114 protein-coding genes, 4 tRNA genes, 1 other RNA gene and 4 pseudogenes are annotated in these 112,968 nt (G+C 57.8%); 52 read left to right on the top strand and 71 right to left on the bottom strand.

The window, feature by feature from the left end; genetic code table 11:
- The first annotated feature begins 832 nt into the window (after positions 1–832).
- The 4 genes from JAO82_RS10885 to phnE are packed head-to-tail and all read left to right on the top strand — an operon-like array spanning position 833 to position 5,205.
- On the top strand, positions 833–2,716 hold the full coding sequence (locus JAO82_RS10885) for a c-type cytochrome (protein ID WP_198686403.1): 1,884 nt from the start codon (positions 833–835) through the stop codon (positions 2,714–2,716).
- A gap of 15 nt (positions 2,717–2,731) precedes the next feature.
- Positions 2,732–3,598: a phosphate/phosphite/phosphonate ABC transporter substrate-binding protein gene (locus tag JAO82_RS10880; protein ID WP_198686402.1), complete on the top strand. Its 867-nt coding sequence runs from the start codon at positions 2,732–2,734 to the stop codon at positions 3,596–3,598.
- A 4-nt stretch (positions 3,599–3,602) separates the two neighbouring features.
- A complete protein-coding gene (locus JAO82_RS10875; protein ID WP_198686401.1) occupies positions 3,603–4,391 on the top strand; it encodes a phosphonate ABC transporter ATP-binding protein in 789 nt (262 codons plus the stop codon).
- Positions 4,378–5,205 (top strand): phosphonate ABC transporter, permease protein PhnE, encoded by an 828-nt coding sequence (phnE, locus tag JAO82_RS10870; RefSeq protein WP_198686400.1) that lies wholly within the window; start codon positions 4,378–4,380, stop codon positions 5,203–5,205. Before JAO82_RS10875 ends, phnE begins: the two co-directional genes overlap by 14 nt.
- 124 nt (positions 5,206–5,329) lie before the next feature.
- Here the strand turns inward: phnE and JAO82_RS10865 are convergent.
- Together JAO82_RS10865 and JAO82_RS10860 are read right to left on the bottom strand one after the other, a co-directional pair.
- A pseudogene (locus JAO82_RS10865) lies at positions 5,330–6,434 on the bottom strand (IS3 family transposase).
- Between the two features lie 399 nt (positions 6,435–6,833).
- A complete protein-coding gene (locus JAO82_RS10860) occupies positions 6,834–7,640 on the bottom strand; it encodes a glycosyl transferase (RefSeq protein ID WP_198686399.1) in 807 nt (268 codons plus the stop codon).
- Between the two features lie 411 nt (positions 7,641–8,051).
- On the opposite strand from JAO82_RS10860, the gene JAO82_RS10855 reads away from it, so the two are divergent.
- Together JAO82_RS10855 and JAO82_RS10850 are read left to right on the top strand one after the other, a co-directional pair.
- On the top strand, positions 8,052–8,885 hold the full coding sequence (locus JAO82_RS10855) for a sulfotransferase family 2 domain-containing protein (RefSeq protein ID WP_198686398.1): 834 nt from the start codon (positions 8,052–8,054) through the stop codon (positions 8,883–8,885).
- A complete protein-coding gene (locus JAO82_RS10850) occupies positions 8,882–9,892 on the top strand; it encodes a glycosyltransferase family 2 protein (RefSeq protein WP_198686397.1) in 1,011 nt (336 codons plus the stop codon). The genes JAO82_RS10855 and JAO82_RS10850 overlap by 4 nt, the downstream gene beginning before the upstream one ends.
- Before the next feature lie 56 nt (positions 9,893–9,948).
- On the opposite strand, the gene istB (JAO82_RS10845) is transcribed toward JAO82_RS10850, so the two are convergent.
- On the bottom strand, positions 9,949–10,677 hold the full coding sequence (istB, locus tag JAO82_RS10845) for an IS21-like element helper ATPase IstB (protein WP_232897351.1): 729 nt from the start codon (positions 10,675–10,677) through the stop codon (positions 9,949–9,951).
- Between the two features lie 103 nt (positions 10,678–10,780).
- Positions 10,781–11,218 (bottom strand): annotated as a pseudogene (locus tag JAO82_RS10840) (helix-turn-helix domain-containing protein); the annotation flags it as partial.
- 382 nt (positions 11,219–11,600) lie between these two features.
- On the opposite strand from JAO82_RS10840, the gene JAO82_RS10835 reads away from it, so the two are divergent.
- Positions 11,601–12,338: a glycosyltransferase family 25 protein gene (locus tag JAO82_RS10835; RefSeq protein ID WP_198686396.1), complete on the top strand. Its 738-nt coding sequence runs from the start codon at positions 11,601–11,603 to the stop codon at positions 12,336–12,338.
- A 19-nt stretch (positions 12,339–12,357) separates the two neighbouring features.
- Here the strand turns inward: JAO82_RS10835 and JAO82_RS10830 are convergent, their stop codons facing one another.
- The 3 genes and pseudogenes from JAO82_RS10830 to JAO82_RS10820 all read right to left on the bottom strand — a co-directional run.
- On the bottom strand, positions 12,358–13,353 hold the full coding sequence (locus JAO82_RS10830; protein WP_198686395.1) for a glycosyltransferase family 2 protein: 996 nt from the start codon (positions 13,351–13,353) through the stop codon (positions 12,358–12,360).
- Between the two features lie 363 nt (positions 13,354–13,716).
- Entirely contained in the window at positions 13,717–14,463 is a 747-nt protein-coding gene (gene istB / locus JAO82_RS10825) for an IS21-like element helper ATPase IstB (protein ID WP_198686394.1), read from the bottom strand.
- A 64-nt stretch (positions 14,464–14,527) separates the two neighbouring features.
- Positions 14,528–14,779, bottom strand: a pseudogene (locus tag JAO82_RS10820) (transposase); the annotation flags it as partial.
- A gap of 90 nt (positions 14,780–14,869) precedes the next feature.
- Here JAO82_RS10820 and JAO82_RS10815 point away from each other — a divergent pair.
- From JAO82_RS10815 to JAO82_RS10775, 9 genes and pseudogenes are all read left to right on the top strand, one after another.
- Positions 14,870–16,135 (top strand): annotated as a pseudogene (locus JAO82_RS10815) (IS256 family transposase).
- Positions 16,136–16,438: 303 nt separating this feature from the next.
- Positions 16,439–17,248: a sulfotransferase family protein gene (locus JAO82_RS10810; protein ID WP_198686393.1), complete on the top strand. Its 810-nt coding sequence runs from the start codon at positions 16,439–16,441 to the stop codon at positions 17,246–17,248.
- A 579-nt stretch (positions 17,249–17,827) separates the two neighbouring features.
- Positions 17,828–18,595: a hypothetical protein gene (locus JAO82_RS10805; RefSeq protein ID WP_198686392.1), complete on the top strand. Its 768-nt coding sequence runs from the start codon at positions 17,828–17,830 to the stop codon at positions 18,593–18,595.
- 455 nt (positions 18,596–19,050) lie between these two features.
- Positions 19,051–19,545, top strand: coding sequence for a VOC family protein (locus JAO82_RS10800; RefSeq protein WP_198686391.1), 495 nt, complete (start codon positions 19,051–19,053; stop codon positions 19,543–19,545).
- Positions 19,546–19,905: 360 nt separating this feature from the next.
- Positions 19,906–20,097 (top strand): hypothetical protein, encoded by a 192-nt coding sequence (locus JAO82_RS10795; protein WP_198686390.1) that lies wholly within the window; start codon positions 19,906–19,908, stop codon positions 20,095–20,097.
- Positions 20,069–20,278: a helix-turn-helix domain-containing protein gene (locus JAO82_RS10790; RefSeq protein ID WP_198686389.1), complete on the top strand. Its 210-nt coding sequence runs from the start codon at positions 20,069–20,071 to the stop codon at positions 20,276–20,278. The genes JAO82_RS10795 and JAO82_RS10790 overlap by 29 nt, the downstream gene beginning before the upstream one ends.
- A gap of 165 nt (positions 20,279–20,443) precedes the next feature.
- Complete coding sequence (locus JAO82_RS10785; protein ID WP_198686388.1) at positions 20,444–22,147, top strand: site-specific integrase; 1,704 nt, start codon at positions 20,444–20,446, stop codon at positions 22,145–22,147.
- Positions 22,144–23,187, top strand: coding sequence for a tyrosine-type recombinase/integrase (locus JAO82_RS10780; protein WP_198686387.1), 1,044 nt, complete (start codon positions 22,144–22,146; stop codon positions 23,185–23,187). The genes JAO82_RS10785 and JAO82_RS10780 overlap by 4 nt, the downstream gene beginning before the upstream one ends.
- Positions 23,184–24,845 (top strand): recombinase family protein, encoded by a 1,662-nt coding sequence (locus JAO82_RS10775; protein WP_332872519.1) that lies wholly within the window; start codon positions 23,184–23,186, stop codon positions 24,843–24,845. Before JAO82_RS10780 ends, JAO82_RS10775 begins: the two co-directional genes overlap by 4 nt.
- Here the strand turns inward: JAO82_RS10775 and JAO82_RS10770 are convergent.
- Positions 24,802–24,885, bottom strand: a tRNA-Leu gene (locus JAO82_RS10770). The two genes, JAO82_RS10775 and JAO82_RS10770, sit on opposite strands and share 44 nt — an antisense overlap.
- Before the next feature lie 104 nt (positions 24,886–24,989).
- Here JAO82_RS10770 and JAO82_RS10765 point away from each other — a divergent pair.
- The 10 genes from JAO82_RS10765 (at position 24,990) to JAO82_RS10720 (ending at position 37,471) form a co-directional block, all read left to right on the top strand.
- Positions 24,990–26,126 (top strand): tyrosine-type recombinase/integrase, encoded by a 1,137-nt coding sequence (locus JAO82_RS10765; RefSeq protein WP_198686386.1) that lies wholly within the window; start codon positions 24,990–24,992, stop codon positions 26,124–26,126.
- Positions 26,127–26,219: 93 nt separating this feature from the next.
- Positions 26,220–26,468 carry a helix-turn-helix transcriptional regulator gene (locus JAO82_RS14475; RefSeq protein WP_408635535.1) on the top strand — a complete coding sequence of 83 codons (249 nt, stop codon included), beginning with the start codon at positions 26,220–26,222 and terminating at the stop codon, positions 26,466–26,468.
- Positions 26,465–26,980, top strand: coding sequence for a bifunctional DNA primase/polymerase (locus JAO82_RS10755; protein ID WP_198686384.1), 516 nt, complete (start codon positions 26,465–26,467; stop codon positions 26,978–26,980). Before JAO82_RS14475 ends, JAO82_RS10755 begins: the two co-directional genes overlap by 4 nt.
- A complete protein-coding gene (locus tag JAO82_RS10750; protein WP_198686383.1) occupies positions 26,973–28,589 on the top strand; it encodes a phage/plasmid primase, P4 family in 1,617 nt (538 codons plus the stop codon). Before JAO82_RS10755 ends, JAO82_RS10750 begins: the two co-directional genes overlap by 8 nt.
- Before the next feature lie 691 nt (positions 28,590–29,280).
- On the top strand, positions 29,281–29,583 hold the full coding sequence (locus JAO82_RS10745; protein WP_456299547.1) for a hypothetical protein: 303 nt from the start codon (positions 29,281–29,283) through the stop codon (positions 29,581–29,583).
- A gap of 99 nt (positions 29,584–29,682) precedes the next feature.
- Complete coding sequence (locus tag JAO82_RS10740; RefSeq protein WP_198686381.1) at positions 29,683–31,185, top strand: ATP-binding protein; 1,503 nt, start codon at positions 29,683–29,685, stop codon at positions 31,183–31,185.
- Positions 31,185–33,947, top strand: a complete 2,763-nt coding sequence (locus tag JAO82_RS10735) for a Z1 domain-containing protein (RefSeq protein ID WP_232897348.1) — start codon at positions 31,185–31,187, stop codon at positions 33,945–33,947. Before JAO82_RS10740 ends, JAO82_RS10735 begins: the two co-directional genes overlap by 1 nt.
- Positions 33,904–34,896: a PD-(D/E)XK motif protein gene (locus tag JAO82_RS10730; protein ID WP_198686380.1), complete on the top strand. Its 993-nt coding sequence runs from the start codon at positions 33,904–33,906 to the stop codon at positions 34,894–34,896. Before JAO82_RS10735 ends, JAO82_RS10730 begins: the two co-directional genes overlap by 44 nt.
- A complete protein-coding gene (locus JAO82_RS10725) occupies positions 34,889–36,973 on the top strand; it encodes an AIPR family protein (protein ID WP_198686379.1) in 2,085 nt (694 codons plus the stop codon). The genes JAO82_RS10730 and JAO82_RS10725 overlap by 8 nt, the downstream gene beginning before the upstream one ends.
- Positions 36,974–37,162: 189 nt before the next feature.
- Positions 37,163–37,471, top strand: a complete 309-nt coding sequence (locus JAO82_RS10720; protein ID WP_198686378.1) for a hypothetical protein — start codon at positions 37,163–37,165, stop codon at positions 37,469–37,471.
- Here the strand turns inward: JAO82_RS10720 and JAO82_RS10715 are convergent.
- Positions 37,461–39,017: a DNA cytosine methyltransferase gene (locus JAO82_RS10715; RefSeq protein WP_198686377.1), complete on the bottom strand. Its 1,557-nt coding sequence runs from the start codon at positions 39,015–39,017 to the stop codon at positions 37,461–37,463. The genes JAO82_RS10720 and JAO82_RS10715 overlap by 11 nt on opposite strands.
- A 66-nt stretch (positions 39,018–39,083) precedes the next feature.
- Here JAO82_RS10715 and JAO82_RS10710 point away from each other — a divergent pair, with 66 nt between their 5' ends.
- Positions 39,084–39,560: a very short patch repair endonuclease gene (locus JAO82_RS10710; protein ID WP_198686376.1), complete on the top strand. Its 477-nt coding sequence runs from the start codon at positions 39,084–39,086 to the stop codon at positions 39,558–39,560.
- A 575-nt stretch (positions 39,561–40,135) separates the two neighbouring features.
- Here JAO82_RS10710 and JAO82_RS10705 read toward each other — a convergent pair.
- Positions 40,136–40,212: transfer RNA gene (locus JAO82_RS10705), tRNA-Met, on the bottom strand.
- 136 nt (positions 40,213–40,348) lie between these two features.
- Entirely contained in the window at positions 40,349–41,833 is a 1,485-nt protein-coding gene (locus tag JAO82_RS10700) for a D-alanyl-D-alanine carboxypeptidase family protein (RefSeq protein ID WP_232897347.1), read from the bottom strand.
- Positions 41,834–42,368: 535 nt separating this feature from the next.
- Here JAO82_RS10700 and clpS point away from each other — a divergent pair.
- From clpS to JAO82_RS10685, 3 genes are all read left to right on the top strand, one after another.
- A complete protein-coding gene (gene clpS, locus JAO82_RS10695; protein ID WP_198686375.1) occupies positions 42,369–42,713 on the top strand; it encodes an ATP-dependent Clp protease adapter ClpS in 345 nt (114 codons plus the stop codon).
- A 113-nt stretch (positions 42,714–42,826) separates the two neighbouring features.
- Positions 42,827–43,813 carry a class I SAM-dependent methyltransferase gene (locus tag JAO82_RS10690; RefSeq protein WP_198686374.1) on the top strand — a complete coding sequence of 329 codons (987 nt, stop codon included), beginning with the start codon at positions 42,827–42,829 and terminating at the stop codon, positions 43,811–43,813.
- 33 nt (positions 43,814–43,846) lie between these two features.
- Positions 43,847–44,647, top strand: a complete 801-nt coding sequence (locus JAO82_RS10685; RefSeq protein ID WP_198686373.1) for an SDR family NAD(P)-dependent oxidoreductase — start codon at positions 43,847–43,849, stop codon at positions 44,645–44,647.
- 87 nt (positions 44,648–44,734) lie between these two features.
- Here JAO82_RS10685 and ccoS read toward each other — a convergent pair whose 3' ends face one another.
- Genes ccoS through ccoG form a run of 4 tightly spaced genes read right to left on the bottom strand, consistent with a single transcriptional unit; the run spans position 44,735 to position 48,976 of the window.
- The gene (ccoS, locus tag JAO82_RS10680) at positions 44,735–44,893 is read right to left on the bottom strand and encodes a cbb3-type cytochrome oxidase assembly protein CcoS (RefSeq protein WP_198686372.1); all 159 of its coding nucleotides are present in this window, start codon (positions 44,891–44,893) and stop codon (positions 44,735–44,737) included.
- A 4-nt stretch (positions 44,894–44,897) separates the two neighbouring features.
- Positions 44,898–47,078: a heavy metal translocating P-type ATPase gene (locus JAO82_RS10675; protein ID WP_198686371.1), complete on the bottom strand. Its 2,181-nt coding sequence runs from the start codon at positions 47,076–47,078 to the stop codon at positions 44,898–44,900.
- A 5-nt stretch (positions 47,079–47,083) separates the two neighbouring features.
- Entirely contained in the window at positions 47,084–47,542 is a 459-nt protein-coding gene (locus tag JAO82_RS10670; RefSeq protein ID WP_198686370.1) for a FixH family protein, read from the bottom strand.
- A 3-nt stretch (positions 47,543–47,545) separates the two neighbouring features.
- Complete coding sequence (ccoG, locus tag JAO82_RS10665) at positions 47,546–48,976, bottom strand: cytochrome c oxidase accessory protein CcoG (RefSeq protein WP_198686369.1); 1,431 nt, start codon at positions 48,974–48,976, stop codon at positions 47,546–47,548.
- A gap of 236 nt (positions 48,977–49,212) precedes the next feature.
- Between ccoG and JAO82_RS10660 the strand changes: the two genes are divergently transcribed.
- Positions 49,213–49,914: a DUF2270 domain-containing protein gene (locus tag JAO82_RS10660; RefSeq protein WP_198686368.1), complete on the top strand. Its 702-nt coding sequence runs from the start codon at positions 49,213–49,215 to the stop codon at positions 49,912–49,914.
- A 63-nt stretch (positions 49,915–49,977) separates the two neighbouring features.
- Here JAO82_RS10660 and ccoP read toward each other — a convergent pair whose 3' ends face one another.
- Genes ccoP through ccoN form a run of 4 tightly spaced genes read right to left on the bottom strand, consistent with a single transcriptional unit; the run spans position 49,978 to position 53,454 of the window.
- On the bottom strand, positions 49,978–50,832 hold the full coding sequence (ccoP, locus tag JAO82_RS10655) for a cytochrome-c oxidase, cbb3-type subunit III (protein WP_198686367.1): 855 nt from the start codon (positions 50,830–50,832) through the stop codon (positions 49,978–49,980).
- A complete protein-coding gene (locus tag JAO82_RS10650) occupies positions 50,829–51,053 on the bottom strand; it encodes a CcoQ/FixQ family Cbb3-type cytochrome c oxidase assembly chaperone (protein ID WP_198686366.1) in 225 nt (74 codons plus the stop codon). The genes ccoP and JAO82_RS10650 overlap by 4 nt, the downstream gene beginning before the upstream one ends.
- A gap of 8 nt (positions 51,054–51,061) precedes the next feature.
- Complete coding sequence (ccoO, locus tag JAO82_RS10645) at positions 51,062–51,835, bottom strand: cytochrome-c oxidase, cbb3-type subunit II (protein WP_198686365.1); 774 nt, start codon at positions 51,833–51,835, stop codon at positions 51,062–51,064.
- Positions 51,836–51,849: 14 nt separating this feature from the next.
- Positions 51,850–53,454, bottom strand: a complete 1,605-nt coding sequence (ccoN, locus tag JAO82_RS10640; RefSeq protein WP_198686364.1) for a cytochrome-c oxidase, cbb3-type subunit I — start codon at positions 53,452–53,454, stop codon at positions 51,850–51,852.
- 209 nt (positions 53,455–53,663) lie between these two features.
- Between ccoN and JAO82_RS10635 the strand changes: the two genes are divergently transcribed.
- Positions 53,664–54,503, top strand: a complete 840-nt coding sequence (locus JAO82_RS10635) for a universal stress protein (RefSeq protein WP_198686363.1) — start codon at positions 53,664–53,666, stop codon at positions 54,501–54,503.
- Positions 54,504–54,554: 51 nt separating this feature from the next.
- Here JAO82_RS10635 and JAO82_RS10630 read toward each other — a convergent pair whose 3' ends face one another.
- The 5 genes from JAO82_RS10630 to JAO82_RS14470 all read right to left on the bottom strand — a co-directional run bounded on the left by JAO82_RS10630 (position 54,555) and on the right by JAO82_RS14470 (position 61,513).
- Positions 54,555–56,135, bottom strand: coding sequence for an ABC transporter ATP-binding protein (locus JAO82_RS10630; RefSeq protein ID WP_198686362.1), 1,581 nt, complete (start codon positions 56,133–56,135; stop codon positions 54,555–54,557).
- Entirely contained in the window at positions 56,132–57,313 is a 1,182-nt protein-coding gene (locus JAO82_RS10625) for an ABC transporter permease (protein WP_198686413.1), read from the bottom strand. Before JAO82_RS10625 ends, JAO82_RS10630 begins: the two co-directional genes overlap by 4 nt.
- A 26-nt stretch (positions 57,314–57,339) precedes the next feature.
- Positions 57,340–58,425 carry a microcin C ABC transporter permease YejB gene (locus tag JAO82_RS10620; RefSeq protein WP_198686361.1) on the bottom strand — a complete coding sequence of 362 codons (1,086 nt, stop codon included), beginning with the start codon at positions 58,423–58,425 and terminating at the stop codon, positions 57,340–57,342.
- 3 nt (positions 58,426–58,428) lie between these two features.
- Positions 58,429–60,330 carry an extracellular solute-binding protein gene (locus JAO82_RS10615; RefSeq protein ID WP_198686360.1) on the bottom strand — a complete coding sequence of 634 codons (1,902 nt, stop codon included), beginning with the start codon at positions 60,328–60,330 and terminating at the stop codon, positions 58,429–58,431.
- Positions 60,331–60,568: 238 nt separating this feature from the next.
- The gene (locus JAO82_RS14470; RefSeq protein ID WP_198686359.1) at positions 60,569–61,513 is read right to left on the bottom strand and encodes a c-type cytochrome; all 945 of its coding nucleotides are present in this window, start codon (positions 61,511–61,513) and stop codon (positions 60,569–60,571) included.
- Positions 61,514–61,632: 119 nt separating this feature from the next.
- Between JAO82_RS14470 and JAO82_RS10605 the strand changes: the two genes are divergently transcribed.
- Positions 61,633–62,466 carry a prephenate dehydratase gene (locus tag JAO82_RS10605; RefSeq protein ID WP_198686358.1) on the top strand — a complete coding sequence of 278 codons (834 nt, stop codon included), beginning with the start codon at positions 61,633–61,635 and terminating at the stop codon, positions 62,464–62,466.
- 6 nt (positions 62,467–62,472) lie between these two features.
- Here the strand turns inward: JAO82_RS10605 and JAO82_RS10600 are convergent, their stop codons facing one another.
- Both JAO82_RS10600 and nudC read right to left on the bottom strand, forming a co-directional pair.
- Positions 62,473–62,940: an SRPBCC family protein gene (locus tag JAO82_RS10600; RefSeq protein WP_198686357.1), complete on the bottom strand. Its 468-nt coding sequence runs from the start codon at positions 62,938–62,940 to the stop codon at positions 62,473–62,475.
- Between the two features lie 38 nt (positions 62,941–62,978).
- Complete coding sequence (gene nudC / locus JAO82_RS10595; RefSeq protein ID WP_198686356.1) at positions 62,979–63,962, bottom strand: NAD(+) diphosphatase; 984 nt, start codon at positions 63,960–63,962, stop codon at positions 62,979–62,981.
- 184 nt (positions 63,963–64,146) lie between these two features.
- On the opposite strand from nudC, the gene ffs reads away from it, so the two are divergent.
- An RNA gene (ffs, locus tag JAO82_RS10590) (signal recognition particle sRNA small type) lies at positions 64,147–64,245 on the top strand.
- Between the two features lie 113 nt (positions 64,246–64,358).
- Here ffs and ypfJ read toward each other — a convergent pair.
- Positions 64,359–65,189, bottom strand: coding sequence for a KPN_02809 family neutral zinc metallopeptidase (ypfJ, locus tag JAO82_RS10585; protein WP_198686355.1), 831 nt, complete (start codon positions 65,187–65,189; stop codon positions 64,359–64,361).
- 154 nt (positions 65,190–65,343) lie between these two features.
- Here ypfJ and JAO82_RS10580 point away from each other — a divergent pair, with 154 nt between their 5' ends.
- From JAO82_RS10580 to JAO82_RS10565, 4 genes are all read left to right on the top strand, one after another.
- Complete coding sequence (locus tag JAO82_RS10580; RefSeq protein ID WP_198686354.1) at positions 65,344–67,101, top strand: DNA polymerase III subunit gamma/tau; 1,758 nt, start codon at positions 65,344–65,346, stop codon at positions 67,099–67,101.
- Positions 67,102–67,170: 69 nt separating this feature from the next.
- On the top strand, positions 67,171–67,515 hold the full coding sequence (locus tag JAO82_RS10575) for a YbaB/EbfC family nucleoid-associated protein (RefSeq protein WP_198686353.1): 345 nt from the start codon (positions 67,171–67,173) through the stop codon (positions 67,513–67,515).
- 39 nt (positions 67,516–67,554) lie between these two features.
- Entirely contained in the window at positions 67,555–68,151 is a 597-nt protein-coding gene (gene recR / locus JAO82_RS10570) for a recombination mediator RecR (protein ID WP_198686352.1), read from the top strand.
- A gap of 469 nt (positions 68,152–68,620) precedes the next feature.
- A complete protein-coding gene (locus tag JAO82_RS10565; RefSeq protein ID WP_198686351.1) occupies positions 68,621–70,030 on the top strand; it encodes an Nramp family divalent metal transporter in 1,410 nt (469 codons plus the stop codon).
- A 286-nt stretch (positions 70,031–70,316) separates the two neighbouring features.
- On the opposite strand, the gene rnd is transcribed toward JAO82_RS10565, so the two are convergent.
- From rnd to purM, 3 genes are all read right to left on the bottom strand, one after another.
- Positions 70,317–71,474, bottom strand: coding sequence for a ribonuclease D (gene rnd / locus JAO82_RS10560; RefSeq protein ID WP_198686350.1), 1,158 nt, complete (start codon positions 71,472–71,474; stop codon positions 70,317–70,319).
- 112 nt (positions 71,475–71,586) lie between these two features.
- Positions 71,587–72,183, bottom strand: coding sequence for a phosphoribosylglycinamide formyltransferase (purN, locus tag JAO82_RS10555; RefSeq protein ID WP_198686349.1), 597 nt, complete (start codon positions 72,181–72,183; stop codon positions 71,587–71,589).
- Complete coding sequence (gene purM / locus JAO82_RS10550) at positions 72,180–73,226, bottom strand: phosphoribosylformylglycinamidine cyclo-ligase (protein ID WP_198686348.1); 1,047 nt, start codon at positions 73,224–73,226, stop codon at positions 72,180–72,182. The genes purN and purM overlap by 4 nt, the downstream gene beginning before the upstream one ends.
- Before the next feature lie 207 nt (positions 73,227–73,433).
- Here purM and JAO82_RS10545 point away from each other — a divergent pair.
- A tRNA-Ile gene (locus JAO82_RS10545) sits at positions 73,434–73,510 on the top strand.
- Positions 73,511–73,681: 171 nt separating this feature from the next.
- Here JAO82_RS10545 and JAO82_RS10540 read toward each other — a convergent pair.
- Positions 73,682–73,755 (bottom strand) — tRNA-Cys (locus JAO82_RS10540).
- Positions 73,756–74,023: 268 nt separating this feature from the next.
- On the opposite strand from JAO82_RS10540, the gene JAO82_RS10535 reads away from it, so the two are divergent.
- From JAO82_RS10535 to JAO82_RS10525, 3 genes are all read left to right on the top strand, one after another.
- Positions 74,024–74,677 (top strand): protein-L-isoaspartate O-methyltransferase family protein, encoded by a 654-nt coding sequence (locus tag JAO82_RS10535; protein ID WP_198686347.1) that lies wholly within the window; start codon positions 74,024–74,026, stop codon positions 74,675–74,677.
- Positions 74,678–74,806: 129 nt separating this feature from the next.
- Complete coding sequence (locus JAO82_RS10530; protein ID WP_232897346.1) at positions 74,807–76,144, top strand: TolC family outer membrane protein; 1,338 nt, start codon at positions 74,807–74,809, stop codon at positions 76,142–76,144.
- 72 nt (positions 76,145–76,216) lie between these two features.
- Complete coding sequence (locus tag JAO82_RS10525) at positions 76,217–76,918, top strand: hypothetical protein (RefSeq protein ID WP_198686345.1); 702 nt, start codon at positions 76,217–76,219, stop codon at positions 76,916–76,918.
- A 42-nt stretch (positions 76,919–76,960) separates the two neighbouring features.
- Here JAO82_RS10525 and JAO82_RS10520 read toward each other — a convergent pair whose 3' ends face one another.
- Genes JAO82_RS10520 through JAO82_RS10510 form a run of 3 tightly spaced genes read right to left on the bottom strand, consistent with a single transcriptional unit; the run spans position 76,961 to position 80,535 of the window.
- Positions 76,961–78,367, bottom strand: a complete 1,407-nt coding sequence (locus JAO82_RS10520; protein WP_198686344.1) for a sensor histidine kinase — start codon at positions 78,365–78,367, stop codon at positions 76,961–76,963.
- A 16-nt stretch (positions 78,368–78,383) separates the two neighbouring features.
- Positions 78,384–79,802 (bottom strand): dihydrolipoyl dehydrogenase family protein, encoded by a 1,419-nt coding sequence (locus JAO82_RS10515; RefSeq protein ID WP_198686343.1) that lies wholly within the window; start codon positions 79,800–79,802, stop codon positions 78,384–78,386.
- A 1-nt stretch (position 79,803) separates the two neighbouring features.
- On the bottom strand, positions 79,804–80,535 hold the full coding sequence (locus JAO82_RS10510; protein ID WP_198686342.1) for a TVP38/TMEM64 family protein: 732 nt from the start codon (positions 80,533–80,535) through the stop codon (positions 79,804–79,806).
- Positions 80,536–80,826: 291 nt separating this feature from the next.
- Here JAO82_RS10510 and rpmH point away from each other — a divergent pair, with 291 nt between their 5' ends.
- The 9 genes from rpmH to JAO82_RS10470 all read left to right on the top strand — a co-directional run bounded on the left by rpmH (position 80,827) and on the right by JAO82_RS10470 (position 87,028).
- The gene (gene rpmH, locus JAO82_RS10505) at positions 80,827–80,961 is read left to right on the top strand and encodes a 50S ribosomal protein L34 (protein WP_198686341.1); all 135 of its coding nucleotides are present in this window, start codon (positions 80,827–80,829) and stop codon (positions 80,959–80,961) included.
- 22 nt (positions 80,962–80,983) lie between these two features.
- A complete protein-coding gene (gene rnpA, locus JAO82_RS10500; RefSeq protein WP_198686340.1) occupies positions 80,984–81,400 on the top strand; it encodes a ribonuclease P protein component in 417 nt (138 codons plus the stop codon).
- Positions 81,397–81,630 carry a membrane protein insertion efficiency factor YidD gene (gene yidD / locus JAO82_RS10495; protein WP_198686339.1) on the top strand — a complete coding sequence of 78 codons (234 nt, stop codon included), beginning with the start codon at positions 81,397–81,399 and terminating at the stop codon, positions 81,628–81,630. The genes rnpA and yidD overlap by 4 nt, the downstream gene beginning before the upstream one ends.
- An 82-nt stretch (positions 81,631–81,712) precedes the next feature.
- On the top strand, positions 81,713–82,597 hold the full coding sequence (yghU, locus tag JAO82_RS10490) for a glutathione-dependent disulfide-bond oxidoreductase (protein WP_198686338.1): 885 nt from the start codon (positions 81,713–81,715) through the stop codon (positions 82,595–82,597).
- Positions 82,581–82,703, top strand: coding sequence for a hypothetical protein (locus JAO82_RS14375; protein ID WP_269812823.1), 123 nt, complete (start codon positions 82,581–82,583; stop codon positions 82,701–82,703). Before yghU ends, JAO82_RS14375 begins: the two co-directional genes overlap by 17 nt.
- A gap of 191 nt (positions 82,704–82,894) precedes the next feature.
- Positions 82,895–84,712, top strand: coding sequence for a membrane protein insertase YidC (gene yidC / locus JAO82_RS10485; RefSeq protein WP_198686337.1), 1,818 nt, complete (start codon positions 82,895–82,897; stop codon positions 84,710–84,712).
- A gap of 73 nt (positions 84,713–84,785) precedes the next feature.
- On the top strand, positions 84,786–85,436 hold the full coding sequence (gene yihA, locus JAO82_RS10480; protein ID WP_198686336.1) for a ribosome biogenesis GTP-binding protein YihA/YsxC: 651 nt from the start codon (positions 84,786–84,788) through the stop codon (positions 85,434–85,436).
- Positions 85,437–85,494: 58 nt separating this feature from the next.
- On the top strand, positions 85,495–86,358 hold the full coding sequence (gene argB / locus JAO82_RS10475; protein WP_198686335.1) for an acetylglutamate kinase: 864 nt from the start codon (positions 85,495–85,497) through the stop codon (positions 86,356–86,358).
- A gap of 4 nt (positions 86,359–86,362) precedes the next feature.
- Positions 86,363–87,028: a ferredoxin gene (locus tag JAO82_RS10470; RefSeq protein WP_198686334.1), complete on the top strand. Its 666-nt coding sequence runs from the start codon at positions 86,363–86,365 to the stop codon at positions 87,026–87,028.
- 64 nt (positions 87,029–87,092) lie between these two features.
- On the opposite strand, the gene JAO82_RS10465 is transcribed toward JAO82_RS10470, so the two are convergent.
- The 27 genes from JAO82_RS10465 to rpmC all read right to left on the bottom strand — a co-directional run bounded on the left by JAO82_RS10465 (position 87,093) and on the right by rpmC (position 106,965).
- The gene (locus JAO82_RS10465; protein ID WP_198686412.1) at positions 87,093–88,463 is read right to left on the bottom strand and encodes an aspartate aminotransferase family protein; all 1,371 of its coding nucleotides are present in this window, start codon (positions 88,461–88,463) and stop codon (positions 87,093–87,095) included.
- A 54-nt stretch (positions 88,464–88,517) separates the two neighbouring features.
- Entirely contained in the window at positions 88,518–90,008 is a 1,491-nt protein-coding gene (locus JAO82_RS10460) for an NAD-dependent succinate-semialdehyde dehydrogenase (RefSeq protein WP_198686333.1), read from the bottom strand.
- A 137-nt stretch (positions 90,009–90,145) separates the two neighbouring features.
- The gene (locus JAO82_RS10455) at positions 90,146–90,622 is read right to left on the bottom strand and encodes an Lrp/AsnC family transcriptional regulator (RefSeq protein WP_332872518.1); all 477 of its coding nucleotides are present in this window, start codon (positions 90,620–90,622) and stop codon (positions 90,146–90,148) included.
- 16 nt (positions 90,623–90,638) lie between these two features.
- On the bottom strand, positions 90,639–91,679 hold the full coding sequence (locus JAO82_RS10450) for an amino acid ABC transporter substrate-binding protein (RefSeq protein ID WP_198686331.1): 1,041 nt from the start codon (positions 91,677–91,679) through the stop codon (positions 90,639–90,641).
- Positions 91,680–91,878: 199 nt separating this feature from the next.
- Entirely contained in the window at positions 91,879–92,583 is a 705-nt protein-coding gene (locus tag JAO82_RS10445; protein ID WP_198686330.1) for an ATP12 family chaperone protein, read from the bottom strand.
- Entirely contained in the window at positions 92,580–93,626 is a 1,047-nt protein-coding gene (locus JAO82_RS10440) for an RluA family pseudouridine synthase (RefSeq protein WP_198686329.1), read from the bottom strand. Before JAO82_RS10440 ends, JAO82_RS10445 begins: the two co-directional genes overlap by 4 nt.
- Positions 93,623–94,003, bottom strand: a complete 381-nt coding sequence (crcB, locus tag JAO82_RS10435; protein WP_198686411.1) for a fluoride efflux transporter CrcB — start codon at positions 94,001–94,003, stop codon at positions 93,623–93,625. The genes JAO82_RS10440 and crcB overlap by 4 nt, the downstream gene beginning before the upstream one ends.
- 44 nt (positions 94,004–94,047) lie before the next feature.
- Positions 94,048–95,364, bottom strand: coding sequence for a replication-associated recombination protein A (locus JAO82_RS10430; RefSeq protein ID WP_198686328.1), 1,317 nt, complete (start codon positions 95,362–95,364; stop codon positions 94,048–94,050).
- A gap of 278 nt (positions 95,365–95,642) precedes the next feature.
- Positions 95,643–97,031: a trypsin-like peptidase domain-containing protein gene (locus JAO82_RS10425; protein WP_232897344.1), complete on the bottom strand. Its 1,389-nt coding sequence runs from the start codon at positions 97,029–97,031 to the stop codon at positions 95,643–95,645.
- Positions 97,032–97,157: 126 nt separating this feature from the next.
- Complete coding sequence (gene rplQ / locus JAO82_RS10420; protein WP_198686326.1) at positions 97,158–97,580, bottom strand: 50S ribosomal protein L17; 423 nt, start codon at positions 97,578–97,580, stop codon at positions 97,158–97,160.
- Between the two features lie 175 nt (positions 97,581–97,755).
- The gene (locus JAO82_RS10415; RefSeq protein WP_198686325.1) at positions 97,756–98,772 is read right to left on the bottom strand and encodes a DNA-directed RNA polymerase subunit alpha; all 1,017 of its coding nucleotides are present in this window, start codon (positions 98,770–98,772) and stop codon (positions 97,756–97,758) included.
- Positions 98,773–98,885: 113 nt separating this feature from the next.
- Positions 98,886–99,275, bottom strand: a complete 390-nt coding sequence (rpsK, locus tag JAO82_RS10410; protein WP_198686324.1) for a 30S ribosomal protein S11 — start codon at positions 99,273–99,275, stop codon at positions 98,886–98,888.
- 13 nt (positions 99,276–99,288) lie between these two features.
- Positions 99,289–99,657: a 30S ribosomal protein S13 gene (gene rpsM, locus JAO82_RS10405; RefSeq protein ID WP_198686323.1), complete on the bottom strand. Its 369-nt coding sequence runs from the start codon at positions 99,655–99,657 to the stop codon at positions 99,289–99,291.
- 205 nt (positions 99,658–99,862) lie between these two features.
- Positions 99,863–100,510: an adenylate kinase gene (locus JAO82_RS10400; RefSeq protein ID WP_198686322.1), complete on the bottom strand. Its 648-nt coding sequence runs from the start codon at positions 100,508–100,510 to the stop codon at positions 99,863–99,865.
- Positions 100,507–101,871: a preprotein translocase subunit SecY gene (secY, locus tag JAO82_RS10395; protein WP_198686321.1), complete on the bottom strand. Its 1,365-nt coding sequence runs from the start codon at positions 101,869–101,871 to the stop codon at positions 100,507–100,509. Before secY ends, JAO82_RS10400 begins: the two co-directional genes overlap by 4 nt.
- Positions 101,872–101,978: 107 nt before the next feature.
- Complete coding sequence (gene rplO, locus JAO82_RS10390; protein WP_198686320.1) at positions 101,979–102,452, bottom strand: 50S ribosomal protein L15; 474 nt, start codon at positions 102,450–102,452, stop codon at positions 101,979–101,981.
- Between the two features lie 325 nt (positions 102,453–102,777).
- On the bottom strand, positions 102,778–102,966 hold the full coding sequence (gene rpmD, locus JAO82_RS10385) for a 50S ribosomal protein L30 (protein WP_198686319.1): 189 nt from the start codon (positions 102,964–102,966) through the stop codon (positions 102,778–102,780).
- Positions 102,967–102,971: 5 nt separating this feature from the next.
- Positions 102,972–103,550 carry a 30S ribosomal protein S5 gene (rpsE, locus tag JAO82_RS10380; protein ID WP_198686318.1) on the bottom strand — a complete coding sequence of 193 codons (579 nt, stop codon included), beginning with the start codon at positions 103,548–103,550 and terminating at the stop codon, positions 102,972–102,974.
- 11 nt (positions 103,551–103,561) lie between these two features.
- Positions 103,562–103,921 carry a 50S ribosomal protein L18 gene (rplR, locus tag JAO82_RS10375; protein WP_198686317.1) on the bottom strand — a complete coding sequence of 120 codons (360 nt, stop codon included), beginning with the start codon at positions 103,919–103,921 and terminating at the stop codon, positions 103,562–103,564.
- Between the two features lie 12 nt (positions 103,922–103,933).
- Positions 103,934–104,467 carry a 50S ribosomal protein L6 gene (gene rplF, locus JAO82_RS10370; RefSeq protein WP_198686410.1) on the bottom strand — a complete coding sequence of 178 codons (534 nt, stop codon included), beginning with the start codon at positions 104,465–104,467 and terminating at the stop codon, positions 103,934–103,936.
- 10 nt (positions 104,468–104,477) lie between these two features.
- Positions 104,478–104,870, bottom strand: a complete 393-nt coding sequence (gene rpsH, locus JAO82_RS10365) for a 30S ribosomal protein S8 (RefSeq protein WP_198686316.1) — start codon at positions 104,868–104,870, stop codon at positions 104,478–104,480.
- A gap of 13 nt (positions 104,871–104,883) precedes the next feature.
- On the bottom strand, positions 104,884–105,189 hold the full coding sequence (rpsN, locus tag JAO82_RS10360; protein WP_198686315.1) for a 30S ribosomal protein S14: 306 nt from the start codon (positions 105,187–105,189) through the stop codon (positions 104,884–104,886).
- A gap of 18 nt (positions 105,190–105,207) precedes the next feature.
- A complete protein-coding gene (gene rplE / locus JAO82_RS10355) occupies positions 105,208–105,771 on the bottom strand; it encodes a 50S ribosomal protein L5 (protein ID WP_198686314.1) in 564 nt (187 codons plus the stop codon).
- Positions 105,764–106,075, bottom strand: a complete 312-nt coding sequence (gene rplX, locus JAO82_RS10350) for a 50S ribosomal protein L24 (RefSeq protein ID WP_198686313.1) — start codon at positions 106,073–106,075, stop codon at positions 105,764–105,766. Before rplX ends, rplE begins: the two co-directional genes overlap by 8 nt.
- A 2-nt stretch (positions 106,076–106,077) precedes the next feature.
- Positions 106,078–106,446: a 50S ribosomal protein L14 gene (gene rplN, locus JAO82_RS10345; protein WP_198686312.1), complete on the bottom strand. Its 369-nt coding sequence runs from the start codon at positions 106,444–106,446 to the stop codon at positions 106,078–106,080.
- 71 nt (positions 106,447–106,517) lie between these two features.
- Positions 106,518–106,748, bottom strand: coding sequence for a 30S ribosomal protein S17 (gene rpsQ / locus JAO82_RS10340; protein WP_198686311.1), 231 nt, complete (start codon positions 106,746–106,748; stop codon positions 106,518–106,520).
- A gap of 13 nt (positions 106,749–106,761) precedes the next feature.
- The gene (rpmC, locus tag JAO82_RS10335; RefSeq protein WP_198686310.1) at positions 106,762–106,965 is read right to left on the bottom strand and encodes a 50S ribosomal protein L29; all 204 of its coding nucleotides are present in this window, start codon (positions 106,963–106,965) and stop codon (positions 106,762–106,764) included.
- Positions 106,966–107,170: 205 nt separating this feature from the next.
- Between rpmC and JAO82_RS10330 the strand changes: the two genes are divergently transcribed.
- The gene (locus JAO82_RS10330; protein ID WP_198686309.1) at positions 107,171–107,803 is read left to right on the top strand and encodes a hypothetical protein; all 633 of its coding nucleotides are present in this window, start codon (positions 107,171–107,173) and stop codon (positions 107,801–107,803) included.
- Between the two features lie 86 nt (positions 107,804–107,889).
- Here JAO82_RS10330 and rplP read toward each other — a convergent pair whose 3' ends face one another.
- The 10 genes from rplP to JAO82_RS10280 form a co-directional block, all read right to left on the bottom strand.
- A complete protein-coding gene (rplP, locus tag JAO82_RS10325) occupies positions 107,890–108,303 on the bottom strand; it encodes a 50S ribosomal protein L16 (RefSeq protein WP_198686308.1) in 414 nt (137 codons plus the stop codon).
- Between the two features lie 12 nt (positions 108,304–108,315).
- Positions 108,316–109,026, bottom strand: a complete 711-nt coding sequence (gene rpsC / locus JAO82_RS10320; RefSeq protein ID WP_198686307.1) for a 30S ribosomal protein S3 — start codon at positions 109,024–109,026, stop codon at positions 108,316–108,318.
- Positions 109,026–109,406 (bottom strand): 50S ribosomal protein L22, encoded by a 381-nt coding sequence (rplV, locus tag JAO82_RS10315; RefSeq protein ID WP_198686306.1) that lies wholly within the window; start codon positions 109,404–109,406, stop codon positions 109,026–109,028. Before rplV ends, rpsC begins: the two co-directional genes overlap by 1 nt.
- A gap of 3 nt (positions 109,407–109,409) precedes the next feature.
- Positions 109,410–109,688, bottom strand: a complete 279-nt coding sequence (rpsS, locus tag JAO82_RS10310) for a 30S ribosomal protein S19 (RefSeq protein ID WP_198686305.1) — start codon at positions 109,686–109,688, stop codon at positions 109,410–109,412.
- Between the two features lie 3 nt (positions 109,689–109,691).
- The gene (rplB, locus tag JAO82_RS10305; protein WP_198686304.1) at positions 109,692–110,534 is read right to left on the bottom strand and encodes a 50S ribosomal protein L2; all 843 of its coding nucleotides are present in this window, start codon (positions 110,532–110,534) and stop codon (positions 109,692–109,694) included.
- A gap of 154 nt (positions 110,535–110,688) precedes the next feature.
- Entirely contained in the window at positions 110,689–110,985 is a 297-nt protein-coding gene (locus JAO82_RS10300) for a 50S ribosomal protein L23 (RefSeq protein WP_198686303.1), read from the bottom strand.
- The gene (gene rplD, locus JAO82_RS10295; RefSeq protein WP_198686302.1) at positions 110,982–111,599 is read right to left on the bottom strand and encodes a 50S ribosomal protein L4; all 618 of its coding nucleotides are present in this window, start codon (positions 111,597–111,599) and stop codon (positions 110,982–110,984) included. The genes JAO82_RS10300 and rplD overlap by 4 nt, the downstream gene beginning before the upstream one ends.
- On the bottom strand, positions 111,596–112,456 hold the full coding sequence (gene rplC, locus JAO82_RS10290; RefSeq protein WP_198686301.1) for a 50S ribosomal protein L3: 861 nt from the start codon (positions 112,454–112,456) through the stop codon (positions 111,596–111,598). Before rplC ends, rplD begins: the two co-directional genes overlap by 4 nt.
- Positions 112,457–112,474: 18 nt before the next feature.
- On the bottom strand, positions 112,475–112,789 hold the full coding sequence (gene rpsJ, locus JAO82_RS10285; RefSeq protein WP_198686300.1) for a 30S ribosomal protein S10: 315 nt from the start codon (positions 112,787–112,789) through the stop codon (positions 112,475–112,477).
- 99 nt (positions 112,790–112,888) lie between these two features.
- The coding region (locus tag JAO82_RS10280; protein ID WP_198686409.1) for an EF-Tu C-terminal domain-related protein at positions 112,889–112,968 on the bottom strand (80 nt) is incomplete at its 5' end.

The raw sequence follows: 112,968 nt of genomic DNA, 5'->3' as shown, positions 1-112,968 counted from the left end.
AAAGAATGCACCCAGCATTCCTGGCAAATGACAAACTTATTCCCGCCACGCGTCCTTCACCCAGGTCGTAGGCCGAGTACAATGCCGCAGATAGCGACAGAGCGTACCTTCGCGTTTCGGGCGATTGCTGGCGTTACGCAGATGGTCAGACCAAATGAAACCTTCGCAACCGACCCAACCGCCGCGAATCGCAACCTCTGGGTGCACACCGCCCGTAAAGTTCATAGCGCGCGCATCCTTCCCCGCTTTTGGCGTGACCCCTGCCGTATTGTTATATCTTCTCAAGATGTTGCTTGTACACTTTGGTGGGTAAAATCGTAACGGTAATTCCCACCGCGTGTGCGGGGAATGCATCGGTGGCGGGATGGGGGTGTCTCTTCGAAAAGCCGAACGCCGCGCGCGCGGAACTCAGCTTTATACTGCGGGGTGGTATTTCTATGCGTCATAGGATTCGCCTTTTGAGAGTTCCGCTCTCCGGAATCGTTGCCAGCCTGCGCTTGTCCCACCAGATGCAACCGCAAGTGCAACCGCAAGGCCGACCCTGCGGCTAGTTTGCGAACCGGCGAAGGCTCAGCGCAACGATTGAGGCTTGCGCTCGCTATACTGCCACTCGGACATCCTACGCCCTTCTTGAGCGTGTCAACACGCCCTGCCTTTCAGCGGATCGTCGTGCTTCCCCGACAAGCTGCTTCCGATGCAGAAGATAGGTGACGTCTTGCGGAGGTCAGCCGAGGGTTACCCTAAGTTGACTTCTCCTCCGCTCAGCCGTACTTGCGAATGACAATCATTACCAACTACGGCTTCCATAGCCGTTTGCCACTGAGAGGTGACTATGGTCAGTCGTTTACGCAACTCCAGTTTTGCTCTGATTACGTTAGCCGTCGTTGGCGTGACTTCAGCCGCGGCCCACATTGTAACGGAAGAGCCGTGGCACCCTGCTTCGGCGGCCTATCGCTCGATGCTATTCATGGCAGACCTTGAGCCCGTACCGTGGGAACTGGTGCGTGAAGCCTATGAAGAGCCCCATCTTGCTGCCGAGATTACCAGACCGGCACGCGAGTTCTTTCAGACCGAAGCTGTAAAACTGGATCAAGCAATATCTGAGGCGATTAATGCTGAAGATCGACAACAGCTTTATGAGGTGACGACACGAGCGCTCTCCCACCTTACCCGCTCTGCCCTTGATGAGGCGGCTGAGCTTCTCGACCAGCCCGGCAAGGCCTATCAAAAAGCGTTAGAGGCCCAAGGCCTTTACCGCGGTTTTGCAAGCTTTGTTGAAGAGACTGACCCAGAATCAGGCCGGGCACTCGGCTTGGCATGGCTCGATCTGATGAACGCCGTCGGATCGAGCGGTATATCGGGCGCGCATGTCATCGCCGCTAACGCGCAAGCATTCGACGATGCGCGGCAGAAAATTGAAAGTTACCTGATTGAAAACTTTGAGCCAGAGCAGTTTTTGCCGCGACAGACGCTGACGCCGCTGCCCGAAGGCGTCGTGGCTGCCCAAGGCGAGGTCAAGGTCATGGCATGGCTACCGCCCGGTTCGGACCTGAACGATCAAGACCCGTTTCCCGAACAGATCCTGAACACCGAAGGCATGGGGATAGACGAGGCGGACGTGCCACTGATCACCTATGGCGACATGCTGTTTGACAGCCCGTTTATTCTGGGCGAGCCGGCGCGCTCATTGGGGATCAACTGTTCTACCTGTCACAATAACGGTGACGTCAACCGCGACTTTTTCATTCCCGGTATCAGCCATCAGCCGGGGGCAATGGATGTGCGGGGCTCATTCTTCAACCCGATGTTCAACGATCATCGCCGCAAAAGCCTGGATTTCCCGTCACTGCGTGGCGTGCGCTATACCGCGCCCTACGGAAACGACGGGCGGTTTTCCAGCCTTGCAGAGTTCACCCGCAACGTCATCGTGAACGAGTTTGCCGGGCCGGAGCCGACCAAGTTTCAGCTGGATGCGTTAGTCGCTTATATGCTCGAGATCGATTTCTTGCCGAATTCTCGCATTGATGAGGCCGGCAAATTGACCGAAGGCGCATCGGATAGCGAACTGCGGGGCGAAGCACTGTTTCGCAAACCCTTCCCGCAGATGGACGATAAGTCCTGTGCGTCCTGCCATATACCGTCAGCGGCCTTCGTCGATCGGCAGATCCACAATATCGGCTCGGGCAGTGAAACCTATGACGGGGCGATGGATAGGTTCTATGCCACGCCGACCCTGCTCGGTATCAGCCATACCGCTCCGTATTTTCATGACGGCTCTTTGCCCACCATTGAAAGCGTCGTCAGCTGGTTCGATACGCGCTACGAGTTGGAGCTTGACCCGCAAGAAATCGCTGACCTGACGGCCTATGTGACCGTAGTCGGTGAAATCGACGAGCCCTATGAGGAGTTTGACGACAAAAACACCGAGTTCCGGGTCGAGTGGGAAGAGCTTACCGCATTTGCCACGACCTATGATGCCTTCTCGCGCAATCGCGATGCGGAGAATGCCAGCCTGATGCTTAAAACCGTTGGCTGGGATCTGGCGCTGGATGCGAGCGGGATGATGAACATGGCTGCCAAGCCAAAGGTCTATGAGCTTGCAGGAATTCTGGGTGATATGCGGGCCGCGGTCGACGCTGATGATTGGGAGACCGCCGATGCCCTGTGGGAAACATTCCAAGAGAAACAAGACAAATATGACGCAGAGATGTACTGAGTGAGGGCCACCGCAATGATGAAAAGACGTAGCTTTATGCTTGGGGCGGCAACGCTCCCACTGATGATGTCGGGGGCGATTGCTCAGGGCCGCGATGATCTCGTGCTTGCCTTTATCCCACAGGAGAACCCGGAAAAACTGATCGGGGATATTGCCATAATTTCCGAATGGTTAAGCGATGAGATCGGCATTCCGGTGCGCGGCTTCGTCACCAGTGACCATGCGGCCGCTGTCGAAGCTCTGCGCAACGGCGATGCGGATATATCGTTCATGGGAGCCTTGCCTTACGTGCTGGCAAATGAACATGTCGGTGCCCAAATTATTCTGCAGGAAGTTTATCGGGGCGAGCCCTCCTACACGTCACGGATATTTGTCCGACGCGACCGCGGCATCAAGGAACTTGCCGATCTGAAGGGCAAGACCATCGCCTTTGCCGATCCGATTTCCGAATCCGGCTATCTCTATCCGCTTGACGAATTTGCCGCGGCTGGCCTGCTGGAACGTGGCGCCGACCCGAGCACCTTCTTTGATCGTCTGCTGTTTGCCGGCGGCTATCAGCAAGCGATTCAAGCGGTCGCCAGCGGTCTGGTCGATGCCGCCGGTGCCAGCCAATATTCCGAACTGCTGCTGTCGCCCGAGCAGCAACAAGAGGTCATCTGGATCAGCGAAACCCCGTCCCTGCCCTCACACGGGGTCATTGCGCGCGACGGCCTTGACGCGGATTTGCGGGAGCGGTTCGTCAACGCCATGCTAAAGCTGAATGACCCCGATCATCAGGAACTTTTGCAGCACGTCTATAGCCCCGATGGTTACATCATCGCTGACCCCGGTGCCTATGAACCGGTGCGGGATCTCGCCCGTGCCTATGGCCTCTTGGGCTAAGCTCATGACGCCCGCAGGTGCGATCTCATTGGGCGACATCGGGTTTCGCTATGGCCGCGAAACCCGAAATACGCTGTCAATTTCCGAGTTGCACATCAAGGCCGGGCAACGTGTTGCGCTTATTGGCGCGTCAGGGGCGGGCAAGAGCACCTTGCTCAAGCTGATCGATGGGCGTTTGCGCGGGTGGAGCGGCTCGTGCCGGGTTCTCGGTCAGCGCCTTGACCCCCAGCGACAGCCGCCGCGGTCATGGCGACGCAAGGTCGGTTTTGTGTTTCAGGAATTCGCCCTGGTGCAGCGGGAAACCGTGCGACGCAATGTGTTGCATGGTCGTCTTGGACATGTGGAACCGGTCCTGTCTCTATTGGGCCGTTTCACAGACAAGGACGACCATGCGGTTGATCGCGCCATGTGCGACGTCCATATGGACGCATTCGCCGACAAAAGGGTTGACCGGCTCAGCGGCGGTCAACGCCAACGGGTCGCGATTGCGCGATGTCTGGCCCAGACCCCGCGCCTCATCCTTGCGGATGAGCCCATAAGCAGCCTTGACCCAATGACTGCCCAGTCGATCCTTACAATTCTGCGAGATCGGGCCTCCGCGCGAAACGCGACCTTGATCCTGAGCTCGCACCAGCCCGCTCTGGTCGCCGATTATGTAGACAGGTTTATCGCGTTGGATGCAGGGCGCATCGTCTTTGATGGGCCGCCCGATCAATTGCACGAACACCGATTATCCGGAATTTACCGGAACGCTGCTGCGACACAGCACGAGAGACCGCATGAGTTCGCTTGACCACAATGTTACCACTGCAACCGGCAGCAATCGCGCATCGCGGACGCGATCCCGCGCGCGGGCCTGTTCATTCGGGCAGTTCTCAATATCATTGACGGTGGCCTTGGTGATCATCTGGTCATGGAACGGCAGCGACTTTGATCTTCTAAAGCTTGCTAATAGCGGAACCCGTATCTTGGACTTTCTAGGGCGGATGTTGCCGCCTGACCCTTCGGTCCTGCCGGTTGTGATCGCATCCTCGGCCGAGACCTTGCGGATCGCAGTGCTGGGCACGGTCGGCTGCGTTATTCTCTCGGCCATTTTTGGCTTATTGGCGGCGGCCAATCTTACACCGCGCTGGGTGCACCTGCCGGTCAAGGCGCTGTTGGCCATAATCCGCGGCCTCCCATTGATTCTGGTCGCGATGATCATGGTCGGCGCGGTCGGTCTGGGTGCGCTCCCTGGCATTCTGGCGATCACGTTTCATGCAACCGGGATGCTGGCCAAGTTCTATGCCGAGTCCATCGAAAGCGTCGATCCTGCGCCCATAGAGGCTTTGGAAAGCGCCGGCGCGACAATGTTTCAGAGACTCCGCTTTGGTGCTTGGCCACAAATTGCCCCGGACCTGCTGCGCGATACGTTGTTTCGTTTCGAGATGAACCTGCGCGAGTCCCTCATCCTCGGTGTGGTCGGCGCGGGCGGGATAGGCTTCTATATTCAGATGTATGTGCGTGCTTTCCAATACGAAAAGGTCGCGACGCTGGCGCTTGTCGTGGTGGGATTCGTGGTTCTCATCGAATTGGGCAACAGCGCCGTGCGCAGTCTTTTGCGTTGAAGATAACGCCACGACAAGTTTCCAACCGCCGCCATCGCAATCAGCCATGTATGTGAATCAACATCACAATTTTGGTCTGACCCCGAACCTTCTACCGCCCTTAGCGCGAGTTTTCCGGCTTCGATCAGGGTGACAGGCTGGTGGTGCCCCCCGATTTCGTTAGCGTGATCGGGGTCTTGTTGCCGATCGCGCTGTGTGGCCGTTCCTCATTGTAGTATCTCCGCCAAGTCTCCAACTTTTCGGCCGCATCCGCAAGTGTCAGGAACCAATGCGCGTTCAGGCACTCGGCCCGGAACCGTCCATTGAAGGCTTCGATGAATGCGTTGTCTGTCGGTTTTCCGGGGCGTGAGAAGTCCAGGATGACGCCGCGCTGATAGGCCCAGAGGTCCATGTCACGCGAGATGAACTCGCTGCCTTGATCGACCCGGATCGTCTTGGGATAGCCCGTTTGCCGACAGACCCGATCCAGTGCTGCCACTACATCCTCCCCGCGATAGCTGAACCGCGCATCGAGCACCGGCACGTATCGCGAGAAGGTATCGACGACCGTCAAAACCCGCAGCTTCTTGCCCGTCGCCAGCTGGTCGTGAACAAAATCCATCGCCCAGACGTCGTTCGGGCCGACGGCTTCGGCACGGTCATCGCGCAGCTTCGCCTTCACCCGCCGCTTCGGTGTCTTGTTCCTCAGCTGCATGACCAACTCCCTGTAAATACGATATACTTTCTTGATATTGATGCCCCAACCCTCGCGGTCCAGGAGCACATGGACCCGGCGATAACCGTAACGCACCCGCGTTTCGCAGATCTCTTTGATCCGCTTTTCCACGGCAGCCTGATCGGCGCGGCGGGATTTGTAGTGGAACGTCGAGCAGTCAAATCCGATGGCTCCACATGCCGTCCGGATCGAGACCGCCCAATCGCTGCACATCCCGCGAACAACTTCGCGCATTCGACCAGGCATCAGATCTTTCGCCGGATGACGTCCTGGAGCATCTCACGGTCCAAGGTCAGGTCGGCCACGATCTTCTTCAGCCGCCCGTTCTCGTCCTCAAGCTGCTTCAACCGTTTCATCTCGCTCGGCAGCAGCCCGGCATACTTCTTCTTCCAGTTGAAGTAGGTCGCCTGGCTGATCCCCGCCTTTCGGCAGATCTCAGCCACCGGCGTGCCTTCCTCACCCTGTTTGATAATGAACGCCTGTCTCGCGCGTCCGAAAACTTCGATGCCTTCATGTGATTCCGCTCCTCTCCCAGCCAGGAAATCGTAGCGGAAAACTCCAGCTTCAGGTGGTCCAGTTTGCGGGGATCAGATCAATTTGAGCCACCCAAGCATCTCAGCAACATATTAAAACGATATAACATCACAACAACCACACCGGGTCACAATCAGCACTGACGTTGACCCAGCGCATTGAGCAATTTTGGAAATAGTATCCAGCGGTTACACTTGGATTTGAGTGAGTCAAAATGTGACGCTGATTCACAACCTTGACCGAACAACCGCTAAAATCAGCTCTCTATAAAGACAAAACTCTATTGAAATCACTATAAGTGCTAACGGTATCGGCCAAGCCTGATCCTTATTCAGCGATCCTTGGAAAAACGAGCACAACATTCCCAGGAATGACAAACTTATTCCCGCCACGCGTCCTGCACCCAGGGCGTGGGACGCGTGTAATGCCGCAGATAGCGCCAGAGCGAGCCTTCGTGTTTCGGGCGCTTGCTGGCATTGCGCAGATGGTCGGACAGAGTGAAACCTTCGCGACGGACCCAACCGCCGCGAATGGCAACCTCTGGGTGCACACCGCCCGGAAAGATCACCACTCGCGCACCCTTCCCCGCTTTGGGCGTGACCCACCAGTTCAGTGGGAACAGCGGCAAGCATTGGTAACGGAAATGTCGGATCCATGGGGATGGAAACAGGTCGATCCCGCCCGGTGCCTTGCGCGTGACGAACCGTTGCTCATAGCCATATTTCTCGGAAATGCCGATCGGATCGGCACAGAATGCCTCTTGCAGGGGCAGCAGCTTGCCCACCGGAAAACGAAAGCAGGAGGTCTGACCCAACCGCTCGAAGGGCTTTGCGGCATTGCGTGACAAGATAACCTGATCAGGATCGCCATAGGTGAACAGGTCATCCAACGAGCCCGTAATGACAAGGTCCAGATCTAGAAACAGTACGTTCCCGGTAAGGTCGCCCAGCTTGGGCCCCCAAAGCCGCGACTTGGGCCACACGCCCCGCTTGGTTTTTGGAATTTCGATCGGAATTTCAGGCAGCGGCTGCGCGTCAACCTCATGGCGAATTCCAGCGGTGTTGTCCGTAAAGCAAGTGAACCGGAACGGCGGCGTGATATTGCGCGCGACCATGGCGTAAAGCCGGTTGATGAACCGCGGCCCATATTTTGTGCCCCAGTTGATGCAAATTACCTGTTTCATCATGCTCACTTCCGATCCGATCACCAACGATTTTCGCGGTACCCGACCCCTGCTCTGGCTAGCGACCGCTCATCGCTTGCTTTGGCCAGTAATCTATACCAATGCAAGCCTACCAGCGCCGACAGCCCAACCAAACCCGAGGTTGGCGGTAAATGTGACCGGCGCTGAAGAACAGCCTGACGATCGTCGGCGGATCCTATAGCGAGAGCGTCGGTCGTGGACAGCGCCCCTCTTGTTGGCGATATAAAAATGATAGGGGCTATCGCTCTTAAATGAAGTCATGTAATGGCTGCGGGGTGTAAGACGGCGTCTTATGTGATGGGAAGCTGTTGACGGCAAGCATTATTGAAGCCGATACGACGCGCTGCAAATGAAGAGTTCACGCCTTGGAGCAAGCAAATCAATGTATCAATCATGACGATCAGTGCCGACAATAATATTCACCCCATGACAAACTGCGGCGTCACACTTGAAGTAGACGTTCGTGAAAAATGGTACTACGGCGCGCTAGCCCCCTTCTCAACACATTATCGTCAAAAGTTGAAATTGGCCCGGACGCCACTCGCAGATCGCATCGTCCTTGACCACCTACTCTCCACCGAACACCCGAAAATTATCTTTGCCAAGAACTCGAAGGCGGCCTGCACTTCAATTGCACATGCCATTTTCCGGCTAGCAAGCGGCTATCAATACAATGGGAGAATCCATAAAGAGTCGGATGTGCTCACGCAAGGGCGTGAGCACTGGGAGAAGAACATGTCCCGCCTTTCATCACCTCTTTATAAGTCCGTCACCTTTGTTCGACATCCTGTTGATCGGCTTGAGTCAGCATTCCGTGATTTTGTAGTCGAAAGGCGAAATCCAAATCACGTTTACCATATGGCGCAATTCCGGAAGTTCGGATATAATGAAAATCGAAGTATAACCGACAACCTCAACATTTTCCTCGATTATGTCGAGGCTAGTCATGAAATATCAAGATTAAGAACAGATAGGCACTGGCGGCTTCAGGTCGATAACGTCGGCTGGGGCCGGTTCCAATATGATTATGTCGGTAGAGTCGAAACGCTTGCAAAGGATCTGCAGTCATTTCTTATTATGGCTGGTGTAGAAGCAGAGGCAGCCGCGCGTGTGGCCTCCATCCGGATGAACACATCTCGAAGCACCGAGCGTATCGCCAGCAACTCTATGATTTACCGTATACAAAAGTTGTATGCGGAAGACTTCGAGGCTTTTGGCTACGATTGACCGTCTTTGAAGGGGGAAGCGCTGTAATGTTGTCGATTGTTTCGTTAATGAAAGAAAACTTCGAGGATATTGCCCATTTCATAACACACCACCTTGATATCGGAATTGACGACATCATCATATTTTATGACGGGGATAATGCCGAGGATCTCCGAAGCTATCTTGAAGCCAAACCAATCAACGGTGGATATTCTGTAATCTCCATTTATGAAATTGCAGAAATCAAGCCTCACTTGAAGCCGCCGAAGACTTTTAAGACCATACAAAACGCCGTGCATCAAATCGCCTGTCGGAAGGCTCGTTATCCTTGGCTGATCACATTGGACGCCGATGAGTTTTTATCTGCAGGCAACCTAGATGCAACCGCTCTTTCAGCGATACCCAAACAGATCTTATCAGTTCGGTTGCCGGTGGCAGAGGCCGTCTGGCTACCAGACGATGACCCTTGGTCTGCCTTTGGGTCAACGGGCTTCAGAACACCTTTGCGATTTCGGAACCCCAAAAAGCTACCTAGCCTACTCCGCAAGATGCTGCCTCGCATGGTCTATCGTGAAGATAGTGTTTTTTTCACTGACAACGTGATAGGGCACGGCCAAGGAAGGCACATCTATCGCCGAGACGCTAAATTCGATTACATTGGCCCCCACCACGCGGAGATACAGGGTAACAACGTCTCCACGGCTGTGACGGATTTGCGTTCGGCACTGCGCGGCGTCGAGGTTTATCATTACGACGCGATCAGCTTTGAGAGATGGCGTGAAAAACTTCGTCGGCGCGTTGAAAATGAGATACTGTCTGACAACATGCGGATCGATCGTCGAAGAATGCTTGACGTGTTTCTTTCTTGCTATAAGCGTCCTGACGCAGAGGTGCTTACCTGTCAAAAGCGCTTATTTCTGCGCATGTACTGCCTAAGCTGGCGTCAGTATGTCTTGCTAAGGGTTTTTCGAAGCAGTTTTCGAGCATCACCATTTCAATCGAATGATCGCCATGTTGATTGTCACTGAGAACTGACCCGGTATTCTCACCGAGATTTGACCCACCTTCAGTTATGCGCTGCAGTTTATGATGTGGTCAATATTGCGGTCTCCTTTCCTGTTTTCTTTGCAGCCTCAGAGCTGGCTTTGAAGCGGAAGCTGTCGTTGCCGGTTTCCAGACTGTGACAGCGGTGTGTGAGCCTATCGAGGAGCGCAGTGGTCATCTTGGCATCTCCGAAGACCTGCGCCCATTCTGAGAAGCTGAGGTTGGTGGTTATGATCATGCTGGTGCGCTCATACAATTTGCTGAGCAGATGGAAGAGAAGCGCACCTCCAGACGCGCTGAATGGCAAGTAACCGAGCTCGTCCAAGATAACCAAGTCAACTGTCGTCAGCATCTCAGCCAGCTTCCCTGCCTTGCCGAGCGCCTTCTCCTGCTCCAAGGTATTGACCAATTCTACGGTCGAGAAGAAGCGTACCTTGGGCCTGTGGTGTTCGATGGCTTGGTCGCCGATTGCCGTTGCCGTGTGGCTTTTGCCCATTCCTGGACCACCCATCAGCACGACATTCTCTGCGCTTTCAACGAACTCGCATCGGTGCAGCTGCCGCACAGTCACTTCATTGATCTCGCTTGAAGAGAAGTCGAAGCCTGCAAGGCCCTTGTATGCAGGGAAGCGCGCCTCTTTCGTATGGTAGGCGATTGAACGCACCTCGCGCTGCGCGATCTCAGCCTTGAGCAGTTGTGACAACATCGGGGTTGCGGCGCCGAACGCCGGCGCACCTTGGGCGACCTGGTCTTCGACCGCGTTTGCCATTCCTTAAAGCTTGAGGCTGCGCAACATGATAACAATGGTTGCTCCTGCTGGGTCATGACGCATGGTGTTTCTCCCCAGCATGTCTCAGGCCGTCATAGCGGTCTTGGCTATGTGACAGCTTAATATGGGCGACCTGAAGCTTGACCCGCTCACCACCGATATTGCCCCAGTCTTCGCTCCAATCGAATTGAAAGGCTTCCCCTGCCTGGAACACCGAAGGTTCAAACGTGCCCCGCCCTGCCGTCTGTTCAACGCGATGGCGTTCTGCACGCCACGAACGAGCAAAAGCTGCCACGCGTTCGCAGGAGCCAATATATCCCAGATGAACCAAATCAGCGTGCATTTGCTTGACTGTTCGCCGTTCTTTGCACGACTTGCGGGTTTGGATCAAAAGCCAGGCAGACAACCGATCCGCATATGGGCCCAGCTTGCTTGGACGCTTGGGCGCCTTGAACTTTGGCTTCACCGCGCCTTCGCGCAGGTACTTCTTGATCGTATTTCGAGACAAACCTGTCCGACGAGCAATCTCTCTGATTGGCATTTTGTCACGCAATGCCCAGCGTCTGATGACACTAAAAAAACCCCACGTCTATCACTCCCAATCCCCCAACGAAAACTGTCGGGGCAGTGTGTTCACATGGGTCAATTCTCAGTGACTATTTATGAGCATACCGGGTCAGTTCTCAGTAACAATCAACAATCAGACGTCCCCTATGTTGTATTATTAAAGAGATTATGCTCTTCGTCTTTTAGATCAGCTGGCTTTATTCCTGCAACCGCTTAGCGCAACCTCTGCATCATAAAGGTTGTACTGTACAGCGTGCAAATCTTGAGCGGCGCTTGCCTAGTCAGTGCATCACACTTACTAACCGTTTATAGCGGCTCCGCCTGAACGGAGAACGCGCGGACAAATGGAGCATCAAATGAGCTGGCCAATACTCATCATCTCACTCCCAGACGCAAAAGTTCGTCGTCAAGCCATATCTAATGCCCTCAGAAGCTTAGATATGCCCTTCGAAATTGTCGACGCTATAGATGGTCGAGATGGTTTACCATCGAAATACGAGACTCTGATCGACCGAGACAAAGCACGCATCGTAATGGGGCGTGATCTGACCAACGGTGAATTCGCCTGCGCCCTATCGCATCAGATAATTTACAAAACTATCATTGATCGGGACATTCCAGGGGCCATTGTCCTTGAAGACGATGCCATTCCCCTTAAAGGCTTTAAGGACTTCGTAGTCGCAAGTGGTTATCAGTCTGCTGATCTCATTTTATTCGATTACAAACGCGCTCGCGTCTGGCGCGGCGCACAAAAGCTTAGATCTGGGAGCGTTATATTGCGACCGGTAGCGTTCAATCCATTTCTAACAACAGGATACTCCGTCTCGTATCGAGGCGCCTCGTATTTACATGAATCGTCTATTCCAATATCTGGCCAAGCAGACTGGCCTTGTGAAATTAGAGAGTTGAAAGCTCATATAACTATCCCTCGTTTAGTTGGCCATCCGCAAGACCAATCACGAGATTCATATCTTGAACAGCAAAGGCGCGACATGGTAGATAGCTTCGAGAAACCAGCACGTTATAAAAGATTTGGCCGAGGAGCCTACTGGCATCGATGGCTACGAAAACGTCTTTCTGTCGAAATTAAATAAGCTCTGTTTAAAGATGAACTTACTCTCCAGTGACAGTTCTATAATGTTCCGATTTTGCGCCACCGATAGCGGATATTCGCCCTGCTATCCAACCGGAAGTTCGGGCAAATGATAGATATGTCGCACCTAACGTTACTGGTATCAGGAGCAACAAGGACACCATGACGACGGACTTGATCGCCACCGATACCGGAAGTGTATAAATAGCTATCCGTTTCGCCTTCAGCTTCTTCCTAAAGCTTGTTGTCGATTGATCCTTGGCGCGATTGTATTGATATTGCAACGTCAATCGGTCTCGTGGAATAGTTTCATAAACAGGTGCATCAGGGATCCAGCCCGTCGTAAGCTTTAATGCACGGACGTCAGAGTAAAATTTTGTATCCTCTCCGCCTGACCAATTCAACTTTTCATCGAAGCGGAGCTTGTAATCGGTGAAAAGAGAGACTTGACCAATCCAGTTATTAGTTACTATCGTTGTTCTCGACGTTTTTCTTAATGACGCCTGACGCGCAGCGCGCCTTTCGTTCCGCAAATATCGTCTAAAAATATTTCTATGCATTAACCTTTCAGTCCAATTATGTTTCCCTATAAGAGGCGCAGCTCGAATAGGCCCTCCTAGTAATACTGCGTCACTTTCTCTATAGCCATCAATCAAATTCGAAAGCCACTCGGTGGGCACCGTCTCATCATCATCTACAAAGACTAACAGATCAGACCCGAACCGAGCTGCCTCCTTAGCAGCGGTGTTTCGTGCAGTCGCAATACCTAGGCTTGTTTCTAAAATATAGTGAATCGTTCCAAACGTGATCAAAGGCCTTATGGATTTGACGGTTTCTTCTTGGCTATTACTCTCATTATTCTCGACAATTAAAAATCGCACCAAGCAGTTATTTGGGGCCTGCAAGCTTGCCAAGGAGTGTAGAAGAGCTTTTAACATCCTCGGTCTGTCGCGCGTCAGAATAGCAACGACGACACTCAATTGTTTTAGACGCTTATTTTGTGAGAAGTTTGTCATTAGATACCACAGTCTTATTATTGTAGGGTAAAGGTATGCGATCCAAGATATAATCGTGAAACTGCAGTAATGCATTACTATAGGCTATAGCAGACTTCCGCTCAGAAGTGAGGGAAATGGCTGACCCATACCGTTGAGGGCACCTCGATTTTTGACCGTTTCTGCTCGCGCGTAGCGCTTGCAGCCGCATGAGGCGCACGTAATTTCAGCCACTCTCGCCTTGGTGGTGCCCAAGACCTGCGGCGCGCCGCCTTTGAAGTGTTGTTTTTCAACCCCCCGGGCCTAATGTCAACGCCGTTTGAGCTTCCCGAGAAGTGCCAAAGTAAAATTCCCCACCTGCACGTGTCCGGTGATCAGCCGGCTTTAGAGATCTGCGGCTCCGTTTTTAGGTTTTGGTGGCCGCCCTCGGCGCTTCGGCGGCGGTGGCGGGGTGATGGGGGCGTTGGCGCGGACATGCTCGGGTATGAGGTCGGCGTGAGCACGTAGCCGGTAACTGGCACCCTCGAACTGGATGACGACGGCATGATGCAGAAGCCTGTCGAGCAGCGCGGTTGCAACCACCGGATCGCCGAACACCTCGCCCCATTCAGCGAAGCCGCGGTTCGAGGTGAGGATCATGGCTCCTTTCTTGTAGCGGGCGTTGACCAGCTGGAAGAACAGGTTGGCGCCACCCGGGGTGATCGGCAGGTAGCCGATCTCGTCGACGATGAGCAGCGCGGCCCGCATATAGAAGCGGATCTTCTCGGCCAGTCGGCCCTCCCTTTCGGCCTGTCCCAGAGCGGCGATCAGATCGGCCAAAGTGGCGCGATAGACGCTTCGACCGGTCTTCACCGCGGCGACGCCGAGGGCCGTGGCCAGATGGCTCTTGCCGGTGCCGGGCGGGCCGAGGAAGTGGACGACCTTGGCGCGATGGATGAAGTCGAGCCGGGCCAGGGCCGCGATCCGTACCCGGTCCAGCGATGGCTGGAAGCCGAAGTCGAAGCCTTCGAGCGTCTTAACCGGCAGGAGCTTGGCGCTGCGCAGGGCGACATCGATCCGCCGCGTCAGCCCGCTGGTCAGCGCAATTCGCACTGCATCCTTGCGGAATTCATCCGTTCTTCCCGTGCCCATAGGTCATCTCCTTTGTTGCAGTAAATGCTATCAAAGGAGCGGCATCAAACCGTGACAGGTCCAGTCCGTCAAACTGACAAAACAGCTCTTCCACCTGGTCCGCCTGCGCCAGCGCGTCTCGATAGAGCCAGACTATCTTAGCGTCCGGCACACGATCCTCCATGCCAAGACCCAGAAAGCGCATAAAGAAGAGCCGGTCGCGGATCTGATATTCGCTCTGGTCGTCTGACAGGTTCTAAAGCGCGCTAAAGACCAGGGCCTTGACCATCAACACTGCGTCCATCGGCTTGCGCCCCGCGCGAGACTTGCGCGAGCTATGCCGGGAAATGGGTGACGGTGTTTGAGAACGCAGCATATCTTGGCGGGTGTTGAGGCCTGCCAGAACTTCCAGACGGAACCATACGCCATGAAGAACGATACAGAAATCATCGCCCTGCGTCAGCATGAATTTGTGGATGATCCGCTGACCGAGATTGCCCGGGACGGGGTGCGCCGAATGCTGGCGGCGGCTCTGCGGGCTGAAGCCGACGCCTTTGTCGATCAATACTCTCAGGAAGCCCTGCCGGATGGGCGTCAGCGGGTTTTCCGGTACTGGTATGGACCGGAGCGCAGCATCCAGACCGGGATCGGTGCGCTTGATGTGCGCCGCCCGAAGGTGCGAGACCGCGCGGCCGGACCTGCTGACGAGAACGTGCGTTTCAGCTCCGCCATCCTGCCGAAATGGGCGCGGCGGTCGCGCAGCCTCGATGCCCTGCTGCCCGTACTCTAATTGCGCGGCATCTCGACGGGGGATTTCCAGGAGGCGCTGACTGCGATCCTGGGGAAGGATGCGCCAAACCTGTCGCCGAGTGTGATCTCGCGCCTGACCGGGGAATGGCAGCAGGACTACGATCGCTAGCAGCGGCGTGATCTCGGAGGGCGCCGCTATGTCTACATCTGGGCGGACGGGGTCTATCTGCAGGCCTGGATGGAGCCGCAGGCCGAATGCATGCTGGTCATTCTCGGGGCCACGCCCGAAGGAAAGAAGGAATTAGTGGGCTTTCAAACCGTCGTCCGCGAGAGCGCGCAGAGCAGGTGCGAACTGTTGATCGACATCAAGGCACGCGGTCTCGCGGTCCCACCCGAGATCGCTGTGGGCGACGGCGCCATGGGATTCTGAAAGGCGCTCGACGAGGTCTTCCCGGGCACCCGGCATCAACGGGGTTGGGTTCACAAAATCGCCAACGTTCTGAACAAGTTTCCGAAGTCGATGCAACCGACGGTGAAGGCAGACCCGCGCGACATCTGGCAGGCGGAGACCCGCGCCGTAGCACAAACCGCCATGGACCTCTACTCCGAGAAATACGGGGACAAATACGAGAAGGCGGTGACCTGCCTGACCAAGGATCGCGACGCCTTGCTGGCCTTCTATGACTTCCCCGGCAAACATTGGGATTACCTGCGCACCGGCAACCCAATCGAGAGCGTCTTCGCCACCGTACGGCACCGGACCGTGCGGACCAAGGGCGCGCTGTCGCAGAAGACCGCGAAGCTGATGGTGTTCAAGCTGATTTAGGCCGCTTCGAAGACCTGGCGCCGTCTGAAGGGCGCGAACCGGTTGCCAATGATCATAGAAGGCGTCACATTCACCGACGGTGTTGCGGAAATCGACGCCGAAATCCACGCCGCTTGATCAGGCCGCATCACCCAGATTCAAGCATAGCTCGACTTGCGCTCAACACCCGGCTTGCGCCACACTCGCTCAAGATCCGGACGGAACTCCTCTCACGGCACAACAGAGTCAATCTCGACCTCCCGCGCCATTGTTGTATCCCTAGTGCCTGCTCGTCGCCACATTGTATCGCCGCGTTAAAGTCAGGGCAATTTTTAGAGGTGTCCGGTATTTTTAGAGATGCCCGCACGCCTGATCTATTCTAGAAAGGATCTTACCACCTATGGTAGGTGTGCCCCAGACGCCACGATTCGGAGGCCTATAGTGACACTATTCGCGAAGATTCTTAAAAAATGGAAGGCTGATCAATGTGGGAACCCGGCTCTAAGACTCCCCGAGTTCGAATATAATAATCACCCAACCATTAATAGAATTATTTTCATTTGTGGCCTTCATCGTAGCGGGACGACATTACTAGAACGCCTCTTGTCCTCAAAGTTTGATGTCTCCTACCTGAGGGCGAGTGTACCAGAAAGCGAGGGACAGCATATGCAATCGGTTTACAAACCAGCATATGAATATGGGGGCCCCGGTCGGTTTGCCTTTAGCGAGCAGGCCTACCAAGATGTTGAAGCGCTGACCGATTTCCATATGCATAGAAATAAAATAACAGACGAGTGGAAAAATTTTGTTGTCGGGAAGAGCGAGGTCCTTCTCGAAAAGTCACCTCCTAATCTTATAAAAATCGACTGGCTGCGCAGGGTATTTCCTGGAAGTCAGTTCGTTATTATGACTCGGGATCCAAGGGCTGTTGCTGCGGCCACCTTGAAATGGTCAAAATCCTCCCTACCAGAACTTATGATGCACTGGGGCGCGGCCCATTCTCAGGCTTTGAAAGCCTTCAGGGAGAGGGACTGCACAATAGTCCGTTATGAAGATTTAATAAAGGACAGTAATTATGAGCTCGAGAGAACTGCGCACTTTCTTGGTTTAGAGGCACGTAAAAGATGCAGTGCCTTGGAAGAGCGCCATATAGAATTAGTCAATACAAATGAGAAATATATCAAAGCTCATGCGGGCGCGAGATATGGTTCAGGGATTTGGAACCACTTCGGTTATGATCTTTCGTCTTGAGGTAACGCCCTTCTGATATTTTTACATGGTAGAGGTCAATAGCCGGCCCCCGCTCCTTCCCCCCGCATGCAGGGAAGGCCCTTCGCTTCCAGATCCGTATCCACGCGCCGCCTTTTCTCGGAGGCCAACCGCTTCCCCGCAGGCTTCTCACCTGCCCCGCCTCAGCCGCCGTACGCTGGAGCGGTCCCCGATCAGCCAGGCTGCGTCTCTGAATCAAACGAACACAGACTAACCGCCGGTGGGTTTCGTCGTCGCGCTTCTGCGCCAGTCCAGAAGGAGCCGATCTGGCGCGGGGTGGGGTAAGTCCCCGGATCATTGCCTGCCATTGGTGGCCGGTTGACAGGCGGACCGTGGCCATCACTCTTTGCTAGCGCGCGTGCTCGGAGGAGTGACGGCTGTAAACCGAAGACACATGCGACGCTCCGCGTAAGGGAGCGCACATGTGACCTTCTGGATTTTCTTGTTTTATGACCAAGTGCATCGATTGGGATCGGCCGGTGAGCCCACCCTCACCGCGCAGCCTTGCTTTCGCTCAGCATCCGGGTTTTCATCGATAACGTGTAAGGAAGGTGATAATTCGTGACCCAGCAGAATCCAAAGACAGACAGCGCAGACCACCCCTCGCAGCTCCCCCCTGACGATTACTCGATCCTGCCGCATCGTGACCATGTCACCCAGGAGGCGATCCCTTTTATTCTTGCAGACTATGGAGACGACGGCGCATTTTCTGAGCAGCAGGTCTCGACGCTGGCTGAACGTCACAATCTCTCAGAGACGCAACTGCGCGAGCTTTCCCGGCTGGTCGGCTACAGCCTCGACATTGATACCGAGGCCAATCTCATCAAAATCACGCGCTCAAAGGTTCAACGCCGCCTGAACAGCAGCAGACTGCCGAAAGTCCGTGGCGACAATTCGCTCGACGCGACAGAGGCGAACGCGTTGTTCAAAAGCCTGGGCCTCGTGGTTTCTGTTGTGGAAGACTTGGGCGATTCAGAACGCAATGACGCGTCTGAGACGGTTGCCAATGAACCACCAAACACAACCACCATCAGCTTGGACAAAGCCCGTCGCGTGCTCCAACCTGATGACCGGCGTAAGGAACGAGACAGCCGTCGCCTTCTTGTTGTGGAATCCTGCTGCTACGTCGCGCTGGATGCAGGTTGGCCCATCACCTACACCACCGACAGCTCCGTCGAGAAAAACCAACGGGGCGGGCGTTTAATCGCGCTAATAAAAGACGTTATCGGGATGGTCTCCCACAAGGGGCACGTCGCCAGCGTTCATACCCTGAAAGCCGATATAGAAATGGTGCGCTCCCGTTTGGAAATGCGCGGCGAATTGCCCTGACGCAGGCGCCGGCAGCCATTGTAAGGCAATACGTATGCGACGTTGAAATGACGTTGTGGTGTGGGCGCGACCGGCCTTTTCAGCTTTCTCGTATAGGCTGCGTTGCCGCTTTCGCAGCGCTTCAAGGCCGATGCGAGGGCAGAGCAGGAGCGGCTGATCAAGAGGCTGAACGACGCAGGATCGGGCGAACCTAGGCCCGTCATTGGCCGTGATGCGCTCTTGCAGATTTGCGATGGTGCAGCAGCCCAATCTTAGGCTCTGGGGTGCGGAAATGATCTGCCGTTTGACGGCTGTCAGCCCAAAGCGGCCGCACTACTGCTAGTTCAATTCTGCAAAAGCTGACCTTCGCCGCGAAGACCGCGAATTGGTAGGCGGCGGACAGTGCGGACTTTTGGAAAGCCCCTATTTTGTGATATGCTGACAAGAATTAACGCCGTTCGCTCAGGAGCCAACCCATGACGATACCGAGCAACAGAATTTGCCTGATGCTCAACCAAGACGCGGAGGCGGCGGCGAACTTCTATGCTGAAACCTTCCCAAATAGCTGGGTCGGTCGCGTGCAGCATTCGCCGAGCGACAACCCTTCAGGCAAGGCTGGTGACGTGTTAATTGTTGAGTTCACCGTCCTCGGCATTCCCTGTATCGGAGTTAACGGCGGCCCCTATTTTCGGCACGGAGAAGCATTCTCGTTTCAGGTCGCTACGGATTCCCAAGAAGAAACAGACGCATATTGGAATGCCATTGTGGGCAACGGTGGCGAAGAAAGCATGTGTGGCTGGTGCAAGGACAAGTGGGGAGTTTCATGGCAATTCACTCCCCGCACCCTCACCGAGGCTGTGACCGCAGGAGGTGCGGAGGCCAAACGTGCTTTTGATGCCATGGTGCAAATGAAGAAGATTGACGTCGCTGCGATAGATGCCGCACGAAGAGGCGAGGACGAACCAGCATAGCGATGTAGGTTTGGCTCAAAACTGTCTCTCGCCGCGCTCGGCTTGAAGGTTCGCTGTCAGGAAACGGCCCGAACTTTGCTAAGTCCGCTTCCTGCGCTTAGCCGCCATCCCGTCTCGGGTACTGTTTCTTGCATATTTGACCTGCAAATCAACAAAAGCTCGTCAACAGAACACGCCGATCACGCTCATTTCGATTACTCCGCCGGATAGCAGCGAGAGCAGGGCAACGCAGAGTCTCTGAAAAATCCGATAGCTGAACAGGCGAGCTTAATCGTATCTGCGCGCACGGGCACAGATTTTCGCTCTCATCCGCCCCCCAACATACGCGTCCAATCGATGCACTTGGTGCGCCGGGGCACAATGCCCGATGGTCAGGTCATGACACGCGTCCCTGCCCTTCCTTCTGCTGAAGACTCTGCCGACACGCAGATTGACGCCGCAATTTTGCGCCTGGTTGATCTGCTCGCCCGCCAGACAGCACGGGAAATCGCGGCGGACGCGCCGGTGACCAAGGAGAGCTTTGATGCCCCGCCAAGCCAAAAAAGCGATTGAGACGTCGCGCCGCCTGCTGACCGTGAAAGAGGTGGCAGCGCTCGACAACACCTCCGAGAAAACCGTGCGCCGCGCGATTGCCGCCGGCCTTCTTGACGTGGTGCGCGTGGGCCCAGGCGGCCGTTTGATCCGGATCGATCCGGCGGCGCACGCAGCCTACCGGATGGCCCATTGCCGCTAGGTACAGATGTCCATCAATGTCCATTCATGTCAACACCTTAGCGACATATCGGGAAGAGGCGCTCGCCGTAAGTTTTTGATTTTTCATGCTAGAGTATTCCCGAAACGGACACCCTGTCCTGCCCTGTCCACCCGAGACCCCGCCTGGCCATAGGAGATTTGCCCGATGACTGTGATTTCCAAGATCAATCTCGACACCGCCCTGCTGCCAAAAGGCACGCTGATGTTTGCGGATTTGATCGCGCTTTTGGCGAAGGATCCGAGCTTGAGCGCAACCCGGCGTCGGGATCTGATGTCCGGTCTGCGCCGCGTTGCCAAAGCGTTGGGGCAGGCGCCGCAGAATGTGCCCGCCGACAGTCGGTGGCTGCAGCCGCGCTTGGCGAAACGCGCGCCCGCAGCGCTCGGCCTCAGCCCCAAGTCTTGGCAAAATGCGGTCAGCGATGCTCGGGCCGCGATGGTTCATGCCCGGATTGTCGAGCGGCGCAGCAACCACCTATCGGATCTATCCTCGGAGTGGCAGGCCCTCTGGACCAGCTTGCTGGCCGCAAAGGACAAGACCTTGCAACCCGCCCTCTGCCGTTTCGTTCATTTTCTGAACAATCAGGGGATCGGCCCCGATCAGGTCACTGCAGAGCACGCCTTGGCCTATCGGGACGCCCTAGCCCAGAATGAAATCAGCAAATCACCCGATGGGGCCTATCGCGCCGCGGTGAATGGCTGGAACCTGGCCGTGCAGCGCCTGCCCGATTGGCCAAAGACAACGCACCCCCTGGAAAGCCGCCAAAAGATCATCAAGCTGCCCGAGGCAGCGTTTTCCGCTGCGTTTCTGCAGGACCTTGAGCGCCTGATGGCGCGTCTGGCCAATCCAGACCCCTTGGCCGACGAGGGCCGGGCGCGGGCGCTGCGTCCGGCGACCCTCAACCAGTACCGTCGCCAGATTATCCGCTTCGCCTCGGAACTCGTCCATGCCGGTCTGTTGCTTGACGCGATCACGGAAATTGCGGTGCTGCTGGCGCCTGCAAACGCAGAGCGCGGCCTGCGCCAGATGCTGACCCGCACTGAGAACAAATCGACGAAACTGATCGGCGAAACCGCTGCGCTGCTGCGCAATCTGGGCCGGATCACCGGACAGCCCGAGGAGGTACAGAAAAAACTGGCCGATTTGGCAGCGCGGCTTGCACCTGCGCCCCAGCGCGGGATGACTCGCAAGAACCGCGACCGGCTGCGCATCTTGCAAAACGAGGAAAGCCTTCAACGCCTGCTGCATCTGCCAGACCGTCTGTTCGCCCACCCGCCGGCGGGAAAGACCAACACCTTCACCAAGGCTCTGGCGCGCGAGGACGCAGTGGCGATCGCCATCCTGCTCGTCTGCCCGATCCGTATCAAGAATCTGGCCGGTATTCATCTCGAACTCCATCTCCAGCGCCCCGGCGACGGCCGGGCGTTTCTGGTGCTCTCAGAAGATGATCTCAAGAACGAGCGCCCGCTCGAGTTCGAACTGCCTATAGAATTGATCCGCATGATCGACCGCCATCTCGCCAGCCGCAGCCCGGAGCTTTGCCCGGCAGGGACAGCGTGGCTGTTTCCGCGCCGTGATGGCGCGGGCTCAGTCAGCCCGGGTCAGCTCTCGGCGCGGATCAGCAAACGGGTCCGCAAGGAAACTGGTTTTGAGATCAATGCGCATCTGTTTCGCCATTTTGCCGTGATGACCTGGCTCGATGCCAATCCCGGCAGCTATGAGGTCGCGCGCCGCCTTCTTGGCCACTCCGAGGTCAGCCACACCATCAACATGTATTCCGGTCTCGAGGTGAAATCCGCGACCCGGATCTTTGCCGACCTCATCGAGACCAAAAAGGGGCGGCGCACATGAGCTTGGTTCTGCCCCGCACCGACTGGCCCCGCACAGATCGCACGATGTGGGAGAGATTGATCAGGGAGGCAGGCCCACTGGACGATCGGGGCGGCCTCGCGCACCTGCGCCAATCCTCTCGTGACATCCTGGAGACCCACTACGGACGCTGGCTGAAATGGCTCAGCCTTGTCGATCCGGAGGCCCTTTCGTTGCCGCCTGCGGAACGTGCCACCCTGCCCCGGCTGCAATCTTGGCTGGAGGCTCTTGCGCACACCAAGCCCATGTCACGCCTGATGTTCGTGGACGGGGTCTTGCGGGTCTTGCGCGCGGCTGCACCGGACCGTGATTGGGCGCTGCAACTGCGCCTGCGTGCTGGGTTGAAGCGGGACGCGGGCCGGGGCGATCGGGCCCGCAAGAGCGGGCGCGTGCTGTCAAGCGCGGTGCTGCTCGAGGTCGGGCTCGCCCTTGCCAAGAGCGACGCCACGGCTGTCTCAAATCGGTTGAAACAGATGCTCGCTCAACGCGACGGCTGCATGATCGCGCTCCTCGCCGTGCTGCCGATGCGGTGCCGGGCCTTCTGTGGGATGCGCCTTGGCCAGTCGATCCAAGTCAGCGCTGGGGACATCAATATTGCGCTGTCTGAAGATATGACCAAGACCGGGGTGCCGTGGGAGACCAGCGTTCCGCCGCAGGTCGCGCCGGTCTTGCGCCATTACATCGAAAATGTGCGACCGGCCCTGCTGGCGCGTGGTAACATGGCCCATGACTTTCTCTGGGTGGGGAAGAAAGGCGAGATCTTGGATCAGAATCATGTCGGCAGCCGGATCGGCGACGTGACCCTAAGGCTGACGGGTGTACGCATCCCCCCACATCTGTTCCGGGATGCAGCAGCCACCACACTGGCCCGACTGTCGCCCCAAAGTGCGCGCCTGATCCCGCCGGTTTTGGCGCATTCGGGGTTCCAGACCGCCGAGCGCCATTACATCCAGGCCCAGACCATCGAGGCAGGGCGGGACTATGCGGCCTTGATCAGCCAGATGAAAAAGGAAAAGCGATGATGCGAGTTGCCCTCTATGCCCGGTTCTCGAGCCAAATGCAGCGCGATGCGTCGATCGATGATCAGATCCGCCTGTGTCGCGAAAAGGCCGAACGTGAAGGCTGGGAAATCGTCGATGCGTATACCGACCGCGCAGTCTCGGGTGCCTCAATGCTGCGCCCGGGTCTTCAGGCTTTGCTCCGGGATGCGCAAGAGCAGCGCTTTGATCTGGTCCTCTGCGAGGCCTTGGATCGCCTGAGCCGTGATCAGGCCGACGTGGCCGCGATTTACAAACGCCTGACCTTTGCCGATGTCGGCGTGGTGACCCTCTCGGAAGGCGAGATCGGCGAACTGCATGTCGGCCTCAAGGGCACGATGAACCAGCTGTTTCTGAAGGATCTTGCGGCCAAGACCCGGCGCGGCCTTCGGGGGCGCGTGGAGGCCGGGCTGTCCGGGGGCGGCAACAGTTACGGCTATGATGTCGTGCGCCGCCTGGACGCCGACGGGCTGCCCGTGACCGGCGAACGCGGGATCAACAATGAACAGGCCCATGTCATCCGGCGGGTCTTTGATGAGTTCGCGGAAGGTCGCTCTCCCAAGGCGATCGCACAGCGCCTCAATCAAGATGGCATTCCCGGGCCGCGCGGCAAAGACTGGCGAGATACCGCGATACGAGGGCACCGGACCCGCGGCACCGGCCTGCTCAACAACGAACTCTATATTGGCCGTCTGGTCTGGAACCGGCTGCGCTACATCAAGGACCCGGACACCGGACGTCGCGTCTCCCGCCTCAATGATCCCTCCGAGTGGATCATCAAGGAGGTTCCGGATCTGCGCATCGTGGATGACGCGCTTTGGGAGCGGGTGAAGCAAAGACAGTGTGCCATCGACGCGAGCCCGCGTGTGCAGGCGATCAAGGCGTCACGGTTTTGGGAAAAGAAGCGGGCGCCGCATCTTCTCACAGGGCTCGCCTATTGCGACGCCTGCGGCAGCCCCCTCGCCTCGGTCGGCAAGGATTACCTGGCATGCTCGGCGGCGCGCAAACTGGGCACCTGTGATCAGAAGAAGTCGATCCGGCGGCCCGTGCTGGAAAGCGCGGTTCTCGATCTGCTCCGAACCCGCTTGATGCAGCCGGATGCGGTGGCCAGCTTCATGACGGCCTATAGCAAAGCCACAAACGCCCATAACAGCGCGCAAGAGGCCAAGCGTGCCCGTCTGCGCTCTGAGCGGGACGCTACTGCCCGCAAACTTGATGGTCTCTACGACGCGATTGCCGAGGGGCTCCGCACACCGGGCCTGCAAGCCAAACTGGCAGAGATGGAGCAGCGGATCGCCGAGCTTGACCGCGACCTGGCAGCGCCGCCCCCGTCGCCGTTGCGCCTCCACCCCAATCTGTCCGAGATCTACCGCCGCAAGGTCCAGGATTTGGCCGCCACCTTGGCCGATCCAGAGATTCGCACCCAAGAGCTCGAGGTCATCCGTGGGCTGATTGAACGCGTCACGCTCAGGCATGAGGACGGCGAGATCATCCTCACACTCGACGGCGCGCTGACGGCAATGATTGATCTGGCCCAAAATGCAAAAAACCCTTCCGAAGAAGGGTCTCGCACGAATTTCGATCTCAGTTCGGTCAAAGTGGTTGCGGGAGTAGGATTTGAACCTACGACCTTCAGGTTATGAGCCTGCGTGCCAAATAGCCGGATCCATTAGGATTTATGCATATTTACCTTTGATTTCAGGAAATTAACGACCTTTCAGTTGACATGGTGGGTCACTAAGTGACATCAAATGCCTACACATTGCCGGACACAGGGCGGACACACCATGATAAAAATCAATGAAACCTTTACCCGAAAGGCAGACGCACCTGCGAAGGGTAACAAACTCTACCGCGATGGAGAGCTAACCGGATTCGCACTTCGTGTGACTGCTGCGGGATCACGCTCGTTTGTCTTAAACTACACGATCAACAAACGTGAAAGACGCATGACCATAGGCAACTTCCCCGCTTGGTCCGCTGCCGCCGCCAAGGAAGAGGCTAAGTCGTTGCGTAGGGCAATCGACCAAGGGATCGACCCCCTAGAAGAGCGCATCGAGCGCAGAGAGGCCCCAACCGTCGCTGATCTGTGGTCAGAGTACGAAAAACTTCACCTCCCAACGCTGTCGCCTCGAAGTCAAACAGACCAGCGGGGAATGTGGCATAACTACATTCTCCCAGACTTAGGCCGAGTCGCGGTCAGAGAGCTCACAAGTCGCCAGAGCGACCGCTTACACGCCAAGATTAGCGAAGCGACCCCTACCCGTGCAAACCGGGTGCTTGAGGTGCTTAGGAGGGCCCTCAACCTCTCTATTCGCTGGGGTTGGATCGAAAAGAACCCCGCAGATGGCTTCCGGAGAAATGCCGAACACTCGCGTGAAAAGTACCTCACCAAGGACGAGTACGACCTTGTGTTTGACGCTCTAGAGCGGATGCCAAACCAGAAGGCAGCGAACGCAGTACGCTTGCTGATCTTAACAGGCGCACGGCGGGGCGAGATTCTAGGACTGGAGTGGCAAGACCTCGACCTAGAACTTGGGATATGGAACCGACCGGCTCATAAAAGCAAAGACAGGAAACGCAAAAGAGTTCCGCTTTCAAATGAGGCTTTGATCCTCCTGCAGGCGATGCATGAGACGGCAGAGGGCAGCTATCTTTTCCCCACGTCGACAGGAAGCCACCTTCCAGACATCAATCGTCCCTGGCGCTGGTTGAGGAATGAAATCGGGATGCCTGACTTAAGAGTTCACGACCTCCGCCACTCTTTCGCGTCTACTTTGGTCTCCAGCGGGGAGACCTTAGAAACCATAGGCAAGCTGCTTGGCCACTCGCAGCACCAGACAACCATGCGCTACGCGCATCTGATGGATGACCCGCTGCGCCGCGCGGCCAACTCCTTTGCCACTTCCTCTGTCAATAGGTGATTTCGGGAAATGAAGATCACCTACCGAAACTAACCTACTGTTACTAAAGGCGATTTCCGGAAGTCGACTCTAGTCAGACTCGCTAAACCTGTTATGTATCTGTCCATTAGTCGTCATACGGAGAAACTAATGGATAACCCTAACTCACACATGAAACCCACAGAGGTTGCCGCCCTATTGGGCGTCTCCCAGCGCACCTTAAGCCGCTGGCATGCCCTGCGCGTCGGCCCAGCCCGCTGCAAGGTTGGGCGTCGCGTTCTCTACCGTAAATCTGCAATCGATGCATGGCTCAAAGCCAACGAGACCAAGCCGGTTCATACGTTTGATGGAGGCACAGCATGACCCCTCTTGATTACGCACTCAAATACGCAGAGCAGGGTTTCGCTGTGTTTCCAGCCTACAGCATCCAAGAAGGCGAATGCACCTGTGGCAATCCAACTTGTAGCAGTGCCGGAAAACACCCAATGATTGCGGGCGGTTTCAAAGCTGCCTCTACTGACCCAGACACCATTCAGCAGTGGTGGACTGATTGGCCAAACGCCAACGTCGCGATCGCTACAGGATCAATATCCAATCTCTTCGTCCTCGACGTGGATATCGGTGAAGAGAAGCAAGGCGAGGCAGCGCTGGAACGCTTGGAGGCCGAGATTGGTCCTCTGCCCCGTGACGCCGTCGTCCAGACAGGAAGCGGCGGCTACCATATCTATATGCAGATGCCAGATCAACCAATCAGGGGCAATGCCGGGAAGCTTGGGCCGAACCTCGATGTACGTGCCGACGGTGGTTACGTGATCGCACCCCCATCAACTCACATCTCCGGAAATTCTTACACATGGGAGAATACAAATGCTTAACCCAATTCCCTCGGTACCTACAGAATTAATCGAAAAGCTAAAATCAAAAAAGCCAGTCGCAGCGAACAGAACCGCGCCTCCTTCAAAAGCCTTGTCTGTTGGATCGCGTAATAACTCCTTAGCGAGTATGGCGGGCTTCCTTCGCGCTCATCACGGATGCGATGCCGACCAAATATATTCTGCTTTATCGGCACTGAACGCAACGGCCTACGAGCCACTGCCTGACGATGAAGTTTGGGGTATCGCCCGCAGTATTTCCAACTATGAGACCGGGACGAAAATTGAATATGATGATGTTCCCCTTTCAAAAATGGCGGCTCTTAAGATTGCAGGTACGTCCTGTCAAACCTCCACTACCGGATGGCTGCGTTTCGATGGGGCGCGCTGGATGGATGACCCCAAAGGCGGGTATGCAAAAGAACAAACCAAGTGCTTCCTTGAAGAGCTCGCTGGAGCAGCCAAAAGTACGGGTGATATTGATGCAATGAAAAATGCCAAGCAGCTCCTGTCAGCGCCGAAGGTCAACAGGGTTTTTGACCTTCTTTCTACTGACCCCAATGTCATGCGCTCGTTCGACGATTTTGACCGATCTGTCGGAGAGTTAAATTTACTGAACGGTACACTGAATCTCTCAGATTTCTCGCTGCGCCCTCACAGCGCCAGTGACAACATCACCAAACTAGCGGGAGTGGCATACGAACCAGACGCTACATGCCCGGTCTTCGACACCTTCCTGTCGTCAACCCTCTCCCAAGAGGTGCAGCAGTTTGTACTTCGGCTGTTTGGATATTCGTTGCTCGGCAATCCCAAGGAACAGGTCTTCGCGATCTTCCACGGCCCCGGTCGAAATGGAAAATCGACGCTGATTGATATCGTTGCGCATGTTCTCGGGGACTACGCGTGCAACGCAGAACCGAGTACCTTCATCCGACAGAAAAACGCAGGAATCCGTAATGATCTCGCCCGCCTAAAAGGAGCCCGGATGGTTGCAACATCCGAGCTTGCGACAGGCGAGATCCTCGATACAGCTCTAGTGAAGCGCATCAATGGTGGCGATATTATCTCCGCCCGCGCACTATACAAGGAACATTTCGAGTTCAAGCCGGAGTGCGTCATGTTCATGACAACGAACGCTCTTCCCGTCATAGACGGAGGCGATCAGGCGCTTGGCCGACGTCTAATCTTGATGCATTTCGACCGGGTGGTCGCTGAAGATAGTTGCGACCGCGATTTGCCCGCGAAGCTCCGGGCCGAGGGAAGTGGTATCCTCAATCGCCTGCTCGAAGGGCTGGGAGATTATCAAAAGAATGGCCTTAATGTCCCTGAGTCCATCAAGCGGGAAGCTGCCCGATATATGGCATCATCGGACATGATCCAGACCTTCCTCAAAGACGAATGCGTCCTCGATCCCGAAGGATCAATTGGAGCCAAGTCATTGTATCGAAAATATCACCGCTGGTCGCAATCAAATGGAATCAAAGCAATCAGTCAGCCGATCTTCAGGTCAGAGATCGTTAAGCGGACCGGAATTAAACAAAAGCGTACAAGTAAAGGCCTGATCTGGCCAGGTATTCGCGGCTGCGACAGCAGCTCTTCATTCTCAGTGTAGGTAGTGTAGCCTTATACCCTAACTTTTTGGAGAAAAATAACAATAGAAAAGTTAGGGTTATAGCCTACACGCCCTACACAAATCCAGTATTGTATTTGCTGCAGCAAAAACTTTGGCAAATAATCCGAGGTAAATATGACTAGAACTTCAGGATCAAATCTGTTTAAGAATCCGACCAAATGGCCGCTAATCGCCCCCTGGTGGTTGGTGTCTTCACCCCAGGCCGCAGCCTTGCTAAATGTAACCCCAGCGACTCTCCATAACTGGAGGATCCGCGGCGAAGGCCCAGACCCGGTACCGCCAATGTACCTATGCAAAACCCAGGGCGACCCGATATATTATATGTATGGCGCGGTAAGGATGTGGGCCGCTCAGCGCCTCGGCATTGAATACTCCATGGATGATCAGTGTCGGGACTTTTTCGATATCACGTTACCACACCTGAACGGAGGAACGGGATCATGGAGAGGAAGAGCAAAAACATACGAAATGCTCTTTAAGCTGGCCCATGAGAGCGCCCGCAAGGGAAAAGGTTCCGGCCGCTTCTCAGTGGAGCACGTCCAAAAGCTGGACATCTATTATTCGAGGCAGCCTCGGCAAATCCAACCAATCCTGAACTTAGCGAAATGGAACCGTGACAGTGCACCTCCCATTCCGTCTCGTGAAGCGCGGCGGACGCAAGGAGATGCAGATGCCGGACGGAACATCTGGCCAGCACAAGACTGACAACATATTGGTCAAGGCGCTGGCCCGTGCGTCCCGCTGGAAGCGGATGCTTGAATCTGGCGAGTTCACGACAATCGCCGAACTGGCCGAACGCGAGGGGATCGCACCGTCCTACATGACCCGTGTCCTGCGACTCACGCTGCTCGCACCAGACATTGTGGAGGGGATACTCGACGGCACGCAGGGACCGGATGTGACGCTGGCGCGCGTGCTGGGGCTGGTTCCAATGGAATGGACAAAACAAGTGGCGCTCTTCAGACGGAATTAACAAAAAAGCGGCGCGGCCAGCGCGCTGGCCCCACATTGATCACAGGACATCTCTTCGCTATCGGTTGTATCTTATTGAGCGCGCGATAAGATTTGCGCTATGAATGATACAGCGAATCTAAGGCCCAAGACACGAGAGGTCGATGCGACACCATACGCGGCGTCGCTCATCGAGGGTCATCGGGACTTTGGCTACAGCCTCGAGACAGCACTCGCCGACATTATCGACAACGCCATCACCGCGGGCGCGCGAACAGTTGAACTGATCGCCGACACCGTTGCGAACGAACCTTGGATTGCGCTGGCAGATGACGGTTCAGGCATGACGGAGGCCGAACTGGTCGAAGCTATGCGTCTCGGTTCGAAGAATCCGACCGACGAGCGCGAGGCCGAAGACCTCGGTCGTTTCGGCCTCGGCCTCAAGAGTGCCAGCTTCTCGCAGTGCCGAAGTCTGACGGTTCTGACGCGACAGGACGGTCGAACATCTTGCGCGCGCTGGGACTTAGATCGCGTTGCGAAACGGAACGACTGGAGCCTCGAACTCATTGACAATCCGGAAGTCGTGACGGGTCATGACCTTCTTGCGGAGACCGGAACGGTTGTCATCTGGGAAAAACTCGATCGCTTGAGTGGCGGCTATACGCATGACCGCGCGAAACGGGCCGAGCACATGAATTCGGAGCTGTCCCGCGCAGAGCATCATCTGCGCTTGGTGTTTCATCGCTTCTTGGAGGGTGCCAAGCCACGGCTGAAACTGTCACTCAACGGTCGCCAGCTGAAACCCAACGATCCCATGGCAACGTCACATGCCGCCACGCAGAAGGACCCGGAGGAAGTCCTTCGCCTGCGTCAGGGTGACGTCCTGATCAGATGCCATACGCTTCCCCATCACAAGCGGATGAGCCGGGAAGAGTGGGAAGAAATTGGCGGTCCGGAGGGCCATCTGAAGGCTCAGGGCCTGTATGTCTACCGCGAGAAACGTCTCATCATCGCGGGCGGATGGCTTGGTCTCGCACGCCAGACCGAACTTTCGAAACTCTGCCGGATCGCTGTCGATATCCCGAACACGATGGATGCAGAGTGGAAGATCGACGTCAAGAAGGCCTCGGCCCAGCTTCCGCCGGTGGTGCGTGAGCGCCTGAAGAAGGTGGTAGAAAGGTTCGTTGGCACATCCAAACGCACCTATCGCAGCCGAGGCCAGAAGTTAGTCGATGAAGCGCGGTTTCCGATCTGGAATCGCGTGCAGAAGGATGGGCAGATCGTCTTCCGGCCCAACCTGGAGCACCCGGTCTTTCAAACCTATGCCGAGCAGCTGCCAGAAGAGCTGCGAGAGGGTTTCGAGCGCTGCCTGCGCATTGTCGGTTCAGGTCTGCCGATCGAGACGTTGCACGCTGAACTCGTCGGGAACGCGGAAGCGGTCACGGCTGACGAGACCTCGGCTGCTGATCTGGAAGAGCTCATATATTCTCTTGCAGTCAATCTAGTGGAAAATGGCATGTCCACTGACGCCCTAATTGATACAATGAAAAATTATGCGTTCTTGCGTTCGAAATGGGATAGCGTTGAGCCAATTCTACAGAAATTTCTTGCCGAGGCTGAGTAATGAGAAATGCATTTGAGAAGCTAAAAAACACCGTTGAAATGGATCTTTTTGACAGTCCGAGAATGACTGGGGAGGAATTGCGCGCCTATATTTCCGACCTAAACATCTTGCACGCGCGTAGAAATCCTCCAGGGGTGACTGATGACGAAATCGAGCTGATCGCCAAAGAAATTGAGGCCAAGGAGGGTATCAAAGCGGGCCTAGGTGCAGTCGTTGACAGCGAGGACTTCGAACCGTGGCTTGATGATGCCAAACCATCTATCGAGCCGTTCTACTGGAAACGCTATCAGAAACTGCTTCTGCAGAACGGCCTTCCCAAGGACGTCGTGATTTCGACAGATAAGGTCACAGACAAGATCCTCAGTCGCTTGGGAAACCCTGACAAACAGGTGCCGTGGGATCGGCGTGGCATGGTGGTTGGCCACGTCCAAAGCGGAAAGACCGCCAATTATACAGGCCTGATCTGCAAGGCGGCTGATGCAGGGTACAGGCTGATTATCGTTATTGCGGGTATTCACAACAACCTTCGAAACCAGACACAGGCCCGGATCGACGAGGGTTTCATCGGTCGCGATACCGGGAAGTCCCAGGAAACCAAGAAGGGCGGGGCAAAACACATCATTGGTGTCGGCCATTTCGACCCGAATAACACCCCTGTCAGCCTCACCAACACGCTAAGGGACTTCAACAAGGCCACGGCTTCCACGAACACGAGCGAGATCGACTCCTACAAGGTACCTGTCGTCCTCGTGATCAAGAAGAACCACCGCACGCTCGCCAACTTGCTCGACTGGCTAAAGGACAACAGCGCGAGCGGCGATCAGGAGATGATCGACCAGCCGATGCTGCTGATTGATGACGAAGCAGACAACGCTTCGATCAATACGAAGTACGGCAAGAAGCTTGTCACCACGATCAATGGGCAGATTCGCGACCTGCTGAACATGTTCCATCGGAGTTGTTATGTCGGGTACACGGCAACGCCGTTTGCCAACATCTTCATCGACCCCGATCAGGACGACGAGATGTACAATGAAGACCTCTTTCCAAGGGATTTCATCATCGGCTTGGACGCACCCACTAACTACTTCGGCCCGACCAAGATTTTCGTGGATGGGCTGCCGGAGGAAGGCGATCCAACCTGGCTTAGGTACATCACCGACAACGAGGATATTCTGCCGGTCAAGCACAAGATCGATCACGAACTTGATGCACTGCCGTCTTCCCTGACGCGAGCATTACGCGCTTTCTTGTTGGCAAGGACCATTAGGAATATGCGTGGCCAGAAACGATCGCATTGCTCGATGCTTGTAAACGCGAGCCGTTTCACCGCTGTGCAAGGTCGCCTCCGAAATCGCCTTCACGAAACGCTCGAGCGGATTCAGAATTCTGTTCGGATCAACGCGAGCCGAGGCGCTGCCGCATTGAATGATCCGGAGATTGCCGCACTGCATGGTGTCTGGCGGGAAGAGTACCCCGACGTGGAATTCAACTGGCCCTCCATCCAGTCGGAACTTCTTGATGCAATCGCATCCGCCAAGATCGTCGAGGTAAACAGCCGCGCTAATGATCTGGACTATTCGAACTCCGGAGATCGGGGCCAGACCGTTGTTGCCGTCGGTGGGTTCTCGTTATCACGCGGGCTGACGCTGGAGGGCCTGACCGTCACCTGGTTCCTGCGCAACACCATGATGTACGACACACTTATGCAAATGGGACGGTGGTTCGGCTACCGGGGCGGCTATGAGGACCTTTGCCGCATATGGATGCCCAAGGACGCAATCGACTGGTATGCATTCATCGCAAACGCCGCTGAGGAACTTCATGACGAGCTGAGTACAATGGAAAAGGCCAAGGCAACACCACGCATGTTTGGCTTGGCCGTTCGGAGCCATCCGGCTTCTTTGCTAGTGACTGCACGCAACAAAATGGGTTCAGGCCAGAAAGTTACCATGCGTATCGGGCTATCAAACAAGTTTGTTGAAACTGCAAAAGTCAGCGTCCTAAAGAAGGACATAATCGCAAATATTGAAGTGGCTAAGAGACTGGTTGTGCGTCTTTTTTCTGGGGCATTTCCAGACGAAGCCACTCCTTGGGGGAAGCTGATTAGGGACGTGCCAGTCAGCGCAATAGATGAGTTCTTAGCGGGCTGGCGTAATGAGGAGAGAAGCGTAACAACGGACCCAAGAATCGTTCGAAGCTATATTCGTCCAAGACGAGCAGACCAACTGAAACTGTGGGACGTCCTTATTCCAAGTCTCGATGGCGATGATACGACTGATATACTCGGGACCCCGATTGTCCCGGCAAACCGTTCCGTTGACCTAAATGACCTTGCTCACGATTTCATGTCGTTCAGCGGCAAGGCCATGAGAGTTGCATCGCGCGGCATTGAAAAGGCTGGCGTTGATCCAGCGCGTGCAGCAGAGGTGGAACGCAACTACCGCCAAAAGAAAGGCTTGGCAGTTGGCGAAAGAGCGAACTTTCCGGACAAGGAATACCGAAAGGTCAGAGAGCGTGGCCTCTTGATTTTACATTTTGTTAAAGCAAAGCGTCCGTCAGAAGATACATTAGACGAGAACTCTCGCAAATTAGCCGCTAAGATTCCTTCTCAGCCTGTAGTTGCTTGGGGAATGAGCCTGCCAGAATCTCTCTACGATGACGAGGGTGAAGAGTTCATTGTCAACTCCATAAAGTTCAGGGAACTCTTCGGTGGAGATGACGAAGACGATGATCAGGAGGCAGCACTTGAAGCCTCATGATCCTTGGGAAAGACTGGACCCTGACGAAGCCAAGCGGGTCGATGTTGCAGGCCGTTTCGATTTCTTCTGGGTGGTGCTGGAAGCAGGCATGCCGGGCCTAATGCTGAGACTGCCAGGCCTGCCGCAACCACTGCCCCGCTTGCCGAAGTTGAAGAACCTTGTCGCATCCTTCCGACCTGTATCAGGTGGGTCGGCATTCGTTCTCGGCCTCAAGGAGCGAAGTCAGGTCGAGATATTCGAAACCCTTTGCCGGGATGTCGTTGAGGCCGGAGAGGCAGGTGCGGATCGCGACGAGGCGCTCGTCAGAGCGCTGCAACGCACACGGCGATGGTATCACCTTCTGCGTGGCGGAAAGACAAATGGGTTGTCCGTTGAAGAGCAGCGGGGGCTTGTGGGCGAGTTGGCCTTCCTTCGGGACCTTGTGCCCGCATTCGGCCCAGAGACTGCAATCGAGGCCTGGACCGGCCCGACCGGCTCGGCGAAGGACTTCGAGCTCATCGGAAGCTGCGTCGAGGTGAAGGCAAGGCGGGTGGCCGCAAAGCCGTTCGTAGCCATTTCGTCCGAAGACCAGCTTGCGGACGTCGAAGGGAGCCGCCTGTGCCTGCGTGTGGTCAATGTGGCGTCGGCCGTCCTGCCGGAAGGTCAGAGTCTGCATGATCACGTGCGAATGACGGCCGAGATGTTCGAAGAAGACGGCGCGGCCTTCGAAGTGTGGGAGGAAACACTGTTTTCCACAGGTTATGATCCCGAGAATAACTATGACGATCGAAGATGGCTTTTTGGTACTACGAGCGATTACGAAGTGACTGCAGGTTTCCCCCGGATTTCTGCGCCTCTTGCGCCGGGCGTGGAGAATGTCCGGTATGCGATTGCTCTCGATGCATGCGAACCGTTCAGACTGGAAGATGACCTGATCGACGTGATCCGGAAAGGACTTGAGCATGAGTAATCTCGAAGAATTTCATCACGAGTTCATCGCCGATATCCAGGGCGATGCCGACGTCCTTGGACTTGTCACGGTCGAGGCGTTTTTCGAGAAGGTTGGCGAGTTGCTTACCGAGTCTGGGGAATTGGACGGTGCCAACAGGGCGTTTTTCGAAGGCGGCGGCGCTAGCAATCCCATGCGGATCGACGGCTATGGCGGGGATCCAAGAGATGGCGACGGTGTCCTGAGCCTAGTGTTGTGCGACTTCGAGCTTTCCGACGAGGTGCGCGTTCAGAACAAGGGTCAGATCCAGCGCCTTCTGCAGCGGCTTTATAGGTTCGTTGTTTCAAGTTTGAAGGCCAATTTCCGCGAGCAATTGGAAGAGACCAGTGCCGGGTTCGGCGTTGCCGACCTCATCGCCACGACGTGGAAGGATGTCGAGAAGGTCAAACTGATAATCGTGACTAACGCAGACTTTCGCGCCCGCGCCGATGCGGCGAACGTGAAGGATCTTGATAGCAGGCCGGTCACCCTTAGTGTCTGGGACCTGAAGCGCCTGAAGCAATACATGGAGCAGGGGCAGGCGCGGGCGAACCTGATCATCGATTTCGACAAGGATTTCGGCGGCAGCGTTCCCCTTCTTGCGGCTTCCGGAAGCGACAGTGCGCTCGAAAGTTACCTTGCGGTCATTCCCGGAAAGCAGTTGGCGGACATCTACGACAAGTGGGGACCGCGCTTGCTCGAAGCCAACGTCCGAAGCTTTCTTCAGGCACGCGGTAAGGTGAACCAGGGCATTCGCAATACGATCCGCGATGAACCGCACATGTTCTTTTCCTACAACAACGGCCTCAGTGCGACGGCCGACGCGATCGAGATGGAGCAGACCGATCAGGGCCTCCAACTGGTGCGAGCGGATAATCTGCAGATTGTCAACGGCGGTCAGACAACGGCCTCACTACACGCGTCGCGGAAGGCGTTCGCCGAGCAGTTGGAACGTGTTCACGTCCAGATGAAGCTGACCATTGTGCCGCGCGAACAATCCGAACTCGTCGTTCCGCGAATCTCGGAATACGCGAACAGCCAGAACAAGGTGAACGCGGCAGACTTCTTCGCCAACCATCCCTTCCACATTCGTACGGAAGAGCTGTCGCGCAAGGTCCTGGCGCGGGGAGAAGACGGGTATCGGGACACCAAATGGTTCTACGAGCGCGCGAGGGGGCAATATGCCGACGAACGTGGGCGAAGGACCATTGCGGAGCGCAAGAGCTTCGATGCCGAATTCCCTCGATCTCAGTTCCTGACGAAGACCGACCTTGCCAAGTTCGAGAACACTTGGGCCTGCATTCCGCATATCGTGAGCCTTGGAGCACAAAAAAACTTCGCAGAATTTGCCAAGCACATCGGCAAGCGATGGGGTTCCGAAGGAGCGGCGTTCGATGAGCTCTGGTTCAAGCGCATGATCGCAAAGGCCATCATCTTCCGGGCCACCGAGAAACTGGTCTCGGGCGCGGATTGGTATGAGGGAGGCTACCGCGCCAATATTGTGACCTACGCGATTTCCAAGCTCGTTCATGATGCTGAAGAGCGGGATAAGGTGGTCGATCTGGACGCAGTCTGGCGATACCAGGATGTTTCTTCCGATCTGAAATTGGCGCTTTTGGTTGCTGCTGCCGAAGCCCAGGACGTAATCACGCACCCGCCCGCGGGCGTGCGCAACTTCAGCGAATGGGCGAAGAAGCAGGCCTGCTGGAAATGGCTGGAAGAGCGAGATTTGACCTACCCAGAAGATTTCGATCGTGTCCTGATACCACTGGACCTTGCAAATGAACGTGCGAGAGAGGCGCGCGCGGACAAGGTTGTCGAGACCAGCGTCGAAGCGGAGCTCGAAGTACATCGCCGCGGCGCACCGTTCTGGACAGAGGCTCGAAACTGGGCGCGAGAACGAGGTCTCCTATCGCCGAGAGAAAATGGTGTGCTGGAAACCTGTGCCGCGATCCCGAACAAGATGCCTTCAGACAAGCAATGTGCCATTGCTATGAGTGCGCTCAAGAAACTACAGGACGAAGGCTTTTCAATTGACGTGGGCGCAGGCGCAATATGAAATGACCCGGGAGATCTACAGGTTCAGTGAACCAACTGAGTACGCGCTTCAGGACCTGGAAAACAGGGTGATATTCTGTCAGCACTACTCGGCTTACAGTGATCCATTCGAACTCTGGAGCAACATCTACGAGCGCATTCCCATTCCGAAAGTCGCCAAGGCTGGAAGGAATTGCAGGCAGAAACCCTGATGTATGAAGAAGCTGGCACTGTAGCTGTTAGGATAATGCATGATATCTGGCCGCGTGCCTTTGGAACGAAACCTGCGGAATGGAACTATGAGTGTGAGAGACGCCTGTTGGTGCAAACCGAAAGCACCGACACCGCACCAATCTTTAGGAACTACCTCCGTGAAGCCATTAAAGAAATCATTCTAGGTGAATTGATGCCCTACGAATACACCACACGGGTATTGGCCATAATGAAAAAGCACTACCCCAACGGCCACATAAAAAATGTTCGTCGCGCTCGTGATTGCTACTCACTGGTCATTGACTGATGCTGTTCGTATTGCCTTGAATACTGTTAAGAATTAGCTGAGCGATTTGCCTTGCAAGAAACGGCGGCACCGCGTTTCCTACTTGGACATACTGCTGGGTCCTACTGCCCAGGAACAGGTAGTCGTCGGGGAAGGTCTGCAACCGGGCGGCCTCGCGCACGGTCAGGCTGCGGCACTGCATCGGGTCGGGATGGATGAAGTAATGTCCATCTTTGGAGATATGGCTGGTGACCGTAGTCGCGGCCGCGTCGGCCAGTTGAACTCGAAATCGGTCGTTGAAGACGCCGCTGTGCCAGTTCCGATGAGCCGGGCTCAGCGCGAGAGGAAAATCGGCGGACTTTGGGCTAAAGCCGCGCACAGCTCCGAAGACAGCGGCGAACAAATACCGTCTCAGATCCGACGCCATGTGTCCGCGCGTTTCGTGCTGGGCAATGGCGCGCAGTTCTGGCCGCTCAAGCCAGCGCAGCAATTCATCGTTCGAGGTGCCATAGCCATCTGGCTGGCATGATGCTGTCCGACGGCTCTGCGCTTCCGACTTCATTCCCTTGGCAACGGATGAGAATGCCTCCCGAAGCGGGGCGTTCTCCTTCCCCTTATGGATTTTGGTCAGAAGTTTCGCCGCTTCAATGACCTCTTTTCGCCACGCCGATGAATCGTCCCGACCACGACTAATGCCGCTGCGCAGCTCGGGCATCGTCCCGATCATGTCGCTGACCGTTCGCGTCAAACCCGAAACGGCAATCTCGGCGCGCGCAGCCCTTCCAGAAAGGTCTGATCGAATTCCGACGATGAACACTCTGTGGCGCCGTTGTGGGACCCCGAACTCCTCGGCCCGCACAATGAAATCCGACGGTCGCACTGCTTCCTGCAGACTGGCTTTTCCATCTTCTACTTGAACAGTCCGCAGCTCGTAGTGATGACCGTGGCCGGTACAGAGCGAGGACAAATCCTCCATGAGCATCTCGAACACAAGTCGGCTTTCGACCGTTGAGGACAGCATGCCCTTGACGTTCTCCATCACGAAGGCAGCGGGACGAAGCCTGTCGAGCACGCGGATATACTCGCGGAACAGATAGTGGCGCTCATCCTCCTCGGGGACATAGCCGACCTTTCCCCTCGACCGTGCGCGCCCGACCAGGGAATAAGCCTGACAGGGCGGTCCGCCGATCAGAATCGTATCGTCATGGTTTTTGCGAAGCTTCGCGATGGCACCGTCAATCGCCGTCGCAGCTGCCTCAGTGCCGAGCTCAAGTGCACGAGCCTCATCAATGGCAAGCTGCCACGCTTCGGCGTCGACTGCTGACCAATCCGGCTCGGAGACAAGCCCCGCGTGGAAATCGATGAATTGATCGGGCAAGGTGCCGTGAAGTGCCCGGTATTCACGCAGGAATGCGCGCAGCATCAGCGTGCGATGTGCCGACGCCTCTTTCTCGACCGAGATGCCGATTCGGAACGGCGCATGTCCGTCCTCGACCAGGGAAGCAAATCCCTCGCCGAGTCCGCCTGGACCGGCGAACAGATCGACAATGCCGAAAGTGGCTGACAAATCAGGCTCCTGACGAAATTCTTCAGTTGGTGTATACTAGGTTCCAGATCGAAGACCAGGGTGCACGTGACCGATATCGTAGGCAAACAGACCCGCTCCCGGATGATGGCCGGGATCAAGGGGAAGGACACGAAGCCCGAACTGGTGCTTCGGCGGGCACTTCATGCGCGCGGCTTCCGTTATCGGCTGCATTCGAAAAATGTCCCCGGGCGACCTGACCTTGTGTTTTCAAAGCATCACGCAATCGTCTTCGTACATGGCTGCTTCTGGCATCGCCATGAGGGCTGTCGTTACACAACCACTCCATCGACGCGTCCAGAGTTCTGGCTAACCAAGTTTGACGCGAACGTTGCACGGGACAGGTCGGTGCACGATCAGCTGCTTGATGCTGGCTGGCGTGTGGCAACAGTCTGGGAGTGCGCGCTCAGGAGACCCGAGGAGACTGCATGGGCAGCCAATCTCTTGGCCGCATGGCTCCGCAGCAGTGCTGCCGAAATCCAAATTGGGAATGCAGATGTCATCGCCGACGAAAATAAAGGATGATGTTTTTCAAGCTGATTGAAATTCCGATCCCAGTTCCAAGTGGCCGAAGGAGACTGGCGTCGAAGTCAATTTTCGACCCTCGAAATAAAAACAATAAAACATCTACTTACAAGCTATTCACTAAATCGGCGCAGTCATGAGGTCTGGAGAATATCGGCGCTGGGAGACTGCTTCCGGCCCTCCCGGCACATGGGCTGGTGCACAGCCCTTCCCGCACAACCCTCGAAAACAACAAAAAAATCCGGCCGCAGCCGGATCTGGAGAACGTTTTCGCGAGGGCAAGTGGCCGGGGGGGGATTCGCACTGGCGAGCCATTCGTGAAGCGTCTGAACCAGAATGAACCGTTCCTTATTTCCCAAAACTTAATCGGGCTGAAGGCACCGTAGTGAATAAAAAGCAGTGGGGAGGACATCCAAAATATGGTGTAGTGGGTGGCTGTGCATCCTGAACGTCGCGCCCCCCCCCGCGCCGGAGTCTTGCTCGCAACCCGGACACCAGCCGGACACGGAGAAATCCCAAACGCAAAAAACCACCCGAAGGTGGCCGCTAACGTATTGATTATGTGATGTCATTTTTGGTTGCGGGAGTAGGATTTGAACCTACGACCTTCAGGTTATGAGCCTGACGAGCTACCGGGCTGCTCCATCCCGCGACAATGTCGAACAACCCCTACCTAATAGGGTTAAGCGGTGGGTGCAATGGCAATATGACTATTTATTTCAGTATTTTCTACAATCGCAGACCATTCCCCAATTTCATCCCAAACATCAGGCGGGCAGAGACGGCAATCAGGAGGGCCCGATCATAAAACAGGAGACATTCCGCGCTTGCAGGCGCCGGCAAGCAAGATCGGCGGTGTCACGCGACATGCCCATGAAATTTGCATCGAACCCGCGCGGAGACTGCACAACCTTGCGCAATGTCCCCTCCAGCGTGGTCATTTCGGCGAGCGCCGTGCGCAGCAATACTCTTTCCGCTTGATACCGGCTGCCGTAGCGTCCGACATTAATGCCCCAGTGCTGTCCCCCCGACGTCGACACCCGGGTGACGATTTCTTGTTGTGCCTCGTGCTGAGGTGCATTGAGCTGCGGCGGGTCGGGTTCGGTGGCCGCGACGGCGGGTTCGGCAAAGGCCAAAACCAGATTCTCGGGGCGGGCGGCGGGGCGGCGATCTGGCACCGATTCATCAACCGACCCCATGGCCACGTCAAGCCCTTCGGATATCGCGGCTTTTATGATTGCTTCGTCCTGTGCTGCGGCTGCGGCGGCGGCGATCGCCATCAGCACGGGCTCTTGATCGGCCCGCATCTGGGGGCGCGGGCTTTTTTGCACAGCGCTGACAACGCGAATGGTCTTGCCGGCTGGGCCGGGGGTCGCGGTATTGCCGACATAGGCGGGACGATTCGGTTTTTGCACCGGCGCGCGATTGGGCGAACGGCGAAAGCCGAGATCAAGCAACTCGGCCACCTTTGCGTTGCGCGAGGCCGTCGACTTCCCTCCAAAAACGGTGGCTATGACACGCTTGCCGCCTCGCTCTGCCGAAGCCACAAGATTGAAACCCGCCGCATTGGTATATCCGGTCTTGATGCCATCTGCTCCGGCATAACTGGACAGCAACCGACGATTGGTATGGCTGACTTTTCTGATCCCGGCATCTGCAGTGCGCCGTGAAAACAAATTATAGTATTGCGGATAATCATAAAGCACATGACGGCCCAGAATCGTCATGTCCCGCGCGGTGGAGAGATGGCCACTTTGCGTCAGACCATGAGCGTTCTTAAACGTCGTCTGCGTCATCCCCATCATTTTGGCAGTGCGATTCATGCGCGCAGCAAAGGCAGCTTCTGACCCGCTGATTGCTTCGCCTATGGCGGTGGCGGCATCGTTGGCGGATCTCACTGCAGCCGCCCGGATCAGATAGCGTAAGGCGATACGCTGTCCAGATTTCAGCCCCAGCTTCGACGGCGGCTCGGCGGCGGCTTTGCGCGAAATCGTTACCCTGTCGTCAAGCGATATCTCGCCATTTTGCACGGCCTCGAAGGCGATATAAAGTGTCATCATCTTGGTCAGGGAGGCCGGATGCAACCGGGTTTCAGCATTCGCAGAATGCAGCACCTCACCCGTGCGCGCATCAATTACATAAGCGGCATACGGGGCCGCCATTGCACTGAGCGGCAAAAGGATAAGCAGCCAGATTGCGGTGAAAACATAGAGCCACAACCGGACCGGACTACTGCGCCGAACCTTCACGATATCTGCCTTTGTCTGCCTCATGGCCGCTGGTTTTCCAGCTGACACATTTATTGTGAAAAATGCTAACATAGGGGGCGCGCAAAATAAACATGGTTTTATAGCTTGTTACCGGCAGCTTTTCGCGCTGGTCACAACATATGCGCCTCTGGCCTGCACAGGCCCCAACGGCTGCGATGCTGTCAACAATTGAGAGAGGATTTACGCCATAAGTTATCACTTTGAGGTATCATCTACCTCGCCAGATCAGGGTGCGAACCACCTCACAGGGCAATGTGACCCTGTTGTTCTGGACGCTGCTGGCGCGTTTGCGAAGAAAGAGCGCCGTCGGTTTTCAAAAATTTATAGCGTGTTGCGTTTGCTTGGATCCAAGGATTCACCTGGGACATAAGGCAGCATTTGCGCAACAAATGCGTTCATAGACCGGATGAGAGCGATTGAATGCGTCATGATTTAGGTTCCGGGCCGCGGACCACAGCCGCTTCGGTACTCTTTCAGAATCCTGCAAGAAGGTTATATTGATTGTACAAACGAAACTTAGTGGAACCGGATAGGCGTGATGTTGCTTCAGTCTTGGATGATGTCTGACAGACCCGATGGCGAGGATGGTGATGGGGCGGTGGTTCTTGAAACCCGCACCAAAACCAAACGCCCGCCGCTCTACAAAGTTCTGTTGCTGAATGACGATTATACGCCCATGGAATTCGTCGTTCATGTGCTTGAGCGATTTTTCGGGATGTCGCACGCGCAAGCCTTCGAAATCATGCTTACCGTCCACCAACGGGGATTGGCCGTTGTCGGTGTGTTCACGCACGAAATTGCCGAAACCAAGGTGGGGCAGGTCATGGATTTCGCGCGCCGACATCAACACCCTTTGCAGTGCACTATGGAAAAAGAGGACTGAGGTGCGTCGGCTTCCTTCCAGAGGCGCTGAACTGCGTGATGTGCGGCTGTGATCGGGCGAGACGCCGCAAATTGTGTTTTGGATGAAAACCGAAGCCCTATAGGAGACGTCTCATGTCCGCCCGTTTGACTCTCGCATTGGAGGCGGGCGGGCTGGCGCTGCCCGAAACCGGCACGATCAGCGTTCTGTCGCCAACATCCACAACCGATCTGTCCGCTCTGCCTCGTGACCGGGTCCAGATCGTTGCGCCCTTCAAGCCTTGTTTCGATTTCTTCAAAGCGCAGGGGTTCGATTGCGTGGCACAGAGCGATTCGCCCTGCGCGATGGCGATTGTCAGCCTGCCCCGCGCCAAGGCACAGGCGCGAAAGCTGATTGCCGATGCGTCAATCCGCAGCTCCGGGCTGGTTGTGGTCGATGGCGCCAAAACCGACGGCATCGATAGCATCCTGAAAGAATTGCGCAAACTTCTAGAGGTCGGAGCCCCGCTGTCCAAGGCGCATGGTAAAATCTTCTGGTTCCGTGCCGAACCCGAGGCCCTGTCGGATTGGCGCCCGCCCGCACAATCCGAGGCAGACGGGTTCGCAACCGCTCCGGGGGTGTTTTCGGCGGACAGCATTGATCCGGCCTCGCAACTGCTCGCCAATTTTCTGCCCAAACGGCAATTGGGTCGGCAGGTGGTCGATCTGGGCGCAGGCTGGGGCTATTTGGGGCTTCAGGCATTGGGCGCGCCGCAGGTCAAAGCGGTGGATTTTGTCGAAGCCGACCGTGTGGCGCTGGAATGTGCCCGGCTAAATGTGCCCGACCCGCGCGCACGGTTTCATTGGGCCGATGCCACCCGGTGGACCGCAGAAGGGGTCATCGATTCGGTCATCATGAACCCACCATTTCACATCGGCCGACAGGCGGAACCGGAGCTTGGCCGTGCCTTTATCGCCGCCGCCGAGCGTATCCTATCACCTTCTGGTCAATTGTGGATGGTGGCAAACCGCCACCTGCCCTATGAAGCCGCACTTGAGAAACATTTTCGGCGGGTGCAAGAAACCGCCGGCGATACGCGTTTCAAAGTGCTGCATGCCACAAGGCCGCGTCGGGTGCGCTGATCGCAGCTCGGACGCCTATCACGGAGAGCGAGCATGACTTTTTCTATTGCGGGCAAGACCGCCATCGTTACCGGCGCCGCCAATGGTATCGGGCTGGCTATCGGTAAGCAATTCGTTGAACATGGCGCCAATGTAATGTTCGCAGATATCGACGAGAAACGACTGGCCGAAGAATTGGGAACGCAGGCAGACGAAAGCAACGTCCAGTATTTCGCCGGGGATCTGCGAGAAAAGCTGGCAATTGCCAATCTGCTGTCGGCAACGCTGGACGCTTTCGATCAGGTCGACATTCTGATCAACGGCGCGCGGGAGGTGGTCCCGTCGGACCCGCTTGATCCCGAGGACGGCTCGGTCATGGAACTGTTGAACCAGAACTTGATGCCGGCGCTGCGGTTGAGCCAGTTGGTCGCGCGGCGGATGATGAAAGATGCGAATGCGGAACAAGCGGCGCCGGCTGGATCGATCGTCAACCTTAGCTCCATCGCTGCGCGGCGCACTCATCCCGATTTGCTTGCCTATTCCGTCAGTTCCGCGGCTCTGGACCAGATGACACGGTCGCTCGCGGTTGCGCTTGCGCCGCACCGTATCCGCGTGAACGCGGTCGCTTTCGGATCGGTCATGAGCGCGTCGTTGAAAACGACCTTGCGTGAAAACCAAGAATATCGACAGGATATCGAAGAACATACGCCGCTGAACCGGATCGCCTCTCCCGGCGAACTGGCCGAGACGGTACAATTTTTGGCCTCGGATGCGGCAGGCTTCATGACCGGGCAGATCTTGACGCTGGATGGCGGGCGCACGCTGCTTGATCCCGTTGCGGCACCCGCCCATTGAGACGGATCGTCCGTCGCATCTGCTGTAACGAGGGGCCTGCCCCTCGTGCTCCCCGTGGTATTTGAACCCAGAAAGAAGCTATCGACATCAGGGTTTGGGGTGGTGGTCCCACTCATCCGACAGGATACGGCGAGCGTCGCCCTCTGGGTCATCATATTGGTTAGAACGCACGGTATAGATGAATGCGGCCAGCCCAAGCCCGCCCAGAAAGAGCGAAATCGGGATCAACCAGCTGAGAACCAACATGCGTTTACTTTAACCTCAGCGCGTTCAAAGATACGATTATCGACGATATGGACATGGCAAGCGCTGCAATCAACGGGGTGGCATAGCCCGCGGCAGCCAAAGGCACCGCCATTATATTATAAAACGTCGCAATCTGAAAGTTCTCGCGGATACGCTTCGTGCCCCGCTTGGCGGTGACACAAGATTCGGCAATCGGCGTGAGGTCACGGCCCAACAGCACAATGTCCGATGCGACGCGCGCTGCATCAAGCGCTGACGCCGGCGAAATCGAGACATGCGCCGCCGTCAGCGCCGCAGTATCGTTAAGTCCGTCGCCGACCATGAGGACGCGCCGCCCCTGTTCCGTCAGTTCTGCAATCCGTGCAGCCTTGTCTTCTGGCAGTGCCTCGGCCTGCCAGTCAGCAATGCCAAGCCGGGTGGCAAGTATTTCGACCGGTTTGGTGTTGTCACCCGAAATGAGGAGGACATGCTTGCTCTGTGCCTGCAATTTCTGCACGGCCTGTTCGGCACCAACTCGGAGCGCGTCGGTAAAGCGAAATGCCTGCGGCGCGGCCCCATCGCCCACAGACAGATACGCGGCCGTTTGATCGCCCTGCTCGGCCCCGACCCAGCTCGCACGCCCAAGGCGGACCCGGCGACCTTGCCATGTTGCTTCGGTGCCATACCCGGGAACTTCCGCGATGTCCTGCAACTGCGCCGGGGCTGTCCCGATGGCCTGGGCCGCTTCGGCAATCGACATTGACAGAGGGTGCGATGACCCTCGTGCCAAAGCAAATGCGACCGCAAGCGTCTGGGGCTGAAACTCGTGCAGATTGGTCAGTTCCGGCGTGCCTTCGGTCAGCGTGCCGGTCTTGTCGAAAACCACAGTATCGACCTCAGCCAGACGCTCAAGCGCGGTCGCGTGCTTGATAAGTAACCCGCGCCGGAACAGGCGTCCTGACGCCGCAGTGGTGACCGCAGGCACCGCCAGACCCAGCGCGCAGGGGCAAGTGATGATCAGCACCGCCGCCGCGATATTCAGAGCAGTGCGCAAATCAAAGCTATAGACATACCATCCCACAAACGCCAAGGCGGCAAGGATATGCACCCCCGGGGCATAAAGCTTCGCCGCCTGATCAGCCAAGGACGTATAGCGCGACCGCCCGGATTCGGCGATGGCCACCAGATCGGCCATACGATGCAGGGAGGTGTCCTGCCCAACGGCGCTGGCGCGGATGGTCAGGGGACCGGTCAGATTGACCTCGCCGGCGCTGGCAGCGCGGCCGGGCTCGGCAAAAACCGGCAACGTTTCACCGGTCAGCAGCGATCGATCCAGTTCCGAGCGCCCCTCGGTGATGACCCCATCGACCGGCATGCGCCCGCCCGGACGCACGCGAATTAGATCCCCGACAGCCAGTTCCGCCACCGGGATATCGCGTTCGCCGGTTTCCGTGACAAGACTGGCGCGCGGCACCTCAAGTGCAGCCAATTCCTCGGCGGCGGAGCGGGCCACAGCACGGGTGCGGTGATCCAGATACCGGCCGATCAGCAGGAAGAAGGTCAGCGTCAGTGCCGCATCAAAATAGGCGTGCTGGCCCGACAGGGCAGTTTCCCAAAGCGATGTCACCAGTGCCAACAGGATCGCCAATGTGATCGGCACATCCATGTTCAGCCGCCGCACCGAAAGCGCGGCCCAAGCGTTGCGAAAAAAAGGCCGGGCCGAAAAGGCAATGGTCGGAATGGTGATCGCTGCAGAAATCCAGTGAAACAGGTCGCGGGTGGCCTCCCCTGCCCCGGCCCAGACAGAAACCGACAACAGCATGACATTCATCGAGGCGAACCCAGCCACGGCCAGTCGCATCAGCAGGTCGCGCCCGGTGCGGTCGGTCTCGGTAGCCCGCAACGCCCCCGTGTCCAGTTCATGGGCCTCGTAGCCCAACCCCGCGAGCACATCGACAAGATCCGGCGCCGTCAGAGCGGGTTCGGCGTCTACCATGACCCGTTTGAGGGTCAGGTTTACCCGTGCGCTATGCACTCCCGGATGCGCGGCCAGACCATTTTCGACCGCCGATATACAGGCCTGACAATGGATCGTGGGCAGCGACAACGCGATCCGCGCGTCCTTGGGGGTCTCGGCGGCGGGCTCCATCGGCGTGGCCAGACACCCGGGGCAAGCGGCGGCAGAAGCAGGCATGTGCGCGGTCATCGGCTTTACCTTTTCACATGCAAGACAACGCGCTGGGTAAATTCGGTTCCGTCTTGCGCGTGGGCCACCATGCGGATGTTCCAGTTGCCGGCACCCAGTTCGACGGGGGCGACATAGGCCGCACCGTCAAACTGGAAATCGGGCGTTATGTCATCGCGCACATGGGTCGCTCGTCCCAGAGTAGCAGAAAGATCGGCAAGCTGTACTGGCGATCCGCCAGCGTCGGTAATTGACAAACTGACCAGCCCGCCCTGTGCAGTGGCCTGCACCGTCCAATCCAGCGCCTCTTGTGCAGCCAGGCGGTTGTTGAATTCCTGACTGGCAACATAGGTATTCTCAACCTCAAGCCCCGGAAAGGTCTTCACTGCGCTATAGGCCATCATAAGATTGACGCCGATGATCAGCGCAAAAGCGCCACCGAAAACGATTGCGGCATGGCGCCCGGTAAATTTTCGTTCTGCCATGGTTCAGTTGCCTTTCCCGTTAAACGTGCTGGCCTTCTCGGCGTGTTCCCCATTGCTCAGATCTTCGACCCGGAACTGCACTTCGGTGCGGCTGGTCTCGGCGGGGCCGGTTCCCGGTGGCGCAACCACATATACACGCTGCAGAAGTGCCGTGTCTGCAGGAACCTCAACGATATTCTTGGGCACGCCCTCAAGATGGATCGCGAAGGCAGGATCACCCGAGACCGTCAATTCAAACGGGCGGGCATCGCCGTTCTTGTTCAGCAGCCGGACATCATAGGTGTTGCGGATCGTACCATCAGACATGGTGACAAAGGTCGGATTGCGGATCGGCGCGACGCTCATCTCGATATGCGGTCGAATATACAGCGCGAACAGCAGGCCAAAGCCGACCAGCGACCACAAGACCGTATACATCACGGTGCGCGGCCGAAGGAGGATTTTCCAGACCGGCCGGGGCTTAGCACCGGCACGTTCACGGCCTTCGTCTGACAGCGCCATATAATCGATCAAGCCGCGCGGTTTGCCGATCCGCTCCATGACGTCGTCACAGGCGTCAATACATAGTGCGCAGGTGATGCATTCGAGTTGCTGGCCGTCGCGGATATCGATGCCCATCGGGCAAACATTGACGCAAGCCATGCAATCAATGCAATCGCCTTGTTCAGCTCCCGCCGCAACCTCATCGGAATGTTTGCGGGGTTCACCGCGCCATTCGCGATAGGCCACGACCAGCGTATCCTCATCCATCATCGCGGCCTGAATGCGCGGCCATGGGCAGGCATAGATACAGATCTGTTCTCGCGCGAAGCCGCCAAAAATGAAAGTCGTCGCCGTGAGAATCGCGATAGTGGTATAAGCGATCGGATGGGCGTTCAGCGTGAACAGATCGACCAGAAGCGTCGGCGCGTCGGTGAAATAGAATACCCAAGCCCCGCCGGTGGCCACGGCGATCAGTAACCAACTGGTCCATTTGGCCATGCGCAGCCGGAATTTGCGGAAATCCCATTTTTCTTGACGATGCAGGCGCAGCCGCGCGTTGCGGTCACCCTCGATCCAGCGTTCGACCAAAATGAAAAGGTCGGTCCAGACAGTTTGCGGGCAAGTATACCCGCACCACACGCGCCCCCATGCCGAGGTAAAGAGGAACAATCCCAGACCCGCCATGATCAACAATCCGGCGACAAAATAGAACTCGTGGGGCCAGATCTCGACCCAGAAGAAATAGAACCGGCGATTGGCCAGATCCAGCAAAACCGCCTGATCCGGAAGACTTGGGCCACGGTCCCAGCGGAGCCAAGGTGTGATGTAGTAAATGCCCAGCGTCACCACGAGGATGACCCATTTCAGGTTGCGAAATGGCCCCGCTACGCGTCGCGGAAATATCGGTTCCTGCGCTGAATACAGCGAAGGGGCGGTATCGGAATCGCTCAAGGACTCACTCCATTAAGGCCGTCGTCCGGCCTTGTCACAGAGCCAACCCGTTCAAGCATTGATCTGGGTCAACAGCACATCGGGCAAGCATGTTTGTCGTTGGGCTTAAATTGACCCTTTATGCGTCGGGTGCAAGGCCATGACCGGGGGGGTGGACGAAGGGTCGCATGCCGTAGGCAGGGTTGCGGGTTTTGCTTGGAAACTCGGCTTTGACCGAAATCAGATCCGCGTCCATAATGGGTTTAAGGACAAGGGGAAAAACCATTTCGGACCCGAAGCCAAACCGCAAGGCCCTAAGCGCTGCCGAAATCGGCGCTGTCTCGCATCTGTATCGCGGCGAGGTCTATCGCAGCACGATTTGGCGCACCCGGCTGGACACCACAACCAATTGGGCAGTCGTCACGCTGGGTATCGCGCTTTCGATCTCGTTCGCATCGCCCAACGCCTCCCCCTTGCCCCTTATCCTTGTAGGGATTTTGATCATTCTTTTTCTGATGCTGGAGGCCAGGCGCTACCGGTACTTCAATGTCTGGCGCGCCCGCGCAAGATGGATCGAAACGCACTTCTATGCACCGCTTTTGCATGACGGCGATCTGCAACTGGAAGAGAACTGGCAAAAGACACTGGCACGCGACTATGAGAAGCCAACCTATCATGTGGATTTCATGACAGCCGTAGGGCGACGTATCCGGCGCAATTACCTGTGGATACTATTGATCCAGACGGTGGCCTATATCGGCAAACTCGTGGTGCATCCCAGTCCGGTCGAAAGCCTGCAACAGGTCGTAAATCGTGCCGATATAGGGCCAATCCCCGGTCTGCTCGTCTTGGCAATTGGCACATTCTATGTCGCAAGCTGGATCGGAATTTCGATCTGGAGCGTTCGGACCGATGCCGCGCGCGCTCGGTCACGTCGTAGCGGTAGCGGGATGGGCTGAGATGCAAACGGCCCCGAACCTGCGTTGGGTCCGGGGCCGATGAGGTATTGCAGCGTCGTGGATCTATTCGCCGCCGCCCAATTGGTGGACATAGGTCGAAACAGCCCGAATTTGCGCTTCGGTCAAACGCTCTTCCCACGACGGCATGACGCCAAAGCGGCTGTAAGTCACGGTCTCCATCAGCGTGTCGTAATCTCCACCATAGAGCCAGATTGCATTGCCAAGATTGGGCGCACCCTGCATCCGATCTCCGGTGGCGTCCTCCATGTGACACGCAGCGCAATTGTCCATGTACACCTCCCGACCTGCATCGACCTGTGACGGATCCTGCGGTGTTCCGGTCAACGACATCACATAATTGACCACCTGCTCGATCTCCTCTTTGTCGAGGAATTCGCCAAAGGAAGGCATTTGTGACCAGCGCGCATCAGGGTCTTCTTCGTTGCGTATGCCGTGGCGAACCGTTGTATAGATCGACTCGATATCGCCGCCCCACAGCCAGTCGTCGTCGAGCAGGTTGGGATATCCTGGTGCCCCCGCCGCGCCCGAGCCGTGACACTGTGCACACCAGGTCCGGAACACCGCGCCCCCGGCCTGGACGGCATAGTTATTAAGGTCGGGATCGCTGGAAATATCGCTCAGCTCGGAGGATTCCAGCCGCGCGTTGATCGCCTCGTTGGCCTCGTTCACCGCAGCGATTTCTTTGGCAACCTCTCCGCGCGTGGACCAGCCCAGCACACCTTCCGTCGCGCGGTTTACCATCGGCCAGGCCGGATAGGCGATAGAGTAGCCGATCGCCCAAATAATCGTCGCGTAAAAGGTCCACAACCACCAACGCGGCATCGGGTTATTGAATTCCTCGATACCATCCCAGCTGTGGCCGGTCGTTTCGGGATCGCCCTTTTGCTTGTTACTCATTTTTTCCCCTCCTCCTCGGAGTTCTCGCCCTCGTCCGTCGTAGCGTCAGAGGGTTTGTCTTCGTGCCGAAACGGGATGTTGGCCGTGTCGTCATAGGTCTTTTTGCTGCCCGGGCGGAACACCCAGAAAACAACACCGACGAAAAAGACGAACAACAGCAACAACATCCAGCTGTCAGCGAATTGACGCAGGACGGAATATGTTTCCGTGTCTGGATTCATGATGTTCCCTAGCGGCTGGCATCCGGCGTGAAGGTCGAGAAATCAACCAATGTGCCGAGCATTTGAAGATAGGCAATCATCGCGTCCATCTCGGAGACGCCCGGTGCCCCATCGAAATTGCGGACCTGTGTGTTCGGATAGCGCTCTTGCAATCCGCCATAGTCGCTATCGGGATCCGCTTGCGCCATGAAATCGGCGGCCGCATGTTCGATCATTTCATCGGTATACGGCACTCCAACCGCGCGCTGTGCCTTCAACAGATCGACGATATATGTGGGCTCGATCATACGCCGTTCCAGGAAAGCATATTTCGGCATGATTGATTCCGGCACGACCGATTGCGGATCGCGCAAGTGATCGAGGTGCCATTCATCCGAATAGCGTCCGCCAACGCGCGCCAGATCCGGCCCTGTCCGCTTGGACCCCCACTGGAATGGATGGTCGTACATTGACTCGGCGGCCAGAGAATAATGGCCATAGCGCTCCACCTCGTCGCGCATCGGGCGGATCATTTGGCTGTGACAGGTATAGCAGCCCTCGCGCACATAGATCTCGCGCCCAGTCAGTTCCAGCGGCGTATAGGGGCGCATGCCCTCAACCTTTTCGATGGTGTTCTCAAGATAGAACAGCGGCGTAATCTGCACCAAGCCACCGATCGTCACGACCAGAAAGCTGAAGATCAGCAGCAGCGTCGCGTTGGTCTCGATGATGCGGTGCTTGTCGATGATCGAAAAGCGTTTCCGAGCGGAAGCGGGCTTTGGCGACTTCTGTTCAGTACTCATGTTCCGGGCCCTCCTTATTCAGCCAGGACCGGGGTGGCGAGGCTGGCCTCTTTGGCCGGTGCCCGCCGCACAGTCATCCACAGGTTGTAGCACATGATGATGCCGCCCATCAGGTAGAGCACCCCGCCCAGACCGCGGACCACATACATCGGGAATTTGGCCGATACCGTGTCGGCGAACGAATTCACAAGGAAACCGTTGGCGTCAACTTCGCGCCACATCAGACCCTCCATAATACCGGTCACCCACATCGACGCCGCGTAAAGAACGATGCCGATCGTGGCCAACCAGAAATGCCAAGACACCAGTGTCAGGGAATACAGGCGCTCACGTTTCCACAGCACAGGTACAAGGAAGTACAATGCGCCAAATGTGATCATGCCGTTCCAACCCAGCGCGCCGGAGTGGACATGCCCGATGGTCCAGTCGGTATAATGCGACAGCGCATTGACCGCGCGGATCGACATCATCGGCCCCTCGAAAGTTGCCATGCCGTAGAACCCGACCGCGATCACCATCATCCGGATCACCGGGTCGGTGCGCAGTTTGTCCCACGCGCCCGAAAGCGTCATCAGCCCGTTGATCATGCCGCCCCAGCTGGGCATCCACAACACGATCGAGAACACCATGCCCAGAGTCGTAGCCCAGTCGGGCAGCGCGGTATAATGCAGATGGTGCGGTCCGGCCCAGATATAGAGGAAGATCAGCGCCCAGAAGTGGATGATCGACAGCTTATAACTGTACACCGGACGTTCGGCCTGTTTCGGGATGAAATAATACATCATGCCAAGGAAGCCGGCAGTCAGGAGAAAACCGACGGCGTTATGTCCGTACCACCATTGCGTCATGGCATCCTGAACGCCCGAAAACAGCGAGATCGAGCGCGAGCCGAAGATCGAAACCGGCACTGCCATGTTGTTGACCACATGCAACATTGCCACGGTGACGATGAACGACAGATAGAACCAGTTGGCAACGTAGATATGCGGCTCTTTGCGCTTGATGATCGTGCCCAAGAACACCGCCAGATAGGCCATCCACACGATCAACAGCCACAGGTCAACATGCCATTCAGGTTCAGCATATTCGCGCGACTGGGTGGCACCAAACACATAACCTGTCGCGGCCAGCACGATGAACAGCTGATAACCCCAGAACACGAACCAGGCGAGGTTACCGCCCCACAGCCGCGCCGCACTGGTGCGCTGAACCACATAAAAAGATGTGGCAATCAATCCGTTTCCGCCAAAGGCAAAGATCACTGCCGACGTATGCAGGGGACGCAGGCGACCAAAGTTTCCATGCCCGTTCAACCAATCGAAGTTGAGGCCGGGAAACGCCAATTGGAAAGCGATGAACGTGCCAACCAGAAATCCGATGACACCCCAGAAAGCAGTGGCAACGACGCCCGCACGGACAACGCCGTCAAGGTATTCGTCTTGGAGCTGTGGATTGGCCGGCTCATCGGTTTGTCGCAAGGTGTATAGAAATAGCCCACCTGCTGTCAGCATCACGATGATGGCATGCACCAGATAAGCCGTGTCGCGCGCATGGTTGATCGCGATCATCGCAAACAGCGTGATCAGACCAAGCGCGACAAGCTTGATGTAATTCGACATTCTACGTCCCTCTGTCGTCTCCCGTGCGATGTGTCGCACCGGATCTTTTGACTGTTTGCTCCATGCAGGGAGGGCGGAAAGCCCGCTTTTACCTGCATCAAGATAATCGACGGTGTATTAGGTCACGCGATCGATAACGACAACACGGGTTGACCGCTGAGTTAAGGAGCGAGACAATCAACCGCACCTTAAGAGCCAAGAGGTCCGAAATGGCTTATAAAACTCTGCTGACTGTTCTGACTGATAGCAGTATCGCCAAGGCACCGCTGGAACATATCATTGCACTGGCCACAGCGCAGGATGCCCATGCTGCGGTCTTGTGTCTGGGCGTCGATCGTACCCAGACCGGATATTACTATGCTGGCGCCAACGCCGTAATCATTCAGGAAACACTGAACCGCGCCCGCGCCGAGGCCGGTGACGTTTTGAACCATGTCAAGGACGTGATGGGGCAGTCGGCTGTGCGCTGGTCCGCTGACGAGGGCGTGGCCCAGATCGCAGACCTCAACCGCCACGTGGCCCATCGCGCCCGCTTTACTGATTTGGTTGTGCTGCCGCGCCCCTATGGCGAGAATCGCGGTGGCGAGGTCGAAGCCATAGTCGAGGCCGCCTTGTTCGAGGGCGATGCGCCGGTCTTGGTGGTCCCTGACGAGGGGGTCGCCAAGGGCAAGCCCGAAAATATTCTGGTCGCCTGGAACGAAAGCGTTGAAGCGATGACCGCCATCCGCCGCGCCCTGCCCTTTCTCACGGCGGCCGAATTGGTGCGCATCGTAATAATTGACCCGCCTTCCCACGGCCCCGAACGCTCGGATCCGGGCGGAATGCTGTCACAGATGCTGACCCGCCACGGCGTCAAATGCGAAATTGACGTTCTCAGCAAGACGATGAACCGCGTTTCCGACGTGCTGAACCGTCACGCGATGGATACTGCATCAGACATGATCGTAATGGGGGCCTATGGCCACTCACGCTTTCGCGAGGCAATTTTGGGCGGCGCGACGCGCAACATGCTGGAAAAATCGGATGTGCCCGTCTTCATGGCGCGTTGATTACCTTTCCGTAGCCAGCCAGCACCCCCACTGGGAATGCTGGTGGCTGAGCTAACCGGCCGCCGCGATCAGGCTGGTGGTATATTCCGTCTGTGGATTGTCAAATAGATCGTCCGCGCTACCGGATTCGACGATATCGCCCTGTTTCATCACAACCATCTTATGTGACATCGCCCGCACCACCCGCAAATCATGGCTGATGAATAGATAGGCCAGCTGATATTTGCGCTGCAGATTGCGCAACAGTTCCACGATCTGCACTTGCACCGTCATGTCCAGTGCGCTGGTCGGTTCATCCAGCACCAGCAGCCGGGGCCGCAGAACCATCGCCCGTGCAATCGCAATTCGCTGGCGCTGACCGCCTGAAAACTCGTGCGGATAGCGGTGCATCATCGCCGGCTCCAGCCCTGTCTCCACCATCGCCTCGGCCACCAGATCGCGCCGGTTACGGTGAGGATCGACCTTATGGATTGTCAGCCCTTCGGCAATGACCTGCTCGCAGGTCATCCGCGGCGACAGGCTGCCGAACGGGTCTTGAAACACGATCTGCATCTCACCGCGCCGTCGCCGCAATTGCCGCGTGGACCATTTGCGCACATCCTGCCCAGCGAAAGTGATACCACCTTCGGAAGCGATCAGCCGCATGAGCGCCAGCGCCAGCGTTGTCTTGCCCGACCCGCTTTCGCCGACAATGCCCAAGGTTTCCCCCGCGCGCACGGAAATGCTCGCGTTGTTAACCGCTTTCACGTGGCCGACGGTGCGCTTTAAAAATCCGCGCTGGATCGGAAACCACACTTTCAAGTTATCGGCGCGCACGATCTCGGGCGCATTCTTATTGACCGCATCAGGATGCCCGGCAGGTTCAGCAGCCAGCAACTTTCGGGTATAAGGATGCTGCGGGCTGGCAAAGAGGTCGGCGGTCGGCCCCGATTCGACAATTTGCCCGTCTTTCATCACACAGACCCGGTCCGCGATGCGGCGCACGATCCCTAGATCATGCGTGATAAACAGCAGCCCGAGATTTTCCTGCTCCTTCAACTCGGCCAGCAATTCGAGAATTTGCGCCTGGATTGTCACATCCAGCGCGGTCGTCGGCTCATCCGCGATCAAGACGTCTGGCTTGTTGGCCAGTGCCATGGCGATCATCACCCTCTGGCGCTGCCCGCCGCTCAACTGATGTGGATAGGCGTCAAGTCGCTCTTCGGGGTCGCGGATGCCGACCCGGTGCAGCAGATCCAATATTCGCGTGCGCGCTTTTTCACCCGCAATCCCCTGATGCAGCGCCAGCGATTCCAGAAGCTGTTTTTCAATGGTGTGCAACGGGTTCAATGAGGTCATCGGCTCTTGGAAGATAAAGCTGATATCGTTGCCGCGCACCTTGCGCAGCAATTTGGCGTCGGCCCCGATCATCTGCTGGTTCTCATAGATCACCGAACCGCTGACCCGCGCTGCATCGCCCAACAGGGAAACTACGGATAATGCCGTGACCGACTTGCCCGAGCCGCTTTCGCCCACCAGCGCCACAGTTTCCCCGCGCGAAAGCGAAAACGACACATCCCGAACAGCTTGCGTGGTTGTTCCATCCTGATGAAACGAAACGCTCAGGTTTTCGACCTGCAAAATAGGCGTCATGAAAAGGTCTTTCTCGGATCGAACGCGTCGCGGATGCCCTCGAAAATGAAGACCAACAGCGACAGCATTATCGCAAAGGTAAAAAACGCAGTGAAGGCCAGCCAGGGCGCCTGAAGGTTCTGTTTTGCCTGAAGCGTCAATTCACCTAATGAGGGCGCCGAGGACGGCAGGCCGAAGCCCAGAAAATCGAGGCTGGCCAGCGCTGAAATCGTCCCGGTGACGATAAACGGCAACATGGTCAGCGTCGCGACCATCGCATTGGGTAACATATGGCGGAACATGATCGTCATATTACTGACGCCCAGCGCCCTGGCGGCGCGCACATACTCCAGATTGCGCGCACGCAGGAACTCGGCCCGCACCACCCCAACCAGCGAGGTCCAGGAAAACAGCACGAGCAGAAACACCAGCAGCCAAAAACTGCGCCCTAAAATCGCGAACATGATGATGATAACGTAAAGTGATGGTGTCGCCTGCCAGATCTCGATCAGCCGCTGGAAGATCAGGTCCAGCCAGCCGCCGAAAAAGCCCTGCACAGCCCCCGCCACAATCCCGATTAAACTCGCCGCGCCTGTCACCATCAGCGTGAACAGGATCGATAGGCGAAACCCATAGATCACGCGCGCCAACACGTCGCGTTTGGTATCATCCGTGCCCAACAGGTTTTGCCCGTTCGGCGGCAGGGGCGCAGCCCCCGGTCGGTCCACCGTCGTGCGGAAGGAATATGGAATCGGCGGCCAGATGGTCCAGCCCTGCTCGATCTCTTCGCCATCCACCGCCCCGTTGGCCGCCTGTTCTATGATCCCTTCCGGGTCGTCAAAACACGCGTCGAGCCCCCCGGATTCGATCAGGCACTGCACTTCGGGATCGCGATAGATCGCCTCCGTCTTGAAGTCGCCGCCAAATTCGGTTTCGGGATAGAACTTGAAAATCGGAACGTAATAACTGCCCCGATATTGAACCAAGATCGGCTTATCATTGGCGATGAACTCCGCGAACAGCGATAGTCCGAACAGAAGTGTGAAGATCCAGAGCGACCAGAACGCCCGCCGGTTGCGCCGGAAATTGCGCCAGCGCCGTGCGTTCAGCGGCGACAGAAACCGCCCCCCCGGCGCGATTGGCCTATCGCCGGTCTCGCTTGCCCGCCCTGCCGGTCCCGGGCGCTGATCAGATGCCATCGGCGGAACGTTTCGAGCCATTCGCCTCAACCCTCGCGTTTCTCAAAATCGATACGCGGATCCACCAGCACATACATGATATCCGAGATTATCCCCACGATCAGGCTCATCAACCCGAAGATAAACAGCGTTCCGAAGATCACCGGGTAGTCCCGCGCGACTGCCGCTTCGAATCCCAACCGGCCCAACCCGTCCAACGAGAAAATGGTTTCGATAATGATCGAACCGGAGAAGAAGATCCCGATGAAGACCGCCGGAAATCCCGCGATCACGATCAACATCGCGTTTCGAAAGACGTGACCATACAGCACATTACGCTCCGACAGCCCTTTCGCCCGGGCGGTCATGACATAATGTTTCTTGATCTCGTCCAGAAAACTGTTCTTGGTCAATAACGTCAATGTGGCAAAGGCCGAAATCGTGCTGGCCAGAACCGGCAGGGTGATATGCCAGAAATAATCTGCGACTTTGCCCATCAGGCTTAGCTCCGACCAGTTATCGCTGGTCAGCCCCCGCAGCGGAAATATCTGCCAGTATGAGCCGCCCGCAAACAGCACCAGCAACAGGATCGCAAATAGGAAACCCGGAATTGCATAGGCCACGATGATCGTTGCACTGGTCCAGGTGTCAAACCTGCTGCCATCCTTGACCGCCTTACGGATCCCTAGCGGAATCGACACCAGATAGGCGATGACCGTCGACCACAGGCCGAGACTGATCGAAACCGGCATTTTTTCCAGCACAAGATCAATCACGCTGATCGAGCGGAAATAGCTGGTGCCAAAATCCAGCCGCATATAGTTCCACAACATGTTGAGGAACCGCTCCAGCGGCGGTTTGTCGAACCCGAACTCGCGCTCAAGCTCGGCGATGAATTCTGGCGGCAGTCCGCGCGCACCGATATAGCGTTCGCTCGCTCCGCCCGCCTGTGTCGCCACATCGGCCCCACCGCCGGCAAAGCCCTCGAACACATCGCCGCCGCCCTCCATCCGGGCGATGACTTGTTCGATCGGTCCGCCCGGCACGAACTGTACCAGCGTGAAATTGATGATCATGATGCCCAGCAGCGTCGGAATGATCAGCAGCAGGCGTCGGGCGATATAGGCTCCCATGAATCAGCGCACCGCCCCAGCCGCCCGCAACGCCGCCGCTTTTTCCGCATCGATCCACCACAGATCCTCAACGCCCAATGCGTATGGCGGCAAGGGATCGGGCTGTTCATACATATCCCAATAGGCGACCAGATATTTGCCCAGATACCAAGTCGGCACCATGAACCGGCGGTCGCGCAATATCCGGTCGAGCGCACGCACGTTTGCGGTCAGTTCCTCGCCATCTGTTGCCGCAACGATGTTGTCGATCAGCGCCTCAATGGCCGGGCCATGAACCCCGGAAGGGTTGAATACCGAAAATGCCGCCGCCTCGGTGCCGAATTGCTGGTAAAGCCCGGTGGAGGGCTGCAGTGACGACTGATAGACCCCTGAAATTATGTCGAAATCCCGCTCACGCCGGCGCAGGGTGTATTGCGCATCATCAATCCGGTTATAGCGCGCATCGATTCCCATCGCGCGCAGATTGTCGACAAACGGCACCGCGATCCGGTCCAATACCGGATCGTCCGAAAGGAATTCGATCCGCAAGGTCTGCCCCTTGTCATTGCGCCGCAAACCGTCCTTGCCGACCGGCCAGCCCGCTTGGTCCAACAACTTCATCGCGCGGCGCATGTTGCGACGATCGTTCTGTCGGTCGGCCGCGCTGGCATGGGCGCTCACCGGTTCGCTGGTCAAAATCGCAGGGTCGATCTTGTCGCCCAGCGCTTGCAATATCTCCAGCTCCCGCCCTTCAGGTACGCCCCTCGCCTCAAGCGGCGTGCCCTCCCAAAAGGAATGCCGTTGCTGGAACAGCCCGTATTGCAGGCTCTCGTTGGTCCACTCAAAGTTGAAGGCCAGTTGCACCGCTTCGCGCACCTGCGGGTCCTGAAATTGCGGCCGGTCCATATTCATGATGAAGCCAGCGGCATTTGGCACATTGCCATCTGCCAGTTCTTTCTTCGCGACGTGGCCCTGCTGGACCGCCGGGAAATCATAGGCTGTCGCCCAGCTCTTCGAGTTGTTCTCCTGCCGGAAGGTGTATTCAGCGGCTTTGAACGCCTCCATCGCGGCGATGGAATCGCTGAAATATTCGATCCGGATGCTGTCGTAATTGTGCCGCCCGACATTCACATTGAGATCATTCCCCCAATAATCAGGATTGCGTTTGTAGACGATCCGGCGGTTTATATCATAAACATCCAGTATATAGGGGGCAGAACCGATCCCGGGCTGCATTCGCGGTTTGTCCAGACGCCGGTTTTCGGGATCGGCCTCGAACCACGCCTTGGAAAAGATCGGTGTGCCGCCGACTTGCGTGATCAGCGCCCGGCGCGGAATGTCTGAGGCGAAATAGAACTTCACGCGATGCGGGCCCAGCGCCTCGGCCTTGGGAATGCGCTTTCGCACCGCCTCGGCATAGGATTGCAGGCCCTGATCCAGCAGGATCTCATGCGAGAACACCACATCATCAGCGGTGATCGGTGTCCCGTCAGAAAACCGCGCCTCGGGCCGCAGATTGAAGATCACCCAATCTTGACTTTCGGGATATTCCAGGCTCTCGGCAACCAGCCCGTAGTAAGAGGCCGGCTCGTCATAGGATGGCACCAGCAGCGATTCATACTGCTCCCCCGAGCGCAAACCGGCGCGCCCTTGGCGCGTATAGGGATTGAAACTGTCGAATGTGCCTTGCGCAGCATAGGACAGTTCCCCGCCCTTTGGGGCCTGCGGGTTCACATAATCGAAATGCGCAAACCCCTCCGGATATTTCAGATTACCAAACTCGGAAAAGCCGTGGCTCTTGATGACCTCTTCTTGTGCGAACGCGGCCGATGCCCCCAGCACTGTCAACATTGCCAAACCCAGCACCGCCAGGATCCGGCAGAAATAATACGATAGCCCGATGGTGGCGTGACGGACAGGGATCATCAAGGACTTCCTCCGGTTGGCTGAGCAATGCTGTGTCCACTTCTAGTGCCGATACAAGCCCCTGGTCCAGCCCTCCTAGGTTCAAGGTACAAAACCGTGAACGCATCTTTCTGGTGTGCAATACTCTGGGGTTTGGGGCAAAGCCCCAACTCCCGACTGTTCATCCATGCCATGAATGCAACAAGGGGGCGCTGCCCTGCGCAACGCCCCCTTGCATACTACTTCCTACTTCCCAAAATCAGTTGCTCAGGCTGTCCAGATAGCCAATCACGTTGATGCGCTCGTCTTCCTTGGCAAGACCGGCGAAGCTCATCGAGGTACCGGGAACGACATCGCGGGGCTTGGTCAAAAACTCGTCCAGCCGCTCGGGCGTCCAATCACCGCCGTATTCCTTCATCGCTCCCGAATAATTAAAGCCCTCGGCGCTCGCCACCGGGCGTCCGACCACGCCGTTAAGATAGGGGCCGACGCCGTTCCGGCCTTCTTCCAGCTTGTGGCAGGCGGCGCATTTTTTGAAGGCCCGCTCGCCTTTCTTCAAATCGGCGCTGGCCAGCATCCCGCTGGCGGCTGCGGGGGCTGCGTCCTGTACGGCAGCCTCGTCGCTCGTGCCCGTCTCTTCGCTCACGTCCTCGGTTGGCGTTGCTTCAGGCGCTTCGCTGACGGGAGCCTCAATCTTGTAGGGCGCGTCCGAATTTTCGTTCAAAAAAGCAATCAAGTTTACGCGGTCAGACTCTTTGTTCAAACCGGCAAAGCTCATTGATGTACCGGGGATAGCGGCACTGGGTTTGGTCAGAAACTCGTCCAGAAGCTCAGGTGTCCACTCTCCGCCATGGCTGGCCATTGCGTCCGAATAGCCAAATCCGTCGGCCGAGGCGACTTCGCGACCCACAACGCCATAGAGATAGGGACCAGCGCTGTTCGCGCCTTTGTCCAGCTTGTGACAGGCAGCGCACTTCTTGAAGACATTTGCCCCCTTGTCGGCATCAGCGCTGGCCATCACTTCGGCAAAGGAGACTTCCTCACCTGCATCGACAACTTCTTCCTCCCCCGCATCGATCACATAGGCCGCTGCACCGGCGCTTTCGACGTGGTATAGTGAATCTGCTGCCCATTTACCCAGAAGAAACACCAGCAAGGCGCAGAGGAAGCCACCGGCCGCTTTGGTCAAGGTCATCGTATCCATAAGGTCGCGTGTCCTGTTGATCTGTTTCGGACGCTGTCTAAGCCTTCCCCTCGCCTTAGGCAAGATATAGACAGCGAGACTATACACTCTAATCCCAATCTGTTGCACGGAAACCGACCATGACAAACCGTATCGCCTTTCAGGGTGAACCCGGCGCCTACAGCCATCAGGCCTGCCGCAACGCCCGCCCCGACATGGAGGCGCTGCCGTGCCGCACCTTCGAGGATGCCATCGACGCGGTGAAATCCGGGCAGGCCGATCTGGCGATGCTACCGGTGGAGAACTCAACCTATGGGCGGGTTGCCGACATCCACACGTTGCTGCCGCAATCAGGCCTGCATATCGTGGATGAATCGTTCCTGCGGGTGCATATCAACCTGCTTGGCGTGCCCGGCGCGGCTTTAAGCGGCATCACCCATGCGATGAGCCACACGGTTCTGCTGGGCCAGTGCAAAGACTTTCTCGCACGTCACAGCATACACCGTATTATTGGGGCCGACACTGCCGGCTCGGCGCAGCATGTCTCGCAAAAAAGAGATGCAAACCTGGCCGCGCTGGCCAGTCCGCTCGCCGGTGACATCTATGGGCTGGACGTTTTGGCCGAACATATCGAGGACAATTCCAACAACACCACGCGGTTTCTGGTCATGTCGCCCAGCGCCGATACGTCACGGCGCGGCGCGCATGGAATGATCACCAGCTTCGTTTTTGAAGTGCGCAATATCCCCGCCGCGCTTTACAAGGCCATGGGCGGATTCGCGACCAATGGCGTCAACATGACCAAGCTGGAAAGCTATATGGTTGGCGGATCATTCACCGCAACCCAGTTCTATGCCGATATCGAAGGCCACCCCGACGATGCCAATGTGCAACTGGCAATGGACGAACTGGATTATTTCACCACGAACATCGAGATTCTTGGCGTCTATCCGGCCGATCCCGGACGCTTCTGACCCCCGTCACCTCACGCGCATCAACTGATCCTCGGTGGACTTGGCATATTCCGCCACCTTCAGCTTGAATCGTTTGCTCAAACTGCTTTTTGCAACTTTTAGTGATTGCACAAAGACACGCGCCGAAAATGTCGTGGGGACAAGCTTCAGCGAGACTGCCATCCGTGTGCGCCGCCGCGACAGTGCCAGAAGATTGATCTGCATTGTCGCGTCGACGCCCTCCGATGTCGAGATTACCCGCAAGCCATCCAGCGGATCGCATTCGACCAGATCCAGCCGCGCATCACGGTCCCTGCCCCGCAAGTGGTAACGCACGTCCCAGGCAAGCCCGACACCTTCCGGTGCGGCGGGATCGACGCGGCACACCTCGATCCCTCGGCGCATGGCAAATCTTTCGTAGGTTTCGAAATCTGCTAGCATCCTAAACACCCGATTTACCGAGGCATCGATATCTTCTCTGCTGGAAAATCTCATCGTTCGATCCCGCTTTGGTGTGTTAAGCAGCTTGTAATCTAATCAAGCCTGTCGGCAAGCCAGCTCTCCAACAGAAAGTGCGCGATCGCCCCCTTGCGCGCGGGCCTGATATCGGGGTGATCGCCGGAAAAAATCTGCATCATGTCGTCGCGGCTGACCCACATTGCCTGTTCTATTTCGACCGGATCGATGGTGATTTCGCGCGCCAATGCCTCACCGTAGCATCCAATCATCAGAGACGCTGGAAATGGCCAGGGCTGGCTCGCCAGATAGCTGACCCGCCCCACCGGCACGGCGGTTTCCTCCATCACTTCCCGCCGGACTGCCGCCTCAAGCGTTTCGCCGGGTTCGACAAAACCGGCCAGTAACGAATACATGCCTTCAGGCCAGCCATGTGAGCGCCCCATCAGCACTGAATTACCATAGGTAATCAGCATGATCACTACCGGATCGGTACGCGGAAAATGATGCCCGCGGCAGGTAAGGCAGTTCCGTTGCCATCCGGCATGACTTATCTCGCTTGGCTGCCCACAACGTGCGCAGAACCGGTGCGTGTCATGCCAGCCGATTATCGCCCTTGCGGCGGCGGCCAATTCCGCATCGCGGGGCGAAAGACCAGCCATGAGGCGCCGCAGCTCAGCGAAAACATGGGTTTCGGGCAAAGCCGGGTGCAATTGCTCGGTACAATCGTGAAACCGGTCCATGGCGTCATGATCCAACGCGTCCGGCTCCCACTCGGAAATGTCCTGGGCAAAAATAGGAGCGCCGCCCTCCTCGACCCCCAGCAAAATGGGCCGATCAATAATTCCCCCATGTCTTGCCAATAAAACCGGATGATCAAATGGCAGCAACGCCAGCCGATCGCGCGCATCGCCTTTGAACAATGGCTTGCCCCGCCAAAGCAGAACACAAAGCGCCTCTGGATCGCGGTGCATTCGCGCCAGCGCCTGCGCATCGTCGCGGAGATGCGCCGCTCGGTTCAGACCGGAACCGCCAAACGTCACCCGCTCCGCATCTTTCATCGCTCGCCCCCTATCGCGCTGATTCACTGAATGGCATGCCGCGCCCCCCGCAAATCTATCGCCACCGGTTTGAATTGAGAAGCGCGCGACAGGTGTCGCGATGTCTACTTAAACTTCGGCTGCTAAGATGGGCGCGGGTGCGCGGGGCGCTTGCGAATCCTCTTTCCATCGCCTATGTGGAGGGTGAGAGGTTGGCGCGGGCAGGCGCCTCGCCAACCCGGTCAGGTCCGGAAGGAAGCAGCCGTAACGAGCCCCGCTTGGGTCGTTGTCCAGCCTCTCACTTTCGTTCAGATCGCATTGCGATTTGAACGCGTAAGTGGCCGCTGTGTTTTCAAATAAACCGTGCCGAAAAGCCCAAAAGCTTGAATAGTAACCGCAGCTCTGGGTACGTTCGCCCTACCCCTGTTCAAACGTATCACACGCAGCGATGCTTTTCGCATCAAAGCCGCGCTGGAACCAGTTGGCGCGCTGTTCTGACGTGCCGTGGGTGAATGTATGCGGCTGTGGCACCCGACCAGCACGGCGTTGAAGATGATCGTCGCCGATCTTGCGCGCCGCATTTAGCGCCTCCTCCAGATCACCACGCTCCATCAGCCCATGCACTTGGCTGGCCCATAGGCCGGAGAGACAATCTGCCTGCAACTCCAACCGCACGGTTAACGCGTTTGCCTGTGCCTCCCCCGATTGGCGGCGCACCGCATCGACCTGCTCTAGTATCCCGATTTCGTTCTGCACGTGATGGGCAACCTCATGCGCGATCACGTAGGCACTGGCGAAATCGCCCTGCGCGCCCAATTCGCGCTCGAGCGTCGTGAAAAACGACAGGTCGAGATATGCCTTTTGATCGGCAGGACAATAAAACGGGCCGCTGGCCCCTGATGCCCCGCCACAAGGGCTCTGCGTGACTTCGGAAAACAAGACCAGAACCGGCGGGCGATAGGGCGCATCCAATTGATTAAGGAACACATCTGTCCAGACATCTTCTGTTGTCGCCAACACGCGGCTCGCGAATTCGGCGGCGTGCTGTTCGGCCTCGGTCGGCACATAGGCGCTGCGGCTGTCGCTTTGTGGTTCCGTCAATAACGGCGTCACATCAACGCCGGTGAAATATCCGATCGCCAAAACCACCAGCAACCCGACCCCACCAATGCCGCCTGCACGACCCAGGCTGGAACGCCCACGGCGATCTTCAACATTGCGGCTGCCCCGTATGTTGCACAGTTTCATGTCGTGATGCCTCCCGCCTGTAGGAGGAAACCGCGCAGGGCCCTATCGGTTCCCGCCTCTCACAGATTATCCAGCAACTGCTTTTCCGAGCTGCTGGACGTTGGCCCCCCGCCGCCTTACCCTGCGACCTTGCCACGAATCCGACAGGACCAACATGACAGAGACCCCTGCCCCCGCCTATCAGGTACTGGCGCGCAAATACCGCCCCGAGACATTTGCCGATCTGGTCGGGCAGGATGCAATGGTGCGGACGCTGAAAAACGCGTTTCAAGCAGACCGCATCGCGCAAGCATTCATCATGACCGGCATCCGCGGCACCGGCAAGACGACGACGGCGCGGATTATCGCCAAGGGAATGAACTGTATCGGACCCGACGGCACTGGCGGGCCGACGATTACACCTTGCGGAGGATGCGAGCATTGCGTGGCGATCATGGAAGGGCGCCATGTCGATGTGCAAGAGATGGATGCCGCCTCGCATACCGGCGTCCAGAACATTCGCGACGCGATCATCGAAACAGTGAGTTACCGCGCCGCCAGTGCGCGTTACAAGATATTCATCATCGACGAAGTGCATATGCTCAGCACCTCGGCCTTCAATGCGCTGCTCAAGACGCTGGAAGAGCCGCCTGCGCATGTGAAATTCATCTTTGCCACCACCGAGATTCGCAAGGTACCGGTGACGGTGCTCAGCCGCTGCCAGCGCTTTGACCTGCGTCGGATCGAACCCGAGGACATGATCGCCCTGCTGCGCCGGATCGCGGATGCCGAGGGCGCGCAGATCACCGTTGATGCGCTGGCGCTGATCACCCGCGCCGCCGAGGGGTCAGCGCGAGATGCCACATCGCTATTGGATCAGGCGATTTCGCATGGTGCGGGTGAAACCACTGCGGAAAACATCCGCGCGATGCTGGGTCTGGCCGACCGGGGCCGTGTGCTTGACCTGTTCGACATGATTCTGCGCGGCGATGCAGCGGGGGCGTTAGCCGAACTGTCCGCCCAATACGCCGAAGGGGCCGACCCGCTGGCCGTGCTGCGCGATCTCGCCGAAATCAGTCATTGGATCAGCGTGGTCAAAATCACGCCCGACGCCGCCGATGATCCGACAATCTCGCCGGACGAACGCGCGCGCGGGGTGCAGATGGCACAGGATCTGCCGCTGCGCGTTTTGGCACGGATGTGGCAGATGTTGCTGCGGGCACTGGAAGAGGTCGCCGCCGCGCCCAATGCAATGATGGCGGCGGAAATGGCCGTGATTCGCCTGACGCATGTGGCCGACATGCCCACCCCTGACAGGCTGATCCAGCAATTGCAGGACAACCCGCCGCCACCCCCCGATGGCGGCGGCGGGGGCGGCCAGCTACCCCGTGGCGGCCCGGCCGGGGCGACGACCCAGATGGCTCAGACAAATGGCACCATCAGCAGCTATCAGGGAACTACCGCTGCACAGCCCGCGCCAGCGTTGGATGCCAGCCTTGCGCGTTATCCATCCTTCGATCACGTCATCGAACTGATCCGCGCCCAGCGCGACGTGAAACTTTTGGTCGAGGTCGAAACCGGGCTGCGTCTTGTCAGCTACCAACCCGGGCGGATCGAATTCTGCCCCACCGAGGATGCGCCCGGTGATCTGGCGCAGCGCCTGGGCAGCGCGTTGCAACGCTGGACCGGCAACCGATGGGCAATCAGCGTGGTGTCCTCGGGCGGCGCACCGACCATTGCCGAAACCCGTGATGCAGCCGAAAATGAATTGCGCGAACAGGCCAGCGCCCACCCGATGGTGCAGGCGGTGATGGCGTGTTTTCCCAAGGCGCACATCACCGATATCCGCACGCAGGAAGAGATTGCCGCCAGCGTGATGGATGAGGCCCTGCCCGAGGTCGAAGACGAATGGGATCCGTTCGAGGATGAATGAACTGCGCCCCTTGTGAGCGCCACCCTTCGCACGTATCTGTCAGACAACCCAAAACCGAGGAGAGGGCACATGCTCAAAGGACTAGGCGGACTTGGCGATATGTCCAAGATGATGAAAGCCGCGCAGGAAATGCAGACCAAGATGGCGCAACTGCAGGAAGACATGCATAACCTGATTGTTGAGGGTGAATCCGGCGCGGGCCTGGTCAAGGCGACTTGCACCGCCAAGGGTGAGCTGAAATCACTGGATATCGATCCGTCGATCTTCAACAGCGACGACAAGGAAGTGGTCGAAGACCTGATCCTTGCCGCCATCAAGGATGCCCAGACCAAAGCCAGCGAAAAGGCTCAAGAAGAAATGGGCAAGCTGACCGAGGGCATGGGTCTGCCCAAGGACATGAAGCTGCCATTCTAAGGCGGTTTCCTATCTCACCATTTGGATTTTATGCCCGCGATGTCATCCAATGACTCCATCGAGGCCCTGATCGAACTGATGGCCCGGCTGCCGGGACTCGGACCGCGCTCGGCCCGGCGGGCGGTGCTGCATTTGATCCGTAAACGCGGACCGTTGCTGTCGCCGCTGGCCGATGCGATGCGGCAAGTCGCCGATTCCGCGCGGGAATGCCTGAACTGTGGCAATATTGGTACCGCCGATATTTGCGACATCTGCACATCGAACAAACGCGCCACCGGACAGATCTGCGTTGTTGAGGATGTCGGCGATCTGTGGGCGATGGAGCGCGCCGGCGTGTTTAAGGGCCGCTATCATGTTCTCGGCGGCACCTTGTCGGCGTTGGATTCCGTTGGCCCTGAGGAACTGCGCATTCCCCGCCTGATTGACCGCATCCCAGCCGAAGAAGTGACCGAGGTGATTCTCGCGCTGAATGCCACCGTCGACGGGGTCACCACGGCCCATTATATCGCTGACCGGCTGCAGGGTCAGGTGCGCCTGACTTCTTTGGCGCAAGGTGTGCCGATCGGGGGCGAACTGGACTATCTGGATGACGGCACCATCACCGCCGCACTGAACGCTCGCAAAGAGATTTTGTAAGACCTTCGCGAGAAGCTTCCAATACCACCTGCGCTATTTGGACGCGGTACCTGCGCTCCCAAAAATGCAATCTTCACTACTCGTTATTTCTATACGTTTTGCCATTTACACTGGTGCAGGGAACCGGCGATTCCCCGTACAGCGGGGCATCGGCGGCCGATCTTACCCCGAATCCGACAAGAGCGTTAACCACGCTGACTGGCCCTCGACATCCCCCTGAAAACAGAGCATCTGAGGCAAACGTAATTTCATTGCTGTTATGTATACCAAATATTTTAATTGATTTTAAAAATATGGTGTACCACACTCCAAAACACCAAGCCTATCGCGTCTGGAAAGGGGAGGTTCCTGCCTAAGCGTGACAGCCTTGCCGAAAAAATCGGACGACAATATCGCTACCTGTGCCGCAAAACCACTACAGGCCATGCATCTGAGAGGTCGTGCCGAAATAACGTGGAGGAGAAATAACTTGAGCTCGATAACAACAGAAACCCCAAAACGAGAAGCCGTCCCCGACGCTGGGGCTATCCCCGAAGTCCCTCCGGTCGAGCAGTCCCGTGATATCTTTATTGATGCGCCGGGCACGACCCTCAAAGATACTTGGAAAAACGCCGGCCCCGGCATTGCGGCCGCCATGACCGGCATCGGCGCAAGCCACATTATGCACGGCCCGACGGCAGGGGCGCAGTTTGGCTATGCCCTGCTATGGATCATTCCGGCAGCCTATCTTCTGAAATACTGTGCGTTCGAATTCGCCCATCGCTATACCATGGTTAAGGGCGAAAGCGTCATGGAAGCCTATGGCCGGGTCGGCAACTGGCCGTTCTGGTACCTTGGCTTCCAATCCTTGGCCAACACCTTTGGTATTGCCGGGCGTGCCTTGGGCTGCGGTGCCATGCTTTGGGCAGCTTTTCCATTCATGCCGCTTGAAGCATGGTCGATGACAGCACTGATTCTCAGTGTGGCGATCCTCTGGGCAGGCAAGTACGCCGCTCTGGAGAACGCCGTCAAAATCGCGATCATCGTATTTGCGCTGTCGTCCTTCGTTGCCTTTGCCTTGCAGGCACCGCCACCGGGCGAATATATGTCACGCCTGCTGCCCACCCTGCCGCCAATCGGCGCGATGCTGATATTTGGCGCCATGTGGGGCTACTTCCCGACCACCGTCGAAGTTGCACCCATGCAGTCAAACTGGGCGGTCGAAAAGAAAAGCGGCATGGTCTACGTTCGCGAAATGCGCGAAAAAGGCTACAACGTCGAACTGCACCCCGACTATATGAAGAACTCCATGACGCTGTATCGTCGTGATATGAACACGTCCTACATCATTGCGATGCTGACCGGGATGGTGTTCCTGATTGTGGGTGCCGTGGTTCTCAAGCCCCTGGGTCTGATCCCCGCTAAGCAGGAAATGGGTTTGACCATTGCGCGCATCTACACCGACACGTTCGGCGCTTGGATCTTTCCGGTCATCATCGCCGGGGGCGTTGCAGCGCTGTTCTCGACTATTCTGACCTATTTCGACGGGCAGGCCCGAGTGTTTGAGGAGTGCTGTGTCCGCCTGAAAACAAGCTGGGACGACCCTCGCACTCGCAAGCTGATTCACCGAGGCTTTCAGGTCCTTTGGATCATCGGCGGGGCTGCGATCATGTTTGGCATGCCGCGTCCGATCCTCGTGGTTCAGATCGCGTCTGTCATGGCTCTGGTCTTTTCGCCGATTATTTACTGGTTGACTGTCAAAGCCATCACCGATGGCTTCCAAAGCCCCGAAGAGCGCGAACATCTGCCCGGTCGGTTCCTGATGAGCCTGGCCTGGGTCGGTATTTTCGGACTTGGGCTGATCAGCCTTTACGTTTTGTATATGATGTTCAGTATGTAAAACCGGTCAGTTTTGGCAATTTGGTTTTCAACAAAGATCGCGCCACGGCAAGTACGTGGCGCGATTTTCTTTTACCGGCTTCGAATCAACAACTTACAACCTGCCAAAGCTTGTGGGTTGGCCATGCTTGAAGATTTTACGTTCTCAAGATTCCGGAACAAGCGCAGCCATTTGCGGGAACAGGTCGACCGACCCGAATCCACGGACATAGGAAGCACAACCGAAATTTGATGCCTAGTTAGAGTGCCGATTGCGACCGGGCGAACAACGCGGTCACGTTGGCAGGTTATAACTCGATCACCTGCACCGTCTGGCCATTCGCGGCCAAGGCGATCTCGCCATCACAGAGGCGCAATGCATCTGCCCCGAACACCTCATGGCGCCAGCCGGTCAGCGCCGGCATGTCGCGCAACCCGGCTGCAATTGCATCCAGATCCGCGCTCGGGGCGATCAGGCGCGCAGCGACACCCGAACTTTCGGTCTTGGATTTCAGCAAGACCCGCAACAAGTCAGCGAGCGCCGGATTGACCTGCAGCTTTTCCCGGCTGCGATCCGGCTTGGGCATTTCCTCGGTCGGGCAGTTCACGCCACGTTCGACTGCGGCCAGAATGCCCTCGGCAATCGTCCCGCGCCGGGCTTCGCGCAGCAGCAGGCGCAGACCACCCAGATCAGCCATTGTGCGCGGCTTCGCCGTGGCCAGTTCAATCAGCGCGTCATCCTTGAACACCCGGTTGCGCGGAATGTTGTTATCTTGCGCATGGCGTTCGCGAAAGGCGGCCAGCTCCCGCACGACGGCCAGAAACTTGGGCGTAATGGTGCGGGTCTTGACCCGTTTCCATGCCTCTTCGGGACGGGTGAAATAGGTTTCCGGATCAGTCAGACTCTGCAATTCTTCAGCCACCCAACGAGTCCGGCCACTACGTTCCAGCTCTGCGGCAAGATGCTCATAGATTTGCCGCAGATGCGTCACATCGGCCAACGCATAGGCCTTCTGGCTATCGCGCAGCGGACGCCGCGACCAATCGGTGAACCGCGAGGATTTGTCGACCGAACCGCGCGTGATCTTGCGCACCAGTGTTTCATATCCCGCCTGCTCGCCGAAACCGCAAACCATCGCCGCGACCTGCGTATCGAACAGCGGCTTGGGGAAAACCCCCGCCTCCACCCAGAAGATTTCCAGATCCTGTCGCGCCGCGTGGAACACCTTGACCACACTCTCATCACGGAACAGATCGTAAAGTGGCTCGAGCGAGAGGCCCTCGACCAGCGGATCGACCAACACCGCATTTTCCTCATGGGTTCCCGGCATGGCCAGTTGCACCAGACACAGCTTTGAATAAAACGTGCGCTCGCGCATGAACTCGGTATCGACGGTGACATAATCGTGCTGTCGCGCCTCTTCGCAAAAGGCGGCCAGGTCTTGGGTCGTGGTAATGGTTTTCATCTGCTGTCTTTTTGTTGTGGTCAGGGCAGGTGAAATGAACTGTTCCGCGCCCTGCTACTCGGTCATAAAACAGGGTCGCGGAATTTAAAAGCACCGACGCCGTATTTGAGCGTCATTTCAGGTAAAGCGGTGCCCGATTCCCTTGCACAAACCGCTTCAGCACCGCCGGGTAAAGCCGGTGCTCCTGTTCCAGCACCCGCGCGGTCAGAGTTTGGGCGGTGTCCTGCTCCAAAACCGGAACCCGCGCCTGCCCCAGAATCGGGCCATCATCCAGTGCGCCCGTTACCTGATGGACGGTGCAGCCATGTTCGCTGTCTCCGGCGGCAAGCGCGCGAGTATGGGTGTGCAAGCCGCGATATTTCGGCAAGAGCGACGGGTGGATGTTCAACATCCGGCCCTGCCAATGCGTGACGAAACCGGGCGTCAGCACCCGCATGAAACCGGCAAGGCAGATGATATCCGGATTTGCTGCTTCGAGCGGCCTCATCAGGGCCGCCTCGAAAGCGGCGCGATCACCGGCAAAGGGGCGATGATCGACTGCTGCAATCGGCACACCGCGTTGTGAGGCATGAACCAATCCGGCCGCATCCGGCTCGTTTGACAGCACCAGACAGGGCCGCGCGGGATGGTCGCCGCGCATGCTGTCTAGCAGGGCAAGCATGTTGGACCCGCCGCCGGAAATCAGGATCGCAACGCGCCGGGCGCTCACCGCAGCGCGCCCTCATAGATCAGGCCCGGTTGATCGGTAACGGTGCCAAGGCGTCGGACGGTTTCGCCCGCCCGCTCCAACAGTTCTGTCAAGGTATCGGCGCGGGCGGGATCACAAACCAGAACCATTCCGATTCCGCAGTTGAAAGTTTTAAGCATCTCGGCCTCGGCGATCCCGCCAACGCTGGCAAGCCAGTTAAACACCGGCGGCAGCGTCCAGCCAGTCAGGTCGATCTGCGCGCCCATGCTGTCGGGCAGCACTCGGGGCAGGTTTTCGGTCAGCCCGCCGCCGGTGATATGGGCCAATGCATGCACCCCACCCGCCCGAATCGCAGCCAACGCTTGTTTGACATAAAGGCGTGTCGGCGTCAGCAGCGCCTCCCCAAGCGCCCCTTCACCGAACGGAGATTTGGCGTCCCAGTCCAGCCCGGACACCTCAACAATGCGGCGCACCAACGAATAACCGTTTGAATGAACCCCATCGCTCGCCAGTCCCAGCACTACATCACCGGGAGCCACTTCGGCAGGCAACACCGTACCGCGCTCCATCGCACCGACAGCAAAGCCCGCAAGGTCGAAATCGCCTGCCGGATACATGCCAGGCATCTCGGCGGTTTCGCCACCGATCAGGGCGCATCCGGACTGTTCGCAACCGCGTGCGATGCTTTCGACAATCCGCGCCGCCTGATCGGTCTCCAGCTTGCCGGTGGCGAAATAGTCGAGAAAGAACAGCGGCTCGGCCCCTTGGCACACCAAATCGTTAACGCACATCGCCACCAGATCGACGCCCACGCCGTCAATATTTCCGGTATCGATCGCAATCCGCAGTTTGGTGCCAACGCCATCGGTCGCCGCGACCAGAACCGGATCCGAATAGCCGGCTGCCTTCAGGTCGAACAGCGCGCCAAACCCGCCCAGCCCGCTGACCACGCCGGAGCGCGCGGTGCGTTTGGCCGCCGGTTTGATCCGCTCTACCAATGCGTTGCCTGCATCGATATCCACGCCTGCATCGGCATAGGTCATACCGGTTTTTTCTGTCGTCATCGCCTTGTTTCCCTTGACCGCCTCTGGCGCAAATTACCGCATTTCGGCATTACGTTTGATCACGCTTTTCTACCTCTCATCGCACTGAGGGGCAATTCGTGATGCTTTGTTTCGCCGTGAAAAGTCGCAACGCTGTAGTCGATTGCTTGCAAGCTTGCAACGCTCGGACTTGACGCGGGCGCTGATCATGATACGCACCGTACAGGCGGGCCTGTAGCTCAATTGGTTAGAGCAGAGCGCTCATAACGCTTTGGTTGCGGGTTCAAGTCCTGCCGGGCCTACCATTTGCTTAGTAATGTATACTTTGAATGCAGTTTGCTCCAGAGTTCAGCGAACCTGCGACAGAATTGACGGTGTGAATCGAGCCATATCTTGACTTCGAGAACCACCTAATTTGTTTGACGACAGCCCCTGTCGCACTGATCAAGATGGTTAAGCTAAGCGCTTGATAGTGCTGGAGGCGAGTACCGGAATCGAACCGGTGTTCACGGATTTGCAATCCGCTGCGTCACCACTCCGCCAACTCGCCCTCGTGGTGGGGTTAGGGTCGCCTGCGCTAAATACACTCGCGCATGCTACCAACCGCGACAGCCTTCATGACGTATTTTCAAACCGGCTGCAAGCGCTTTCCACCACTATCGTCACTAAGTTTCGGCAGATGTGCGAAGGCATCTGGCACAACTCAGCAACCTGTCGCAGCCGCGCCGCATATGGGCGAAAAACTGACATCGGGACGTTGCCGGTCCGGTGATGATGTGTCAGAACCATTATAACCGAGTGAACAAACGGGTTTTACAATGACTGACTTTGTCGCGCGTCGCAACATCATGGTGGATACACAGGTTCGCCCCTCAGATGTCACGCGGTTTCCGATCATTCAGGCGATGCTGGACATCCCGCGTGAAAAGTTCGTCCCCAACAACCAGCGCGAAGCGGCCTATATCGGCGAGAACATCGAGCTCGGTTCGGGACGTGTGCTGCTAGAGCCGCGCACCCTGGCAAAAATTCTCGAAGCCTTGGATGTCAGCGGGTCCGATCTGGTCTTGGATATCGGCAGCGCCTATGGCTATTCATCGGCCGTGATTTCACGCCTTGCGCAGGCTGTCGTGGCGGTGGAATCCGATGAGGCCATGGCCAGTGAAGCCCCTGCCATACTGGCCGAAGTCGGTGCCGACAATGTCGTGGTCCATACTGGTCCGCTGGCTCAAGGCGCAGCCGAACACGGACTCTATGATGTGATCCTTATCCAAGGCGGTGTCGAGGAACTGCCCGCGTCAATAGCGGATCAGCTCAAGGAGGGCGGGCGGATTGCTTGCCTGTTCATGGAGCAAAATCTGGGCATCGTCCGGATCGGCCTGAAGTCCGATGGGGTGCTGGTCTGGCGGTTTGACTTCAACGCGTCTGCGCCGGTTCTTGAAGGGTACGAGAAACAAGAGGCCTTTGCCCTCTGAAGCGGCGGGGCAGCGTCTTCGACAGCGAGCCCGGCAGTTCTTAATCGGGCCAAATGAGGCAGAGGGATACCAATGGGCAGGTCATACACATTGAAGACAGTGAGAATTGCCGCGCTATCTGCAGGGCTGATGCTCGCAGGATTTGTTTCGGGGCAAGCGCGGGCGGACAATCTGGCCGACGCCATGATCGGTGCTTACAATACCAGCGGCCTTCTGGAACAGAACCGCGCGCTGCTGCGCGCCGCTGATGAGGACGTGGCGCAAGCGGTTGCGACCCTGCGTCCGATAATCGACTGGACGGCGTCGGTGACACGCACTGACCGTCGCGGAAGTAGCACCCAAACCAGCTTTCTGGGCCTGACTGCCGAATTGTTGCTATTTGACAGCGGCGGCAGGCGCTATGCGGTCAAGGCGGCAAAGGAAACGGTGCTGGCCACGCGGCAAACCCTGATTTCTGTCGAGCAGCAAATCCTGCTGCGCGCTGTCGCGGCTTATTTCAACGTTGTGCTGCAACAGCAAAACGTAGCACTGCGCGAAAACAACGTGGGCCTTCTGGGCGAGGAATTGCGTGCCGCGCAAGACCGGTTTGAGGTGGGTGAAGTCACCCGCACCGATGTGGCACTGGCTGAATCAAGCCAGGCCGCCGCTCGCAGCAATCTGGCAGCCGCGCGAGGGCAGCTTGACAACGCACGCGCCGAATACCTTGCGGCGGTAGGACACAAACCCAACAATCTGGTGCAGCAACCCAAACTGCCCAGCGCCCCGGCAACATCGGATGCGGCTGTTGCCGTTGCGGTACGCAATCACCCCGACATTCTGGCAGCCCAACGACAGGTGGCGGCGGCGGAGTTGAACATCCGGCAGGCCGAAAGTGCTCTGGGTCCGTCGGTGGCGCTGCGCGGCCAGATCGGTGCGTCAGAAGGCCTGAGCGACTCTGGTTATAATCGCGAAGCTTCCATCTCGCTCAATCTCAGCCAACCAATCTATCGTGGCGGCAGCCTAAATTCACAGATACGCCGCGTCATGGCTACCCGCGACAGCATACGCGCGAACCTTTTGACGGTTCAGGAGAACATTGGACTAACGGCCACCAATGCCTTCGTGCGCTATGAGGTGGCCCGCGCCAGCCTTGCGGCCAGCAATGAACGAATCCGCGCCGCGCAGGTGGCCTTTGACGGTATCCGCGAGGAAGCCAAGCTGGGCGCGCGCACCACGCTAGATGTGCTTCAGGCAGAGCAGGAGTTACTTGATGCCCGCACAGCGCAGATTTCCGCACGCGCCGAAGAATCCATCGCTGCGTTTCAGTTGCTTGCCGCACAGGGTTTGCTGACGGTCGAACATCTGGGCCTTGCCGTACAGGTTTATGATCCCGCGCTGTATTACAATCTGGTCAAGGATGCGCCTGCTCGGACGTCTAAACAAAGCCGGGATCTGGATCGTGTTCTTAAGGCGCTTGGGAAAGAGTGACGTTTCTCTCGTTCTGTTGTGCCAATCACGGGCAACGGTTACACTCGCCCCGAACGCGAAAGGGGTTAAACGATGTCCGATCACGACAAACCCATCGAGATCGAGGATACTCTTTCATCGATACGACGACTTGTAGCCGAAGGGGATCGCCATCGATCGGACGTTGCAGAAGCGGACAGGTCGCATGAAGAGAAGCTTGTTTTAACATCGGCGCTGCGCGTGGCTGATGACTCGGATCAGACGCAGGGTCAAAGCGAGCAAACGATCCCGCTGGTGCTAAACCAGCCAATCCCGTCAGATCCGGCATTGAGCAACGAGAAGGATGCGCCCGAAGCCCACACGGATGATTTCGCTCGCAGTTCAGATCACCCTCCACAGACCCGGTCTTTTGTAGCGCTTAGTTCACGTATCGCAGCGCTGGAAACTGCAATTGCCGAAACCGATGATCAGTGGGAGCCGGACGGCTCAGTTGGAGATGATTATGCCGGGACCGATGTCGGCACGGTCACCCTTCGGCCTGACGCTAACACCGGTGGCGATAGCCCAACCACCCCACAAGCCAGCGCCCCAGATGATGCAATCCGGCCCGACGCACAGCCAGATTTAACGGCTGTGACCGATGCTTTGATGGATTCCGAATCCCTGCAGAAATTGGTGTCGGACATCGTGCATAAAGAATTGCAAGGCGAGGCGGGCCAACGCATTACCCGCACCATCCGCAAGCTGGTGCGCAGGGAGATCCAGCGCGCCATGGCTGCGCAGGGCCTGGATTGAGTGTCGCCCGCCGTCCTCTCTGTCGACAGACGTTAGGGTGCCCTAAACACTCTGCACATTATGCAAAATCGTATCGCCAAGCGGTAGAATGATCCCGAACACGGTGCCGTCAGGGCCGGTGCGCTTCAGCTCCAAACGGCCGCCATGACCGCGCACCAATTCGGCGGAAATGGCCAATCCCAGACCAACGCCGCCACTGCGCGCCCCACCTTGGAAGGGCGTGAACAGATGCATTTGCGCTTTTTGCGGCAAACCGGGGCCCGTGTCGGCAACAGTAATCACGCAATGGTCATCTTCTTCTGCCGCAGAAATGCTAATTTCACCGCCTTTTCCCGCTTGCGCCAGTGCTTGTCGTGCATTCCGCACAAGATTGAAGATCACCCGAAACAATTGTTCGGGATCGGCGCGCACCATCAACGTGGCCGGTACATCCTCGGACAGGCTGATATCCTGTGAATCCTCAACGGCCAGACGCTCACTGTCCAACACATCCGACACGATATCCAGCAACCGCACCCGGCTCAGTCGCGGCGGCGGCTCTTCTGCTTTGCCAAAAGCCAGGGTGGATTCCGTGAGGTTCACGGCCCGGGTGATCGAATTCACAAGCTTTGGCGCCAAACGCCGCACTGCCGGATCTTCGCTGGCGCCGATCCGGTCGGTGAACAACTGCGCGCTGGTCAGAATATTGCGCAAATCATGGCTGACCTTGGCAACCGCCGCGCCGAGCTGCGCCAGCCGCTCCTTTTGCCGGAGCGCCTGTGTCAGCTGAGTTTGCAGCGTCAACAGCGCCTCTTCAGCCTCGCGCAGTTCCGCGACGCTCGCGCTGGGGGTGATGATACCATGCGCATCTTCAGGCGCGGACGCATAGCGCTGCATATAACTGACCACCCCCTTGATCGGGCGCACCAGCAGCATACGCACCGCAATAAACAAAAGCAGCGCGGTAAAGATCGAAATGACCGCCGAAAGGGCAAGAATACGCAGGCCATAATCGATCATCGCCATGCGCAGCGGGGCTGTCTCCATCGTGATCTCGATCAGCAACCCAGCCCGTCGTACCGGCGCGCCGATCACTCGGATGATCTGGTTTTCTGGCTTGAACAGGCGGGTCATCGCATCGCGGATCAGAGTGAACGGCCCAGCATAGCGCAGATCGTAGGTCGCCGAAATCGCCTCGGGGAGCGGCGAATCCAGCACCAGCTGACGCACTTCGTTGCGCCGCAGCACGACGTTGAACACTTCGGCATTTTCCAGCAGTTCTGCCTCAAGCTCGCTATCGATCATGCCATCCGCCAGCAGCGCCAAAGAAGCGATTTGCGCCCGTTCCAAACGGTTGCGCAGATAGTCTTCGCGAAAGCGCGCCACCGAGGGCACAAAAATCAGAACCTCGGCCAACATGACGAAGACCGTCGTCAAAATCAGAAAGCGGCCCGAAAGCGTGTTCAGCATGTTGTCCCTTCTTCGATCAGGGCACCCAGTACTGGATGGCCCTCACGACCCGCTTGATCATAGGGTTATCAAACAGTCGCGGCGAGAAATAGGCCCCGGCGGCGCGTTTATTGATCTCGCCCAGCGTGGGATAAGGCGCGACCATCGCCGCAATCTGGCTCATTTTCAAACCATTCGCCAACGCAAGCGCCCAAAGACCTATCGCTTCACCGGCCTGCGCCCCGACGATGCTGACGCCAACCGGGCGCCCCCTGACCACCATCACCTTGATGAAACCGCTGGTCTGGCGCGTCGCAATCGCGCGATCGTTTTCATCATAATCGAAGCAGGCGATTGTCAGCTTGTCGCCATGTTGCTCGCGCGCCTGCACTTCGGTCATGCCAATTTGCGCCAGCTCCGGATCGGTATAGGTGACATGCGGCAGATGCGCATTTTTCCCGCGCGACGGGAGGGCGAACAATATCGAGCGGATCACGACATTGGCGTGATAGCCCGCAACGTGGGTAAACTGCATATCCCCGGCAACATCCCCGATCGCATAGACCCGGCGGTTCGTACTGCGCAGACGCTCATCCACCCTGACGCCGGAGCTTGTGGCTTCGATCCCAGCGGCTTCAAGATTCAGCCGATCGATATTCGCTTTGCGGCCCGCCGCAACCAGCAGATGGCTGCCATTGAAGATATGCCCGCCTTTTGTTTCGACCACGATGGCCCCTGCCCCGCCGCGAATACTGGCGACCTTGGCATCCTCGACGATTTCGACCCCCTCGTCGCGCAGCGTGTCCAGCACGATAGCCGAGAGTTCAGGATCATCCCGGCCCAGCGCATGCGCGGCTTCGATGATCGTCACATCACAGCCCAGACGCCGATGCGCTTGTGCCATCTCTACGCCAATCGGACCGCCGCCGATGATCAGCAGATGCTCCGGCTTTTCGCGCAGATCAAACAGGGTTTCGTTGGTCAGATGGGGGACGGTTTCGATCCCCCGAATTGGCGGCACCAACGGAGCCGAGCCAGTCGCAATGACGATCCGCCGCGCGGTAATGACATGCTCCCCCGCCCGGACCTCGGTCGGGGAAATGAACTGACCGAATTCGCGGATCACCCTCACCCCCAATTGCTCAAAGCGCTCCTGACTGTCGACCGGCGCGATCTGGGCGATAACATCGGCGACATGCGCCATTACGGCCTGGTAATCAGCCTGCGGCACGGCATTCGCCACGCCCAAACGGGCCGTATTGGCCTGACCATGCGCGGCGTTTGCGCTGGCAATCAGGGCTTTGGACGGCACACAGCCGAAATTCAAACAATCTCCGCCCATGCGATTCCCTTCGAGCAGAACAACATCTGCCCCCATCTGAACCGCGCCCGCAGCCAGCGACAGGCCGCCTGATCCGGCACCGATTACCAAGAGGTCGGTTTTTATTTTCGCCACTTCAGAACTCTGACTTTCCCCGGACCATCCGCAACACGATGGGCAGAGCTGCCAGCGCACACAAGCCAAGAATCGGGGCGATCACATGGGGCTCCCATATTAGCGACAGATCCGGGGTTTCGCCCCGGTCGAACACTTCCCCCACGCCCACACCAATCGATGTATATACAATTGCGCCGGGAATGATCCCCAGCCCGGTGGTCCACAGAAAACGGCTGAACCGGACGCCAACCAGAGCCGGTAAAAGGTTGGCCACAAAAAACGGTACCGCCGGAACCAGACGCAACAGAAGCAACACGCTGATTTCGTTTTCACCCAGTCGGGCCTTGAATTTCTTGGCGGCTCCCTGTGTGGCGTCCAGCTTTGCCGACAGCGTCGCCCCCAGCCCCAGCCGCGCGGCCCAGAAGATGATGCAGGCGCCGGTGGTTGCGGCGATGACGTTCAACACAGTGCCCGGAACCATTCCGAACAAAAAGCCACCCGCGACCGACGTCACCGCAGCGCCGGGGAGCGAAAACGCCACGATCGCCACGTAAACCAGAACGAATCCGCAGACCAGCGCCGCAAAATGTTGATCGCGATAACCTAGCAGCGCCTCACGATTGGCGCGTAAAGTGTCGAAACTGATATATTCGCGCAGGCTTAAGGTCCCAATTACCGCAATGATGACAATTATCAGTAGCGGCAGATACCGGATCACTGCGGTTTTCGATATTTGCGAGGTCTCGCACATGTCACGGCCTGTTTCTGCTCTCGTTGGCTCCACCATGCCGACAAGCACAGACTGTGGACAGGGCTTTCACGCGGCCTTGATCCATGAAGGCGATTTTGTGAGATTCGCTGCGACCACAAGGCCCGACCGAGCGATTCGTCACGGCGCGACTGGAAAATGTTTCAATTCTGACCAGTTTGCCGTGCCGCAGGGTTTGACTTGCCGGGCGGGTCCGCTTAAAGAACCGTTCTTATCGAAGTTCACCGGGGGCGAATCTGCGCCGTACCCGACCGCAATACTGGAGACGGAGCGATGAAACGCACCTTTCAACCCTCGAACCTGGTTCGCAAGCGTCGCCACGGGTTCCGCGCCCGCATGGCAACTAAAGGCGGACGCAAGATCCTGAACGCACGCCGCGCGCGTGGTCGCAAGGAACTAAGCGCTTAATCCAGCGCCTAGCACGAACGGCATGACACCGTCGGACGCCCCAAAGAACGGCACCCCCGCTCCAGAGGCAATGCATCCGGCGGTTTCCGCTCGTTCGCTCGAAATCTTGACAAAACGCGCTGACTTTCTCCGCGCGGCCCGCGCCCGTCGTCAGGGAACCGCCGGTATGATGGTACAGGCTCGCGAGCGAGGCTCGGATGAAGGGGCCGGCATCCGCGTCGGTTTCACTTGCTCCAAGAAGGTCGGCAATGCAGTCGCGCGCAATCGCGCAAAGCGCCGCCTGCGCGAGATTGCGCGGCTAGTCCTGCCAGAGCTGGGGCGTCCCGGCTGGGACTATGTGTTGATCGGCCGCGTTAACGCAACCGCTGACCGCCCGTTTGAAGCGCTGCAGAACGATCTGCGCTATGCATTGCGCAAACTGCACCGCGATCATCCGTGACCCCTTTTGCGCGCCTTTTATCACTACCGGTACGCGCATATCGGCTGATTTTTTCGCCGTGGGTCGGCTTCAACTGTCGCTATCAACCCACCTGCAGTGCCTATGCGCTGGAAGCCTTGGAAAAGCACGGCGGGGTTAAAGGCGGCTGGCTGGTATTGCGGCGCATTGGGCGCTGCCATCCCTTTGGCGGGTCCGGCTTTGACCCGGTGCCTGACCGCCGAAACGACTAACGGCCCGCACTTGCGCCCCCGTGCAACTTTGGTCTGCTTGACTTAAGTGTAGAGGGAACGCGAACAAGAAGGGATAAATCCGATGTCTGATAACACCGCTTACACTCCGCCAAAGGTCTGGACGTGGGACAACGAATCAGGCGGACGCTTCGCCAGCACCAACCGCCCCATTGCCGGCCCAACCCATGACAAAGAGTTGCCGGTCGGCAAACACCCCTTCCAGCTTTATTCGCTCGCCACGCCCAATGGCGTCAAAGTCACGATCATGTTCGAGGAACTGCTCGAATTGGGCCATGACCAAGCCGAATATGACGCTTGGCTGATCAAGATCGGCGACGGCGACCAATTTTCCAGCGGATTCGTTAACGTTAACCCGAACTCAAAAATTCCTGCTCTGATGGATAACTCGACAACGCCCCCAACGCGCGTTTTCGAATCTGGCGCGATCCTGCTGTATCTGGCCGAGCGATTCGGTGCGTTTTTGCCGACCGAACCCCGCGCCCGGACCGAATGCCTGTCCTGGCTATTCTGGCAAATGGGCAGCGCACCGTTTCTGGGCGGCGGCTTTGGCCATTTCTATGCCTACGCGCCGGAACCTCTGGAATACCCGATCGACCGCTACGCGATGGAGACAAAGCGTCAATTGGACGTCCTTGATCGCGACCTGGCCGAAAACGACTACATCGGAGGTTCTGAATACACGATTGCCGATATGGCAATCTGGCCTTGGTATGGTCAGCTGGTACTTGGCCGTCTTTACGACGCAGCGACATTCCTCGATGCAGGAAGCTACAAGAACGTGCTCCGTTGGGCACAACAGATCGATAAGCGCCCCGCGGTCCAACGCGGTCGTATGGTAAACCGCACCTTTGGCGAGCCGGAAATGCAGTTGCACGAGCGCCATGACGCATCTGATTTCGAGACCCGGACCCAAGACCAGCTCGAAAGCGGTGATCAGATCACTTGATGACACCGGCGGTATCTCCGGTATCGAGGCGCTCGCCGCAGGCAAGACCTTGCCTCGATCGGTCAACATGCACCGTCGCGCATCAAGCGCGACCGCTTTCTCGTGATCAAGGCCGAGCAGTTCGAACTGCTCGGCCCAGAATTTCAGCATTACCACCCTGCTGCCCTACAATTCGATCACATTTACACCGCCCCACATTCTTGCAGAGCCGCATTTCGGGGGAATCTACTTGACCTTTGGGGTCGCACTCTGTTGAACCCCTCCAGTCATTGCATATATAAGGTGGCCGGTTCCCCGATGGACAATCAGAACAAGAACCTCATCCTCGCAACAGCGCTCAGTTTCGCCGTGATACTGGGATGGTTTCTGCTGTTTCCGCCAGAAAAGCCGGAACCCTCTCCCGAGGCGACACAGGTTGAGCAAACGGGAGCCGAGCAGGCCCCTCTAACACCTTCGAATGCGAGCGATCAGCCTCAAGCCGCAACGCCCCCCAAAGAACCGGTTGTTGATACGCTGGCAGACGCGCCGCGCATAGAAATCGACACGCCCAGCTTAGTCGGCTCTATCTCGCTGGTCGGCGGGCGGATCGACGATCTGTCGCTTAAGGACTATCGCGTCACCCTTGAGGATGACTCGCCGATCGTGTCGGTCCTTAAGCCCGCAGGCGACGGTTCGGCCTTTTATGCGCTTTATGGCTGGGCGGCTGGTGCTGGATTGGCCCCACAGGATGTACCCGGCCCCAACACCGAATGGCAGATTGAAAAGGGTGAAACCCTTGCCGTCGACTCGCCAGTCACCCTGATCTGGGACAACGGCAATGGCATGACGTTCCGCCGCGAGATTTCGGTGGACAAGGATTACATGTTCACGATCACACAGTCGGTCGAGAACGCCTCAGGGGCCACCGCCAACATCGCCCCCTACGGCCTGCTGCGCCGGCACGGCAAACCCGATAACCTGAAGAGTTTCTTCATCCTGCATGAGGGTATGGTGGGTGTCGCCGATGGCAAGCTGACCGAGGTCAAATATAAGAAAATGGCCGATTTCCCCCATGATAGCCGAGACAGCACGCGATCGGAAACGACCTCGGTAGCCGAGAATGGATGGGTTGGCTTTACCGATCATTACTGGATGTCCACTCTCATTCCCGCGCCCGGTACCGCCTTCAAATCGGTGGCCAAATATGACGAACAACGTGATATTTACCAAACCGAAGCGGTTCTGCAGACCCAACAGGTGGCCGATGGCGCATCCTCAAGCGTCACCACGCGCCTGTTCGTCGGCGCCAAGGAATGGGCAACCCTGCGCGACTACGAGCGCAGTGGGATTCAAAACTTTCTCGACAGCATCGACTGGGGCTGGTTCTTTTTCCTGACCAAGCCAATCTTCTGGCTGCTGCACAATATCAACCAGTTGATCGGCAATATGGGCTGGTCGATCATCGGCCTGACGCTGATCATCAAAGCGTTGCTGTTCCCGCTGGCCTATAAATCCTATGTCTCGATGGCGAAGATGAAAGAGCTTCAGCCACAGATGCAAGCGCTGAAAGAAAAGGCCGGAGACGACCGCCAGAAGATGCAACAGGGCATGATGGAGCTTTACAAGAAGGAAAAGGTGAACCCTGCGGCGGGCTGCTTGCCGATTCTGATGCAGATCCCGATTTTCTTCTCGCTCTACAAGGTGATCTTCGTCACCATCGAACTGCGCCACGCACCGTTTTTCGGCCCGTTTCAGGACCTCAGTGCGCCTGATCCGACCTCGATCATCAACCTGTTCGGGCTGTTGCCTTGGGCCGGACCCGAGCCGGGCAGCGTGATGGCAACGATCCTGATTGGCATTTTGCCTCTGCTGCTTGGTATTTCGATGTGGCTGCAGCAAAAGCTGAACCCAGCGCCCACCGATCCAACCCAGCAGATGATCTTTGCGTGGATGCCTTGGGTATTCATGTTCATGCTGGGCAGCTTCGCCAGCGGGCTGGTGGTCTACTGGATCGCCAACAATACGATCACCTTTACTCAGCAGTATTTGATCATGCGCTCTCAGGGCTATAAGCCCGACCTGTTGGGCAACATCCTGTCCAGCTTTTCCCGCAAGCCAAAGGCTGAAAAGAAATGACCATTTCGGCCATCAGCCTGCGATATCTTCCTGAAGCAGGTTTCATCGATTTCGGCTTGGGTGCGCCACTGTGATGCAGATTCAGTTTTCTGTCGCAGAACCACCCGATCAGGCCAGCGCCGAGACTGGGCGCAAGCTGTTCGCCGGACAGACCGAGTTTCTCAAGGGCGTTGTCGCCATGGCCGGTATGCCGCCTGCCGATCGGGTCGAGGTCTGTTTCGCTGGCCGCTCAAATGTGGGGAAATCCAGCCTGATCAATGCCCTGACCGGGCGCAAGGGATTGGCCCGTGCGTCCAACACGCCGGGACGCACGCAGGAGATAAACTTCTTTACCTTGGGAGTCGAACGTTACCTGGTCGACCTCCCCGGCTATGGCTATGCCAATGCACCCCTGCCGGTGGTCGAGAAATGGCAACGCTTGTTGAGACAATATCTCTCGGGTCGGCAGACGCTGCGCCGTGCGTTCGTGCTCATCGATGCGCGCCACGGTATCAAAAAGGTCGATCAGGAAATTCTCGCGCTGCTGGACAGTTCCGCCGTCACCTTTCAGGTGGTGATCACCAAGGCCGACAAGATCAAGGAAAAAGATCGCTCCCGCGTACTTGATCAGGTACGCGGCGTATTGGCCAACCATCCGGCAGCCTTTCCCGAAATCGTTGTGACCTCGTCAGAAAAGGGTGACGGGATCGCCACGCTGCGCAGTATCATCGCGACTTTGGAATAAGCAGCCCTTGTGCGCAGGGGCGTTTCAGTGGCAATTGCGCGCCAAACGGATGTTACGGATGAAGACACGAAAAATGAACCGCGACTGGATCGCCGCCGCCGAAACGCTCTCAAGCGCCCTGCCCTATCTGCAACGCTATGATGGCGCGACCGTCGTCATCAAGTTGGGCGGTCACGCCATGTCCAGCGATGCGGCCATGGACATGTTCGCACGCGATGTGGTGCTGATGCAGCAGGTCGGGGTAAACCCGGTGATCGTGCATGGCGGCGGCCCGATGATTAACGCCATGTTGGAGCGGCAAGGCGTGATATCCGAGTTCGTCAGCGGCAAGCGCGTGACCGACAAGGCCACTGTCGAGGTGGTCGAGATGGTACTGTCAGGCCTTGTTAACAAGCGCATCGTGCAGGCAATCAATAGTCAGGGCGGCATGGCCGTCGGGTTGTCCGGCAAGGATGCCAAGCTGATCACCTGCGATCAGGCCGATCCGGCGCTGGGTTTTGTCGGCAACCCTACCAAGCTGAACCCGAAACTTCTAACCACCCTGTTTTCCAACGACATGATCCCGGTGATCGCGCCGCTGGGGGCCGGACGCAATGGCGAGACGTTCAACATCAATGGTGACACTGCCGCCGGGGCGATTGCTGCCGCGCTGAAAGCCGACCGCCTGCTGCTGCTGACCGATGTGCCGGGCGTCAAGAATGCCGAGGGCGAGGTCGTGACAGAGCTCAAAGCCGAGCAAATCCGCCAGTTGATCCGTGACGGCGTGATCGCCGGGGGCATGATCCCGAAGACCGAAACCGCGCTGGAAGCGATCGCAAATGGCGTGCGTGCCGTGGTTATTCTGGACGGGCGCGCGCCCAATGCCTGTCTGCTGGAGCTTTATACCGAACATGGCGCGGGTTCGCTGATCCGGCCAGACTAAGGCAATGGCCGCCACTCTCTATACCGACATCCTAGAGCAAGCCGAAGCCAGCGGGCTGATCGTCATGGGTGCCTTACATCCGGGACGCGTTGCGGCCAAAGCTCTGCAAGGCGGAACGCTGATCTTGCTGGGCGCGGGCAAAGGATTCTGGCCCGCTTTCTCCGCCGCTTCCGAATCTCGCGACGGCCAGCGCGATCCGGTAGACCGCTGGTCGCGCCGGGTGGCTGGCACCTTGGCCAAGCGCTTTGATGCGCAGGCGCATTTCCCTTTCGGAGGTCCACCCTATGCGCCCTTCATTGATTGGGCGCAAAAATCAGGGCGCGCATTTACCAGCCCGACAGGAATGCTGGTGCATGACACAGTCGGGTTGATGATCTCCTATCGCGGCGCCCTGCACCTTGCGACAGAGATCGCGTTTCCTGCGGTCACCGGGCAATCGCCTTGCCAGACTTGCGCGGGTCAGCCCTGCACCACCGCCTGCCCTGTCGGCGCGCTGGGAGCCGCGCAAAGCTATGATCTGGCGGCATGCCACGATTATCTCGACAGCGCTGCGGGGGCCGATTGCATGGCGCGCGGCTGTGCAGCGCGAAGGGCCTGCCCGTTGAGCGCGGGCGCAGGGCGCAGTGATGCGCAATCCGCACTGCACATGCGTTCGTTTCATCGCCATTAATCCGCCCGCTCCGGTAGAAGCAGGCGGGCATGACGGCCCATCAGTCAATTGCCGGGCGGGAATATCAGCCGAGCACCTCAATCAGCGCATCCCGCATGGTGGTGGCGATCTGATCCGCCTCGTCCCGTGTCAGACAGAATGGCGGCGCAAGCCCCAGAATATCGCCCTGTGGCATCGCCCGCGCGATGACCCCTCGTTTCAGCATCGCGGCGGCGACCTTGCCGCCGATACCGTCGCCTGCGTCAAAGAAGGTGCGGCTGTCGCGGTCCTGTACCAATTCCACAGCGGCCAGCATACCCTCGCCGCGGATATCGCCGACATGGGTATGATTGCCCAGTTCCTCGGCCAATCGCTGGCGCAAATATGGGCCGGTATCGGCGTTGTTGGCGATCAGGTTCAACTCGTCGATCAGTTTCAGATTAGCGACCCCCGCCGCCGCGCCGATAGGATGGGCGGAATAGGTCCAGCCGTGGCCGATGGGGCCGTTCTCATCGGTGCCTTGCTCTAAAACCTTCCACATCTTCTCCGAGATGATCGACCCCGAGAGCGGCGCATAGGCGCTGGTCAACCCCTTGGCGATGGTAATGATGTCAGGTTCCATCCCGTAATGATCCGAGCCGAACATGCTGCCCAGCCGCCCGAACCCGGTCACCACTTCATCGGCGATCAGCAGGATATCGTTTTTCTTCAGAACCTTCTGGATCGCTTCCCAATAGCCCGTTGGCGGAGGGACGATACCGCCGGTGCCCAGGACCGGCTCCCCGATGAACCCGGCGATGGTATCGGGACCTTCGCGTTCGATCAGCGCCTCCAGTTCTGTGGCGCAATGGGCGACGAAATCGGCCTCGGACATGTCGAGATCGTCGCGACGATAATAATAGGGCGCGACCGTGTGCAGCACCTGCGGCAACGGCAGGTCGAACTTTTGGTGGAACGCCTGCAACCCTGTCATCGATCCGGTGATCAACCCCGAGCCGTGATAGCCGCGCCAGCGGCTGATGATCTTCTTCTTTTCGGGGCGGCCCAGAATATTGTTGTAATACCACAAAAGCTTGGCATTGGTTTCATTAGCATCCGACCCGCCCAGCCCGAAATAGACCTTGGACATATTGGCCGGCGCGCGGTCGAGTATCATCTTGGCCAGCGTGATGCTGACCTCGGTGCCATGGCCGACATAGGCGTGATAATAGGCCAGTTCATGTGCCTGCGCCGCGATCGCCTCGGCGATCTCGGTGCGGCCATAGCCGACATTCACACAATACAGCCCGGCGAAACCATCCAGCAGACGGTTGCCGTCGCGATCTGTGATATGGCTGCCCTTGCCGCCGCTTATCACCCGCGCCGGCATATCCCCCCGTGCGAAATCGGCCAAATGGGTCGAGGGGTGAAAAAAATTCTCCCGGTCCCACTGCTCCAACATGTCGTTCTTGCGCACATCCTTGTCCAGCATGACGTTTCCTTTCCTGGCTTGCCACCGCACGCTTGAGGGTTATGCCCAGTCGCGGCAGACATATTTGACGTCGGTAAACTCTTCCATTCCCAGCCTCGCGCCTTCGCGGCCGATTCCGGATTGCTTGACCCCTCCGAACGGGATTGGCGCGCCGGTAACCTTGGTGCGGTTGACCGCCACCATCCCGAACTGCAACGCGCGGGACGCGCGATAGATGCGGCGCGGGTCTTGGCTGTGCAGATAGGCGACCAGCCCGTATTCGCTTGCATTGGCGCGCGCGATCACCTCGTCTTCGCTATCGAAAGGGGTGAGTGGCGCAACCGGACCGAAGGTTTCCTCGTGCATAATTGCCGCCGAATCTGGCACATTAAGCAGCACTGTCGGCTCGTAGAATAGTGGCCCCGCCGCGTGGCGCTTGCCGCCGCAAGCCAAACGCGCGCCCTGCTCCAGTGCATCGGCGACATGCGTCTCCAGCTTTTGGATCGCGCTTGCGTTCATCAGCGGGCCGATATCAGGGTCGTCCATACCCGGCCCGACGCTCAGCGCCTGCGTGGCCGCGGTGAAGCGGGCGCAGAACTCATCGTAGATCGGACGCTCCACATAGATGCGGTTGGCGGCCAGACAATCCTGCCCGGATGTGGCAAATTTTGCTTTGATGGTTTCTGCAACGGCGGTATCGAGATCGGCGCCCTTGAACACGATCACCGGGGCATGGCCACCTAGCTCCATCACCAGCCGTTTGACGGTATCGGCGCATTGCCGGTAAAGCAGCCGCCCGATTTCGGTCGAGCCGGTAAACGACAGCGCGCGCACACGCACATCGCGCGTCCAAGGCTCCACCACCGTTTGCGCCTTGCCGGTGACGATGTTGAAAACACCCGCAGGCAGCCCCGCGCGCTCGGCCAGCTCAGCCAATGCCGTGGCGGAGAACGGCGTCTCGCCCGACGGATGCGCCACAACCGTGCAACCGGCGGCCAGCGCGGCGGCAGCCTTGCGGGTGAGCATCGCAGCGGGAAAGTTCCACGGCGTGATCAGCGCGGCGACCCCGACCGGTTCGCGCCAAAGCTCCACCTCCGCATCAGGCAGATGGCTGGTAATACCTTCGATATTCGGGCGCTTGGTCTCTTCCGCGTAAAACTCCACGAATGACGCCGCGTATTCGATCTCGCCCAGTGCCTCGGAGAGCGGCTTGCCCTGTTCGCGCACCATCAGGCGGGCCAGATCGTCGCGATTATCCATGATCTGATCGAACCAGCGACGCAATATGACCGAACGTTCCTGCGGCAACAGGGCGGACCAGTCGGCAAAGGCAGCTTGTGCCGCATCCACCGCCGTCGCGCTTTGTTCGTCATCTAGAGACGCCATAGCACCCAGCACCTGCCCGGTGGCAGGATCGGTGACATCTCGCGTTGCTCCTTGCGCACCGCCGATCCATTTTCCGCCAATATAGGAGAACGGACGCACCAGTCGCTGATCGGCCAGCCCAAAGCCATCGGCACCAGCATAAGTCGCGGAAGTATCCTGTTTCATCTGATAATCCTTCTCCGGCCAGCTTGATAAGGCTTGAGTCCGAACTTAAAGGATTGTCGACGAAATTTGTCTCTGTTCTGCCCCGTTCCGACAGAAAGCAATGCCAGATTGCTAACCAGATGCAGAGGAATTGCCTGTCAGGGCTCAGGCAAGGGCGGTGGCGCGGATTTTACTGGTTTTGTGACGATATAGCCAAAATAACGGGCAATCCCGAAATCCGACTCAAGCAGATCGTCCATCAGGCGCTGATACGCATCCACATCACGTACCGAAAGTACCATGACGTAATCGACACCGCCCCCTGTCGCCCAACACGATCGGATTGCAGGAATTTCCTGCACCGCGGCTTCAAAGCGGGTAAAATCTTCGGCGCGATGGTTGGCCAGCGTGACCTCGACAACCACTTCGGTCACCGGGCCAATACGGCGGATATCGACCTGCGCACGATAACCGATAATCAGACCGGATTGCTCAAGCCGTTTCAAACGTTCCCAACAGGGGCTGGGCGACAGGTTCACCGCTTGCGCCAGTGCTGTCTTGGTCATGCGCCCGTCGGATTGGAGGATTCGCAGGATCGCGAAATCGTATTTATCCAGTCTGGGAGGAGTCGTCACGGAGAGTCCGGGCAGCCTAGCGGAAGGGCGGCGCATAGAGCAGCCCACCATCCTTCCACTGGGCATTCAGTCCCCGCGCCAAGCCGATAGGGGTTTCCTCGCCGATGTTCTTGGCGAAAATTTCACCGTAATTCCCATTCACCTTGATCGCCCGCACCGCCCAGGCATTGTCGAGTCCCAGCAACTGGCCTAACTCCCCCTCGGTGCCGAGAATTCGGTTGATCTCCGGGTTGTCGGTGCCCTCGGCCATTTCCTTGATGTTCGCCGAGGTGATCCCATATTCCTCGGCCGCGATCAGCGCATAAAGTGTCCAACGCACCAAATCGCCCCACTCATCGTCGCCATGCCGTACCACCGGACCCAACGGTTCTTTCGAGATGATTTCCGGCAACAGCGCGTGTTCAGACGCATTCCGGAATGTCGCACGGGTTGCCGCAAGCGATGATGCGTCGCTGGTATAAGCATCGCAGGCACCGGCCAGATATTTCTTTTGAGCGTCTGCGCTGTTTTCAACCGGTACCGCCTTGTAAGTCATGTTGTTGACGCGGAAATAGTCGGACAGTGTTAGTTCGTTGGTGGTCCCGGTCTCAAGGCAAATTGACGCGCCACTCAGATCCTTGACCGAAGACACACCCATCTCCTTGGGCACCAGAAACCCCTGCCCGTCATAATAGTTTATACCGGCGAAATCGAATTTTAGCTTGACGTCACGGCTGAACGTCCAGGTGGTACTGCGCGATAGCAGATCGACCCGGCCTGCAGCCAGCGCGCTGAATCGAGTTTCGGTGTCGGTCGGGACGAAATTGACCGCCATGGGATCATCCAGCACCGCTGCCGCAACCGCGCGACACAAGGCAACGTCGAATCCCTGCCAGATCCCGTTGGCATCCGGCGCGGCAAAGCCGGTAACACCGACGGCCGTTCCGCTAGATCCTCCCTGCGCGACGCCGCAATTTAGCGCTCCGCGCGACTTAACCTCGTCGAGCGTCTCCGCCGCGGAAACGCCCATGGCCATCCCGGCCACGAGCAACGCGCCCAAGAGTACGGATTTTCCCATGGCTACCTCTTATTACTGTCCTGCCCTTATCTTGGGCCGGTTATCCGGCAAAATCCGGTAAATGGATGGTGAGACGATTGGTACCTGTATTGACCGCAATAGTGGTCGGATTCATTGAGTGAGGTCAAGGCTTAGATGGCGCAACCGATTGAGCGGCAGGCTCCCTGACCCGGATAGAATCAAGGTCAAGACTATCGATTCAGCACATATCGTGAAACTGTTTGGCATGTAGAAAAGCCGCCTTTCGCACGTGCACCAAGGCCTCCTCATCTTCGTCTTTGCCCCATTTTTCCTGCTGCCAGCGCTCGTCGACGCGCGATCGATCCCAAAGGTCATCGGCGTCGCGCCAGCCCAGCGCAGCGGCAAAGCCCAGCACCAAAGACCCCGACAAACTCACGAGGTCATGAAATGCGGCCAGCTGAAACGCTGTCTTCTCATGGACCCGCGCCGACAGCGCAGCCAGTGCCTCGGGCGGTTGGGCCGCATGAATAACCCCCACACGCGGGCTGAGACGCGCGCCCAAAGTCGCTGCCGCCCAGTCAAGCGCTGGGTCCCAGGCCGCCTGTTGACGATCGACCAACTCCTGCGGCGCTTCGGCGCGGTAGCATAACAGGTCGGAATCTCCATAGGCGACCAACAGGTCGGCGACCTCGCGGTGTTGCGGACCAACTTTGTCGATGGCGGCATTGGCACTGCGCGTCACCGGCATCGACAGCGGATCGACCACGCCGTCTTGCGCATCCCATTCTGCGGCTATGGCCTCGGCCATCGGTTTTGTCGGCAGGACCAGTGCCGCCTTGGCCGGTGTCTTGATTGCGCGCCCATCCAGATGTACCGCAAAGCCGCCATCGACAGGGACGGCATCCGCCTGCTGCCAAAACCGTTTTTGCTTCCACGCGCTCATGGGACGGTATCCTCAAACGGGTCGTCTGGTACATCTGCCGGACTCCACTGGAACGTGTCCCAGGTGTGCCGCATATGGTCGGGCAGCGGCGCGGTCAGATGAAGCACGGCACGCGTCACCGGGTGTTCCAATCGCAACGCGCGGGCGTGCAAATGCAGCTTACGGCTGATCTCTCCCCCCAGTTGCGCGCCCCATCCATCCCCCGGATTATCCTGCCCCGAGCCGCCATATTTGCCGTCACCGATGATTGGATGGCCCAGTTCTGCCATATGTGCGCGCAATTGATGGGTACGGCCTGTGATCGGCATCAACGCCACCCATGCACAACGCCGCGCCGCCGCTGACAGCACCGCGTAATCGGTGACCGCGCGTTTAGCACCGGGTGTTGTTTCGACATCGCGCGGGTGTACGCAATGCATCCGCTCCCCCTCGCCACCGCTGCCACGGCCCGGAGCCTTGACCAGCCCGTATTTTATAGTGCCCATCTTCGGCATCGGTACGCCGGCGACAGCGGCCCAATAGAGCTTGCGGGTCTCGCGATGGCGAAAACTGGCGGTCAGATCAGCTGCGACGGCCCGCGTCCGCGCCAGCAGCAATACACCAGAAGTATCCTTGTCCAGCCGATGCACCAGACGGGGCTTTTCGTCGAGATCGAACATCAGCGCTTCGGCCAGACCATCGACATGGCGCGACTGCCCACTGCCGCCCTGCACCGCAAGGCCCGCCGGCTTGTTCAGTGCCAAAACGTGATCGTCGCGGTAGATCACACAATCGCGGATCATGCGGGCGTCGGCCTGCGAAATCCGGCTGGGTGCCGGGGCGGGACGGTGATCGGCCTCGGGCAATGGCGGGATACGCACCTCTTGCCCCGCCTGCACCCTTGTCGCGGCCTTGACCCGGCCACCATCGATACGCAGCTCGCCCTTGCGGCACATCCGTTCGATGCGCCCCTGGCTGAGATGCGGAAACAGACGGCGCAGCCAGCGATCGATCCGCTGATCAGCGTCACCGGGCTCTACCGTAATCGTCTGCACTCCGCTCATGCGAAAACCCCCTTTGCAACGATCAACCCCAATACCAACGCACCGACAGACAGCGCCACCGACAGCACCACGTAAAGTGCCGCCTGCAACGCCGCCCCCTGTTCGATCAGAGTGACCGTATCAAGCGAAAACGCCGAAAACGTGGTGAAGCCTCCTAGAAGACCGGTCATCACGAAGGGGTTAAAATGTGTCAATCCACGCTCGGAAGCGGCCACGACGACCAATCCCATCAGGAACGAGCCGACGATATTCACCGATAGGGTCGCCAATGGAAAATCCTGTTGGCCCAACAGACGCACCATCCCGATACCCGACAGATAACGCAAAACCGCGCCCAGTGCGCCGCCAAAGGCCACGAAGAGTGTCGTCGAAATCATGGTCAGCGTTTCGCGCGCGCGGCGCGTGGTGTCAAGATAGCCAATCACTTCTGCCGCTGCGCCCGCAATCGCGCAAAGTAGTCCAGCCGCTTTTTCAGTTCCCGCTCAAAGCCTCGCTCCACGGGCTGATAATTGTTCGGCCGACGCATCCCGTCCGGGAAGAAACTCTGACCCGAAAAGGCGTCAGGGGAGTCATGATCGTATTGATAGTCGGCTCCAAAGCCGAGGTCCCGCATCGCCTTTGTCTCGCCATTAATTATGCTCATAGGAGGCGGCATAGAGCCGCTCTTCTTCGCGTCTGAACGCGCCGCCTTGTGCGCCACGTAGCCCGCATTCGACTTTGGCGCCAAAGCCAGATAAAGCGTGGCCTGAGACAGTGCCAGATCTCCCTCGGGACTGCCCAATCTCTGATATGTGTCCCAGGCACTCAGGCAGATGCGCGAAGCTTCTGGATCAGCCAGCCCCACATCCTCCCACGCAATCATCGTTAGGCGCCGCAGAATGAAGCGCGGATCTTCGCCGCCCTCAAGGGCTCTGTGAACCCAGTAAAGTGCAGCCTCGGGATCGGAGCCTCTGATCGATTTTTGAATGGCACTTGCCAAGGCGTAATGGTTATCGCCGGCGCGATCATATTGCGCGGCTCTGCGGCTAAGCCGGTTCGCAACATCTTGAGCCTCGTAAACCGACTCCATTGGCCAGGACAGGACACTTTCAACCATGTTCAACAAAGCACGGCCATCGCCATCAGCCATCGAACACAAGAGCTCTTTAGCATCAGCGGTCAGAGGCAAAGGCTGCCCGGTCTTTTCCTCTGCGCGAGACAACAGCCCGGCTAGCGCAGCCCCGTCAAGGCGCTCCAGAATCATTATCTGGCACCTGCTGAGAACCGCCCTGTTAACGCTGAAGGACGGATTTTCTGTGGTCGCTCCGCAGATCGTCACGGTGCCATCCTCCATGACCGGCAGCAGGGAATCCAACTGCGCCGAATTGAAGCGATGTATTTCGTCGATCAGCATGAATGTACCCTGACCGACCGCAGCCCGATCCCGCGCTGCCTGAAACGCTTTTTTCAGGTCAGCGACACCGCTGAAGATCGCACTCATCTGCTCAAAATAGAGACCGGTTTTCTCTGCCAGCAACCGCGCGATAGTTGTCTTTCCGACACCGGGTGGTCCCCAGAGGATGATCGACGACACCCGACCGGCGGCCAACATAGAACCAAGTGGCCCCTCGGCTGAGAGCAGCTTGTCCTGACCGATGACATCCTCAAGGTTTTCCGGCCGCAAAGCATCTGCCAGAGGGCGGGTATTGGTTTTATCCGTTACTTCTTCTGTCTCGCCATGCGGGCTGAACAAATCCATGTGCCGCTCCAATCGTATTTCCAAGCCTCGGACCACCGCCAATGCTCCTCATGAACACCTAGTTCCTAACGCGAACAGCTCGGATGAACTTCATGATGTGAGAGGCAGGTGCAGTCAGTGAAGATGCAAAATCAGAACCACCTTAAAAATAGCGTGCTCGTTCGCTCACCTTACAAGGCAACCTAAGCCCACTATCAATGACCAGCAAGGCCTCCTGCTTGGTCTGGGCCCGGCTTCGCGCGGTGTTGTCGCTGAATCGCTATCAAAGCCGCCCCAAATCACAAACGGAACCGTAACTGCAGTGGCTGGCCCCGGCGTGACAAATCGATCAGCACCCACCGCTCCGAGCCAGCCAATGCCAAAGCGACATCGGCCGTGGTCTCCACCGGCGCGCGGTTGATCCGGGTGATCGAGTCACCGACCCGCAACCCCGCCCGTGCCCCGAACGGGCCGGGGGCAACCACAACAACGCCGCTCGTGGACAAGGGCAGGCCCAGCCGCGCAATCGTCGCCGGGTTCGCACGTGCGACGGTCAAGCCGGGCAAAGCAGTGTCGCGCCCCAGCTTACGTTCATCAGCGGGAGGGCTGTCGGGGGCCGCAATCATCGCAACATCAACAATGTCCCGCTTGTCGCCGCACATCCGGGTGATCTGCGCCGTCGACCCGACACCGGCAACCGACATGCGAAACAGCATTTCCGAAGGCGAATTGACCGCCAGCCCGTCGACATGGGTGATCACGTCCCCGACTTGGATCCCCGCGACGGCAAAGGGGCTTTCCCGGTGTAGATCCGAAATTACGATGCCTTCCGGTACCGCAAGGCCCAGCGACATTGCCATATCCGCAGCAACCGGCTGGCCCGTCATCCCGGCCCAGGGGCGCACGAATTCATCATTACCAGCCCGTGCTTGTTGCACGAATTGCGCCACGAGGTTCGCGGGAATGGCAAAGCCAATGCCGTTCGAGCCTCCCGACCGGCTTAGAATCGCGGTATTGATACCGATCAGGTCTCCGTTCACGTCGATCAGCGCACCGCCGGAATTGCCGGGATTGATCGGTGCATCGGTCTGCAAGAAATATCCCCGCGCCTGCCCGGTCAGCACCCCTGAACGCGCCAGCCCGGAAATGATTCCGCTGCTGACGGTCTGGCCAACGCCAAACGGGTTCCCGATTGCCAGCACCAGCTCGCCAACCTCGACCTGATCGGAGTCACGCAAGCCAAGATGCGGCAGATTGCGCGCCGCCTCCAGTTGCAGGATCGCAAGATCGCTTTCCTCGTCGCCCAGAACCACGTGCGCGCTGTATTCGCGCCGGTCAGACAAAACCACCCGGATGTCGGTGGCCATGCCGACCACATGGAAGTTGGAGACCACGATACCGTCTTCCGACAAAATCACTCCCGACCCCAGAGAATTTTGCACGCGAGGGCGGGAATTACCAAATTGCCGAAAGAAATCGCCAAAAAAAGGATCATCCATGAAAGGGCTTTGCCGCGTTTCCACAACGCGGCGGGCGTAGATGTTGACCACCGCCGGAGCGGCCTCTTTCACCAGCGGGGCAAACCCCAAACCAATTTCGGCTTGGCTTTGGGGTACACGGGTTTCTGCGTCCAGAGCCGTGGCCAGCGAAGCCACCACAAGCACTGCAAGAAGGCGGGACAGGTTCATCATAGCCACCCGCATATGCGAGGCACGCCCGTGAAATGCAAGGCCAGTGCTACGACCACCCGCGCAAATAAAAACCCCGCCCAATACGGGCGGGGAGATACAAAGTCGCTACCATGCGGCAGTGGCTTATTCGTCTGCAGCGGCCTCTTCAGCGGCAACACGTGCCTTGTCGCCAGATCCCTTGGCGTCGCGGTCGCGATCGACGAATTCGATGATCGCCATTGGGGCCATATCACCATAGCGGAATCCTGCTTTGAGGACACGTACATAGCCGCCCTGACGGTCCTTGTAGCGCGGCCCCAGAACGTCGAACAATTTGGCCACATACTTGTCCTGCTTCAGGCGCGACGCGGCTTGGCGACGAGCGTGGATATCACCACGTTTGCCAAGCGTGATCATTTTTTCAATGATCGGGCGCAGTTCCTTGGCCTTGGGCAAGGTGGTCTTGATCTGCTCATGCTCGATCAGCGAGCCGGCCATGTTCGCAAACAGAGCCTTGCGGTGCTCGTGTGTACGGTTCAGGCGGCGGGGTCCTTTTGCGTGACGCATTTCTTCAATCCTTCTTAAGGTTTATGCTTTGTCTGGCAGCCGATGCGTGTCAGCCGCTCTCCTTGGGGTGTAACACCCATGCTTTCCCCGGCTTTCCGGGCATTTCCTGGTGTGGCGGCAAGATAAACCCCGGCGCCACACCATTTTCGCAAAGCGGGGTCATCCCGCCATCAGATCAGAAGTGATCTTCGTATTTCTTGGCCAGTTCTTCGATATTCTCTGGCGGCCAGTCCTCGACATCCATGCCAAGATGCAGTCCCATCCCTGACAGCACTTCCTTGATCTCGTTCAGGGATTTGCGGCCGAAGTTCGGGGTGCGAAGCATTTCTGCTTCGGTCTTCTGGATCAGATCACCGATATAGACGATGTTGTCATTCTTGAGGCAGTTTGCCGAACGGACCGACAGTTCCAGTTCATCCACCTTCTTGAGCAGCAGCGGGTTGAACTCCAGACCATCATCCTCGGCCTCGCGACCGGCGCTTTCTGGCTCTTCAAAGTTGACGAAGATGCTCAGTTGATCCTGCAGGATGCGCGCAGCAAAGGCCACCGCATCATCAGGCGTGAGCGATCCGTCGGTATCAACCTTCATCGTCAGCTTGTCATAATCCAGTACCTGCCCTTCGCGCGTGGGCTGGACATCGTAGCTGACCCGCTTCACCGGCGAGTAGATGGCGTCAATCGGGATCAACCCGATGGGCGCGTCCTCGGGTTTGTTATTTTCGGCCGCAACATAACCCTTGCCGGTGTTGACCGTCAGTTCCATGAACAGTTCGGCCCCGTCATCAAGATGGCAGATCACATGGTCGCCGTTAAGGACCTCGATCCCATTGCTTTCGCTGATGTCTGCAGCCGTCACAATCGCTGGACCCTTGGCGCTGATCGACAAACGCTTGGGGCCTTCGACTTCCATGCGCAAGGCGACGCCCTTGAGATTCAGGATGATGTCTGTCACATCTTCGCGAACGCCGGCGACGCTTGAGAATTCGTGCAGAACATTGTCAATCTGAACAGCGGTGACTGCGGCACCTTGAAGGCTGCTCATCAGGATGCGGCGCAGCGCATTGCCAAGTGTCAGACCAAACCCGCGCTCAAGCGGTTCGGCGACAACCGTTGCCTGACGTGCAGGATCATTGCCCGGCTTCACGTCAAGCTGTGTCGGCTTGATCAGTTCTGCCCAATTCTTGTGGATCATGTATCCCTCCATACCTGCCTGCATCCCATGTCCGGTCAGATGCAGACTCCCGAGGTTTCAAAATGACGAATTGGGGCCGCGCGCGGGCGCGTCCCCATAAGAAGAATCAGAACTCAGACGCGGCGGCGCTTGGGTGGCCGGCAGCCGTTATGAGCAATTGGTGTCACATCGCGGATCGCAGTGATGTTGAAGCCAACTGCAGCCAGAGCCCGCAGCGCGCTTTCCCGGCCTGAACCCGGTCCCTGCACCTCGACCTCAATGGTCTTGACGCCATGATCCTGGGCCTTGCGGCCAGCATCTTCGGCGGCCATTTGGGCGGCGTAAGGTGTCGATTTCCGCGACCCTTTAAAGCCCATCGTGCCGGCGGAAGACCAGGAAATTGCATTGCCCTGAATGTCGGAGATCAGGATCTTGGTGTTGTTGAAGGACGAGTTCACATGCGCCACACCGGCGGCGATGTTTTTGCGTTCCTTGCGGCGTGTGCGTGTCTTGTCGCGTGCCATCGGTCAGACCCCCTTATTTCTTTTTGCCGGCAATGGCCTTTGCGGGGCCTTTGCGGGTACGTGCGTTGGTATGGGTGCGCTGGCCGCGAACGGGCAGATTGCGACGATGGCGCAGACCGCGATAGCAGCCCAGATCCATCAGACGCTTGATGTTCATCTGGGTGTCGCGACGCAGGTCACCTTCGACAGTGAAGTTCGCGTCGATATGTTCGCGGATCTGGAGGACTTCGCCATCGCTCAACTCGTTCACGCGGCGCGACGGATCAACGCCGACGGCCTCGCAAATGGATTTGGCAGCCGCATTTCCGATTCCGGTGATATAAGTAAGGGCGATGGGAACCCGCTTGGCAGACGGGATATTAACGCCGGCAATTCGTGCCACGTGTCACTTTCCTTTTTCGTTGCGGGTCCGTAGTTCCAGACCCTTTTTTCACAACGCCGGCCCTAGGCAGTGGCGCCATTGGACCCAGCATTTAATGAGGTGATCCCGCACCGCAAATAGCGCGGTAAACAATGATTCTCTAGCGAGATAGTCCTAGCTAGAAGCAATTGCGCCACTCGTCAACCCCCAGCGCGCAAAAGCTGGGTCAGCGGTCAAGAACCGTTGCAATTGCCGTTCGGACATTATCGATATCGGCAAGACCGTCGACCCGCGTCAATTCACCCTTGGCGTGGTAGTATCCGATCAGCGGCGAGGTTTTCTTGTAATACTCCATCAGCCGCGTTCTGATGCTTTCCTCATTATCATCGGACCGGCGCCGGAAGTCCGAAGCGCCGCAGTTACCGCACTTGCCGTCGGCCGGAATTGGCTTGGTGAGATCATTATAGACCGCGCCGCAATTCCCGCAGGTCAAGCGCGCGGTGATGCGACGAACCAAGGCGTCATCATCTACCTCCATCGCGATCACTGCATCCAACGCGCGGCCCTTTTCGGCCAGCAATGCTGCCAACGCATCCGCTTGTGCCAGCGTCCGCGGAAAACCGTCGAAAATGAACCCGCCACTGTTCGCGTCATCGTCGATGCGCTCACGAATCAGCTCGATCACGATTTCGTCGGTGACCAACTCGCCGCGCGCGATGATGCCGGCCACGTGCTCACCTAACTCGGAGCCGCTGTCTTTGGCCGCGCGCAGCATGTCCCCAGTCGACAGTTGAACCATGCCGCGCGTCTCTTCAAGAAAACGCGCTTGCGTGCCCTTGCCGGCGCCGGGCGGTCCTAGCAGGATGATATTCATCGGCGCACGGGGCTGCGGCGTGGACGTTTACGTGACTTCCCGCGCAGTTGCGATTTCTCGATCAGACCTTCGTATTGATGCGCCAGCAAATGGCTTTGCGCCTGCTGAATCGTATCCATCGTCACCGACACCACGATCAGCACCGACGTACCGCCGAAATAGAACGGAATGGCAAACTGACCACGCAGAATCTCCGGCAGCAGCATCACCGCCACCAGATAGGCCGAACCCAAAACCAACACGCGGTTGACCACATATTCCAGATACTCAGCCGTTTTCTTCCCTGGGCGGATTCCCGGAACAAAGCCGTTCTGCTTTTTCAGATTGTCGGCCACATCCTCGGGTTTGAACGAGACATTGAAAGTATAAAAATAAGTGAAGAAGACGATCATCGCCATGAAAAACAGCAGATAGAGCGGCTGACCCGGTCCAAAATAAGCCAACAGCCATGACATCACTGGCCCCGTGGCCGCACCGGTTGAGAATGTCGAGATCGTCACCGGCAGCAGGAGCAGCGACGACGCGAAGATCGCCGGGATCACACCTGCCGGGTTCACCTTGACCGGCAGGTGGCTGGACCCACCGTCATACACCTTCATCCCCACCTGCCTACGGGGGTACTGAATATGAATCTTGCGCAGAGCGCGCTCCATGAACACAACGAACAAGATCACCACGATCACCATCAGAATCACGCCCACGATCACTGCCGGGCTGATTGCGCCGGAACGACCGGATGCCAAGAACTGCGCCAGCGCGGCGGGAATCTCGGCGATGATGCCAACGAAGATGATCAGCGAAATACCGTTACCGATGCCGCGCTGGGTGATCTGCTCGCCCAGCCACATCAGGAACATAGTGCCCCCGACCAGCGTGATCATACAGGCCATGCGGAAATACATGCCCGGATCGGTCGCCAGATCCCCGGCCTCTAGACTGATCGCCAACCCATAGGCCTGCACGGTGGCCAGTGCGACCGTGCCATAGCGGGTGTACTGGTTGATCTTCTTGCGTCCCTGCTCGCCCTCTTTCTTGAGCTGCTCCAAAGCCGGAACCATCGCTGTCAGAAGCTGCACGATGATCGACGCAGAAATATAGGGCATGATCCCAAGGGCGAAGACCCCCATCCGCCCGAGCGCGCCACCGGTGAACATCGACACCATGCCACCGATCCCCTGACCGGCGCCCTCCATGAACTCGCGCAGCGCAGCGCCGTCGATGCCTGGGACCGGAATGAAGGTGCCCAGACGATAGACGACCAACAGGCCAAGGGTGAACAGGATGCGATTGCGCAAGTCGGTCGCTTTGCCAAGGGCTGACCAGCTGGTGTTCGCCGCCATTTGCTCTGCTGCTGATACCATGAGGGGTCTCTTTTATGAAAGCGCCGCCCAGAACCGTTTTCCGGCTCGGGCGGCGTCATGGGAAAACTAGGGCTTATGTAAGCGGCAGAGACGCCGCTCACAACCCGTTATTCTGCTGCGGCCTGTTTTGTGACCGTCAGCGCGCCGCCTGCTTTCTCGACTGCTGCAATGGCAGCCTTCGAGGCACCGGTGACTTCAAGTGTCAGCTTTGCGGTCACATCGCCCTTTGCAAGCACCCGAATGCCGTCGAGCTTGCGCCGCACCAGACCACTGGCAACCAGTGCATCTTCGGTGATCGCGGAATTGGCGTCCAGCTTGCCTGCATCGATGAATTTCTGGATCAACCCCAGGTTAACCACGGCATAGGACTTACCGTTCGGACTGCTGAAGCCGCGCTTGGGCAGGCGCTGGTAGATTGGCATCTGCCCGCCCTCAAACCCCTTGATCGCGACGCCCGAACGGGATTTCTGACCTTTAATCCCGCGCCCACCGGTTTTACCCATGCCAGAGCCGGGACCGTGGCCTACGCGCTTGCGCCGTTTGGCCGCGCCGGGATTGTCGGAAAGTTGGTTGAGTTTCATGTCGCTTCTCCTTTGCCGGATGCGGCCCCCAGCGACGGGAGCGGCCGAACACGGCGTATGTTTCATCTGAATCGTGGCGCTAATTATCCACCGCGGACGTATAGACTGATGGCTCAATGGGATCAAGCGCCCAAGTGACGCTTGCAAAGGTGGGCAGAATTACTTTGCCAACTTCTTCTGCGCCCTCGAGCCGCCACGCTACATGGCAGCGCCAAGTAATTGCGAAATTTAGAACACAGTCAGGCCCCGGCATTGGGCAAGTCTGCAAACAAAACGGCGCCGAAGATCAAGTGATTTCGGCGCCGTTTAACTTATTATGATGCGCTTAGCTGCGCTCTTCGATGATCTCGACCAGATGCGGAATCTTGGCGACCATGCCGCGCACGCTGGGCGTATCTTCCAGCTCGCGCGTCTTGTTCATCTTATTCAACCCCAAGCCGATCAGCGTTTGACGCTGCTTGGCGGGCCGGCGGATCGGCGAGGCGATCTGCTTGACGACGATTGTCTTTGCCATGTGCTTCAAGCCTCCTCGGCGACCTGGTCAGACGCGTGGGTAGAGTCCTCGCGCTTGGGCAGGATGTCGGACACCTTCTTGCCGCGACGTTGCGCGACAGACCGGGGCGATTGCTCTTTCAACAGCCCGTCAATGGTAGCCCGGATCATGTTGTAAGGGTTTTGCGACCCGGTCGATTTGCTGACGACGTCCTTGACGCCCAGCATCTCGAATACCGCACGCATGGGACCACCGGCGATGATACCTGTACCTTCCGGTGCAGTCCGCATCACCACCTTGCCAGCACCGTGACGCCCTTCCATGTCGTGGTGAAGCGTCCGGCCCTCGCGCAGTTGCACGCGGATCATGCCGCGCTTGGCCGCTTCGGTCGCCTTGCGAATCGCTTCGGGAACCTCCTTGGCCTTGCCCTTGCCAAAGCCGACACGGCCCTTTTGATCGCCGACGATCACAAGTGCGGCAAAGCCAAAACGCTTACCACCCTTCACCGTCTTTGAGACCCGGTTGATCGCCACGAGACGATCGGCGAATTCCGGCGTTTCGTCGCGATCGCGACGGCCACCCCGGCGGTTGTCTTCTCTTGCCATATCGTTCTCCTTTAGATCTTGAGGCCGCCTTCACGGGCAGCATCGGCCAGCGCCTTCACTCCTCCGTGAAACAGAAAGCCGCCCCGATCAAAATAGGCCTCTTCAACACCGGCCTTCTTCGCCCGCTCGGCGATAGCGACACCCACTTTGGTGGCCGCCTCGACGTTGTTCTTACCGACCACGCCAAGATCCTTTTCCAGCGACGATGCTGATGCCAAGGTGACGCCGTTCACGTCATCGATCAGCTGGACGCTGATGTTCTTGTTCGAGCGGTGCACACTCAGGCGCGGGCGCCCGGAGTTTACCTTGCGAAGCTTGTTCCGAACGCGCAGACGGCGCTTCAGAAACAGGGTTCTTTTGCTATTTGCCATTGTCTTGCGTCCTTACTTCTTCTTGCCTTCCTTACGGAAGATGAACTCATCCTTATAACGAATGCCCTTGCCCTTATAGGGCTCAGGCTCGCGCCAAGCGCGAATGTTCGCCGCGACCTGTCCGACATGCTGTTCGTTGATGCCTTCCACGACAAGCTCGGTCTGCTTTGGTGCAGCCACGGTAACATCATCGGGCGCGATGAAGTCAACGTCATGCGACATGCCAAGGCTCAGCTTCAGCGTATTGCCTTGCATTTGAGCACGATAACCAACGCCCTGGATTTCCAGCTCGCGCTTGAAACCGGCGGTGACGCCGGTCACCAAGTTGGCGATCATCGTGCGGCTCATGCCCCACTGCTGACGTGCGCGCTTTGACTTCCCGCGCGGCGTTACGGTGATGACATTGTCCTCAACCGCGATCGTAACGTCATCTGTTGCGCTGAAGGAGCGGGTGCCCTTGGGGCCCTTCACCTCGACGGTCTGGCCTGACACCGATGCCGAAACACCGCTGGGCAGCTCGACCGGTTTTTTTCCAATACGAGACATCAGACCCTCCTTAGAATACGGTGCAAAGCACTTCGCCGCCAACGTTTTGGCTGCGTGCACTTGCATCCGACATCACCCCTTTCGAGGTCGAGACAATCGACACACCCAGTCCCTGACGAACACTGGGAACATCCTTGACGCCCATGTAAACGCGGCGACCGGGCTTGCTGACCCGCTTCAATTCGCGAATGACAGGCGCGCCATCGTAATATTTCAGACTGATTTCCAGCGCCGGATGGCCGTCGGGCCCTGTGACGCTTTCATAACCCCGGATATAGCCCTCGTCGGCCAGTACATCCAGAACCCAACCGCGCAGTTTTGACGCCGGTGTGATCACCGTCGACTTCCCACGCATGTGAGCGTTGCGGATACGGGTGAGCATGTCTGCGATAGGATCGTTCATGACTTTCTCTCCCTTACCAGCTCGATTTAACCAGACCGGGGATCTGCCCGGCCGAACCCAGATCGCGCAGCGCGATCCGCGAAACTTTCAGCTTACGATAATAAGCGTGTGGACGCCCCGTCAGCTGGCAGCGATTGTGCAACCGCACTGGGGAGCTGTTGCGCGGCAGCTTCGCCAGATCAAGGCGCGCCTTGAACCGCTCTTCCATCGGCTTGCTCTCGTCGTTCGCGATTTCTTTTAGCGCGGCGCGCTTGGCGGCGTATTTCTTGACCAGTGCCTCGCGCTTTTTCTGGCGCTCGATCATTGATTTCTTAGCCATATCTAATCCTTCCCGCGCTTATGAATTGAAGGGCATGTTGAAATGCTTCAACAGCGCCTTGGCTTCAGCGTCGGTCTCCGCCGTGGTGGCGATGACGATGTCCATCCCCCAGGTCTCATCGACCTTGTCGAAATCGATCTCGGGAAACACGATGTGCTCCTTCAGACCCATGGCGTAGTTGCCACGGCCATCGAACGACTTACCCGGCACGCCGCGAAAGTCACGGACACGAGGCAGGGCAATGGTAATCAAACGATCCAGGAACTCGTACATGCGGTCGCCGCGCAGGGTCACCTTGGCGCCCAGTGGCATTTCCTCACGTACGCGGAAACCGGCGATGGACTTCTTCGCCTTGGTGACGACAGCATGCTGACCGGCGATCACGCTCAAATCGTCCTGCGCCGATTTGGCCTTTTTGCTGTCACGCACAGCCTCGGCACCACAGCCGATGTTCAGGACAATCTTGTCCAGCCGCGGAATTTGCATGTCGTTCTTGTAACCGAACTCTTCCTTCAGCGCCGGTGCAATGCGCGTGCGGAAGTCGGTCTTCAGACGTGGGGTGTAGGTAGCAGTGTCAAGCATCGATCACGTCCCCCGTGGTTTTTGCAACGCGCACTTTCTTGTCGCCGTCGATCTTGAAGCCCACACGGGTGGGTTTTCCATTGGCATCAAGCAGCGCAAGATTGCTCAGCTGGATCGGCATCGCCTTGGGGATGCGTCCACCTTGGCTGGTCTGGCTTTGGCGGGTTGCGCGAATGGCCATATTGATGCCATCGACAATAGCCTTGCCGGACGAGGGATTGACAGAAGTAATCGTGCCTTCCTTACCCTTGTCCTTGCCGGCCAGCACGACGACCTTGTCGCCTTTGCGGAGTTTCGCAGCCATGGTTACAGCACCTCCGGAGCAAGCGAGATGATTTTCATGAAGTTCTTTGCGCGCAACTCACGCACCACCGGCCCGAAGATACGGGTGCCGATCGGCTCGTTATTGTTGTTGAGGATCACGGCGGCGTTGCGATCAAAGCGGATCGCAGAGCCGTCTTCACGGCGAACTTCCTTTGCGACGCGTACGACGACCGCCTTGCGCACGTCGCCTTTTTTCACGCGTCCGCGTGGGATGGCTTCCTTGACCGAGACGACGATGATGTCGCCCACGGATGCGTATCTACGCTTGGAACCACCCAGAACCTTGATGCACTGAACGCGGCGGGCGCCGCTATTATCAGCAACATCCAGATTGGTCTGCATCTGGATCATGTGGTTTCTCCCGACCTTTGGGGACTTATTTTACGCCCCAGGGTTTCGTTTAAACCGGAAAGTGCTTCGGCTTACGCCTCCAGCACCTCCCAGCGTTTCGTTTTTGATTTCGGCGCGCACTCAATGATGCGGACGATATCGCCAATCTTGTACTTGTCGGCCTCATCGTGAGCGCGGTACTTCTTGGATTTCCGGATGGTCTTTTCCATCAGTGGGTGCTTAAAGCGGCGCTCAACCAGAACAGTTACAGTTTGCTTGTTCTTGTCCGATGTCACGGTGCCTTGAAGAATACGTTTGGGCATCTGTCAGACTCCGTTATTCTGCTGCCGCTTGCGCGGCTTTCTGGTTCAGCACGGTTTTGACCCGTGCGGCGTTGCGACGCGCAACGCGGATTCTCGCCGGATTTTCCAACTGGCCGGTGGCCTGTTGAAATCGCAGGTTGAAGCCTTCTTTCTTCAGCTTCGCCAGCTCTTCATGAAGCTGGTCCGGCGTCTTGTCGTGCAATTCTTTGGCGTTCATCGCCGGTTCCTTTCAACATCACGGGAGAGCCGCGCAAGACGTCACCCTGATTCCCGTGGATTGGGTTAGAAGTCCGCCCTATATGGGCACCGCCGCGCGATGGCAAGCGTATTGTTGCGCACACGCCCGCGAGTCCCTCGCCCGTCACCCGCTTATAAGGTAGTTCGGCCCAACCGGTGAAATTACATACACGGAATTTCGATTGATGAAAAGAACACTTGCCTGCTTTCTTTTCGCAGCACAGGCGCTCGCAACGCAAGCTTCTGCTGATTTTTGCGACTATCGGCTGAGCGCGCTGCTCAGCGGCAAGAACGCTGCCAGTCTTGGCACCGCAACATCCGATCTGGCAACCAAGGCTTATGGCTATTACACGCTCACCAATGCGGTGACCGGAACAACGATGCTGGGTTCCTCGGCTGCCGTAGGTTCTACGGCCGGAACTCTCGCGTTCTTGACGGGCGCTGGATTAGCCACGGTTGGGGCGGCTCTGACAAATCCGATCGGCATCGTCATCGGCGCGGTTGTTGCTGTCGGAGCTGGCGGCGCCGAAGGCTACTGCCATTTTCGCGATGATCGAATTACGGATTACAATGCGGTCCTGCTGACGATGCGAGCATTGGCCGAAAACGCCGATCCTTCGTTCTTTCGCCTCGAAGAACCTACCGATTCCACTCGGACAACCGCCGCGATTTTTGTTCGACGTGAAGACGGTGTCTCGGACCGCTACACGGTCGATGATCTCTATATCGTCAATGGTCTATTGAAACACCGTAAATTCGGTCGCGATACCGTCATCGGCAATCTCGGCTTGGCGATCGTGGAGAGTACGGCCGAATGATCGGCCAAAAAAAGCAACGCTCCCACCGACAATGTCGATGGGAGCGCTGGATCTCGTGGGACGGGGTGACCCCCTTCCGCTTTGGCTTACCAATCTTCGCGAATTACGACCCGCGTTTTGATCGGTAGTTTCATCGCCGCCAGTCGAAGCGCTTCACGGGCGGTGTCTTCATCCACGCCGTCAATTTCGAACATGATGCGACCGGGCTTGATCCGGCAGGCCCAGAAGTCGACCGACCCCTTCCCCTTGCCCATCCGAACTTCGGTCGGTTTCGAGGTCACTGGAACATCCGGGAAGATCCGGATCCACACGCGGCCTTGGCGTTTCATGTGACGGGTCATCGCGCGGCGGGCCGCCTCGATCTGCCGTGCTGTCACCCGCTCGGGCTGGAGCGCCTTCAGCCCATAGGTGCCAAAGTTCAGATCGCTGCCGCCCTTAGCCAGGCCGTGAATACGGCCTTTGTGCTGTTTGCGGAATTTCGTACGTTTTGGTTGAAGCATCGTTCTGTCTCCTTACCGACGGCCGCCACCGGCACCGCGGGGTGCAGGGCCATCCTGGAGTTCCTGTGCTTTCCGATCGCGCGCCGAGGGATCGTGTTCCATGATCTCGCCTTTGAAGATCCAGGTCTTGATCCCGATGATGCCATAGGCCGTATGGGCCTCGACATGCGCGTAATCGATATCGGCACGCAATGTGTGCAGCGGCACCCGACCCTCACGATACCATTCGGTCCGCGCGATCTCAGCACCGCCAAGACGGCCAGCCAGATTAACCCGGATCCCCAGCGCGCCCATACGCATGGCGTTCTGAACCGCCCGCTTCATGGCACGGCGGAAGGAAACCCGACGCTCCAGCTGCTGGGCAATCGACTCGCCCACCAGGGCAGCGTCCAGTTCCGGCTTGCGCACCTCAACAATGTTCAGGTGCAGCTCGCTGTCGGTCATATTGGCAATTTTCTTGCGCAGCGTTTCGATATCTGCGCCCTTCTTGCCGATGATGACGCCGGGGCGCGCGGTGTGGATCGTTACGCGGCACTTTTTGTGCGGACGCTCGATGACCACGCGGCTGACGCCGGCCTGTTTGCACTCGTGATTGATGAAATCACGAATCTTCAGGTCTTCCAGCAGCAGATCGCCATAGTCTTTGGTGTCGGCATACCAGCGGCTATCCCAGGTGCGGTTCACCTGAAGACGCATACCGATTGGATTGACTTTGTTACCCATCAGATTTGCTCCTCAACTTGGCGAACCTTGATTGTCAGTTCCGAGAACGGCTTGACGATCTTCCCGAACCGTCCCCGCGCCCGCGGGCGACCACGCTTCAGCGTCAGATTCTTGCCGACATAGGCTTCGGCAACGATCAGTTCGTCAACGTCCAGATTGTGATTGTTCTCGGCGTTGGCAATCGCGGACTGCAGGCACTTGCGCACATCCTCGGCAACCCGCTTGTTCGAAAACATCAGATCAGTCAGGGCGCGCTCGACGCGCTTGCCACGGATCATCGCGGCGACCAGGTTCAGTTTTTGCGGGCTGGTCCGAAGCATGCGCAGTTTCGCCATTGCTTCGTTATCAGCCACGCGGCGGGGATTCTTATCCTTGCTCATGGCTTAATTCCGCTTCGCTTTTCTGTCGGCCGCGTGGCCAAAATAGGTCCGGGTCGGCGAATACTCACCGAACTTCTGACCGATCATGTCTTCGCTGACGTTGACGGGGACATGCTTTTTGCCGTTGTAGACACCAAATGTCAGACCAACGAATTGCGGCAGGATCGTCGAACGGCGCGACCAGATTTTGATGACTTCGTTACGGCCGCTTTCGCGCGCCGCCTCGGCCTTTTTCAACACATAAGCGTCGACAAAAGGGCCTTTCCAAACAGAGCGAGACATCTATCAGCGTCCCTTCTTCTTGGCGTACCGCGCGCGAATAATCAGCTTGCTGGACGCTTTGTTTTTGTTACGGGTGCGGGCACCTTTGGTCTGCTTACCCCATGGCGTGACCGGATGACGACCACCCGAGGTCCGCCCTTCACCACCACCATGCGGGTGGTCGATCGGGTTCATGGCAACACCGCGCACCGACGGGCGAACACCCTTGTGGCGCATGCGACCCGCCTTACCCTGATCTTGGTTGCTGTTGTCAGGGTTCGACACGGCACCGACGGTGGCCATGCATTCCTGACGGACCAAGCGCAGCTCGCCGCTGCTCAGACGGATCTGTGCGTAACCACCGTCACGACCAACGAATTGGGCGTAAGTGCCAGCGGCACGTGCGATCTGTCCACCTTTGCCGGGCTTCATCTCGATGTTGTGTACGATCGTACCGATCGGCATTCCCGAAAACTGCATCGCGTTGCCAGGTTTGATATCGGCCTTGGCGCTGGCGATGACCTTGTCACCGATGGCCAGGCGCTGCGGCGCTAGGATATAAGCCTGCTCACCGTCATCATACTTGATCAGCGCAATAAAGGCTGTCCGGTTCGGGTCATATTCGATGCGCTCGACCGTGGCCGGCACATCCAGTTTGTTCCGCTTGAAATCGACGATCCGATACAGGCGTTTGGTGCCGCCGCCAATGCGGCGCATCGTGATCCGTCCGGTGTTGTTGCGTCCGCCGTGCCGGGTCAGCCCTTCGGTGAGGGTCTTGACCGGACGGCCTTTCCACAGCTCCGAACGGTCGATCAGAACCAGCCCACGCTGGCCCGGCGTCGTCGGTTTATACGACTTGAGTGCCATGCTTTCTGTCTTCCGTTTAGCAAATGCGAGGGTATTCTCCCCGCAGAGTGTAGGGCGGGGCTTATCCCGCCGCGCTTAAAGGGCCCCGAAGGTCCCAAGTTGACACCCACGGCCCCGAATCGAATCCGGAGCCGTGGCAAGATGCCCGTGCCTATTAAAGGCCGGTTGTGACGTCAATGGTGTTTCCCTCTTCCAGGGTCACATAAGCCTTCTTGACGTTGTTCCGCCGTCCAAGCTGGCCGCGAAAACGCTTGGCCTTGCCCTTGGTAATCGACGTATTGACCGCCTTGACCTTGACACCGAACAACGCCTCGACCGCTTCTTTGATCATCGGCTTGTTGCTGTCGATCGCCACTTCAAACACCACCGTGTTGGCCTCGCTTGCCATGGTGGCCTTTTCGGTGATGACCGGCTTGCGGATCACGTCGTAATGTTCTGCCTTCGCGCTCATTTCAGCCGAGCCTCCAGTGCTTCTACACCCGCCTTCGTGAGCACCAGCGTGTCACGCTTGAGGATGTCATAGACGTTTGCACCCACTGAGGGCAGGATATCCAGACCCTCGATATTGCGGGCGGCCTTGGCGAACCCTTCATTGACGGTGGTTCCGTCAATGATCAGCGCCCGCTTCCAGCCAAGATTCTTGACCTGCTTGGCCAAGGCTGCGGTTTTGCCTTCGGCATCTGCCGAATCGATCACCACCAGCTCGCCGGCTTTCGCCTTGGCGCTCAGCGCATGGCGCAGGCCCAGCTTGCGGAACTTCTTGGTCAGCTCATGACCGTGGCTGCGTGGCGTCGGTCCGCCATAGATGCCGCCGCCCCGGAAGATCGGAGCCGAACGCGCGCCGTGGCGGGCGCCGCCGGTGCCTTTCTGGCGATAGATCTTCTTGGTCGAATATTTGACCTCGGACCGAGTTTTGACCTTATGCGTACCCTGCTGCGCATTGTTGCGCTGCCAGCGGACGACACGGTGCAGGATATCGGCGCGCGGCTCAAGGCCGAACAGGTCGGCGTTCAACTCAATATCGCCGGCCTTACTGCCGTCCAGATTGATGACGTCGAGTTTCATTCTTCGCCTTCCTTCTTCTCAGGCTCATTCTCACCTTCAGCGGCGATATCGGCCTCAGCCTCTTGCAATTGTTCCGCTTCCAGTGCGGCCTGCTCCTCAGCCAGCCGCTGTGCTTCGGCTTCGGCTTCGGCGGCAGCGGCGGCAGCGGCTTCTTCAGCGGCTTTCGCGGCTTCTTCAGCAGCGGATTTCAGGGCCGCAGGCAGAATGGCGTTTTCGGGGAACGGCTTTTTCACCGCATCCTTGACTGTCACCCAGCCGCCTTTCGATCCCGGTACCGCGCCTTTGACCATAATCAGTCCGCGCTCGGAATCCGTCCGCACAACCTCAAGGTTCTGCGTGGTCACCCGCACAGCACCCATTTGGCCGGCCATCTTCTTGCCCTTGAACACCTTTCCAGGGTCCTGACACTGTCCGGTGGACCCATGCGAACGGTGCGCGACCGACACCCCGTGGCTGGCGTGAAGCCCACCAAAATTGTGCCGCTTCATGACACCGGCAAAGCCCTTACCAATCGAGGTGCCCGCAACATCGACATATTGTCCGGCGAAATAGTGATCAGCGGTGATTTCCTCACCAACACCAATCATATTCTCCGGGTCAACGCGAAATTCCGCGACTTTCCGCTTGGGCTCGACCTTGGCGACAGCGAAATGCCCCCGCATGGCCTTGCTTGTCCGCTTGACGCGGGCGGTTCCAGCACCCAGCTGAACGGCGGTATAGCCGTCTTTCTCAGCGGTGCGCTGCGCGACAACCTGCAATCCATCGAGTTGAAGAACGGTAACAGGGATCTGCTTGCCGTCTTCCATGAACAGCCGTGTCATGCCGACTTTCTTTGCGATAATACCAGAGCGCAACATCTTGCCTGCCCTCCCCGCTTATGATTGCAGCTTGATCTCGACGTCCACACCAGCGGCGAGGTCGAGCTTCATCAGCGCGTCCACGGTCTGGGGGGTCGGATCAACGATATCCAGCAAGCGCTTATGCGTGCGGATCTCAAACTGGTCACGGGATTTCTTGTCAACGTGGGGACCACGCAGAACGGTGAATTTCTCGATCTTGTTCGGCAGCGGGATCGGGCCGCGAACGCTGGCACCGGTTCGCTTTGCAGTGCTGACGATTTCCTGCGTGCTGGTGTCCAGCACCCGGTAATCGAACGCCTTGAGGCGGATACGGATGTTTTGGCTTTGCATGTCTTCAGCCTTTCAGGGGCTTGGAGTTGATAGGAGGAGCAGCGAACCGCTCGCTGCTCCTCGTCGAACCCGGCGGGCGCGAAGCCGCGCCCGTTTCGGTTACGCGATGATTTTGGACACGACACCCGCACCGACGGTGCGACCGCCTTCACGGATGGCGAAACGCAGGCCCTGCTCCA

Source organism: Pontibaca salina (assembly GCF_016307205.1).
Classification (GTDB): Bacteria; Pseudomonadota; Alphaproteobacteria; order Rhodobacterales; family Rhodobacteraceae; genus Pontibaca; species Pontibaca salina.
Note: the sequence above shows the minus strand (reverse complement) of the source record. Positions and strands in the feature narration are given on the sequence as shown.

Excerpts from the sequence above, each read along its gene's own strand:
- JAO82_RS10615 (WP_198686360.1), bottom strand. The coding sequence starts at position 60,330 with ATGATCCCTGTCCGTCACGCCACCATCGGGCTATCGTATTATTTCTGC.
- JAO82_RS10700 (WP_232897347.1), bottom strand. The coding sequence starts at position 41,833 with ATGAGGCAGACAAAGGCAGATATCGTGAAGGTTCGGCGCAGTAGTCCG.
- istB (WP_198686394.1), bottom strand. The coding sequence starts at position 14,463 with ATGGGCACGGGAAGAACGGATGAATTCCGCAAGGATGCAGTGCGAATT.
- rplD (WP_198686302.1), bottom strand. The coding sequence starts at position 111,599 with ATGAAACTCGACGTCATCAATCTGGACGGCAGTAAGGCCGGCGATATT.
- rpmH (WP_198686341.1), top strand. The coding sequence starts at position 80,827 with ATGAAACGCACCTTTCAACCCTCGAACCTGGTTCGCAAGCGTCGCCAC.
- JAO82_RS10635 (WP_198686363.1), top strand. The coding sequence starts at position 53,664 with ATGGCTTATAAAACTCTGCTGACTGTTCTGACTGATAGCAGTATCGCC.
- crcB (WP_198686411.1), bottom strand. The coding sequence starts at position 94,003 with ATGATTTCGACGACACTCTTCGTGGCCTTTGGCGGCGCACTGGGCGCG.
- JAO82_RS10775 (WP_332872519.1), top strand. The coding sequence starts at position 23,184 with ATGATGCGAGTTGCCCTCTATGCCCGGTTCTCGAGCCAAATGCAGCGC.
- rpsS (WP_198686305.1), bottom strand. The coding sequence starts at position 109,688 with ATGTCTCGCTCTGTTTGGAAAGGCCCTTTTGTCGACGCTTATGTGTTG.
- JAO82_RS10785 (WP_198686388.1), top strand. The coding sequence starts at position 20,444 with ATGACTGTGATTTCCAAGATCAATCTCGACACCGCCCTGCTGCCAAAA.
- JAO82_RS10520 (WP_198686344.1), bottom strand. The coding sequence starts at position 78,367 with ATGCTGAACACGCTTTCGGGCCGCTTTCTGATTTTGACGACGGTCTTC.
- JAO82_RS10830 (WP_198686395.1), bottom strand. The coding sequence starts at position 13,353 with ATGACAAACTTCTCACAAAATAAGCGTCTAAAACAATTGAGTGTCGTC.
- JAO82_RS10470 (WP_198686334.1), top strand. The coding sequence starts at position 86,363 with ATGGCCGCCACTCTCTATACCGACATCCTAGAGCAAGCCGAAGCCAGC.
- argB (WP_198686335.1), top strand. The coding sequence starts at position 85,495 with ATGAAGACACGAAAAATGAACCGCGACTGGATCGCCGCCGCCGAAACG.
- rplN (WP_198686312.1), bottom strand. The coding sequence starts at position 106,446 with ATGATCCAGATGCAGACCAATCTGGATGTTGCTGATAATAGCGGCGCC.
- JAO82_RS10880 (WP_198686402.1), top strand. The coding sequence starts at position 2,732 with ATGATGAAAAGACGTAGCTTTATGCTTGGGGCGGCAACGCTCCCACTG.
- recR (WP_198686352.1), top strand. The coding sequence starts at position 67,555 with ATGTCATCCAATGACTCCATCGAGGCCCTGATCGAACTGATGGCCCGG.
- JAO82_RS10445 (WP_198686330.1), bottom strand. The coding sequence starts at position 92,583 with ATGAGCGCGTGGAAGCAAAAACGGTTTTGGCAGCAGGCGGATGCCGTC.
- JAO82_RS10790 (WP_198686389.1), top strand. The coding sequence starts at position 20,069 with ATGCCCCGCCAAGCCAAAAAAGCGATTGAGACGTCGCGCCGCCTGCTG.
- yghU (WP_198686338.1), top strand. The coding sequence starts at position 81,713 with ATGTCTGATAACACCGCTTACACTCCGCCAAAGGTCTGGACGTGGGAC.
- JAO82_RS10735 (WP_232897348.1), top strand. The coding sequence starts at position 31,185 with ATGAGAAATGCATTTGAGAAGCTAAAAAACACCGTTGAAATGGATCTT.
- rplX (WP_198686313.1), bottom strand. The coding sequence starts at position 106,075 with ATGGCTGCGAAACTCCGCAAAGGCGACAAGGTCGTCGTGCTGGCCGGC.
- JAO82_RS10765 (WP_198686386.1), top strand. The coding sequence starts at position 24,990 with ATGATAAAAATCAATGAAACCTTTACCCGAAAGGCAGACGCACCTGCG.
- rpsN (WP_198686315.1), bottom strand. The coding sequence starts at position 105,189 with ATGGCTAAGAAATCAATGATCGAGCGCCAGAAAAAGCGCGAGGCACTG.
- JAO82_RS14470 (WP_198686359.1), bottom strand. The coding sequence starts at position 61,513 with ATGGATACGATGACCTTGACCAAAGCGGCCGGTGGCTTCCTCTGCGCC.
- rplR (WP_198686317.1), bottom strand. The coding sequence starts at position 103,921 with ATGGCAAATAGCAAAAGAACCCTGTTTCTGAAGCGCCGTCTGCGCGTT.
- rnd (WP_198686350.1), bottom strand. The coding sequence starts at position 71,474 with ATGAAAACCATTACCACGACCCAAGACCTGGCCGCCTTTTGCGAAGAG.
- rpsQ (WP_198686311.1), bottom strand. The coding sequence starts at position 106,748 with ATGCCCAAACGTATTCTTCAAGGCACCGTGACATCGGACAAGAACAAG.
- rpsC (WP_198686307.1), bottom strand. The coding sequence starts at position 109,026 with ATGGGTAACAAAGTCAATCCAATCGGTATGCGTCTTCAGGTGAACCGC.
- JAO82_RS10730 (WP_198686380.1), top strand. The coding sequence starts at position 33,904 with ATGACGAAGACGATGATCAGGAGGCAGCACTTGAAGCCTCATGATCCT.
- yihA (WP_198686336.1), top strand. The coding sequence starts at position 84,786 with ATGCAGATTCAGTTTTCTGTCGCAGAACCACCCGATCAGGCCAGCGCC.
- JAO82_RS10400 (WP_198686322.1), bottom strand. The coding sequence starts at position 100,510 with ATGAATATCATCCTGCTAGGACCGCCCGGCGCCGGCAAGGGCACGCAA.
- rpsK (WP_198686324.1), bottom strand. The coding sequence starts at position 99,275 with ATGGCACGCGACAAGACACGCACACGCCGCAAGGAACGCAAAAACATC.
- ypfJ (WP_198686355.1), bottom strand. The coding sequence starts at position 65,189 with ATGAAACTGTGCAACATACGGGGCAGCCGCAATGTTGAAGATCGCCGT.
- JAO82_RS10675 (WP_198686371.1), bottom strand. The coding sequence starts at position 47,078 with ATGACCGCGCACATGCCTGCTTCTGCCGCCGCTTGCCCCGGGTGTCTG.
- JAO82_RS10510 (WP_198686342.1), bottom strand. The coding sequence starts at position 80,535 with ATGTGCGAGACCTCGCAAATATCGAAAACCGCAGTGATCCGGTATCTG.
- ccoS (WP_198686372.1), bottom strand. The coding sequence starts at position 44,893 with ATGTTGGTTCTCAGCTGGTTGATCCCGATTTCGCTCTTTCTGGGCGGG.
- rplP (WP_198686308.1), bottom strand. The coding sequence starts at position 108,303 with ATGCTTCAACCAAAACGTACGAAATTCCGCAAACAGCACAAAGGCCGT.
- JAO82_RS10440 (WP_198686329.1), bottom strand. The coding sequence starts at position 93,626 with ATGAGCGGAGTGCAGACGATTACGGTAGAGCCCGGTGACGCTGATCAG.
- JAO82_RS10450 (WP_198686331.1), bottom strand. The coding sequence starts at position 91,679 with ATGGGAAAATCCGTACTCTTGGGCGCGTTGCTCGTGGCCGGGATGGCC.
- JAO82_RS10745 (WP_456299547.1), top strand. The coding sequence starts at position 29,281 with ATGCCGGACGGAACATCTGGCCAGCACAAGACTGACAACATATTGGTC.
- JAO82_RS10530 (WP_232897346.1), top strand. The coding sequence starts at position 74,807 with ATGCTCGCAGGATTTGTTTCGGGGCAAGCGCGGGCGGACAATCTGGCC.
- JAO82_RS10670 (WP_198686370.1), bottom strand. The coding sequence starts at position 47,542 with ATGGCAGAACGAAAATTTACCGGGCGCCATGCCGCAATCGTTTTCGGT.
- JAO82_RS10835 (WP_198686396.1), top strand. The coding sequence starts at position 11,601 with ATGAGCTGGCCAATACTCATCATCTCACTCCCAGACGCAAAAGTTCGT.
- ccoO (WP_198686365.1), bottom strand. The coding sequence starts at position 51,835 with ATGAGTACTGAACAGAAGTCGCCAAAGCCCGCTTCCGCTCGGAAACGC.
- JAO82_RS10630 (WP_198686362.1), bottom strand. The coding sequence starts at position 56,135 with ATGACGCCTATTTTGCAGGTCGAAAACCTGAGCGTTTCGTTTCATCAG.
- JAO82_RS10620 (WP_198686361.1), bottom strand. The coding sequence starts at position 58,425 with ATGGGAGCCTATATCGCCCGACGCCTGCTGCTGATCATTCCGACGCTG.
- nudC (WP_198686356.1), bottom strand. The coding sequence starts at position 63,962 with ATGAAAGATGCGGAGCGGGTGACGTTTGGCGGTTCCGGTCTGAACCGA.
- purM (WP_198686348.1), bottom strand. The coding sequence starts at position 73,226 with ATGACGACAGAAAAAACCGGTATGACCTATGCCGATGCAGGCGTGGAT.
- JAO82_RS10650 (WP_198686366.1), bottom strand. The coding sequence starts at position 51,053 with ATGAATCCAGACACGGAAACATATTCCGTCCTGCGTCAATTCGCTGAC.
- JAO82_RS10535 (WP_198686347.1), top strand. The coding sequence starts at position 74,024 with ATGACTGACTTTGTCGCGCGTCGCAACATCATGGTGGATACACAGGTT.
- ccoN (WP_198686364.1), bottom strand. The coding sequence starts at position 53,454 with ATGTCGAATTACATCAAGCTTGTCGCGCTTGGTCTGATCACGCTGTTT.
- rpsH (WP_198686316.1), bottom strand. The coding sequence starts at position 104,870 with ATGAACGATCCTATCGCAGACATGCTCACCCGTATCCGCAACGCTCAC.
- rpsE (WP_198686318.1), bottom strand. The coding sequence starts at position 103,550 with ATGGCAAGAGAAGACAACCGCCGGGGTGGCCGTCGCGATCGCGACGAA.
- JAO82_RS10720 (WP_198686378.1), top strand. The coding sequence starts at position 37,163 with ATGTATGAAGAAGCTGGCACTGTAGCTGTTAGGATAATGCATGATATC.
- JAO82_RS14475 (WP_408635535.1), top strand. The coding sequence starts at position 26,220 with ATGTATCTGTCCATTAGTCGTCATACGGAGAAACTAATGGATAACCCT.
- JAO82_RS10685 (WP_198686373.1), top strand. The coding sequence starts at position 43,847 with ATGACTTTTTCTATTGCGGGCAAGACCGCCATCGTTACCGGCGCCGCC.
- JAO82_RS10690 (WP_198686374.1), top strand. The coding sequence starts at position 42,827 with ATGTCCGCCCGTTTGACTCTCGCATTGGAGGCGGGCGGGCTGGCGCTG.
- rpmC (WP_198686310.1), bottom strand. The coding sequence starts at position 106,965 with ATGAACGCCAAAGAATTGCACGACAAGACGCCGGACCAGCTTCATGAA.
- rplF (WP_198686410.1), bottom strand. The coding sequence starts at position 104,467 with ATGTCTCGTATTGGAAAAAAACCGGTCGAGCTGCCCAGCGGTGTTTCG.
- rplV (WP_198686306.1), bottom strand. The coding sequence starts at position 109,406 with ATGAGCAAGGATAAGAATCCCCGCCGCGTGGCTGATAACGAAGCAATG.
- rplB (WP_198686304.1), bottom strand. The coding sequence starts at position 110,534 with ATGGCACTCAAGTCGTATAAACCGACGACGCCGGGCCAGCGTGGGCTG.
- JAO82_RS10875 (WP_198686401.1), top strand. The coding sequence starts at position 3,603 with ATGACGCCCGCAGGTGCGATCTCATTGGGCGACATCGGGTTTCGCTAT.
- JAO82_RS10800 (WP_198686391.1), top strand. The coding sequence starts at position 19,051 with ATGACGATACCGAGCAACAGAATTTGCCTGATGCTCAACCAAGACGCG.
- JAO82_RS10300 (WP_198686303.1), bottom strand. The coding sequence starts at position 110,985 with ATGAGCGCGAAGGCAGAACATTACGACGTGATCCGCAAGCCGGTCATC.
- rplO (WP_198686320.1), bottom strand. The coding sequence starts at position 102,452 with ATGAAACTCAACCAACTTTCCGACAATCCCGGCGCGGCCAAACGGCGC.
- JAO82_RS10795 (WP_198686390.1), top strand. The coding sequence starts at position 19,906 with ATGCCCGATGGTCAGGTCATGACACGCGTCCCTGCCCTTCCTTCTGCT.
- JAO82_RS10860 (WP_198686399.1), bottom strand. The coding sequence starts at position 7,640 with ATGATGAAACAGGTAATTTGCATCAACTGGGGCACAAAATATGGGCCG.
- phnE (WP_198686400.1), top strand. The coding sequence starts at position 4,378 with ATGAGTTCGCTTGACCACAATGTTACCACTGCAACCGGCAGCAATCGC.
- rpmD (WP_198686319.1), bottom strand. The coding sequence starts at position 102,966 with ATGGCAAAGACAATCGTCGTCAAGCAGATCGCCTCGCCGATCCGCCGG.
- JAO82_RS10740 (WP_198686381.1), top strand. The coding sequence starts at position 29,683 with ATGAATGATACAGCGAATCTAAGGCCCAAGACACGAGAGGTCGATGCG.
- JAO82_RS10780 (WP_198686387.1), top strand. The coding sequence starts at position 22,144 with ATGAGCTTGGTTCTGCCCCGCACCGACTGGCCCCGCACAGATCGCACG.
- rplQ (WP_198686326.1), bottom strand. The coding sequence starts at position 97,580 with ATGCGTCACGCAAAAGGACCCCGCCGCCTGAACCGTACACACGAGCAC.
- istB (WP_232897351.1), bottom strand. The coding sequence starts at position 10,677 with ATGGCAAACGCGGTCGAAGACCAGGTCGCCCAAGGTGCGCCGGCGTTC.
- rplE (WP_198686314.1), bottom strand. The coding sequence starts at position 105,771 with ATGCTTGACACTGCTACCTACACCCCACGTCTGAAGACCGACTTCCGC.
- rplC (WP_198686301.1), bottom strand. The coding sequence starts at position 112,456 with ATGTTGCGCTCTGGTATTATCGCAAAGAAAGTCGGCATGACACGGCTG.
- secY (WP_198686321.1), bottom strand. The coding sequence starts at position 101,871 with ATGGTATCAGCAGCAGAGCAAATGGCGGCGAACACCAGCTGGTCAGCC.
- rpsJ (WP_198686300.1), bottom strand. The coding sequence starts at position 112,789 with ATGCAAAGCCAAAACATCCGTATCCGCCTCAAGGCGTTCGATTACCGG.
- JAO82_RS10525 (WP_198686345.1), top strand. The coding sequence starts at position 76,217 with ATGTCCGATCACGACAAACCCATCGAGATCGAGGATACTCTTTCATCG.
- JAO82_RS10425 (WP_232897344.1), bottom strand. The coding sequence starts at position 97,031 with ATGAACCTGTCCCGCCTTCTTGCAGTGCTTGTGGTGGCTTCGCTGGCC.
- JAO82_RS10605 (WP_198686358.1), top strand. The coding sequence starts at position 61,633 with ATGACAAACCGTATCGCCTTTCAGGGTGAACCCGGCGCCTACAGCCAT.
- JAO82_RS10885 (WP_198686403.1), top strand. The coding sequence starts at position 833 with ATGGTCAGTCGTTTACGCAACTCCAGTTTTGCTCTGATTACGTTAGCC.
- yidC (WP_198686337.1), top strand. The coding sequence starts at position 82,895 with ATGGACAATCAGAACAAGAACCTCATCCTCGCAACAGCGCTCAGTTTC.
- JAO82_RS10580 (WP_198686354.1), top strand. The coding sequence starts at position 65,344 with ATGACAGAGACCCCTGCCCCCGCCTATCAGGTACTGGCGCGCAAATAC.
- rnpA (WP_198686340.1), top strand. The coding sequence starts at position 80,984 with ATGACACCGTCGGACGCCCCAAAGAACGGCACCCCCGCTCCAGAGGCA.
- JAO82_RS10415 (WP_198686325.1), bottom strand. The coding sequence starts at position 98,772 with ATGATCCACAAGAATTGGGCAGAACTGATCAAGCCGACACAGCTTGAC.
- ccoP (WP_198686367.1), bottom strand. The coding sequence starts at position 50,832 with ATGAGTAACAAGCAAAAGGGCGATCCCGAAACGACCGGCCACAGCTGG.
- JAO82_RS10600 (WP_198686357.1), bottom strand. The coding sequence starts at position 62,940 with ATGAGATTTTCCAGCAGAGAAGATATCGATGCCTCGGTAAATCGGGTG.
- JAO82_RS10430 (WP_198686328.1), bottom strand. The coding sequence starts at position 95,364 with ATGGATTTGTTCAGCCCGCATGGCGAGACAGAAGAAGTAACGGATAAA.
- JAO82_RS10625 (WP_198686413.1), bottom strand. The coding sequence starts at position 57,313 with ATGGCATCTGATCAGCGCCCGGGACCGGCAGGGCGGGCAAGCGAGACC.
- JAO82_RS10750 (WP_198686383.1), top strand. The coding sequence starts at position 26,973 with ATGCTTAACCCAATTCCCTCGGTACCTACAGAATTAATCGAAAAGCTA.
- JAO82_RS10660 (WP_198686368.1), top strand. The coding sequence starts at position 49,213 with ATGGGTTTAAGGACAAGGGGAAAAACCATTTCGGACCCGAAGCCAAAC.
- JAO82_RS10460 (WP_198686333.1), bottom strand. The coding sequence starts at position 90,008 with ATGAAACAGGATACTTCCGCGACTTATGCTGGTGCCGATGGCTTTGGG.
- JAO82_RS10855 (WP_198686398.1), top strand. The coding sequence starts at position 8,052 with ATGACGATCAGTGCCGACAATAATATTCACCCCATGACAAACTGCGGC.
- JAO82_RS10330 (WP_198686309.1), top strand. The coding sequence starts at position 107,171 with ATGAAAAGAACACTTGCCTGCTTTCTTTTCGCAGCACAGGCGCTCGCA.
- JAO82_RS10725 (WP_198686379.1), top strand. The coding sequence starts at position 34,889 with ATGAGTAATCTCGAAGAATTTCATCACGAGTTCATCGCCGATATCCAG.
- clpS (WP_198686375.1), top strand. The coding sequence starts at position 42,369 with ATGTTGCTTCAGTCTTGGATGATGTCTGACAGACCCGATGGCGAGGAT.
- JAO82_RS10575 (WP_198686353.1), top strand. The coding sequence starts at position 67,171 with ATGCTCAAAGGACTAGGCGGACTTGGCGATATGTCCAAGATGATGAAA.
- JAO82_RS10755 (WP_198686384.1), top strand. The coding sequence starts at position 26,465 with ATGACCCCTCTTGATTACGCACTCAAATACGCAGAGCAGGGTTTCGCT.